Annotated in this window: 90 protein-coding genes, 2 tRNA genes, 1 pseudogene and 1 riboswitch (2 of these 94 running past the window's edge); of the genes and pseudogenes, 55 read left to right on the top strand and 38 right to left on the bottom strand. The window is 55.0% G+C overall.

Features of this window, described 5'->3' with window-relative positions:
- From bcsA to AC5S16_RS01800, 8 genes are all read left to right on the top strand, one after another.
- On the top strand, positions 1 to 854 hold the end of the coding sequence (gene bcsA / locus AC5S16_RS01835; RefSeq protein ID WP_493928296.1) for a UDP-forming cellulose synthase catalytic subunit. The gene continues 3580 nt to the left of window position 1, outside the view; the window shows 854 of its 4434 coding nt (coding positions 3581-4434); its start codon lies beyond the left edge, outside the window; the stop codon is at positions 852 to 854.
- Positions 851 to 1987: a cellulose synthase complex periplasmic endoglucanase BcsZ gene (gene bcsZ / locus AC5S16_RS01830; protein WP_493928295.1), complete on the top strand. Its 1137-nt coding sequence runs from the start codon at positions 851 to 853 to the stop codon at positions 1985 to 1987. The genes bcsA and bcsZ overlap by 4 nt, the downstream gene beginning before the upstream one ends.
- Positions 1975 to 6651 carry a cellulose synthase subunit BcsC-related outer membrane protein gene (locus AC5S16_RS01825; RefSeq protein WP_493928294.1) on the top strand — a complete coding sequence of 1559 codons (4677 nt, stop codon included), beginning with the start codon at positions 1975 to 1977 and terminating at the stop codon, positions 6649 to 6651. The genes bcsZ and AC5S16_RS01825 overlap by 13 nt, the downstream gene beginning before the upstream one ends.
- A gap of 613 nt (positions 6652 to 7264) precedes the next feature.
- On the top strand, positions 7265 to 7798 hold the full coding sequence (locus tag AC5S16_RS01820; protein WP_493928293.1) for a hypothetical protein: 534 nt from the start codon (positions 7265 to 7267) through the stop codon (positions 7796 to 7798).
- Positions 7722 to 8453, top strand: a complete 732-nt coding sequence (locus tag AC5S16_RS01815) for a lipo-invert putative C-terminal anchoring domain-containing protein (RefSeq protein ID WP_493928292.1) — start codon at positions 7722 to 7724, stop codon at positions 8451 to 8453. The genes AC5S16_RS01820 and AC5S16_RS01815 overlap by 77 nt, the downstream gene beginning before the upstream one ends.
- A 45-nt stretch (positions 8454 to 8498) precedes the next feature.
- Positions 8499 to 9455 carry a prenyltransferase/squalene oxidase repeat-containing protein gene (locus AC5S16_RS01810; protein WP_493928291.1) on the top strand — a complete coding sequence of 319 codons (957 nt, stop codon included), beginning with the start codon at positions 8499 to 8501 and terminating at the stop codon, positions 9453 to 9455.
- A gap of 70 nt (positions 9456 to 9525) precedes the next feature.
- Positions 9526 to 10593, top strand: coding sequence for an acyltransferase family protein (locus AC5S16_RS01805; RefSeq protein WP_493928290.1), 1068 nt, complete (start codon positions 9526 to 9528; stop codon positions 10591 to 10593).
- 453 nt (positions 10594 to 11046) lie between these two features.
- Positions 11047 to 11994 (top strand): methyltransferase, encoded by a 948-nt coding sequence (locus AC5S16_RS01800; RefSeq protein ID WP_493928289.1) that lies wholly within the window; start codon positions 11047 to 11049, stop codon positions 11992 to 11994.
- Positions 11995 to 11997: 3 nt separating this feature from the next.
- Here the strand turns inward: AC5S16_RS01800 and AC5S16_RS01795 are convergent, their stop codons facing one another.
- Positions 11998 to 14559: an ABC transporter permease gene (locus AC5S16_RS01795; RefSeq protein ID WP_493928288.1), complete on the bottom strand. Its 2562-nt coding sequence runs from the start codon at positions 14557 to 14559 to the stop codon at positions 11998 to 12000.
- A 320-nt stretch (positions 14560 to 14879) separates the two neighbouring features.
- On the opposite strand from AC5S16_RS01795, the gene AC5S16_RS01790 reads away from it, so the two are divergent.
- Complete coding sequence (locus AC5S16_RS01790) at positions 14880 to 15470, top strand: GNAT family N-acetyltransferase (RefSeq protein ID WP_493928287.1); 591 nt, start codon at positions 14880 to 14882, stop codon at positions 15468 to 15470.
- Here the strand turns inward: AC5S16_RS01790 and AC5S16_RS01785 are convergent.
- Both AC5S16_RS01785 and purQ read right to left on the bottom strand, forming a co-directional pair.
- Positions 15463 to 16257 carry a tyrosine-protein phosphatase gene (locus AC5S16_RS01785; protein ID WP_493928286.1) on the bottom strand — a complete coding sequence of 265 codons (795 nt, stop codon included), beginning with the start codon at positions 16255 to 16257 and terminating at the stop codon, positions 15463 to 15465. The genes AC5S16_RS01790 and AC5S16_RS01785 overlap by 8 nt on opposite strands.
- On the bottom strand, positions 16254 to 16976 hold the full coding sequence (purQ, locus tag AC5S16_RS01780) for a phosphoribosylformylglycinamidine synthase subunit PurQ (protein WP_493928285.1): 723 nt from the start codon (positions 16974 to 16976) through the stop codon (positions 16254 to 16256). Before purQ ends, AC5S16_RS01785 begins: the two co-directional genes overlap by 4 nt.
- A 179-nt stretch (positions 16977 to 17155) precedes the next feature.
- Here purQ and AC5S16_RS01775 point away from each other — a divergent pair, with 179 nt between their 5' ends.
- A complete protein-coding gene (locus tag AC5S16_RS01775) occupies positions 17156 to 17602 on the top strand; it encodes an AI-2E family transporter (RefSeq protein WP_493928284.1) in 447 nt (148 codons plus the stop codon).
- A 10-nt stretch (positions 17603 to 17612) separates the two neighbouring features.
- On the opposite strand, the gene AC5S16_RS01770 is transcribed toward AC5S16_RS01775, so the two are convergent.
- Positions 17613 to 18029: a four helix bundle protein gene (locus AC5S16_RS01770; protein WP_493928283.1), complete on the bottom strand. Its 417-nt coding sequence runs from the start codon at positions 18027 to 18029 to the stop codon at positions 17613 to 17615.
- 191 nt (positions 18030 to 18220) lie between these two features.
- Between AC5S16_RS01770 and AC5S16_RS01765 the strand changes: the two genes are divergently transcribed.
- From AC5S16_RS01765 to AC5S16_RS01755, 3 genes are all read left to right on the top strand, one after another.
- Positions 18221 to 18469 (top strand): hypothetical protein, encoded by a 249-nt coding sequence (locus AC5S16_RS01765; RefSeq protein WP_493928282.1) that lies wholly within the window; start codon positions 18221 to 18223, stop codon positions 18467 to 18469.
- Positions 18469 to 19092 (top strand): peptidoglycan recognition protein family protein, encoded by a 624-nt coding sequence (locus AC5S16_RS01760; protein WP_493928281.1) that lies wholly within the window; start codon positions 18469 to 18471, stop codon positions 19090 to 19092. The genes AC5S16_RS01765 and AC5S16_RS01760 overlap by 1 nt, the downstream gene beginning before the upstream one ends.
- Positions 19093 to 19483: 391 nt before the next feature.
- On the top strand, positions 19484 to 19888 hold the full coding sequence (locus tag AC5S16_RS01755) for a hypothetical protein (protein WP_493928280.1): 405 nt from the start codon (positions 19484 to 19486) through the stop codon (positions 19886 to 19888).
- A gap of 218 nt (positions 19889 to 20106) precedes the next feature.
- Here the strand turns inward: AC5S16_RS01755 and AC5S16_RS01750 are convergent, their stop codons facing one another.
- Complete coding sequence (locus AC5S16_RS01750) at positions 20107 to 20496, bottom strand: hypothetical protein (RefSeq protein ID WP_493928279.1); 390 nt, start codon at positions 20494 to 20496, stop codon at positions 20107 to 20109.
- A gap of 252 nt (positions 20497 to 20748) precedes the next feature.
- Between AC5S16_RS01750 and AC5S16_RS01745 the strand changes: the two genes are divergently transcribed.
- Both AC5S16_RS01745 and AC5S16_RS01740 read left to right on the top strand, forming a co-directional pair.
- Positions 20749 to 21786 carry an aldo/keto reductase gene (locus AC5S16_RS01745; protein ID WP_493928278.1) on the top strand — a complete coding sequence of 346 codons (1038 nt, stop codon included), beginning with the start codon at positions 20749 to 20751 and terminating at the stop codon, positions 21784 to 21786.
- 126 nt (positions 21787 to 21912) lie between these two features.
- On the top strand, positions 21913 to 22533 hold the full coding sequence (locus AC5S16_RS01740) for a thioredoxin family protein (protein ID WP_493928277.1): 621 nt from the start codon (positions 21913 to 21915) through the stop codon (positions 22531 to 22533).
- Positions 22534 to 22597: 64 nt separating this feature from the next.
- On the opposite strand, the gene AC5S16_RS01735 is transcribed toward AC5S16_RS01740, so the two are convergent.
- Both AC5S16_RS01735 and AC5S16_RS01730 read right to left on the bottom strand, forming a co-directional pair.
- Positions 22598 to 23926 carry a replication-associated recombination protein A gene (locus tag AC5S16_RS01735; RefSeq protein ID WP_493928276.1) on the bottom strand — a complete coding sequence of 443 codons (1329 nt, stop codon included), beginning with the start codon at positions 23924 to 23926 and terminating at the stop codon, positions 22598 to 22600.
- Between the two features lie 86 nt (positions 23927 to 24012).
- On the bottom strand, positions 24013 to 24822 hold the full coding sequence (locus AC5S16_RS01730) for a TrmH family RNA methyltransferase (RefSeq protein ID WP_493928275.1): 810 nt from the start codon (positions 24820 to 24822) through the stop codon (positions 24013 to 24015).
- A 57-nt stretch (positions 24823 to 24879) separates the two neighbouring features.
- Between AC5S16_RS01730 and AC5S16_RS01725 the strand changes: the two genes are divergently transcribed.
- Together AC5S16_RS01725 and AC5S16_RS01720 are read left to right on the top strand one after the other, a co-directional pair.
- Positions 24880 to 25524, top strand: coding sequence for an L-threonylcarbamoyladenylate synthase (locus tag AC5S16_RS01725; protein ID WP_493928274.1), 645 nt, complete (start codon positions 24880 to 24882; stop codon positions 25522 to 25524).
- 35 nt (positions 25525 to 25559) lie between these two features.
- Positions 25560 to 26156 carry a YdcF family protein gene (locus AC5S16_RS01720; RefSeq protein ID WP_493928273.1) on the top strand — a complete coding sequence of 199 codons (597 nt, stop codon included), beginning with the start codon at positions 25560 to 25562 and terminating at the stop codon, positions 26154 to 26156.
- A gap of 112 nt (positions 26157 to 26268) precedes the next feature.
- On the opposite strand, the gene AC5S16_RS01715 is transcribed toward AC5S16_RS01720, so the two are convergent.
- A complete protein-coding gene (locus AC5S16_RS01715) occupies positions 26269 to 27123 on the bottom strand; it encodes a DUF92 domain-containing protein (RefSeq protein ID WP_493928272.1) in 855 nt (284 codons plus the stop codon).
- Positions 27124 to 27236: 113 nt separating this feature from the next.
- Here AC5S16_RS01715 and AC5S16_RS01710 point away from each other — a divergent pair, with 113 nt between their 5' ends.
- From AC5S16_RS01710 to AC5S16_RS01690, 5 genes are all read left to right on the top strand, one after another.
- Positions 27237 to 28685: a YncE family protein gene (locus AC5S16_RS01710; RefSeq protein ID WP_493928271.1), complete on the top strand. Its 1449-nt coding sequence runs from the start codon at positions 27237 to 27239 to the stop codon at positions 28683 to 28685.
- Positions 28686 to 28881: 196 nt separating this feature from the next.
- Positions 28882 to 30138, top strand: a complete 1257-nt coding sequence (locus AC5S16_RS01705; RefSeq protein ID WP_493928270.1) for a glycosyltransferase family 4 protein — start codon at positions 28882 to 28884, stop codon at positions 30136 to 30138.
- A gap of 170 nt (positions 30139 to 30308) precedes the next feature.
- Entirely contained in the window at positions 30309 to 32390 is a 2082-nt protein-coding gene (locus AC5S16_RS01700) for a glycoside hydrolase family 20 zincin-like fold domain-containing protein (RefSeq protein ID WP_493928269.1), read from the top strand.
- Between the two features lie 6 nt (positions 32391 to 32396).
- Positions 32397 to 33866, top strand: coding sequence for a sodium:solute symporter (locus AC5S16_RS01695; RefSeq protein WP_493928268.1), 1470 nt, complete (start codon positions 32397 to 32399; stop codon positions 33864 to 33866).
- 2 nt (positions 33867 to 33868) lie between these two features.
- Entirely contained in the window at positions 33869 to 36244 is a 2376-nt protein-coding gene (locus AC5S16_RS01690; protein WP_493928267.1) for an exo-beta-N-acetylmuramidase NamZ domain-containing protein, read from the top strand.
- A 171-nt stretch (positions 36245 to 36415) separates the two neighbouring features.
- Here AC5S16_RS01690 and AC5S16_RS01685 read toward each other — a convergent pair whose 3' ends face one another.
- Together AC5S16_RS01685 and AC5S16_RS01680 are read right to left on the bottom strand one after the other, a co-directional pair.
- Positions 36416 to 37252, bottom strand: a complete 837-nt coding sequence (locus tag AC5S16_RS01685) for an SCO family protein (RefSeq protein WP_493928266.1) — start codon at positions 37250 to 37252, stop codon at positions 36416 to 36418.
- A 133-nt stretch (positions 37253 to 37385) separates the two neighbouring features.
- A complete protein-coding gene (locus AC5S16_RS01680) occupies positions 37386 to 38951 on the bottom strand; it encodes an NAD(P)/FAD-dependent oxidoreductase (RefSeq protein WP_493928265.1) in 1566 nt (521 codons plus the stop codon).
- Positions 38952 to 39173: 222 nt separating this feature from the next.
- Here AC5S16_RS01680 and AC5S16_RS01675 point away from each other — a divergent pair, with 222 nt between their 5' ends.
- Positions 39174 to 39449: a YtxH domain-containing protein gene (locus tag AC5S16_RS01675; RefSeq protein ID WP_493928264.1), complete on the top strand. Its 276-nt coding sequence runs from the start codon at positions 39174 to 39176 to the stop codon at positions 39447 to 39449.
- A 2-nt stretch (positions 39450 to 39451) separates the two neighbouring features.
- Here the strand turns inward: AC5S16_RS01675 and AC5S16_RS01670 are convergent, their stop codons facing one another.
- A complete protein-coding gene (locus tag AC5S16_RS01670) occupies positions 39452 to 40567 on the bottom strand; it encodes a Gfo/Idh/MocA family protein (RefSeq protein WP_493928263.1) in 1116 nt (371 codons plus the stop codon).
- A 143-nt stretch (positions 40568 to 40710) separates the two neighbouring features.
- Between AC5S16_RS01670 and AC5S16_RS01665 the strand changes: the two genes are divergently transcribed.
- The 3 genes from AC5S16_RS01665 (at position 40711) to AC5S16_RS01655 (ending at position 44255) form a co-directional block, all read left to right on the top strand.
- Positions 40711 to 42111 (top strand): NADP-dependent isocitrate dehydrogenase, encoded by a 1401-nt coding sequence (locus AC5S16_RS01665; RefSeq protein WP_493928262.1) that lies wholly within the window; start codon positions 40711 to 40713, stop codon positions 42109 to 42111.
- Positions 42112 to 42230: 119 nt separating this feature from the next.
- Entirely contained in the window at positions 42231 to 43157 is a 927-nt protein-coding gene (mdh, locus tag AC5S16_RS01660; RefSeq protein ID WP_493928261.1) for a malate dehydrogenase, read from the top strand.
- Positions 43158 to 43250: 93 nt separating this feature from the next.
- Complete coding sequence (locus tag AC5S16_RS01655; RefSeq protein WP_493928260.1) at positions 43251 to 44255, top strand: exostosin domain-containing protein; 1005 nt, start codon at positions 43251 to 43253, stop codon at positions 44253 to 44255.
- Between the two features lie 56 nt (positions 44256 to 44311).
- Here the strand turns inward: AC5S16_RS01655 and AC5S16_RS01650 are convergent, their stop codons facing one another.
- The gene (locus tag AC5S16_RS01650) at positions 44312 to 44521 is read right to left on the bottom strand and encodes a LuxR C-terminal-related transcriptional regulator (RefSeq protein WP_493928259.1); all 210 of its coding nucleotides are present in this window, start codon (positions 44519 to 44521) and stop codon (positions 44312 to 44314) included.
- A 120-nt stretch (positions 44522 to 44641) separates the two neighbouring features.
- Positions 44642 to 45250 (bottom strand): SH3 domain-containing protein, encoded by a 609-nt coding sequence (locus AC5S16_RS01645; protein ID WP_493928258.1) that lies wholly within the window; start codon positions 45248 to 45250, stop codon positions 44642 to 44644.
- Positions 45251 to 45576: 326 nt separating this feature from the next.
- Here AC5S16_RS01645 and AC5S16_RS01640 point away from each other — a divergent pair, with 326 nt between their 5' ends.
- Positions 45577 to 46812 carry a nucleoside permease gene (locus AC5S16_RS01640; protein WP_493928257.1) on the top strand — a complete coding sequence of 412 codons (1236 nt, stop codon included), beginning with the start codon at positions 45577 to 45579 and terminating at the stop codon, positions 46810 to 46812.
- Here AC5S16_RS01640 and AC5S16_RS01635 read toward each other — a convergent pair.
- Positions 46809 to 48170, bottom strand: coding sequence for an MATE family efflux transporter (locus tag AC5S16_RS01635; protein WP_493928256.1), 1362 nt, complete (start codon positions 48168 to 48170; stop codon positions 46809 to 46811). The genes AC5S16_RS01640 and AC5S16_RS01635 overlap by 4 nt on opposite strands.
- A 433-nt stretch (positions 48171 to 48603) precedes the next feature.
- Between AC5S16_RS01635 and AC5S16_RS01630 the strand changes: the two genes are divergently transcribed.
- From AC5S16_RS01630 to AC5S16_RS01620, 3 genes are all read left to right on the top strand, one after another.
- Positions 48604 to 48795, top strand: coding sequence for a hypothetical protein (locus tag AC5S16_RS01630; protein ID WP_493928255.1), 192 nt, complete (start codon positions 48604 to 48606; stop codon positions 48793 to 48795).
- A 391-nt stretch (positions 48796 to 49186) separates the two neighbouring features.
- Entirely contained in the window at positions 49187 to 51310 is a 2124-nt protein-coding gene (locus AC5S16_RS01625; RefSeq protein ID WP_493928254.1) for a S9 family peptidase, read from the top strand.
- Between the two features lie 293 nt (positions 51311 to 51603).
- A tRNA-Ser gene (locus tag AC5S16_RS01620) sits at positions 51604 to 51693 on the top strand.
- 108 nt (positions 51694 to 51801) lie between these two features.
- On the opposite strand, the gene AC5S16_RS01615 is transcribed toward AC5S16_RS01620, so the two are convergent.
- The 5 genes from AC5S16_RS01615 to mscL (AC5S16_RS01595) all read right to left on the bottom strand — a co-directional run bounded on the left by AC5S16_RS01615 (position 51802) and on the right by mscL (AC5S16_RS01595) (position 57243).
- Positions 51802 to 54270, bottom strand: coding sequence for a hypothetical protein (locus AC5S16_RS01615; RefSeq protein WP_493928253.1), 2469 nt, complete (start codon positions 54268 to 54270; stop codon positions 51802 to 51804).
- 498 nt (positions 54271 to 54768) lie between these two features.
- On the bottom strand, positions 54769 to 54996 hold the full coding sequence (locus AC5S16_RS01610) for a hypothetical protein (protein WP_493928252.1): 228 nt from the start codon (positions 54994 to 54996) through the stop codon (positions 54769 to 54771).
- A 23-nt stretch (positions 54997 to 55019) separates the two neighbouring features.
- Positions 55020 to 56183 carry a DUF481 domain-containing protein gene (locus AC5S16_RS01605; protein ID WP_493928251.1) on the bottom strand — a complete coding sequence of 388 codons (1164 nt, stop codon included), beginning with the start codon at positions 56181 to 56183 and terminating at the stop codon, positions 55020 to 55022.
- Positions 56184 to 56347: 164 nt separating this feature from the next.
- The gene (locus AC5S16_RS01600) at positions 56348 to 56776 is read right to left on the bottom strand and encodes a sunset domain-containing protein (protein ID WP_493928250.1); all 429 of its coding nucleotides are present in this window, start codon (positions 56774 to 56776) and stop codon (positions 56348 to 56350) included.
- Between the two features lie 62 nt (positions 56777 to 56838).
- The gene (gene mscL, locus AC5S16_RS01595; protein ID WP_493928249.1) at positions 56839 to 57243 is read right to left on the bottom strand and encodes a large conductance mechanosensitive channel protein MscL; all 405 of its coding nucleotides are present in this window, start codon (positions 57241 to 57243) and stop codon (positions 56839 to 56841) included.
- A gap of 164 nt (positions 57244 to 57407) precedes the next feature.
- Between mscL (AC5S16_RS01595) and AC5S16_RS01590 the strand changes: the two genes are divergently transcribed.
- The 4 genes from AC5S16_RS01590 (at position 57408) to metH (ending at position 63111) form a co-directional block, all read left to right on the top strand.
- Positions 57408 to 58031: an RNA polymerase sigma factor gene (locus AC5S16_RS01590; RefSeq protein ID WP_493928248.1), complete on the top strand. Its 624-nt coding sequence runs from the start codon at positions 57408 to 57410 to the stop codon at positions 58029 to 58031.
- A complete protein-coding gene (locus AC5S16_RS01585; RefSeq protein ID WP_493928247.1) occupies positions 58028 to 58252 on the top strand; it encodes a hypothetical protein in 225 nt (74 codons plus the stop codon). The genes AC5S16_RS01590 and AC5S16_RS01585 overlap by 4 nt, the downstream gene beginning before the upstream one ends.
- 19 nt (positions 58253 to 58271) lie before the next feature.
- The gene (locus AC5S16_RS01580) at positions 58272 to 59084 is read left to right on the top strand and encodes a mechanosensitive ion channel family protein (protein ID WP_493928246.1); all 813 of its coding nucleotides are present in this window, start codon (positions 58272 to 58274) and stop codon (positions 59082 to 59084) included.
- A gap of 166 nt (positions 59085 to 59250) precedes the next feature.
- Positions 59251 to 63111, top strand: coding sequence for a methionine synthase (gene metH, locus AC5S16_RS01575; RefSeq protein ID WP_493928245.1), 3861 nt, complete (start codon positions 59251 to 59253; stop codon positions 63109 to 63111).
- Positions 63112 to 63216: 105 nt separating this feature from the next.
- On the opposite strand, the gene AC5S16_RS01570 is transcribed toward metH, so the two are convergent.
- The 4 genes from AC5S16_RS01570 to AC5S16_RS01555 all read right to left on the bottom strand — a co-directional run bounded on the left by AC5S16_RS01570 (position 63217) and on the right by AC5S16_RS01555 (position 68693).
- Positions 63217 to 64296: a hypothetical protein gene (locus AC5S16_RS01570; protein WP_493928244.1), complete on the bottom strand. Its 1080-nt coding sequence runs from the start codon at positions 64294 to 64296 to the stop codon at positions 63217 to 63219.
- 6 nt (positions 64297 to 64302) lie between these two features.
- Positions 64303 to 64761, bottom strand: coding sequence for a hypothetical protein (locus AC5S16_RS01565; RefSeq protein ID WP_493928243.1), 459 nt, complete (start codon positions 64759 to 64761; stop codon positions 64303 to 64305).
- A gap of 521 nt (positions 64762 to 65282) precedes the next feature.
- Positions 65283 to 66305, bottom strand: coding sequence for a ribonucleotide-diphosphate reductase subunit beta (locus AC5S16_RS01560; protein WP_493928242.1), 1023 nt, complete (start codon positions 66303 to 66305; stop codon positions 65283 to 65285).
- 12 nt (positions 66306 to 66317) lie between these two features.
- Positions 66318 to 68693 carry a ribonucleoside-diphosphate reductase subunit alpha gene (locus AC5S16_RS01555; protein WP_493928241.1) on the bottom strand — a complete coding sequence of 792 codons (2376 nt, stop codon included), beginning with the start codon at positions 68691 to 68693 and terminating at the stop codon, positions 66318 to 66320.
- Between the two features lie 93 nt (positions 68694 to 68786).
- Positions 68787 to 68980: riboswitch (cobalamin riboswitch) on the bottom strand.
- Between the two features lie 420 nt (positions 68981 to 69400).
- Between AC5S16_RS01555 and AC5S16_RS01550 the strand changes: the two genes are divergently transcribed.
- Together AC5S16_RS01550 and AC5S16_RS01545 are read left to right on the top strand one after the other, a co-directional pair.
- Positions 69401 to 72886: a carboxypeptidase-like regulatory domain-containing protein gene (locus AC5S16_RS01550; protein WP_493928240.1), complete on the top strand. Its 3486-nt coding sequence runs from the start codon at positions 69401 to 69403 to the stop codon at positions 72884 to 72886.
- 188 nt (positions 72887 to 73074) lie between these two features.
- Positions 73075 to 74307 carry a tetratricopeptide repeat protein gene (locus AC5S16_RS01545; RefSeq protein ID WP_493928239.1) on the top strand — a complete coding sequence of 411 codons (1233 nt, stop codon included), beginning with the start codon at positions 73075 to 73077 and terminating at the stop codon, positions 74305 to 74307.
- 27 nt (positions 74308 to 74334) lie between these two features.
- Here AC5S16_RS01545 and AC5S16_RS01540 read toward each other — a convergent pair whose 3' ends face one another.
- A complete protein-coding gene (locus AC5S16_RS01540) occupies positions 74335 to 75216 on the bottom strand; it encodes a ThuA domain-containing protein (RefSeq protein WP_493928238.1) in 882 nt (293 codons plus the stop codon).
- A 90-nt stretch (positions 75217 to 75306) separates the two neighbouring features.
- Positions 75307 to 76593 (bottom strand): twin-arginine translocation signal domain-containing protein, encoded by a 1287-nt coding sequence (locus AC5S16_RS01535; protein WP_493928237.1) that lies wholly within the window; start codon positions 76591 to 76593, stop codon positions 75307 to 75309.
- 238 nt (positions 76594 to 76831) lie between these two features.
- Here AC5S16_RS01535 and AC5S16_RS01530 point away from each other — a divergent pair, with 238 nt between their 5' ends.
- Genes AC5S16_RS01530 through AC5S16_RS01490 form a run of 9 tightly spaced genes read left to right on the top strand, consistent with a single transcriptional unit; the run spans position 76832 to position 89041 of the window.
- Positions 76832 to 78340 carry a B12-binding domain-containing radical SAM protein gene (locus tag AC5S16_RS01530; RefSeq protein ID WP_493928236.1) on the top strand — a complete coding sequence of 503 codons (1509 nt, stop codon included), beginning with the start codon at positions 76832 to 76834 and terminating at the stop codon, positions 78338 to 78340.
- A gap of 43 nt (positions 78341 to 78383) precedes the next feature.
- Positions 78384 to 79883, top strand: coding sequence for a B12-binding domain-containing radical SAM protein (locus AC5S16_RS01525; RefSeq protein WP_493928235.1), 1500 nt, complete (start codon positions 78384 to 78386; stop codon positions 79881 to 79883).
- Positions 79884 to 81287 (top strand): B12-binding domain-containing radical SAM protein, encoded by a 1404-nt coding sequence (locus AC5S16_RS01520; protein ID WP_493928234.1) that lies wholly within the window; start codon positions 79884 to 79886, stop codon positions 81285 to 81287.
- Entirely contained in the window at positions 81287 to 82081 is a 795-nt protein-coding gene (locus AC5S16_RS01515) for a class I SAM-dependent methyltransferase (protein ID WP_493928233.1), read from the top strand. The genes AC5S16_RS01520 and AC5S16_RS01515 overlap by 1 nt, the downstream gene beginning before the upstream one ends.
- Before the next feature lie 2 nt (positions 82082 to 82083).
- The gene (locus tag AC5S16_RS01510) at positions 82084 to 83058 is read left to right on the top strand and encodes a methyltransferase domain-containing protein (protein WP_493928232.1); all 975 of its coding nucleotides are present in this window, start codon (positions 82084 to 82086) and stop codon (positions 83056 to 83058) included.
- Positions 83055 to 84518 (top strand): B12-binding domain-containing radical SAM protein, encoded by a 1464-nt coding sequence (locus AC5S16_RS01505; RefSeq protein WP_493928231.1) that lies wholly within the window; start codon positions 83055 to 83057, stop codon positions 84516 to 84518. The genes AC5S16_RS01510 and AC5S16_RS01505 overlap by 4 nt, the downstream gene beginning before the upstream one ends.
- 5 nt (positions 84519 to 84523) lie before the next feature.
- Positions 84524 to 86479, top strand: coding sequence for an amidohydrolase family protein (locus AC5S16_RS01500; RefSeq protein WP_493928230.1), 1956 nt, complete (start codon positions 84524 to 84526; stop codon positions 86477 to 86479).
- Between the two features lie 2 nt (positions 86480 to 86481).
- Positions 86482 to 87984 (top strand): B12-binding domain-containing radical SAM protein, encoded by a 1503-nt coding sequence (locus AC5S16_RS01495; protein ID WP_493928229.1) that lies wholly within the window; start codon positions 86482 to 86484, stop codon positions 87982 to 87984.
- The gene (locus tag AC5S16_RS01490) at positions 87974 to 89041 is read left to right on the top strand and encodes a radical SAM protein (RefSeq protein WP_493928228.1); all 1068 of its coding nucleotides are present in this window, start codon (positions 87974 to 87976) and stop codon (positions 89039 to 89041) included. The genes AC5S16_RS01495 and AC5S16_RS01490 overlap by 11 nt, the downstream gene beginning before the upstream one ends.
- Positions 89042 to 89057: 16 nt before the next feature.
- Here the strand turns inward: AC5S16_RS01490 and AC5S16_RS01485 are convergent, their stop codons facing one another.
- From AC5S16_RS01485 to AC5S16_RS01475, 3 genes are read right to left on the bottom strand one after another with little or no spacing between them, the layout of a single operon-like run.
- Positions 89058 to 90524, bottom strand: a complete 1467-nt coding sequence (locus AC5S16_RS01485; protein ID WP_493928227.1) for an efflux transporter outer membrane subunit — start codon at positions 90522 to 90524, stop codon at positions 89058 to 89060.
- Positions 90521 to 91753 carry an efflux RND transporter periplasmic adaptor subunit gene (locus tag AC5S16_RS01480; RefSeq protein WP_493928226.1) on the bottom strand — a complete coding sequence of 411 codons (1233 nt, stop codon included), beginning with the start codon at positions 91751 to 91753 and terminating at the stop codon, positions 90521 to 90523. The genes AC5S16_RS01485 and AC5S16_RS01480 overlap by 4 nt, the downstream gene beginning before the upstream one ends.
- A 19-nt stretch (positions 91754 to 91772) precedes the next feature.
- On the bottom strand, positions 91773 to 94949 hold the full coding sequence (locus AC5S16_RS01475) for an efflux RND transporter permease subunit (RefSeq protein ID WP_493928225.1): 3177 nt from the start codon (positions 94947 to 94949) through the stop codon (positions 91773 to 91775).
- 147 nt (positions 94950 to 95096) lie between these two features.
- Between AC5S16_RS01475 and AC5S16_RS01470 the strand changes: the two genes are divergently transcribed.
- The 6 genes from AC5S16_RS01470 (at position 95097) to AC5S16_RS01445 (ending at position 99621) form a co-directional block, all read left to right on the top strand.
- Entirely contained in the window at positions 95097 to 96029 is a 933-nt protein-coding gene (locus AC5S16_RS01470) for a LysR substrate-binding domain-containing protein (protein ID WP_493928224.1), read from the top strand.
- A 215-nt stretch (positions 96030 to 96244) separates the two neighbouring features.
- A tRNA-Gly gene (locus tag AC5S16_RS01465) sits at positions 96245 to 96319 on the top strand.
- A 227-nt stretch (positions 96320 to 96546) separates the two neighbouring features.
- On the top strand, positions 96547 to 97626 hold the full coding sequence (locus AC5S16_RS01460; RefSeq protein ID WP_493928223.1) for a hypothetical protein: 1080 nt from the start codon (positions 96547 to 96549) through the stop codon (positions 97624 to 97626).
- On the top strand, positions 97623 to 97904 hold the full coding sequence (locus tag AC5S16_RS01455; protein WP_493928222.1) for a hypothetical protein: 282 nt from the start codon (positions 97623 to 97625) through the stop codon (positions 97902 to 97904). The genes AC5S16_RS01460 and AC5S16_RS01455 overlap by 4 nt, the downstream gene beginning before the upstream one ends.
- A gap of 31 nt (positions 97905 to 97935) precedes the next feature.
- Positions 97936 to 98292: a cupredoxin domain-containing protein gene (locus tag AC5S16_RS01450; protein WP_493928221.1), complete on the top strand. Its 357-nt coding sequence runs from the start codon at positions 97936 to 97938 to the stop codon at positions 98290 to 98292.
- Positions 98293 to 98331: 39 nt separating this feature from the next.
- On the top strand, positions 98332 to 99621 hold the full coding sequence (locus AC5S16_RS01445; RefSeq protein WP_493928220.1) for a nucleotidyltransferase family protein: 1290 nt from the start codon (positions 98332 to 98334) through the stop codon (positions 99619 to 99621).
- Between the two features lie 23 nt (positions 99622 to 99644).
- Here the strand turns inward: AC5S16_RS01445 and AC5S16_RS01440 are convergent, their stop codons facing one another.
- The 7 genes from AC5S16_RS01440 to AC5S16_RS01410 all read right to left on the bottom strand — a co-directional run bounded on the left by AC5S16_RS01440 (position 99645) and on the right by AC5S16_RS01410 (position 109469).
- On the bottom strand, positions 99645 to 100316 hold the full coding sequence (locus AC5S16_RS01440) for a cupredoxin domain-containing protein (RefSeq protein WP_493928219.1): 672 nt from the start codon (positions 100314 to 100316) through the stop codon (positions 99645 to 99647).
- 66 nt (positions 100317 to 100382) lie between these two features.
- Entirely contained in the window at positions 100383 to 101837 is a 1455-nt protein-coding gene (locus AC5S16_RS01435) for a hypothetical protein (RefSeq protein ID WP_493928218.1), read from the bottom strand.
- Positions 101838 to 101916: 79 nt separating this feature from the next.
- Complete coding sequence (locus AC5S16_RS01430) at positions 101917 to 103689, bottom strand: sensor histidine kinase (protein WP_493928217.1); 1773 nt, start codon at positions 103687 to 103689, stop codon at positions 101917 to 101919.
- Between the two features lie 34 nt (positions 103690 to 103723).
- On the bottom strand, positions 103724 to 104413 hold the full coding sequence (locus tag AC5S16_RS01425) for a response regulator transcription factor (protein ID WP_493928216.1): 690 nt from the start codon (positions 104411 to 104413) through the stop codon (positions 103724 to 103726).
- Between the two features lie 164 nt (positions 104414 to 104577).
- The gene (locus AC5S16_RS01420; protein WP_493928215.1) at positions 104578 to 107262 is read right to left on the bottom strand and encodes a glycoside hydrolase family 3 protein; all 2685 of its coding nucleotides are present in this window, start codon (positions 107260 to 107262) and stop codon (positions 104578 to 104580) included.
- Positions 107263 to 107643: 381 nt separating this feature from the next.
- On the bottom strand, positions 107644 to 109158 hold the full coding sequence (locus tag AC5S16_RS01415; protein WP_493928214.1) for an MGH1-like glycoside hydrolase domain-containing protein: 1515 nt from the start codon (positions 109156 to 109158) through the stop codon (positions 107644 to 107646).
- 53 nt (positions 109159 to 109211) lie between these two features.
- The gene (locus AC5S16_RS01410) at positions 109212 to 109469 is read right to left on the bottom strand and encodes a permease (RefSeq protein ID WP_493928213.1); all 258 of its coding nucleotides are present in this window, start codon (positions 109467 to 109469) and stop codon (positions 109212 to 109214) included.
- A 55-nt stretch (positions 109470 to 109524) separates the two neighbouring features.
- Between AC5S16_RS01410 and AC5S16_RS01405 the strand changes: the two genes are divergently transcribed.
- Together AC5S16_RS01405 and AC5S16_RS01400 are read left to right on the top strand one after the other, a co-directional pair.
- A complete protein-coding gene (locus AC5S16_RS01405; RefSeq protein ID WP_493928212.1) occupies positions 109525 to 110214 on the top strand; it encodes a CoA transferase subunit B in 690 nt (229 codons plus the stop codon).
- Positions 110215 to 110341: 127 nt separating this feature from the next.
- Positions 110342 to 110662, top strand: a complete 321-nt coding sequence (locus tag AC5S16_RS01400; RefSeq protein ID WP_493928211.1) for a hypothetical protein — start codon at positions 110342 to 110344, stop codon at positions 110660 to 110662.
- Between the two features lie 4 nt (positions 110663 to 110666).
- Here the strand turns inward: AC5S16_RS01400 and AC5S16_RS01395 are convergent, their stop codons facing one another.
- Entirely contained in the window at positions 110667 to 111362 is a 696-nt protein-coding gene (locus AC5S16_RS01395; RefSeq protein ID WP_493928210.1) for a CoA transferase subunit A, read from the bottom strand.
- Positions 111363 to 111509: 147 nt separating this feature from the next.
- On the opposite strand from AC5S16_RS01395, the gene mscL (AC5S16_RS01390) reads away from it, so the two are divergent.
- Positions 111510 to 111911: a large conductance mechanosensitive channel protein MscL gene (gene mscL, locus AC5S16_RS01390; RefSeq protein ID WP_493928209.1), complete on the top strand. Its 402-nt coding sequence runs from the start codon at positions 111510 to 111512 to the stop codon at positions 111909 to 111911.
- 175 nt (positions 111912 to 112086) lie between these two features.
- On the opposite strand, the pseudogene AC5S16_RS01385 reads toward mscL (AC5S16_RS01390), so the two are convergent.
- Positions 112087 to 112224 (bottom strand): annotated as a pseudogene (locus AC5S16_RS01385) (DUF5615 family PIN-like protein); the annotation flags it as partial.
- Positions 112225 to 112413: 189 nt separating this feature from the next.
- Between AC5S16_RS01385 and AC5S16_RS01380 the strand changes: the two are divergent.
- Positions 112414 to 114558, top strand: coding sequence for a M28 family metallopeptidase (locus tag AC5S16_RS01380; protein WP_493928208.1), 2145 nt, complete (start codon positions 112414 to 112416; stop codon positions 114556 to 114558).
- A 122-nt stretch (positions 114559 to 114680) separates the two neighbouring features.
- Here AC5S16_RS01380 and AC5S16_RS01375 read toward each other — a convergent pair whose 3' ends face one another.
- Positions 114681 to 115343 carry the 3' portion of a lipid-binding SYLF domain-containing protein gene (locus AC5S16_RS01375; protein ID WP_493928207.1) on the bottom strand. 21 nt of this gene lie beyond the right edge of the window, so 663 of the gene's 684 nt are visible here — the last part of the coding sequence; its start codon lies beyond the right edge, outside the window — the gene reads right to left on this strand; the stop codon is at positions 114681 to 114683.

Below are 115343 nucleotides of genomic sequence, written 5' to 3'. Positions count from 1 at the left end.
CTATCCTTCGCAGTACCAATCTCGACATCCGCGGGCTGCATCACTGGGCGACGATGCCCAATCTTGAGCTATTTGCAAACGCTGGTTTCCCGTTTACCCGTTTTGCAGACTTCGCGCAGACAAAGGTCATTCTGCCGCCCACGCCAACTCCACAGGAGACCGCCCTTTATCTATCACTGATGGGGTACTTCGGCGAACAGACCGGGTATCCCGCTCTGAGGGTGGAGACCGGCGACTCGTCTTCTCTTGGCCAGGATGCAGACTATCTGATCATGGGGACACCCAGCGATCAGCCTGCTTTTGCCCGCCTGAAGGACGATCTCTTCGTGAACGTAAAGCAGGATAGTTTTTCAGTAGAGCGAACCAGCGGCTTCTTTGCTGCCGTAAGACATGCATGGTGGCAGATCGCTGTATTGCATCCCAAATGGTGGCAGAAGCTGGGCCAGCCGCAGGAAAGAGCTGGCCTGCTCGAAAGTCTGGGAGAAATTCCCGATGCTCTGATACAAAGCATCCAGTCGCCATGGAAATCCGCCCGATCCGTAGTAACTATCACCTACCGAAATGACGATGCCGCCACGCAATTCGTCCCCGTATTCTGGAAATCTTCCATGTCGGGTGACATCAGCCAGTCTGTAAGCGTTCTGCGCGGCACAACTTTCACCTCCTATCGTCTCGGAGATCTCTCCTATTATGTGGGCCATCTGCCCTGGTGGGCGCTGATCCGCTTCTGGATGCGTGAGTATCCCTGGCTCATCGTGGTCCTGCTCTTTGTGCTCGGCATCTTTATCATCCCCTGGATCAAGGCCCGCATTGATCGGCGCGCAAAAGAACGCGTGGAGGTGGCGAAGGTATGAGGGACGCTCTGGTGTTAGCGGTCGCAATGCCGTTACTCGCCAGTCTGGCATCGATCCCTGCCATGGCGAGTACCTGGCCCTTCTGGGATAGCTATGCGGCACGATTCATCAATTCACAAGGACGTGTCATCGACTCCGACCGCAACGACATGACAACCTCCGAAGGGCAGAGCTACGCTCTTTTTTTCGCCCTGGTGGCGAACGATCGCCCTGCATTTCAAAGAATTCTTTCCTGGACAGAAAATAATCTCGCCCAGGGCGATCTTTCGAAAAACCTTCCGGCCTGGAGTTGGGGGCATAAGGAAGGCGACTGGGGCATACTGGATGCGAATTCTGCTTCCGATTCAGATTTATGGATTGCCTACAGCCTGACCCAGGCTGGGAGTTTGTGGGGAAATCAGGATTACAGCAAAAAGGGCAGGGATTTGTTGGCGCGCATTTCTCAGGCGGAGACCCCTGCGGTTCCTCATTTTGGCCCCTTTCTGATTCCAGGCAGATTCGGCTTCAGTCACGGTCTCGGCGAATGGGTTATGAACCCTAGTTATCTCCCGCTGCCGCTGTTGTTTGCTGCAAGTCAGGCTCAGCCGGGAGGACCCTGGAAGCAGATGGCTTTGGCCTTGCCCGACTGGCTGGCCAAAGTCAGTCCTACCGGATTTGCGCTGGATTGGGTACAATGCGACATCGCAGGCTGCTCTCCCGCGGATGGACCGGGAAATTCTGGACCTCCCAAGGGAAGCTACGATGCAATCCGTGTCTATCTCTGGGCAGGGATGACGGCGAAGGGAACACCCGGAGCACAAAAGCTGCTTACCATCTTCGCGCCGATGCTGCGTTATGTGAAGGCGAACTCCACGCCACCTGAATCAGTTGATGCTGATGGGAAAATTTTGAGCGCCCAGGGCCCCGTAAGTTTTAAAGCTGCGCTCATTCCGTTTGTACAGAGTTCTGGCGAACCGTCTCTTGCAGCCAAACTGCAGAAGGACGTGATAGCAGGCATTTCAAGATCGACTGGCCTTCTCGGAAGTCCAGCCCGTTACTATGACCAGAACCTGGCGTTGTTCGCGCTCGGCTGGCAGGAACAACGCTTTCAGTTCGCTTCCGATGGAACGCTGAGGGTCCAATGGAAAAAGTAGGCTGCACTCATCGCTGCAAGATCTTGCTCGTGGCCGTCTGCGCTCTTCTGATGGCGTCGCCCACGGGCCTGTATGCACAATCCGCCGCCGAGAAGATGCTGCTGACCAAGGCGCAGTCGCTTGCTTCGAGCGGGCATCTCGAACAGGCTGTACAGACCTGGCAGCAGGTGCTGCTGGTCAACGCCAATAATCAGGAAGCACTGGCCGGCATCGCCCGGGCGGACATGCAACTCGGCAAGGCCGATGAAGCGAACAAGTATCTGGATCGCCTGAAAGCCGCTGGAGGCAATGCTGACCAGATCGCCAGGATTCAGGGAATGGGCGGCAGGGGATCGCGCTCGGACCAGCTGAAACAAGCCTCGCAACTGGCCCAGCAGGGCAGGTACTCCGATGCCATGAGCATCTATCGCAACCTCTTTGGCGACACTCCACCGGCAGGTGACACAGCCCTTGCTTACTACGATACCGAGGCTGCCATTCCGGCAGACCGTGCGCACGCGATTGCTGGACTGCGCAAGCTTGCGGCGCAGTTTCCTGCAGATTCCCGCTATTCCATCACGCTGGGCCGCGTGCTTACCTATGACGCGAAGACACGCGCTGAAGGCATGTCCATCCTGCGCCAGTATGGACAAGTTCCTTCGGCCCAGACAGCCTTGAAACAGGCCGAATCCTGGAATACCAAGCCTCCTGCAGGAGCCACGGAAACGGCACAGCAGCCTCAGGTCGCCGGTCCTCCAAAGGTCTACAATTCACCCGAATCCTCGGCCTACCGCGCTCTCAACAGCGGGCGTCTCGAAGAAGCAAAGCAGCAGTTCCAGAACATCCTCAACCGGCAACCCAATAATGCAGGCGCGCTCAGCGGCATGGGTTATGTCTACATGAAGCAGCAGAACTTCGCTTCCGCTGCAGACTATTTTGAGCGCGCCCGTTCTGCCGGCGCCAAAGGGGTCGATACCAACCTGACGACCGCCCGTTTCTGGCTGAAGATGGCCCAGGCCGGCGATGACCTGAAGGCCGGCAATTCCGATGCAGCGATCGAAGGCTATCGCGATGCCTTGAAATTGAAGTCCAACAGTCCTGAGGCCTTGGAAGGTCTGGGCGGCGCTCTGGCGCAGTCCGGAGACGACGCTGAAGCTGCCAACACATTCGAGCAGGTCGTCCGAGTAAACCCGCAGAGCACCAATGCATGGCGCGGACTTTTCCTGGCGCAGTCCAGCTCAGGCAATGCTCAGGCGGCATTGGACGTGAACGACCGCATGCCGAAAACCGTCCGCACGCAGCTTTCGACAGATCCCGATTACCTGCGGACTCTGGCCCAGGAGTATCTTGCAGCAGGCAGAAAGGCGGATGCTGACAAGGTAATTGCGCAGGCACTCGCTTTGCCGTTTCCGAATGAAGGCCGTGACCTTCCCGTGCAGAAGCAGTTGCAATATGCGGCTCTGCTCATGACGGCCAAAAAGTACGAGCCGGCTATCCGGCTCTACCGCCAGGTTGTGGCGCAGGATCCGGAGAATGGAGACGCATGGCGCGCCCTCATCGCTGCGCAGCACCAGATGAATGAGGATGACGAAGCTCTCGCTACCGTGGCCCGCATGCCGCAGGCAGTCTTCGACCAGCAACAGCACGACGCGTCTTTCCTCGTTCTGGTCGGATCGATTTATCAGACACGTCACGAATACGACCGCGCGCAAAAATACCTCGAACAGGCGCTCGCTCTGAAGCCGGTCAACCAGTCCGCCATCGCCCTGCAGCTTGCCGACATCTATACAGCGCAGGGAAATGGCCAGAAGGCCTACGCGATCTACCGCCCTGAACTGACCCAGAATCCTCAGAACCAGCAGGCCTGGCTGGGAACACTGAACGCGCTGCACCAGATGAATCGTGACCGCGAAGCGTTGCGTCAGATCGCTTCCATGCCGGAATCGGTGCGCATGCGTCTCGAACAGAACCCGTCCTATCTGCAGACGCTGGCAACCCTGCAGTCCTCGACCGGACAGACCGATGCTTCGCTCAAGACCTTTGCCCGGGTTCAGCGCCTCTACTCCGAACAGAATGAAGACATGCCCACCGATGTGCAGATCCAGTATGGATGGATTCTGCTTAAGGCAGGCGACGAGCAGAGGCTCTACGGCCTTGTTTCCAACCTGGCAGCTTCTCCCGACCTGACCGATGCACAGCAGGCCGACCTGAATGGGCTGTGGGCATCGTGGAGCGTCCAGCGGGCCAATGCCTCACTCAGAGCCGGTGACCAGCGCCGCGGCGTTGCCATCCTTGAAGCCGCTGCACAGGCTTTCCCCAAGAATCCTGATGTCTACAACGCGCTCGCTGCAGCCTATCTGAAGGCTGGACAGCCCAAACAGGCCGAAGCTCTTTATGCCGCACTCGACATGGATAAGGCCACGCTGCCGCAGTATCAGGGAGCTATCGGCGCAGCCATGGCGGCGCGCGATATGAAGCAGGCCGAAGTCTGGCTCCAGACGGCGCTCGACCGCTACAAGAATGATCCGGCCATCCTGAAAATGGCGGCCCAGTTCGAACAGGCCCGCGGCGATAACGAGCGCGCCGCAGCCTACTATCGCGCTGCTCTCGATGCCATGCCTCCCACGCCGTTTGGCGGCGGAGGCCCTGGCTCGCTTTCGCAGCCGGCAGGCGGAGCATCTCCCTACGGCGCATCGCCTACCCAGCAGCTCCTACAGCTGCTGGCTCCTGGCGGACGTACTGCACAGATGAGCGAACCTGCAGATTCCGAAGGCGGCCAGCGCCGGGTGGATGTCTCCTGGCAGGACGCTCCTCAAAACGATGTCCCGACACTCGGCGACTACGCGGGAGCATCATCGGACGACGAACTGCTTGCGCGCCGCGCTGCACAGAAGAGAACCGAAACTCTGGCCAATTATTCTCAGCCTGACCAACCCGCCAGGCCTGACCAGCAGGACACCGGCGATCTTCCCATGCCGGCTCCGGATACTCGCCGCGAGAGCCGTACTCGCCGGGCTACAGCCCGTATGAGCGAGCCGCCGCCCGCCGATCCCTTGCCTGATCCTCTACCTGCCCCTTCCGAACGTCGCAGCGGCGCCCAAACCAGTTCCCAGACCAGATCCTATCGTTCGCAGCCAGCCGATGTTCCCCTCGATCGTGATTCTGTTTCCTCTTCGGTCGACTATATGAGGCCGGCATCAGCGCGGGTTGTTCCGTCCGAGCCTCTGCCCCAGCCTCGGGCACAGGACCTGGGTTTCTATCACCCCAGCGGCTTTGTGAATAATGATCCCAATCCGGCAAGCAGGCTGCAGTTGGCCATACGTGAAATGAACGGCCAGCAGGAAATCAATCAGAACCTGCCGCAGGACAGAAACCTTCCGGAGCTGCCGCTGTCAGCGCCTCAGGGAGACAATCTACTGAACAATCCTCCAGCGAGGGCAAATACCGAATCTCCCGTCCTCCCGCCTCTCTCCGGACCGGCTCCGCACATCGTGCGGCAGAAGACCGAACGCGAACAGATCGAAGAGCAGCTGGCCGTTCTACAGGGCGCGGCAAGTCCCTGGATCGGCGGTGCTTCCATAGTCGATTACCGCAGCGGTCACCCGGGCTATGACCGTCTGGCCGCCTACTCCGCTCAAATTGAGGGATCGAATACGCTCAGCCCCAATATCCGCACTACCGTTATTGCGCAGCCTGTGCTGCTCGATACCGGCGAGCCCACCGCTACCGAGACCACATACCAGCAGGGAACACTGGAAGCCAATCAGACGCCCTATATACAATCGGCTGCCGGCATCGGCGGCGAGTTCCAGCTGCGCGCGCCGGCGTTTGCCGGACGTATCGGCTATACACCGCACGGCTTCCTGGTTGAGAACGTGACGGCTGGTCTCCTTATCCATCCTCCGTCATCGCATTTCACCCTCACCTTCGGGCGTGATCCCCTCACTGACACGCAGCTTTCCTATGCCGGATTGCGCGACCTCGGCAGCAAGAGCCCGACATATATCGGCAATGTATGGGGCGGCGTGGTCACCAATGCAGGCGAGCTGCAGCTTGCCTTCGGCGATGCCAAATCAGGCTGGTATATTCAGGGTGGCGGGCAATATATCACCGGACAGCATGTCCTCGACAACCGCCGCATTGACGGCGATGCCGGCGCCTACTGGGGTGTATGGCATCATCCCGAGTACGGCAACCTGACCGTGGGCATGAACTTCTTCGGCATGCACTACGACCACAATCTGCGCTACTTCACCTATGGGCAGGGAGGCTACTTCAGCCCCGCGTCGTATCTGCTGGCTGGAGTCCCGTTCACCTTTAACGGGCATCGCGGCCCAAAGTTCCACTATCGGCTGGTGGGAAGCCTGGGCGTGCAGGCTTTCGATGAGGATTCGACCCCCTACTATCCGCTGGATCCAGGCATTCAGGCCGCGAGAAACAATCCTTACTATCCGGAGATGACCAGCGTCGGCGGCAACTACAACCTCGACTTTGAAGGTGCATACGCGATCGCCGAACACTGGTACGTGGGTGGCTTCTTTAGCTTCAACAACTCCAGAGACTATGCCTCCGAGCGCGCCGGTTTCTACTTGCGCTATCTCTTCCGTCCGCAGCCAATGAGCGAAGAAGCCGGGCCAACAGGCCTCTTCCCGGTCCAGGGCTTCCGCCCGCTGCAGGTCCCATAGAGGTGGGCGAGGGCTTCAACTCCCCTGAGACAGTCCTGCGACGCCTCCCCCTCCCCGGGGGAGGCGTTAAGTCTTTGAAAACACATGGTTTCTATTTTCAAATGCGGCAAAGTATTGCAAACAAGCAGGTTCGATGTAAAGTCCTGATTTTTATCATCGGACATCGCTGGGATTGATTCTTTCCTTCGGCTTACCATTCCAACACCGAAACCACGTATGTTAGGGGCCCAGGATGGTCATCAGAATTACGGATCACCAACACGAAGATTGATCCAAGTAATAAAAACCGCCAGACAGGCGGGTTCTCAAGAAATTTTTCTCTTAATTTCAGGATAGCAATTTTGGAGGGGGTAATACGCCAGACTAGCGGAAGAAATATTTTGTGTGTTTTCTTGCATTTATCGTCATTTATTACTTTCGTGATCTCTTGACAGAATTTTGCTCTTTTACTGCAAAGGCCACTGAACAACTGTCCGCTCCGGTCGAAGGGCGGTGAAAAATATGTCCTGGTGTGTCCGCCGATCGGCAGATGCTTACGTTACGGTTTGGCAGACCGTCAAAAGGAAGCTGAAACCTATTCACTCACATAGTTTTGCTGCACTGGAAGCAGGTCATGTTTCTGTCTTGCAGTTTTCGCTGGCCGCTGGTTCTTGTTTCGCTTCTTTGTCTGGTGATGCTGTTTGTGGAGTCGTCATACGCCCAACGGACGATCAACGTTCCTGCGGATGCTCCATCCATTCAACAGGCGATCGATTCAGCATCGAATGGTGACACAGTGGTTGTTGCTCCTGGCACATATTTCGAAAACATCAATTTTCAGGGGAAGGCGATCAATGTCAAAGGTGCGTCTACAGCCGCGGAATCCATCATCGATGGGGCTGCAGATGGTCTTCCGGTCGTCCGGTTTGAGTCGGGTGAGACGCGGAATTCCATTCTTTCCAATGTCACGATTCAGAATGGTTCGCCGAGTCGGGTTCCAGATGCAGGCGGCATTTATATCAACGGTTCGTCGCCGACAATCCTAAACAATATCATCCAGAATAACTTTGACTGCGGCCTCGGCATCTTCAATGGAGCACACCGATACGAATGCGCAGTATCCTTACCAGCTTCAGCTACAGTCGCTTGCCGTGGACAGCGGCAATAACAACGCGTCCGATATACCAGCAGAAGACCTGATGGGAAGGCCGCGGATTCAGAATGCAAAAGGTCTTGCTACCGCCATCATCGACATGGGTGCCCATGAATATCCGGGAATGCCTGCGCCTCCGCCGCCTAAGGATTTTGCGCTCACTCTCAATCCATCCACGCTTCAGATAGTCATCGGGCAACAGGGCACGGTAACTGTCACACTGACACCGACCTCTACCTTCCAAGGCATCGTCACTTTAAGCTGTGGCGCACTGCCGGCAACCGTCTCCTGCACCTTCCAGCCACAACAAATACAGTTGGCCAATGGAGTTCCAGCAACTGCGCAGTTGCAGATTGGCACAAGCGCAACGGCGCAGGTCAACGCTGCCAATGGAACAAACGGTGAGCATCGCATACTTGTTGCGGCTGCAATGTTGCCGTTGCCTGGATGCATCGCAGGTATCCTGCTGCTCTTGCCTTCGCGCAAGCTGAATCGCCGCATGCGCAGCTTGCTAATGCTGGTGCTCATTGCTTATATGGTTGGGGGATTGTCGGCCTGCGGTGTAACCTTCAATGGCTTTCCTGGAAATTACACGATTACGGTTTACGGGACCGCCAACTCCGGCGGCCTGACGCATCAAGCAAATCTCGCTTTAACTGCTTTGCATTAGTCGCTTCCCAACCGCAGATGATCGAGAAAAGGTAATATAGGCGGCGTGAACGTTATCGATTGGTTGCTCGATTCAGACCCGGCGATAAGCTGGCAGACGATGCGCGATCTGACGGACGCCTCGCCGGAGGTCATTGCCGCGGAGCGCGCCCGCATCCCGCACGAAGGCATCGGCGCTGAAATCCTTGCCTGCCAAAATGCGGATGGCACGTGGCGCCGGGAAGGCGACCCCGCCTGGCTGACGACCCTCTTCACACTGCAGTTCCTGCGTGCGACCGGCGTTGACAGTGCCGACTCTGCTGTCGAATCGGCGATGGCGCGCCTCGAATCAGGCGTGCGGTGGAACGATCAGGGCGGCTGCTGGGAGCTGCGTCCGCCGGAAACCGGCGGGAATACCTTCTTTCAGGGCGAAGAGGAACCATGCATCAACGGAGGAGCGCTCGCGATTGGCGCATGCTTCGGACGTCCGACGGAGAGCCTCGCACGCCTTCTCCTGCGCGAACAACTCGAAGATGGCGGCTGGAATTGCGAAGCGCCGAAGAGCAGACGCTCGTCGTTCCACACCACGATCTGCGTGCTGGAGGGACTGCTCGAGTACGGACGCGCCGTTGGAACTGCGCCCCAAATCGCGTCTCAGATTGCGGCAGCTAGAAAGCGCGGCGAGGAGTACCTGCTCAAGCGCACTCTTTTCCGGCGGCTTTCGACCGGCGAGGTCGTGAATCCTGAGTTCCTGAAGTTCGCGTTCCCGCCCCGCTACTGTTATGACGTCCTGCGCGCTCTCGACTACTTCAGGTCCGCCGGTATCGCACCTGATACACGCATGAAGGATGCTGTGCGCATTGTCGAGAGCAGGCGGCAAGACAACGGCCGATGGCTTCTCGATGACACGCACCGCGAGGCGCTTGCCTTTCCATTGGACGAGTCGGTGGGTGATCCGAGTCGGTGGAACACGCTCCGTGCGCTGCGGGTACTTCGTTGGTATGAGGAGCCGAAGGCAGCATAGTAGACTGCGCCACTGTGACCTCTGCTGAATGCTCGAATCACACAAAGCCACTTGGATTAGGAGCTGTCTTATGCCGAAGATCCAGGCCTTGCAATCGCTTCGCGCGCTTGCGGCTCTCCTTGTCGTTTTCGATCACGCCACACTTGCCACCGCCGGGCACGGCTTATCTACTCATCTGCCTTTTCTCGGATTATTTCTCGGCGCGCAGGGCGTCGCCATCTTTTTCGTCATCAGCGGCTTCATCATCACCTATACAGCAGATGTCCCAGACGGTTCGAGATCCCGCGTCTCCCGTGCCGTCAGTTTCCTTAAACGCCGCATCGTTCGCGTAGTGCCGCTCTACTGGCTCTTGACTTCTATCGTTGCCCTCATTGTCTCTCTGGCCCATCCCAGCGGGCCAAGGGAGATCACTGCAAGTCATCTTCTAAAATCGTTGTTCTTCATCCCGTATGTGAGCGCCCATGGCAATATGCTCCCGATTCTTCTCATCGGCTGGACATTGAACTACGAGATGACCTTCTACATCATCTTTGCCGTGACCATGCTTCTGCCGCATCATCTTCGCATCCTCGCACTGATTACAATCCTGACCGCAATGGTCGTTACAGGTGCATTCTTCTATCCGATCTTCTCAGGCGTAGAGGCGCGCTCAGCGGGCGAGTTTCTCACCGGTCCGATCATCCTGCTCTTCGGCCTGGGCGCAGGCCTTGGCTGGATCCGGCTCAAGCGTCCCAACCTCACCTTCACAGTGCCGGGACTCCTGCTGGTCGCGCCATTGCTGGTCATCAATTGTGTTTTCGCCTTCGTCGCACATGAGAACCCGCTCCGGCTGCACTGGAACGAATTCTTCTGGCTCGTCGATTTTGTTATCGTGGCGCTCTGTATCTTCGGCCGTACGGTCCGTCTGCCTCGCCTGGAAACTCTGGGCGACGCTTCATACAGCCTTTATCTCATTCACTTGCTGCCGGGCATAGTTTGTTATCTCCTGTGGCAGCAGTTGCATTTTGCAGCGCCTGTAATCTTCATTCTCATAGCGCTCGCGACGTCAGCAGTTACAGGGCTTGCATGCTATCGTTGGCTGGAGCGTCCACTTACCCGCTTCTTTTCGCGGCATACGGAACGCTCGGCGACTTCTTGATGACGCGCCGACGGGGCGCTCATCTTTTCGTTGGGCGAATCTGCAGGTCAACCGAATCGACGGAATACGCCTAAGGCACTGCGGATGCTTCGTTTAGTATGAATCGTTGGCCGTCGCATAGCAGGCCGACTACCCGTCACATAGCTTCGCTAAAGTGGATACTGCGAAAAGAAGACTTCTCTTTCAAACTAGCAACGGTATTCCAGCACGAACGATAACTCTTCTGAATGCCTTAATTCCACCCGGCAAAGAGATATCCTGACCGTGCCAGAAGATGATTCCTTAATTTTTGCGGCTGATGAAATATTTCAGAGCGTCCGTCAATCGTTCACGGCACTCGGATATAACGAAGGCAATCTTCGCAGTCAATATGTATTCGATGGATTTCCGACCGACGCCTTCATATGGCCCAAATTCTCTGAGAGAAAAACAGCGAGCGCATCCGGTTTGGATATGCTTGTATATCTTTTCATGGGACAGGAGTCCATTCCCGTAGATGAGGCTATTCGCTCGCTGGGCTCACGATTCTTTTCAGAAATGCGGGAACTCAATCTGCTTCAAGTGGAAGAAAACGGCAGTACATGCCTGGCGACTGTGCGCATCGAGCCGGTCCAGAACCTTCTTATCTGTTCTGATTGCATACCGGATAGATTTCCCGTGCGAGCAGACCTCGTTTTGCGCTCGTGGGACCTAAACGCGCAGGCCTATACGCGGATCATTCCTGAAACAAAGTGCAAAGACCTTCTGGAAATGTGTTGCGGCGCTGCGCATATATGCCTAGCGGCAGCTGGAAATTATGCGCAATCCGTGTGCGGAGTCGATATCAGCCTCCGCGCCGTCCGGTTTGCTGAATTCAACAAAAGACTCAATGCGGTTGAGAACGTTCGCGTATATTGCGGCAATTTGTTCAAGCCGGTTGAATCCAGCACCTTCGACCGGATCGTCGCGCATCCGCCGTATATACCCGCGCTGAAAGATGTAATGATTTTCAAGGATGCAGGAATAGACGGCGAACGCGTATCAACAGATTTAATTCGCGGCATCCCTGCCCATCTTACAGATGGCGGAGAGTTCTACAGCTATCTCACATTTTCTGACCGCATCGATGCTCCCGCAGAACTGCGCGTGCGGGAGCTTCTTGGCGCGGACGAGCGGGAGTTTGATGTGGCTCTTCTTATAGCGGAGGAAAAAACTCCTGATTCGTTTTTGTTGCGGCGGGCTGGATCCGATCCATTCTCAGAAGAAAACCAGCAGATGAGAGATGCTTGTAAGAAGCTCGGAATTACCAGGTTTCTATCGACAGTTCTCATCATACGGAGCCGAAGAGGAGCGTTTCCATTGACATCCCGCCATCGAGCTGTGAGCTGGCAAACGGCGGCTGCCATGGCTGATGTCTCCTGAAACCTACTCTGTTCGCAGTGCCTTTACTGGATCGATCGATGCTGCACGCTGTGCCGGAATGATGCTCGCAATCAGGGCACAGAAGGCCAGCGCTATCACTGAGCCTGACAGAACGAATGGGTCCCAGCTCTTTACCTGGTAGAGCTGCGAAGTAATGAGCCGTCCGCAACCGATGGCGATGGGAATGCCGATAGCAAGGCCAAGAAGAATCTGCAGGAAGGCGCCGCGCAACACCAGCCTGATGATGTTCAGCTTGTCAGCGCCGAGGGCCATGCGCACGCCGATCTCGCTCGTACGCCGCTCGACCGTGTATGCCGTCACGCCGTAGAGTCCGATCGCTGCAAGAATCAGCGCAAGGATGCCGAAGAGCCCGGTCATCTGTGCCACCACGCGCTGCTGGTCGAAGGTTCCATCCACCTGCTCCTGCATCGACCGGATATTCAGCAGTGTGAGGTTCGGGTCGGTCTCGCTCAAGACACGGCGAATTTGCGATTCAAGACCCTCCATACCGCCATGAACTTTGAGCACTGCGCCTTCGATGAAGTGCGTACTGTCATCGAGGGATTGCATCAAGTCGTTGTCATATTTCACGCGCTGCGCCAGCGGCACAAAAAAGATCGGACGAGGACTTTCATGCCCCAGCGGGTCCCACGAGAGATATTTCGCATGGTTCACGATGCCCACAATCTGATAGGTCGCGTTGTATCGCGGCAGATCGAGGCCAAAGTAAGAACCCAGCGGTTCCTCGCCAGGTTTGAAGAACCTGTGGACAAAGGCCTCGTCCACAATGGCGACGTTCTGCGAAGAAGCATTGTCTGCTTCAGTAAAACTGCGTCCGCGCAGAATGTGCTGGCCGAGCGCCTCAAAATAATCCGGAGTGACGTGGTCCCACGATGAGCCGGACGGATCATTGATGTTCGGCATGCCGTGTCCCTGGCGGATGACGATCTCGCCCCAGTTGTCCTGCAGCGGAGCATAGGTTGCCAGCGTCGCGCGTTCGACTCCGGGTATATGGGCCAGCCGCTCCTGTAGCTCGCGATACATCGCGTCCAGCTTGGGTTGCGGATAAGAAGAGAACGGCGCCGTCAGGCTGATGACGACCCGGTGGTCGGTCTCGTATCCGAAATCCTGGTGCTGCATCTTGACCAGGCTGCGTGTCAGCAGTCCTGCCCCGGCGAGCAATACAACGGACAGCGTAGCCTGCACCACAACGAGAACTTTTTGCGAGATGGAGGCATGGTCGCGCGTGCTCCGGTTTGCTCCGCGCAACGCATCGGCCGGATCAGCATGAGTAGCCAGCCATGCAGGCGCCGTTCCGAAGAGTGCCCCGGTAAAGAGCGACAGCAGGAAGGCGAATCCCAGCACGGTAAGAGAAGGAGATGCGTCGATGGGAATGAACTTAGCATCGTGGAAGGCGAGCGCCACAACCAGCTTCACACCCAGATAAGCGACTGCAATGCCCACGAGTCCGCCAAAGAGCGAGAGGACGAGGCTTTCGGTGAGCGACTGCCGGATGAGCCTCCGCCGAGATGCTCCCAGAGCCAGCCGGACCGAGGTCTGCGCGCGACGTGCGGCTCCGCGGGCCAGCAGCAGGTTGGCAATGTTGGCGCAGGCAATCAGCAGCACCAGCGAACAGACCACCATCAGAATACGGAGGTTGGCCGCATATTCTTCTTTCATCGCGCCTACGCCAATGCCTCCAGGAATCACGCGAACCTGTTGTTTGGACAGCGTCTTCTTGATCTCAGGAATCCATTCCGACGGAATACCGCTGTCATGGATGAGCCAGTTTTGCAGCAGATTCGTCATTCGCGCCGGCACGGCATTGGGAGTCACTCCGGGCTTTACCCGCCCGATGACGCGCAGCCATGCCGAGAACTTATTCAGAAGGGAATTCGAACCGCGGAAGAGCGGTTCCTGGTTGATCGGCACCCATATCTCCGGCGGATTGGGGCGCAGTGTTTCTCCAAAGAAGCCGGGCGGTGCAACGCCGACAATCGTAAAGGGATGGCCGTCAAGAATAAAAACAGAGCCCACAATCTTTGGATCAGAACCATATTCCTGCTGCCACGCGCGGAAGCTGAGCATGGCAACCGGAGCAGAAGAGGGCAGGTCATCTACAGGCTGAATGGTCCGTCCTGCGAATGGTCCTACTCCAAACGTGGAGAAATAATTGCCGCTGACATATTCTCCGCGCAGAGGCTTGGCCGCACGGTCGGTTTCGCCGCGGCGCACGCTGATCTGCGATCCTCCCGCCTGAAATGCAGCCAGCTGCTCGAATTCGGGAGTGTTCTTCTGCATGAGCTGATAGAAGCGGTAGGAGAACATCCCCCAATTGTCCTGCGGTCCGCCTTCTACGCAGCAGTCATTGCCCTCGCCGATGCGGTAAAGCCGCGAAGGATCGACTACAGGCAGCGACTTGAGCATGACGGAATGAATCAGCGAGAAGATGGCTGTCGTCGCGCCAATGCCGAGCGCCAGAGTGAGCATGGCTGTCAGTGTGAAGACAGGAGAGAGCCGCATCTGGCGCAGCGCGTAAGAAATGTCCTGGCGTAAAGTCTGCATGGAGGCCTCTTTGCGCTACATACGAGCACGAAGAGGGCCATGTTCCGGAAAAGTTAAATGACTGATACGAAATGATTCGTAGATTGAGGGCAGAGCAGGGAGCGTTCACTTCCGGACAGAGATGTTCGGTTTTGGACAGAAAATTACGGAGATCCTCTGTGGGGTCACAGTAACAAACGTCAAAAATCGTGCTAATGGTTTCCAACACTTTCAATTGGAATTTTCGTATGCACGACTCATAGTTTCATAGTGTGCGCTGCAAGGTAAGGCCTTATATCGTGTGGGGAATGATAGTCCAACTCGAAACGAAGCGCCTTTTTTTGCGCCCACTCCAGCTTGCTGATGCGGAGGACACGGAACAGCTCTTTCCGCAGTGGGAAATTGTTAAGTTTCTTAATGTCGAGGTTCCGTGGCCATGGCCCAAAGGTCTGGTTCTTCCGCGGTATCGTGATGTCGTCCTGCCGGCGATCGAGCATGGTGAAGAGTGGCATTGGAGTCTGCGCTTGAAGGAATCGCCTGAGCACCTCATTGGAAAGATCAGCCTTCATCAAAACGAGTGGGACAACCGTGGTTACTGGTTGGGGCTGCCTTGGCAGAGGCTGGGACTCATGACGGAGGCCGTTGCAGCCGTCAATGACTATTGGTTCGATGTTCTTGGTTTCAAAGTCTTGCGAGCTCCCAAGGCCGTCGCCAACATCGCTTCCAGGCGAATCTCAGAGAAGACAGGCATGCATGTCATTGCGACTCTCGAGCGTGACTACGTATGCGGTCGGCTTCCGGCAGAGGTATGGGAGATCACCGCCGAAGAATGCGCAATTGGAAAAAGCAGATGGCCCTTCCTTGTGCATCAGCCGAAATGTCCAACGCTCCGCATTAATGAATGCAATACTTTATATTTATGTTTTATTTAGCTGCGAATAAACGACTAAAAATGCCTTTCTTTTGTCGGGAAGCGATGACTTCTCCGATCGGCAAAGGCTCCGGTTGTGCAGGAAGCTCCGTCCCCTGGAACGCCGCACCCGGGGTCGTGATGCAGAGGCGTTCAGCCGTCTCTTTTCCGTAGTTTTCTTCGACAAGCTTGTAGGCCTCGCTCATGATGGGCAGGCGCGAGGTCATATTGTGCGCGTCGGTGGCGATAATGTTCACCCAGTTCCGGTCAAGGAAAGCAAACGCCATGGATTGCGCAGTGCGTCCGAAGCGACCGGTGAGCGATGACGCTGTGACCTGCACCAGGCAGCCTTCGTTGAGCCAGGGAACCATCCTGTCGGGATGGCGCTGGATGGTCAGATTGCGCTCCGGATGCGTGATGATGGGCCGCATCCCGGCGACCATCATTTCGTAAAAAGTCTCGGTGATGGTCTGCGGAATCATCAGGTCGGCAAATTCGACCAGCAGATAGTTCTTCTGGTTGATGGTGTATTTCGTCGGGTTCTTGAGCGCGTCTTCAATGTTGTCGTAGGAGAGATGAAAGTCGCAGCCCAGGCCGAGCGTGATCTTTCCATTCAGACGTTCGCGCAGAGCAGCAACGCGCTCGCTGTTGACATCAGAGTCGAAGTGCCACCGGTCGTTGGCGTGCGGAGTGCAGACGATATGCGTGATGCCGTCATTGGCCGCGGCCTCGGCCATGGCAACAGAAGTATCTATATCAGGTGAGCCGTCATCGAGTCCGAATAACAGGTGGTGGTGGATATCAATCATCTGCTTGTTGCCAGTTCAGCGTCTTCTTTCCCCGCCAGCGAGCTTACCAGCGATGCAAAAATCTTGTACCCGTCAGCAGAGCCGAGCAGCCCTTCAGAAGAGCGGTCCGGGTGCGGCATCATTCCCAGTACATTGCGCCCTTCGTTTAGGATGCCGGCAATATTCCCAAGCGAACCATTTGGGTTTGCTTCGCGGGCGATCTCGCCCTGCGGCATCGAATAACGGAACGCGACCCTGTCTTCGCCTTCAAGCTTCGCCAGCGTCTCTGCGTCGCAGAAGTAGTTGCCTTCCATATGCCCGATGGGAATCTTCAAGACCTCGTGCAGTTCCAGCTTGCAGGTAAAAGGCGAATTCGTCGTCTCCGTGCGCACATGAACCTGCTTGCAGATGTACTTGAGTCCGGCATTGCGCATCAGCGCGCCGGGAAGCAGTCCGGCTTCACAAAGAATTTGAAATCCGTTGCAGATACCGAGCACCAGGCCGCCGTCAGCAGCAAACTTTTTGACCGACTGCATCACCGGCGAAAACCGGGCAATCGCGCCGGTGCGAAGGTAATCGCCGTAGGCAAAGCCGCCGGGAACAAGGATGGCGTCGCAGTTCTCAAGGCTCGGCGAATCATGCCAAAGAAAGGTCACCGGCTCATGCGCGATGTCAGAGATGACGTGATACGTATCTTGATCGCAATTGGAACCGGGAAAGACGAGAACGCCGAATTTCATATCTATAGGCTAGCAGTTTCACGGCCACAGTGCGGCGAAATTCCCCTTTTGAAATCTCTTCACGGACCATCTTAGCTACGGTGAAACTTTTATTCTGGCCAAACGCTCTAATTTCCCAATAGGCTTTCGCTATGGGTGGCTTCGACTTCAAAACAACGAGCCGTACAGCAGGCAGTGCCTTGCTGAACTGGTGGCGCGCCGTTTCGATCGAGGCTCTGTGTGTGGCCGTAATGTGGCTGATCGGCCTCTGGCTGCTGCATGTGCCGCTCTTTCCCATGTGGGCGCTGATCGGCGGCCTGATGACCTTCATCCCCAACTTTGGCGGAGTCATCGCGCTCATCGGCCCGGTCTTCAGCATTCTGGTCAGCGGTAAGGACATCGAGCGCCTCGGCTTCGTGCTTGGACTCTATGCTGTCATCGTGGTCGTCGACCAGGTTCTGCTGCAGCCGGCATTGATGAAGCGCACAGCCCGCGTGCCTATCTGGGCATCGATCCTCGCCCCGATTGTGCTCGGCATCATCATTCCATTCTGGGGAGTGCTGCTGGCCCCGCCGCTGCTGGCGATTATCTATGCCTTTAGACGTCCGAAGGCAGATTTCAGGTCACAGGTCACAGGGCTCAGGTAGGTCACAGGGCTCAGAGCTTCTTAGAAATTGCCCACAACATTTTTCCAACCTCGGTTGAGAGGTTCTTGCAGTTTTCTATTTCTTGGATTTTTCCGAAGCCGAGCTTTTCTGCAATGACAAGCTGAGTCTGAACTTCGAGAACTGAGCCACGCGCTATGCTCAGGAAGTTTCTGTACTCCTTTGCCGAGAACCGGCCATACCCTTCTGCAATATTGCTGGCCGTAGAAACTCCTGCACGACGCAACTGGCTCGTAAGGCCAAATACTTCTTCTCGCGGAAAGTTGGTCGTTAATCCATAAATTGCAACGCTCAACTCGACGGCACGCTGCCAAACAACCTCTGGGACAAGGTTCCACATGGCACCATCAGTATAGGCGAAGACAAGGCGAAAGTCATCCTGAAAACTTGCATGGCTCCAGCGGCTCATAGTTAAATCGGGTCGGAGGATGCTCCATGGCTCAGCCTTCCAACGCCACGATCTCGATCGACGGCAACAAGTTCAACGCAATGTCAGCTCACGTCGGCGTCGATACCGATCATGACCAGACCGGGATGCCCAGATGGGGACCTTAAAGTGTTCCATCAACTGCACCGTGGACCATTCATGATACGGAGAACATGCCCTTTGCCACGCTGCAGAACCTGTTCAACCTGGCGAATATCGCTACCCGGGACAAGATCAAACCCATCAAGGTCGAGTTCTGGCAGGACGAGAACCAGCAGGACGCAATCTGCACGTACACCTTTCAGGGTTGGATCAGCGGGTTCCATACTTCGGGTGGTGGCGGGGCCAATCACGTTCTCCATATCAAGCTGCAGCCGGCGCTCGACAAGCAGAACTTCGTCGATGTGAAGATAGGGAACTGATGCTTCTGACAATCGACCAGGACGGAGTCATCCGGGATTCCAAAGTCAAAGTGGAACTGATCCCGCAGATCGCGCATGGGCCACTGGCGCATATCAATGCCATCGTGGTGCATCAAACCGATTCGTCTACTGCCAAAGGCACACTTTCCGGTTATCGGACAAGCGAGAAGCACACAGGAGCTCATTTCCTGATCGATAAAGACGGGACGGTCTACCAAGTAGTACCCCTCAAGCAGAAGTGCTGGCACGTCGGCCCGATACTCTCAAGGTGTTATCAGAAACATTCCTGTGTCCCGCAGGAAGAGGAATACTACCGTTCTCTGACCAAGATCACAGGTGGGGTTAATGGTCAGTATGCGAGGGCTATGGATCATCGGGAGGAGCCCAAGAAATACCCTGATCGTTATCCCAGCAACAGCGACGCGATCGGCATCGAGATGGTAGGCAAAAGCCTGGATAAGTGGGGGAATGTCTACGAAACCCCAACACCCCAGCAGCAACAGTCTCTGCACTGGCTCATCCAGGATCTGCTCGATACGTTGCACTTGACGCGCACGGATATTTATCGTCATCCACAAGTTTCCCGGAAGGGAGCAGGGGAGGCCGCCGGTGCTACGTGGTAGTTGGTTACTTCTTGGGTTGTTCTTGTTCGGCGCCGGCCAAAGACAAACACATTTTCCTCTTCCCGGAACCGCCGCAATCACGATTGGACAGGTGGAATGGAAGCCGGGAGATGCAGACGCAGATGATCTCTGCAAATCCTACCGACTAACGGAGCCACAGCTTCGGAGGCAGTTCCGCACGTACCACCTTTTGCAGCCTGGAGATGTTCATGACCAATACAGCGTATTTCAATGCTGGATTAAGGGCACAATCAAACTAAACGGCAAGACGTATACGTGGGAAAGCCGCCCAGGAAATCTACTTGAGACTAACTGGCCTGATGGAGTGGACAAGATGCTTGGTGGTAAACCTTCTGGAGAGTTGAAAGATTAGTTGAAATCCCGGGGGCAAATGTTTTCTGGTAAATTCCTCGTGCTCCTAGCCATCTTCGCGCCGGACGCTGCGCGTCACTACCCACTGCCTAAGTCGGCTGTCATCACCATAGGAAAGCCTTATATCGACGCACACACTGATGAGTCAGACGTTGACTTTTGCCGTAACTATCATCTGACCAAGGCCCAGGTAAGAGCACAGTTCCAGACCTACCGGGAACTCAAGGACGACGAGATGCACGACTTTTATCTCTTCGTTCCTTGCGGGATCGAAGGTACGGTGAAGGTCAACGGCAAGACCTATACCTGGCGCACGCAGCTGGGCGGAACTATGGAGACGGATTATCCAGACGGCGTGCGAAAGAACCTGGGCGGAAAGCCGACCGATGATCTCAGTGAAGGTGAGAGTTCTTCCAGAGAGTGATGTAGCACTTCCACCGACTGTGGTTGACACTCTGCAAGGAACGAAAGCCCCGGTGATGAGCCGGGGCTTTGGTGTCTTTGGGGAGGGGAGCAAGTCGTTTGCTTGATGACTATTCCAGCTGGCGAACTCTGGAGCGATGCCCAAACGCAAGGTAGGGCATCATCAGTGTTTCGAGCTGTCCAATTGACGCCATGATCCACTGCATATTTGATTCCTTTTCAGTGTGGGCGGCTATCGTCTCGTGGGGCATGATGGCCGAGTATTTGCTCAATTCCTCTACGTATCCGGTAACCTGGAACGAACGTTTGTAGAACTTCTTCTAGCAGACGGAAGATGCGTGGGTCGTCTGCAAATAGGAATTGTGACTCACGAAAGGCCTGGATAAAGGCGATTTTCTTCGACAGCTGCTCTTTCTCCGGAACGGAACACCAACCCATCAGTGCATCCATGAAAGCCCATGCTCTCAAGTACACATCGAAACGTCGGTTATACAGGTCCAAACGCAACTTGTCTCGTGCTGTGAACCATTGAAACGTCCCAATCGAAGCAACATAAATCGCGATGACAATCGTTGCGATGCCCTCTGCCGCTTTCAGTGCATGAGCCATGGTCAGCCCAGTTTAGCAACGCTTTAAGCAAGCGTTGAGCCGAATTGCGGTTCGGCTGCATCTCTTTGAAAGAACATTCCCATAATGAGACGAACATCCCTCGTTTACAGTGATAGGCATGGAGACAGAAAGAGAGAGCAGACATGCTTTCTGTCATGTACACGGTACGTACACAAATACTGCAAATCTGACACATTCAGCTCATCTGGACTGATGTGTTTTCAATAATTCAATGATTCCATTAGGGGTTTTATGATTTACAGACAGCTAGGTTATTCGGGACTGAAGGTCTCCGCGCTCAGTTTCGGTGCGGGCACTTTTGGCGGCGGCAATGAGTTTTTTAAAGCCTGGGGGGAGACAGGAGTGGAAGAGGCTAAACACCTCGTTGGTCTCTGCCTTGATGCGGGCGTAAACCTCTTCGACGTAGCGAACGTCTATTCAACCGGTCTTGCCGAGGAAATCCTGGGCAAAGCCGTCGCGGGCAAGCGCGACAAGCTGCTCATCTCTACCAAAGCGACATTTGCTATGGGCGACGGCCCTAACGATGTGGGATCGTCGCGCTACCACCTGATCCAGCAGTGCGACGCGAGCCTCAAGCGCCTGGGCACGGATTACATCGACATCTACCACATGCATGGCTTCGACGCGATTACGCCGGTCGAGGAAGTCATCGACACTCTGAATACGCTGGTCCACCAGGGCAAAGTCCGCTACATCGCCTGCTCGAATTTCTCCGGCTGGCACCTGATGAAGTCCCTCGCTGTCTCCGAACGCTATGGATGGTCACGCTACGTGGCGCACCAGGTTTACTATTCGCTGGTCGGGCGCGATTACGAGTGGGAGCTGATGCCGCTTGGTCTCGACCAGAAAGTGGGCGCCCTGGTCTGGAGCCCGCTGGGATGGGGACGCCTTACGGGCAAAATTCGCCGCGGCCATCCGCTGCCGGAAACCAGCCGCCTGCACCAGACTTCCGAACAGGGCCCTCCGGTTCCCGATGAATACCTCTACAACGTAGTCGATGCGCTGGATGCTGTAGCCAAGGAAACCGGCAAGACGATCCCGCAGGTTGCGCTGAACTGGCTGTTGCAGCGGCCCACGGTGACCAGCGTCATTGTCGGCGCGCGCAACGAAGAGCAGCTGAAGCAGAACCTCGATTCCGCTGGCTGGAACCTGACCCCCGAACAGGTGGTCAAACTGGATGCCGCGAGCGACGTCACTTCGATCTATCCCTACTGGCACCAGACCCAGTTCAAGAGCAGGAATCCTCTGGCTGTTCCACGCAAGAGGTAAACTTCCTTCCCCCTTAGCTCCCACGTCATAATTTTGAGGCGTGGGGGCTGGCCCCTCGACGAATTCCACAAATCAGCGTCAAAATAGATAGCACCACAATCCGGGCCACCTTAGCGAGGTGTTCTTATGGTTCGCAGACCCTTCCTGTCCTCATGCATGATGGTTGCGGCCCTCGCCGCAACTGTGGCAGCTTACGCGGTCCGCGTAGGCGAAGCAGCTCCAGACTTCACCGGCACTGATTCCAACGGAAAGACCCACAAACTCTCCGAATACCACGGCAAGTATGTCGTCCTCGAATGGACGAACAACGGCTGCCCCTTTACCCAGAAGCATTATGAGAGCGGCAATATGCAGTCGCTTCAGAAAGAGTGGACGGCGAAGGGCGTAGTGTGGCTCACGGTGCTTTCCTCCGCGCCCGGCGCGCAGGGATATATGACGGCCGCTGAGGAAAACGCCTACATGACGAAGGAGAAGGCCGTGCCTACCGCAGCGCTGCTCGACCCGACCGGAGTGATCGGCCACAAATATAAGGCCAGAACAACGCCGCACATGTTTGTGATTGATCCGTCGGGGAAGTTGATCTATGCGGGTGCGATCGATGACCACCCGACGACCGATCCAAGCGACATCAAGTCGTCAAAGAACTATGTCTCCGATGCACTGACCGAAGCCATGGCCGGCAAGCAGGTGGCTGTGTCCTTCTCGCGGCCTTATGGATGTTCGGTGAAATACGCGGGCGGGGAGTAAAACAAGAACCAGGGTGGCCCCATTCTTTTGTGCTCATGACGAAAGAATGGGGCCACGGTCATCGTCATGATTTCTTCGCATCTCTGATCCGGCGAATTTCTTCCATCCGCTGCGCCAGCAGTTTCTCGCGCCCTTCATTCGTGGGATGGTAATATGTGCGCCCGCGCAGGCTTTCCGGAAGGCACTCCATATCAGCAACACGGTCCGCCTCATCATGCGCGTATTTGTAACCCTTGCTGTAACCCATTGCCTTCATCAGTCCCGTAGGAGCATTGCGCAGGTGCAGGGGGACGGGCTCGGCGCGGGTGCTCTCAATATCGGAAAGAACCTCGCCATACGCCGTATAAAGCGCATTCGACTTTGGCGCCAGCGCAAGATAAGCCACCGCCTGGGCCAGCGCCAGCTCGCCCTCCGGAGAGCCGAGAAAATCCATCGCATCGCGCGCCGACAGGCAGAGGTTCAGCGCCTCCGGAGCAGCGAGGCCAATGTCTTCGACCGCCATGCGGACGACGCGCCGCGCCACGTACATTGGGTCTTCGCCTGACTGAAGCATCCGTCCCAGCCAGTAAAGCGCGGCATCGGCGTCGCTATTGCGCACCGACTTGTGCAGCGCGGAGATAAGGTTGTAATGCTCCTCGCCCTGCTTGTCGTAAAGCAACACGCGCTGCTGAATCGCTTCCGTCGCTATCTCTGTGGTGATGCGATGATCGGAAGCTGTAGCGAGTTCCGCAGCCACTTCAAGCCCGTTGAGAGCGCGTCGCGCATCGCCGTTGGCGTAGTTGGCGAGAAGCTCGAGAGCTTCGTGATCAGCAGTAACGCCGAGGTTCCCGAGACCGCGCTCCTTGTTGGAGAGCGCCCGTTCAATGAGCGCAAGAATCTGCTCGTCAGCAAGAGCGCGCAGCGTATAGACGCGGCAGCGCGAGAGCAGCGCCGAGATAATCTCAAAAGACGGATTCTCCGTCGTCGCGCCTATGAGACGAATGGAACCGCGCTCCACGTAGGGAAGAAAAGCATCCTGCTGCGCCTTGTTGAAGCGGTGAATTTCATCGACAAAGAGAATGGTGCGCGTGCCATAGGTCGCGGCCTTCTCGGCATCTGCCATCACCTGCTTGATTTCCTTGATGCCCGAGAGCACCGCAGAATACTCAATGAAGGTGGCGCGCGTGGTCTCGGCAATGATCTTGGCCAGTGTCGTCTTGCCTACTCCGGGAGGCCCCCAGAAGATCATTGACGAAGCATCATCACGCTCAATCTGCACGCGCAGTGGCTTGCCCGGCCCGAGCAGATGCTCCTGCCCGACGTATTCATCCAGCGTGCGCGGACGCATCCGCTCCGCCAGCGGCGCAGTCGCAGGCGTTGTGCGCAGATCAGGCGTGCTGCCAAAAAGGCTCATGTTGCTTCTATTTCAATGATGACAGATTAGACTGGCCCCCTCCGACTTCGCTCAGGGCAGGCTAGGCCTACGCGCTTCGCGCCATTCTATTTGTCTCTTTGGCGCGCTGTCTCATACAGCAGAATACTCCCTGCAATCGCGGCATTCAGCGACTCCACCGGCCCAGGATAGGGAATCGTCACGCGATCATCGCACTGACGAACGATCTCCTCAGGCAGGCCGCTGCCCTCATTCCCGATAAAAAGAGCAACAGGCCGCGTCAGATCGAGCTTCCGCGCTGGCGTGCCGCCCTCGACCGTAGTAGCGACCGTGCGGATTCCGCGAGCGCGCAGCGAAGCAAACAGCGTTGCAGTATCTGCTGTCACCACCGGCAGGCGAAAGGCCGATCCAGCCGACGCGCGCAACGCTTTCGAGTTCCAGAGGCTCACCGTTCCCGGAAGAGCAATGACGCCGGCAACTCCAAAAGCTTCAGCCGAGCGAACGATCGTTCCCAGATTGCCTGGATCCTGCAGCCCTGCGGAAACCAGAAGCAGGGGATTCGATGCTGCAAGAACATTTTCGAAAGTAAACGAAGGAGCTTCAGCCAGAGCAGCCACCGGTTGCGGCGACTCCGTGCTTACCGCGCTCACAAAAATATCAGCAGGCAACTCAAGAATTTCTGTCTCCGAACCAACTACGATACCGTCGAGAAGATTCAGGCTGCCGCTGCGAATAAAGACCGTCGGAACGCACAGGCCGCTGCGCAGGGCTTCTTCAACAAGGTGCAGGCCTTCGATAGCAATCAGGCCCGACGCGGTCTTTTCGCCTTTTCGGAGCGCGGCGCGTAATTCTTTTACGCGGGCATTCTGCCGGCTTTGTACAATGCGAACATGCGCGTGATTCAGGGCCCTCTGCATGGGTGCGATTCTATCCTGTCCGCGCCTGCGTTTTGAGTTCTTCAGATTGGAGTCGCCTTGTCCGCGGAAATTTTGCGTATCCATCCGGACGAACCGGAAGCGGAGCGCGTTGAGTACGTCGTTTCTTGTTTGAAAAGCGGCAAAGTTGTCGGGCTCCCCACCGACACGTTTTACGGCCTTGCGGTCGACCCCGTGAACCTGCGCGCGGTCGAGCGCATTTACGAGATCAAAAAGCGTCTGAAACACAAGCCGCTCTCGCTGCTCATCTGCAGCCTCCAGCAGGCATATGAACTCGTGCGTGATGCGGACGCAAACTTCGACCGTCTCGCCGAACGCTTCTGGCCCGGCCCGCTGACGCTGATCGTCAAGGCGAGCTCACGGCTGCCCCTGCGCGTTACCGCCAACACCGGCAACGTGGCCCTGCGCATCCCCGATGCAACCATCCCGCGCGCCATTGCTGAAAAATTTGGGCTGCCCATCACGGCTACGTCTGCGAATCTGCAGGGCGCACCTGAGTGCACCTACGCCGCCTGCGTACGCGACCAGATCGGTGACCGCATTCCGCTGATCGTTGACGGCGGCCCCACCGGGCGCAGCCTTCCAACGACGATTGTCGACCTCTCCGGAGGCAAAGGACGTTGGCAGATTCTGCGTGAAGGCGCGATCCCCACCCACGAAGTCGCCCTCGCCTTGCATCGATAGCCGCCATGATCGTTCCGGATACAAATCTGAGGCGCATGGGCGCTGGCCGGCGGCTGGCGATCAACACCATTGTGTTTCTGGTGGCCGCCGCCATTGCCTGGACGGGCTGGGTCTACGGCCAGATTCGCTATTACGCCGAACGCGATGAGGCGCAGAAGTCCGACGCGATCGCGGTCTTCGGCGCAGCCGAGTACGACGGCAGGCCGTCGCCCGTGCTTCGCGCGCGTCTTGACCATGCGCTCGATCTCTACCAGAAGGGAATTGCGCCTCTCGTCATCACTCTCGGCGGAGCCGATGAGGGTGACCGACTCTCCGAAGGTGCCGTCGGCCACGACTATCTCCTCGCCCACGGCGTTCCGGAAACAGCGATCATTGCCGAGACGCTGAGCGATAACACGACCGAATCCGCCGCGCGCCTGGCAGGCATCGCGCGCACGAATCATCTGAACCGGGTCACAGTCGTCAGCGATGGAACGCATCTGTTCCGCATCCACGCCATCTGCGAAAAGAACGGGCTGACTGTCTACACTTCGCCCCGGCCGGCGGGCAAACCCATCAGCGGCGAAGAGACCTTCTCGCGTATCGTCCACGAAATTCTCAGCTACACAGCCTGGAAGTTGCGGCTGCATTAGAGCCAGAGAAGTAGGAAATAGAGATTAGGGAAATAGGTAGGTGTGGTCTTTAGCCCTCGAAAATAAATTCGGAGAAGAACCGGGCTTCAGTCCCGAGGTCAAACGCCGAAAACTACCGTCCCGCAATCCACTCCGCGCAAATTGCTGCCAGGACCGTCGAAAGAAAATTCACCGCATCGTTATTCAGCACGCCGCGCCGCTCAAAGACCGCTCCCAGCACGCTGTCTGCAAAGAATCCCAGAACACCGCTGACAAAGATCACCGCCGCTGGCCGCCAGCCGAGAGCAAACGTGCCTGCAGCCACAGCGCTAATCGCCGCCGCACCCAGGCAGCCCGCAGCCGTGCCGGTGAAGGTAATCCCTCCGTCCGTCCCCGGAGGAACAGGCTTGAAGTTCGTCAGCAGAAGTGGCTGTCCTCCAAAGGCCTGCCCCAGTTCTGACGACAGAGTGTCGGCCGTAGCCTCGGCTAACGCCGCCGAGACGCCGGCCAGCATCACCTCCGAACCATGCGCCGTAGGGGTAAAGATTTGTGCTGCCGACAATGGCAGGCTGGCCAGCGCGGCCATTCCGAGGTTCGCGGCCACCTGTGAGGCTCGCCGCCCGCTGCGTTTTTCGGCTACTCCGAGCGCTTCTTTGCGCCTGCGTCCGACGCGCGTCGCGCCCAGCGTGAGAATCAACATGGTTACCAGTGACCACAGGGCGGTCCGCCATCCGGGAGTGCGCAGATACAAACACGCTGTCACCACAGTCCCGGTAAGCACGGCAGGAATGGTTCCCGCCCTGGCCATCCACACAATAAAGGCAAATACGGCGCAGATCAGACCTGTCTGCAGAAGAACCGGATCACGACGTTCCCAGGCGTCAACCGTCTGAAAGAATATCCAGATGCACGAAACGGGCAATACAATCAGGAGCAGCAGCTGCGATTGCCAGTACAGCGGTGGACGGCGTGGGGTTTCATGGTTCATCGGATTCCTGATAGCCTGACAAGTTGAAGTGCTTGAGTGAATTACAATCTAATTCTTAGCAGGATTTGTAGTTTTTCTTAAGCAGGATTTGTTGCTGAGTGAGGTATCAACGAGTGCGAAGTGTATGGTTTGCCGCCGGAGCTGTGGTGGCTATGGCGGCTGCGGCTGGTTGCGGTAACCAGTATCGTCCAGTCGTAACCCCGGTTACCCCCTCAGGCCCCGCGCCGGAGCCTGGTGGTTATGTAGTCGCGTTTTCCCAGCCGAATTTTCAGGCGTATACCCTGAACTCAACCTCTCCCTGCCCGGGTCCGAATTCGTATCAAAATCCGGGAGTGGTGACCCTGATCGACTTTTCCGGCGACAGCGTCATGGCCCAGGCCACTGTCGGCACAGGGCCGCTGACCTTTGCCCTCGATCCTTCGGGCTCGACTGCCTACAGCGTCAACTTGAACCTGGGTAGCAACGGTAACTGCACCAGCACGCTGAGCACTGTGCCTTTGAGCAATACCCTCCAGTCCAATAAAGTGCAGAACACGACGTTGCCTGCAAGCAGCGGCGTCTCCACGCAGCCTTCAAACATTCTCGTGGCCAGTGCGGGCGAATATGTGGTCGAGCCGTTTACCGCGGACCTGAACGGCCAACCAGCCATCGGCGTGCTGACCGGCAGCCCGCCGTCGCTGAAGCTCGAGGTTCCGGTAGCGACCGGCCTGGTGAACGCTGTCGGTGTTGGCTCAACAGCCGCACAGCGCCTCTACGCTATCAGCCAGGGAGTGCAGTGGGGAAATTGCGACAACACCTCGTCTGTGAGCACGAATGGTGAAGCGGACGGCATCGATTACGCCACCAACACCGTGACCAGCCAGCTTGCTCTCGGCCATTGCCCTGTATACGGGCTCATGACCCCTGATGGACGACGTGCTTTTGTCATGAATCGTGGCAGCGGTACCGTCACCGTCATTGACAGCGCAAAAAATCTGCTGGATACGACCGCGACAAACTACAAGACCAATGAGACGATCACTGTAGGCGCAGGCCCGGTCCATGCTGACCTTTACGCTGCTGGCGCGCTGTTGGTGACGGCAAACTATGATGACGATTCCGTCAGCATCATCGACGTAAGCATCAACGGAGCGGTGCAGGGCTTTACCGATACGGCGAACTTTGGCCACGTGCTCGCAACCGTGAAGCTGCCTGCCGGAAGCCATCCCGCTGCGGTCTCTGTTCTGCAGGATGGCAGCAGGATCTACACCGCAAACGAAGGAACAGGCACGGTCAGCGTCATCAATCTTTCGAGCTTCACCGTTGAAAAGACCATCCCGGTGCAAGGTCACCCGCGCTCGATCGTCTCGACCTTCAACTATCCCAACGGCAAGGTCTACACCATTTCGCAGGATAGCCCGTACCTCACAGTCATCCGCACCGACACTGACATTGTCTCGTCGTCGATCCTGCTGCAGGGCAACGGCGTGGACGTGCATACGACCGTGCAATACGCCGGCACCTCCGGCACAGGGGCAAACAGCGTCACACAAAGCCGCTCTGTCGGTTCAGGCGCTCCGTAATTGCAGAACCTGCATCTCTGCCCCGAAGGCGCTCCCATCCTGGAGCGCCTTTGCTTTGGATGAAACGAATGCAGAGACCTGCTAAAAAGGGTAGAAGCACCAGATGGTAAGCGAGGGCTTCAGCCCTCGCGATGTGAACAGTGAAATCAGAGGGGGCTTCAGCGCCTGAGGTACTCTGTGGCATCGAGGAAAATACTTGACACTGCAAGGTGAAACGACCGTGGATAAAGCTGACGTGCCGGCAGACCTGCAGCCGGTGCGCAAAACAAAGCTCGCCTTCTTCGTCAGCCACCCCATCCAATATCAGGCGCCACTTTTGCGCCGCCTGCAGCAGGAGAGCAATCTCGACTTAGCCGTTTTTTTCTTCAGCGACCGTTCTGTGCGCGGCTACTGGGACCAAGGCTTCAACAAGATGGTCGAGTGGGACGTGCCGCTGCTGGATGGCTACAGATATGAATTTCTTCCTCAGCTGCTGAAGGAACGCGCGACTACAGGAAAATTCTTCCATCCTCTGAATCAAGGAATCATTCAGGCATTAAGAAAGAACCGGTTTGATATTGTCTGGACGCACGGCTATTTCACATTAAATTCCTTGATCGTGATGGCTGCAGCAAAGGCTTTCGGCTCCAAGGTCGCGCTTACTTCTGATTCAAGCTCGCTGGTGAACACTAATAGCTTCCTGAAGGAAGCGGTGAAACGGACCTACATGAGCATTGTGCACGCCCTCGTGGACTGCACGCTCGTTGTGGGGAAGACAAACCACGCGTATTGGCGCCGCTATTTCGGCGACCGGATGGCCTACTATTCCTTCCCCTACAGCGTTGACAACCAGTATTTCCGTCAGCGCGTCCAGGGAGCGGATGTTCCTGAAATCAGAAAGAAACTGGGCCTTGAAAGTGGACGGCCCGTCATTTTGTATGCGTCAAAGTTACAGAAACGCAAACGCTGCACCGATCTCATTCTCGCTTATCAGCAGGTAATCAAGAAGACAGAGAGCACCAATGCACCGTATCTGTTAATCGCCGGCGACGGAGAAGAGCGTCAGGCACTCGAACAGGCCGTAGCCGCAGCAAATCTGACACAAGTCCGCTTTCTTGGCTTCCAGAACCAGAGCGAACTGCCCGCCCTGTTTGCTCTCTGCGATGTCTTCGTGCTGCCCAGTGCCAACGAGCCATGGGGGCTCATCGTCAACGAAGTGATGAACGCCGGCCGCCCTGTAGTCGTCACCGACCAGGTAGGGTGCCAGCAGGATCTTGTCGAAAACGGCGTCAACGGATATGTCTATTCCGTCGGCGATGTGCCCGCACTCAGCGGCATTCTCGAAAAACTCATCGCCGACCCCGAACTACGCAAACGCATGGGCGAGGAGAGCCTGCGCATCATCGACAATCACAGCTATGAGCAGTGCGTTGAAGGGCTGCAGGCATTCATCAAAACGATGCATCCCGCATAAAGCATCTTTATCGGTGGCATATCCTCATTGACTTCGCCTGCCTCGCAAAGTATAGTCATCTATCCAAGCAGACAAGCCGATAAAATCAACCTTGGTAATAATGTTTACCTTCTAGCTCAATCCATAGCCAGCAGGGCCTCTTATCCGGAAGAGAGTCCAGAGGAATTCGTGTGAGAAGACAAACCGCTGCTCTTGTTGTGATTTGTTTTGCCCAGTGCCTTTCCAGCCTCGCTCAATCCAGCCGCCCTCATCTCATTCCTCAGCCGCGCGAATTCCAGAGCAGGGAAGACATTCCCCTCGCGCATGGCGTGGTGGTCTCTGCCCCCGGCGGCGATAAAGATGATGTCTTTGCCGCACGCGATCTCACCGACACCTTGAAAGAGCGCGGCATCACGCGCACGACTGCTGCTTCCGCCGCGCACATCTATCTCGTCCGCGATACTTCCGCAGCAGGCAAACGAGCCCTCCTGCAGGCAAAGCTTTCTCTGGATACGCCCACTCTCGACGAAGGCTATGCGCTCTTTACTGAAAAAAACAGCGTCTATGTCGTCGGCCACACAGCAACCGGAGTTTTCTACGGAGCGCAAACAGCAAAGCAGCTTGTCTCCGGCTCCGGCGCAGACGCGGTCTTCCATGGATGCACGATCCGGGACTGGCCGGCAATGAAATACCGTGGCGTGCATGACGACCTTTCGCGCGGACCAGTGCCGACACTCGAATTCCAGAAGAAGCAGATTCGCACCTTCGCCGCCTACAAGATGAACGTGTACTCGCCCTACTTCGAGAACACGATTCAATACGCATCGAATCCGTTGCCCGGGCTACCCGGCGGCTCCATGTCGCAAGCTGATGCGAAAGCGCTCGTCGAGTACGCAAAGCCGTATCACGTCACCATCGTTCCTGAGCAGGAAGCCTTTGGACACCTGCATCACGTCCTCACCTGGCAGCAATATTCGCAGCTGGCTGAGGTGCCGAATGGTTCCGTGCTCGCACCAGGAGAGCCTGGCTCACTGCAGATCATCAAGCAGTGGTTCACCGAGCTTGCCGCAATCTTCCCCGGCCCCTTCCTGCATATCGGCGCCGACGAGACCTTCGAGCTGGGACAAGGTAAGACTTCGAGCGAAGTCAAGCAGCGCGGCCTCGGAGCAGTTTACGTCGACTTTCTCAAGCAGATTCACACTGAGCTCTCGCCGCTCAACAAGAGACTTCTGTTCTGGGGCGATGTAGCGATGAACGATCCCGCGCGTGCCGCCGAACTGCCGAAGGACATGATCGCCGTCGCCTGGCACTATCAGCCGGAACCAAACGGCTTCAGCAAATGGCTCGATCCCTATACAAAGGCCGGAATGGAGACCTGGGTCGCACCCGGAGTCAATAACTGGAGCCGCGTCTATCCCAACAATGAAACAGCCCTCGGCAACATTCAGGGCTTCGTAGCCGACGGCCAGAAAGCCGGCAGCACCGGCGTGCTGAACACCATCTGGAACGACGACGGCGAAGGACTGTTTGCGGAAGACTGGTACGGAATCCTCTTCGGCGCAGCAGCTTCATGGCAGCAGGGCACGAGCGATATCGCGCAATTTCAGAAGGACTACGCCGCAGTCTTTCACAACGATACAACCGGCGCGCTCGACCAGGCGCAGATCGCGCTCATCGCTGCGCACAAGGCGATCGAGCAAACCGGCGTCGGCGATCTGAAAGACCAGTTCTTCTGGCTTGACCCATGGACCGTCGAAGGGCAGGAAACGATGAAGAAGATCCAGCCGGCACTCATCGAAATCCGCACCGAGGCCGAGCGTGCGCTTACATTGATTGCGCAGGCGCGCCGCGAAGGCAATCTGCGCGAGCCCGAAGCTATCGACGCTATAGAACTCGGCGCGCGCCGTATTGATTTCATCGCCTTCAAGTTCCAGACCGCGAGCGACATTGCCGAAGGCTACCGCCGCATCTACGAAAGCCAGAATGACCCCGAAGCCCGCAAGCACGTCAATCGCGACCTGCTGAGCTTCTCAAGCGCCAACGGACGCTGCCAAGACCTCCGCGACGGCTACGGCTACATCCGCGATCTGTTCCGTGACGTGTGGCTCAAGGAAAACCGTTCCTACTGGCTCAACAACGTGACCGCCGAATACGACATCGCGCAGCAGTTGTGGATCACGCGCGCAGAAAAACTTCGCGCGGCTCGCGCGCAGTGGACTGCAACCCATACCTTGCCATCGCCGGAATCGATCGGGATTGCGAAAGTAAACTGAGGACTGATGCACATACCTCTGCGTACCGTCGATCTCATCATTGTTGTTCTTTACCTCATCGGAATCACATGGTTCGGCCTGCGCTTCCGCAAGAGCGGCGAACGCTCCATCAAGACTTACTTCCTCGCTGACCGCAACATTCCCTGGTGGGCCATCGCGCTCTCCATTGTTGCCGCAGAGACAAGCACACTCACTATCATCAGCGTGCCCGGCATCGCGTTCACCGGCGACTTCGGCTTCCTTCAACTGGTGATAGGCTACCTGCTTGGGCGCATTGTGATCTGCATTCTCTTTTTGCCGCGCTACTTTCGCGGAGAGCTGCTCACTGCCTATCAGGTCATCGGCGAACGCTTCGGCCGCAAGTTACACCAGCTCACAGCAGCACTCTTTCTCGTGATGCGCGCTGCCGCTGAAGGCGTGCGCGTCTTCGCGGTGGCGATCGTCGTCGGTGTCGCACTAGGCACAGGCGACATCGCATCGATCGTGATCCTGTCGCTGCTCACGTTGCTCTATACCTTTGAAGGCGGCATGAAGGCCGTCATCTGGACGGACGTCCTGCAGATGTTCCTCTATGTGATCGGCACGCTCGCTAGTCTCTGGACCATCTGCGGCCACATCCCCGGAGGAGCGCACGTGCTTTTTTCCGTCGCCTCCGCTGCGAATAAGCTGACCGTCTTCCACTTCGCGCTCAACGTTTCGCAGACCTACACCTTCTGGGCCGGCGTCATCGGCGGCTGTTTCCTCACGATGGCAAGCCACGGCACCGATCAATTAATGGTGCAGCGCCTGCTCGCGGCGAAAAATCTGCGCGAATCGCGTATGGCTCTCCTCGGAAGCGGCGTGGTCATCTTCATTCAATTCACTTTGTTTCTTCTAATCGGCGCGGGATTGTTCGTGTATTACAAACTCTCCGGGCAGACTCCGCAGGCTTCAGGCGCCGACCGCATCTTCCCATTGTTCATCGTTCACCAGATGCCCGCAGGCATTTCTGGTCTGATGATCGCGGCGATTCTCGCCGCCGCCATGTCGAACTTGAGCGCCGCGCTCAATTCACTCGCATCCACTTCGATGGTCGATTTCTATATGCCGAGGTGTCCGGACTTAAGTGAAGCGCAGAAGACGAAGCTTTCGCGATGGATGACACTTGGTTGGGCCGCAGTCCTGCTTGTGCTCGCCATCCTCTCGCGCAGCGGAGGACACGTGCTCGAGATCGGCCTCTCCATCGCGTCAGTGCTCTATGGCGGAATGCTCGGCGTCTTCCTGCTGGGAACACTGACCAAGCGCGCCACAGAAAGCGGCGCTATGGCGGGGCTCATCGCCGGATGCGTGCTCAATGTTCTTCTGTGGCAGCAGGCGCACTGGCTACCGAAGATCGCATGGACCTGGTACGTCTTCGTCGGCTCCACCGTGACTTTCGCCGTCGGATACATCCTGAGTCTTCCCGCAAAGAACAATCGTCTGAGAGATCAATCCTAAAGATGAGCGTTATAACCAAATATCTGTCTCTGCTTCTTGTCCTCGCTCCTCTTGCTGCCTCAGCCCAGCAGGCGAAATTCTCCGCGATCGATCATCTCGTTGCTGACAATATAGCTGAGCATCGCACACCCGGAGCCGTCGTCCTTATCGGGCATAACGGACGTGTGGTCTTCCGCAAGGCCTACGGCGAGCGCTCGCTTGAGCCGACGCACGAGCCCATGACCGCGGACACGATCTTCGACATGGCCTCGCTCACTAAGTCGCTGATGACGGCCACATCGATCATGCAGCTGGCAGAGCAGGGCAAACTCAGCTTCAACGATCCGGTCTCGAAGTATCTGCCCGAGTTTGCCGCCAATGGCAAAGAAGGCATCACCATCCGCCAGCTGCTGACGCACTATTCCGGACTGCCTCCTGACCTGACACTAATCGAGCCATGGGAAGGGAAGGCCGAAGCATTCAAACGCGCCTTTGCCTCCAGGCCCGAACTGCCGCCGGGCGTGCGCTTCGTCTACAGCGACATCAACTTCATCGTGCTAGGCGCGCTAATCGAAAAACTCTCCGGCATGTCCGAGGACGAGTACACCCTCAAGAACGTCATCCAGCCGCTGGGCCTTAAGCACACACGTTACCTGCCTCCGATCGAGTGGCGCGCGCGTATCGCACCCACACAGTACGAATACGGCGTCATGCTGCGCGGCGTCGTGCATGATCCCACCGCACGGCGCATGGGCGGTGTCGCCGGCCACGCCGGCCTCTTCAGCTGCGCGGATGACGTTGCTGTCTTCGCACAGAATCTTCTCAACCGCCTTGCAGGTAAACCGAGCCGTTTTCCGCTCTCGCGCGCAATGGCGCTTAAGATGATTTCACCCGAACAGCCAGCGACCGCAACAGCTCTGCGCAGCTTTGGGTGGGACGTCGAATCGCCCTACTCGAGCAATCGCGGCAGCATCTTTCCCGTCGGCTCGTTTGGACACACAGGATTCACCGGCACATCACTCTGGATTGATCCCGTCTCGAACAGTTATGTCGTCGTGCTAGCCAACGCCGTGCATCCCAACGGCCCCAAGGGCATTACCGCCATGCGTGGCAAGATTGCGGATGCCGCCGCCGCGGGCCTAAACATCGTTCCCGACAACGGAAACCTTTCCTCGAAGCTGACTGGCTATAACGAATCCATCAGCGGCCTGCGCCGCTGGATCGCCCGCAACGGCGACGTCAAGACCGGCATCGATGTGCTTGAAGCTGACAACTTCGCCGATCTGCATGCCCTGGCAGAAAAACACGGAGGCCATCTGCGCATCGGACTGCTCACCAACCAGACCGGCCTCGATGCTTCAGGCCATCGCACCATCGATGTGCTGGCGCACGCGCCGGACATCGAGCTCAAGACACTCTTCAGTCCCGAGCACGGAATCCAGGGCGCGCAGGACACGACCAATATCAGCAACGCGACCGATTCCGCGACTGGCCTTCCCGTCGTCAGCCTCTACGGCGCAACCGATGCGCAACGCCGACCATCTCCCGATACACTGCGCTCGCTCGATGCGGTTGTGATCGACCTGCAGGACGCGGGCGTCCGCTACTACACCTACGAAACCGTGATGGCATACTTCATCGAAGCCGCCGCTCAGACCGGAACCGATATCGTTGTCCTCGACCGCCCCAATCCCATCAACGGCTCCTTCGTGCAGGGACCAATGTCGGACGAAGCCCTGAAGAGCTACGTCCATTACATGCCGTTGCCCGTGCGCCATGGAATGACCATGGGAGAGCTCGCACAATACTTCAACATATTTCGCCAGCTGCACGCCCCCTTGACAGTTATAAAAATGCAGGGATGGCAGCGCGGTGACTGGTACGATTCCACGGGATTAACGTGGGTCAATCCATCCCCCAATCTGCGCGACGTAGAGGAAGCAGCGCTCTATCCCGCGCTCGGCCTGATTGAGTCCACAAATATCTCGGTTGGCCGGGGAACGGACACGCCTTTTGAGATCCTCGGCGCTCCCTGGATCGACGCGCGCGCCTTCGCGCATGCCATGAACGCGCGTTTTCTCCCCGGCGTGCGTTTCGTCCCTGTCGATTTCACGCCGCAGAAGCCTTACCCATACGGAGGCGAGCTCTGCCACGGAGTGCGCGTGCTCCTGATCGATCGCAACGTGCTCGATTCGCCCGAACTCGGAATCGAGATCGCCGCAGCACTGCACAGGTTGTATTCGCAGCAGTACAAGCTCGACCGCATTCAGTTGCTGCTGGCGAATCAGCACACGCTCGAACTGTTGGAGAGTGGCGCCGACGCACAGCACATCGCGGAGGAATGGCTGGAGCCGCTCGCGCAGTTCGAAGTAAAGCGAAAACAGGCTCTACTTTATTAGAGGTCAGGGCTACTCTTTTGTTTGTCATCCTGAGCGGAGTGCGAAGCACGTAGTCGAAGGACCTGCTTTTTGCTTCGGTAGCCGCAACAGGATGGCCCCAATCGAGATAAAAGCAGGTCCTTCGCTTCGCTCAGGATGACAAGAATTGCGATGAGGCAATGGGAAGGACCATTACGAAGCAGTCTTCGGCTTTTTCCCCAGCAAATAGATCACAACCGCAAGCATAAAGACAGAGCCCATCGCGGCCAGTCCCAGCACGCGCAGAATAGCGACCGTATATCGCCCCTGGCTGGGCGAGTAGTTACAGCAGTAAATCAGCACAAGGTCGGTAAAGGAACCGATTTTGCGGTCGCTGGCTTCAACCAGCGCCAGACGAACGTCGCGCGGCTGATATTCCACTCCGGAGAGGTACTTCGACATGCGCCCATCGGGCGTCGCGATCATGATGACGCTCGAGTGTGCGAACTGGTCCATCTTGCCGTCTGGGCCTGGAACGCGAACATAGTGGAATCCGGTTGCCTGTGAGAGATCAGCGATCGAAGCCTCAGGGCCGGTAAGAAAGTGCACGCTGTTCGCAGCGGAGGCATCGCCGAGCATCATGAGAAAATGCTGCTTCGCCTCGACGCTGTCAGCCGGAGTATCTGACGGATCAAAGCTCGCAACCACCACATCGTAGTCATGTCCCGGATGAAGGCCGGTCTGCTTCAGCGCTGTCCCCATTCCATGCAGCACCTGCGGGCACAGCATGCCGCACTTGAAATAAACCAGCGCCATCACCACGGGACGATGGCCGAAGTAGCTGCCGAGCACCACGTCATTGCCATTCTCATCGCGGAAATGATCATTCAGTGGAAGTGGGTGATTGAGGTTCTGGTCGATGCCCGCGTTTTTGAGGTAAGAAGGCGCATTCTGCGAGGATGTTCCAAGCGGCTTGTCAGCGGAGTACTGCTGCGCGCTCGCACTCAGCACGAGGAAGGGAAGGACGAGAAGAATCCGCAGCAGCTTCACACTATAGAATACGCCAGCTATAGCAAAACCAGAGTTGATGTATCCCGAAGCTACTGCTCTCAAGTTGACGCGACCAGCAGGGAGCGGCGGCCTTGCACTCTCCCCAACAAGGCACTGTAACTCTGGTTTTGCTCTAGCTCTTCTCCTCGTGATATTCCTGCTCGGTATTGATCTGCCACAGCCCGCTCTTGTCCATGTTGCCGGCGAGAATGTTGTCGACCGCGGTCATCGCCGTAAGCATGGAGTGGTCCTGGTTGTTGTATTTGTGCATGCCGTTGCGGCCTACGAGGAAGAGGTTCTCGTAGCGCTCCATGTAACGAACGATCTCGTCGAAGCGGTCATAGGTCCCGAAGTATGCGGGATAGGTCTTAGGCACGCGCACGACATGAGCATCGAGCACATCGGACGATTTCAGAATGCCGATCTTTTCAATTTCCGCAATGGCAAATTTCTTGATCTCATCGTCCGGCATGCGCCACAGTTGGTCCGTGTCGTAGCAGAAGTATTCAAGTCCGATCCAGACTTTATCGGGATCGGCGACGAGATACGGGCTCCAGTTGTTGAAGATCTGCAGCCGCCCCACAAGCACATCCGGCTCCTGAATATAGATCCATGTATCCTTGAGCGGGCCGCCGTCCGACTCTGTCACTGCCAGTTTGTTCACGAGCAGTCCAACGGTGATGAAGTCGCGGTAGATAAGGCCATCGCTGATCGCGCGAATCTCGTCCGGAACCGGAGCATCGAGGCTACGAATCAGCTCTCGCACCGGCATGGTGGAGAAGACGTAGTCAGCGTCAATAGTGCGCCGCTCACCAGAGTCGCTGACTGCTTCAACAGCGGTAATGCGGTCGCCGGAAACATGCAGCTTATCCACGCGCCAGCCAAGCTGCACGCATCCGCCCTTTTCTGTAACTAACTCGGCTACATATTCCCAGAGCTGTCCCGGGCCATATTTGGGATAAAGAAATTTCTCGATTAGCGAAGTCTCGGTCGCCTTCTGGGCAATGTCCAATGCCTGCTTGCGGCTGAAAGTCTTCTTCAAAAAATGTGCAACGGCGGAGCGCAGCGAGAGCCCCTTGATGCGCTGGGCTCCCCATGCAGCACTGATCTGGTCGCAGGGAACTCCCCAGACCTTTTCCGTGTACGACTGGAAGAACGTGCGATAAAGCTCGGTGCCGAAGCGGTTGATAAGGAAGTCTTCGAGTGTCTGTTCGTTCTTGCGCGGAAAGAGGTGTGCCTCAAGATAGCCAAACCCGATCTTGAAGACGCGCCATGCTCCAAGCTGCCGCAGCGTCTGCGGGCTCAGGCTGAGCGGATAGTCAAAGAAACTGCGCAGGAAATAAATCCTGCTTTTGCGCTGACGCACCAGCATCACCCGGTCCGGGTCAGATGCTTTGTTTGACGCAGTGATAGTGCGCTCCTTGTTCTGATATCGAACTGAATATTCGCCGTTTTCTTCCGCATTGATCGGGAGCAGTTCGGTCCACCAGTTCATCACGCGGTCCGACTTCGAGAAGAAGCGGTGACCGCCGATGTCCATGCGGTTGCCCTTGTAGCGGATCGTGCGCGAGATGCCGCCGATCTCATGGCCGGCTTCAAGCACAATGGGGCGAATGCCGGAGCGGCGGACGAATTCAAGCGCTGCCGTGAGCCCGGCAGGCCCGGCGCCGATGATGACTGCGGTCGGCTGGCGGCTCATGCGCGCGCTCCGTGGAGATCAGAAAGCTGCCGAAAGGGGAAGAAACAATCCAGGACCCGCAAAACGCGGAGAAAAAGATGAAAATTTACCATTCAAACTCTAATCTGTATGTCTCAGTTATTTTATAAGACGCAGAATATGCCATAAGGGCTTGCCAGCAACCCGCAGATGAAGATTGCGTATCTCAGTTGGGGTGAAGGTCTTTTGAAAGGAGTCAAAACAATGGATGGATGGAAATTCTGGGCAGCATTTGCCATTGGTGTAACAGCGGGCGCAACTGTCGCGCTGCTCTATGCTCCGCAGTCGGGAGAAAGAACGCGCAGACAGGTGCGCCGCAAACTGGAAGACGCAGCCGATTATGTACGCGACACAGCAGACACGCTCGGCGAGCAGGCCGGCTCCGCGTATCGCGCAGGCAGGGAAGCGGTAGGTGATGCGATCGATTCTGCCGGCAATGTTTACAACGTCGCCACGAAGCGCGTGCAGGAAATCATCTAAATCTACTGCGGCGGCAGCGGCTTCAGCTTGACTGTGCGTCCCGTGTGTACCGACTCGCGGGCAGCGTCAAGAATCTGCATCACGACCATGTTCGTGTCGAGCGATGTGAGGTCTCCCTTGGGCTGGAGCTCGCCGCGCAGCACAGCGGCCAGATAGTGCAGGGAAGTATCCTGCGGCGGCGCAAGTGGTGTAGCAGAAATCTGGCTCTCCTGCTTTTCTCCGGTATAGCGCAAGCGCAGCTTATCCAGTCCGACAGTGATGGCATAGCCTTTTGTGCCGTAGACTTCGGAATCTTTCCGCGAAAATGTCCAGTTCCATGAGGGCATCAGAACTGCCTGGGCATCTTTGTAAGAGAGGATGATCGTCGCGTCATCATCCACACGCTGATACGTGTCCGGCTTGTCCGTCTGCGCAACGGCTGTGACGCTGATGGGCGCCTGTCCGTGCATCCACCACGTCATCAGGTCGGCTCCGTAGCAGCCGAAATCATAGAGCGAGCCAGCGCCGTTCAGCGCGGGATCGGTGAGCCACTTCAGAAACTCAGGCTGTACACCGATCTCCTTCGGTCCTTCGTGTCCGTCATGCACAACAACCTTGCGCACGTCGCCAAGCTTGCCTTGCTGAATCTGTTCGTACACGGCACGATTGCTCGCATACCACGTAGTCTCATAGTTCACCAGCACCTGAATGTGGTGCTGATTGGCAAGCCGCCGGATGGCAAGCGCATCATCGAGCGACAGCGTCAACGGTTTTTCGACCATCACGCTCAGGTTATGCTGCGCAGCCTGCTCAATCACGCGGCGGTGTTCGCCGACCGCTGTATAAACCAGCAATGCCTGCGGATGCTGCGCGGCCACGGCCTGGTCAAGCGTGTCATAGAAAAGCTTTGGATCGAGATGAAACTGCTGCTGGTAGCGGCTGGTGAGAGCCTTGTCCGCGTCCACAATAGCGACAAGTTCTACCTCATGTTGAAGAGGGAACTGATGGAGAAATCCGGCGACGTGACCATGCTCAAGCCCGACAATGGCCACACGCAAAGGGGTTGACGACTGTGCAAAGCTGGCAGCAGAGAACACAGCAAAGGCTAGGAGGGCGAAAATGCGAGTGAATATAGGCATGGTAACGTTTCCGTGAAAATTGTACTCGAAACTGTCTGCGCGTACAGCGGTACGCTCCATTGCCACTCGTATTCAGCGGGTGATAGCCTCAAAGGGAATCATTGCAGCCTCATTACTAATCTTGTCCGGAGCTATCCAGGAACATGCAGACGACGTATAACGGGAAGTCCCTGCCCAAAGACGGCGAACCGATTCAGTATGCAAACGGAAAGTACGAAGTTCCAGATCATCCCATTATTCCTTTTATTGAAGGTGACGGCACGGGGCGCGATATCTGGCGCGCATCGCAGCGGGTTTTTGACGCAGCAGTAGAAAAGGCTTACGGCGGCAAGCGCTCGGTGAAGTGGTTTGAAATTTACGCGGGCGAAAAAGCCTTCCGCGAATTCAACACCTGGCTTCCCGACGATTCAGTGAATGCGGCGCGCGACCTGCGCGTTTCGATCAAAGGCCCACTGACCACACCTGTCGGCGGCGGCATCCGCTCATTGAACGTCGCGCTGCGGCAGATTCTTGATCTCTATTCCTGCGTGCGTCCGGTGAAGTACTACCAGGGCGTACCCAGCCCGGTGAAACATCCGGAGAAGCTCAATGTAGTGATCTTCCGCGAGAACACCGAAGACGTCTACGCGGGAATCGAATTCAAAGAGGGAACTGACGACGCGAAAAAACTGATCGACTTCCTCAACAACGACCTACTGAAGAACGGCAAGAAGAAGGTTCGTGAAGATTCAGGCGTAGGTATCAAGCCCATCTCCATTACCGGAACCAAGCGCCTCGTGCGCTATGCCATCAAGTACGCGATTGGGAACCAGCGCAAGTCGGTCACGTTGGTTCACAAGGGCAATATTCAGAAGTTCACTGAAGGCGCTTTCCGTGAGTGGGGCTATGAAGTAGCGGTGAGCGAATTCCGCGACGCAGTGGTGACCGAGCGCGAGAGCTGGATTCTCGGCAATGCCGAAGCGAACCCCGGCCTGACCGTCGAGCAGAATGCCGCGCTCATCGAGCCGGGCCTGGAATTTGGGTCGGAAGAATTTCGCAAGGAGCTCTATGCGGAAGTGAAGGGCGTCCTTGATTCAATCGGCAAATCGCACGGCAACGGCCAGTGGAAGAAGAAAATCCTGATCAATGACCGTATCGCCGATTCGATCTTCCAGCAGGTGATCATCCGCCCGGACGAATACAGCATCCTCGCCTGCCCGAATCTGAACGGTGACTACATCTCGGATGCGTGCGCCGCGCAGGTCGGCGGCCTGGGCATCGCTCCGGGCGCAAACATCGGCGACGGATATGCCGTGTTTGAAGCCACACACGGAACAGCTCCGAAGTATGCCGACAAGGACGTAATCAACCCGGGATCGGTCATGCTTTCAGGTGTGATGCTCTTTGAATTTATCGGATGGCCTGAGGCCGCTAGGCTGATTGAATCGTCCATGGAAAAGACGATTCAACAGAAGCATGTGACTTACGACTTTGAGCGCCAGATGCAGGGTGCCACCAAGGTCAAGACCAGTGAGTTTGCGACACGAATGATCGAGAATATGTAAGAGCACGTTGGTGTGCTTCATCAGTCCTGATTTGAAAGGGAACGGCTTCAGCCGTGCCATAAAGACGGAAGAACAAAACAGGGGCTTTAGCCCCTGAGGTTTTCACCATAGGAGAAGTAATGCGTAAGAAGGTAACGATTGTAGGCGCCGGAAATGTAGGCGCGACGGCGGCACACTGGATCGCCTCCAAGGAGCTGGCCGATGTTGTTCTGATTGACGTCGTGGAAGGCGTGCCCCAGGGCAAGGGCCTTGATCTGCTCGAAGCCATGCCGATTGAGAAGCGCGACTGCCACATCATCGGCACCAATGACTATGCCGACACGGCAAACTCCGACATCGTCGTCATCACTGCAGGCATTCCGCGCAAGCCGGGCATGAGCCGCGATGACCTTCTGCAGACCAACTACAAGATCATGTCAGACGTAGTCAGCAAGGTCACTGCCGTCTCGCCAAACTCGATCCTGATTATCGTTTCGAATCCGCTGGACGCGATGGCGCAGGCCGCATTCAAACAGGCAAAATTCAACCGCGAGCGCGTCATCGGTATGGCCGGCGTACTTGATTCAGCCCGCTTCCGCACCTTCATCGCCGAGGAGCTGAAGGTCTCGGTCGAAAACGTGACTGCATTCGTGCTTGGCGGTCATGGCGATACCATGGTTCCGCTGCCAAGATATTCAACCGTTGCTGGAATTCCTATTACTGAATTGATTGAAAAAACAAAACTTGAAGCAATCGTCCAGCGTACCCGAGACGGCGGCGCCGAGATTGTCAAACATCTCAAGACGGGGAGCGCCTACTACGCGCCTTCGGCTGCGACAGTCGAGATGGTCGAAGCCATTCTCAAGGACAAGAAGAAGATTCTGCCTTGCGCCGCCTACCTCCAGGGCGAGTATGGCATCGATGGCCTTTACGTCGGCGTGCCGTGCAAGCTCGGAGCACGAGGCCTCGAGCAGATCATCGAGATCAAGCTGACCAGCGACGAAGCGGCAGCGCTCCAAAAGAGTGCAGATGCGGTGAAAGAGCTCTGTGCAGTGATTGGCGTGTAGAAAAAAGTAGAAATGCAGGCAGGGAATTCCCAACTGAGTTCACTGCCTGCGCATCACATTCCTGAACTGCCGCCCGAAAGTGATCACAAGCAGATGGCAAAAGTGCATTTGGCCTCCATCTATGAAGGCCAGGAATATGACGCGAACGTTCATTATGCGCTGGAGGCACTGAAAAAGAGCGCGGCTTTAGATAAGTATCACGTCCATACGCTTGCCCATGATCCGGCAGAAGCGGACATCATTCTTTTTGTGGAGATGTCGACCTGCGGCAGCTTCGGCGAGCCCATACGCGCGCACCGGTTGTATCGCCGTTATCCTGAGAAGTGCTTCCTGTTCGATTGGGCCGACAATATGTGGCCGGTCGTGCCCGGAATTTATGCGTCGCTCAGAAAGCAGCACTATTCGCCCGGGCACGCACGTACGGGATTTTATCTCCTGTCTGAGAATCCATACCTTCAGCCGAGGCCCGTCATCGGAAACGAAAAGTATCTCGCTTCGTTTGTCGGGTCGTTGAATACGCATCCGCTGCGCGAAGAATTCCTTAAGTACGGGCGCGACGATATCTACCTGCTGGACACTTCAAAGGAAAGCTACCGTATCCGCTATCACGGAACGCCGGAAGAAAAAGATGCGTTCTGGAGACGCTATGCCGACTCGATGGGGGATGCGCTCTTCAGTCTCTGTCCTCGCGGAAGAGGCCCCGGCAGCATCCGTCTGTTCGAAGCGATGAAGATGGGCCGGGCCTGCATCATCCTTTCTGACGAATGGGTGCCTAACGACAGGGTCAACTGGGAATCCTTTTCCGTACGGCTGCCGGAAGCCGAAGTCAGCAGAATTCCAGAATTTCTCGAGAGCATCCGGGACCGGGCCATGGAGATGGGCACACGCGCCCGCGAAGAATGGGAAAAATGGTTTTCCGAGTCAGCCCGCTTCCACTATCTCGCTGACCTGTGTGCAGAGATGATGCAGATGCGCAAACCACGCGGTCCGCTGCACCGGATCAGCCACTACGGCCACATCGCAAATCCAGGGAACTGGCGTTCCTATTTGCGGAGCAAGGCTATTTTGTACAGAAGAAACCGGAAGATCTACTGGTAGGCGAAAATCACCGCAATTGGCCAGGGGCCGGAAGGTTACTCCGCACAATCACCCTGTTAATGTGGCAGGGTCGTCAGACTGCGGATCAATTCACCATCATTGTCGACATGCAGTTTCTGCATAGCGACGTTCTTTTGCGCAGCGATCGTCTGCCTGTTAAGGTGCAATTGCGCTGCGATATCGTCGACAGAACTGCCTGCTACAAACATATGAACGACTTCCGCTTCATCTTTTGTCAAAAGTTTGTAAGCCTCGTCAGGCGTCATCGCGCTATCCCCTCGATAGATTGTACGGACGCAAGTAAGTATATATAACTGCCTGGAACATTGTGAACATTACAAAAGAAACGGGAACAGGGAATTCGATTGAGTCTCTTGCCTGGAAATCTATGGTGCGCCAACAGATAAGAGACTGGATGCCTGTACCCAGCCTGTTGTCTTAGCGCCTTCTTTCTGTATGTTCACGTATTCCACATGTAGCCATGTGCCACGATCCTCGATCACAAATACCACATCGCCCTGCACAACGTATGCGTGTGCGTTATCGGTTTCGTCTGGCTTTTTGTGCAGTATGACTTTTTCAGCCTTCACCATTCGAATTCCGCGCCAATCAGGATGTTCGACAGATAGGCTGAACCCCACCTTTTGGCCGTCGTTCAACTCTACATTGACGTTCCAGCAACCGCCATGCGCGTTCTTCGGCAACTGCAGGTAGGCAGTTCCTCCTGCAAAGCTAAGAGTCCCCCAGGCGATGTCGTCGTCAAGCTGATTGATACCCAGCTCACGGAAAGGCCACCAGGTCTTCACTTTGTAGTTACCTTGCGCATCCGGCTTACCATTGCTGTAAAGCAAAAAACCGCAGCTGAATTGTCCCCGGCCCGTTTCATCGTAGAACGAGCCGACAATGCTTCCAGCAGGCTGAACCACGAGACTCAAAGTGTAGTCGTATTGCCCAGACCTGGGTTTGGAAAGCTGGGTCTGCGCAATCGCGCTCATTGTCGCCGTGAGAAAGAGTAGACCGACAAGCAGTGAAGTGACTCTATTCTTTTGTCCGCGCATAACCTTTCGCCAGATAAAGTGTACTCGGAAGTTCAAAAACCTAATTGGCTGGATGCTATCGCGGAATGAGATCCTGTATCAGCTATCAGTGCAAGAGACCCCGCCGTTTCTATACTTAACAGAATATCCGTTATCGGACGTATTTAATATATGCCTTGGATCGTGTATATAAGGCATTTAATTGATTTTTCAGCACATAATGAGTCAGATGGTAATGTTTCAATGTAGAAAGCTTACAGCGTTCTGAAGGGTGAATTGCGTAGATGAAGGCCAGACTCGCGCTGATGATGTTCCTGGAGTATTTCATTTGGGGAGCCTGGTACGTCACGCTGGGCACCTGGCTGGGCGAGTCGCTGCGCTTTTCCGGCGCTCAGATCGGGCTGGTGGCCGGGACAACGGCTGTAGGCGCTATTGTGTCGCCCTTTCTGGTGGGCATCATTGCCGATCGCTTGTTCGCCACCCAGAAGGTGCTGGCAGCGCTCCATTTCCTGGGAGCTTTGCTTCTGGTGGCAGCTTCCCTGCGGACTTCCTTCCTGCCGGTCTATATTCTGGTTTTACTTTACGCACTTTGTTATATGCCGACGATGGCGCTGACGAATTCGCTGGCGTTCCGGCAGATGAAAGATCCAAAGACGGAGTTCGGGCCGATTCGTGTGCTTGGGACGGGTGGATGGATTGTTGCCGGGCTGCTGATCGGCACACTGCGGCTTGAAGCTACTGCTGTGCCGATGCGGGTTGCAGCAACGGCTTCATTTCTGATGGCCCTGTACTCGCTTACGCTTCCGCACACTCCACCGCTGATGCGGGCAGTTGAGTTTCGCCTGGGAGACATCTTTCCAGTGGAGGTGCGGCGGCTCTACCGCGAGCGCAGTTTTACCATCTTTGCGCTGGCGTCGTTTCTCATTTGTGTGCCACTGCAGTTCTACTATGCATTTACGAATCTGTATTTGAATGAGGCTGGCGTCAAAAATGCTGCTGGGAAAATGACGGGCGGGCAGATGTCGGAATTGTTCTGCATGCTGCTGATCCCGTGGTTTTTCCGCAGGCTGGGCGTGAAGTACATGCTGATTGCTGGCATGTCGGCGTGGGTCTTGCGCTATGCGCTGTTCGCTTACGGCAACGCCGGCAGCGCAATGTGGATGTTGTGGCTGGGCATTGTGCTGCATGGAATTTGTTATGACTTCTTCTTTGTGACCGGACAGATTTACGTGGACCGTAAGGCTCCTGTCGCACTGCGTGCTGCCGCCCAGGGGATGATTACACTGATCACGTATGGCGCGGGCATGCTCGTGGGATCATGGCTTTCCGGATACGTCGTCGACCTCTACACCCAGACAGGAGCGGGCGGATTAATCACACATACATGGCGGTCAATCTGGCTGGTATCAGCAGCCTGTTCGGTGCTGGTCCTGGTGCTGTTCTTCTTTACATTTAAGGAGAGTGAACCAATGACTGCAACCGCGCCGGAGGCTGAGGCAGAGCCAGTCGGCACGATCTAGGAACCTTGAAGAGCTACTCGCGTTGAATCACGCCACCACCGGAAGAGCAGCACAAGAGCGATGAAAACAAGGGCCAGCGTCAGCCCTGTCCAGAGGCCCAGCACCCCGCGGTTCCGGACGAAGCAAAGAAAGTATCCGAGCGGCAAACCGAAGATCCAATAACCAAAAAAGTTGGCCAGCATGGGAATGCGCGTCTCTCCCAGGCCGCGGAGCGCGCCGGTTCCGATGGTCTGGATGCCGTCGAAGACCTGAAACGCTGCGGCAAGCGCCAGCAGCGGAACACCCATATCCACCACCTTCGTCTGGTTTGTATAGATAACCAGGATCGCACGCGGCGCAGCCAGAAAAAGCAGTGCCGCGCAGGCCATGAAACTCACTCCGATGGCCAGTGCGAGCCAGCCAGCACGGCGGGCTCGCGGCCCGTCGCCTGCGCCGATGGCATGACCGACCGAGACAGCAGCCGCAGCCGATGTCCCCAGCGGAACCATATAGGAGAAGGCCGCGCAGTTCAGCGCGATCTGGTGGGCAGCGAGAGCAACCGGAGTCAGACGGGCGGCCATGACCGTCGCAGCGCCAAAGGCTCCGACCTCCATCACAATCTGGCTGGCCGCAGGCACGCCAAGCTTGAGCAGGCCGCGGATACGGCTTAATGCCACTCCGGGCCAATGTGCAAAGAGCGGATGCCCACGCCCAGCCTCATTCTTCCAGGCTGCAAAGATCAGCACCGCAGCCATATAAACCCGTGCCAGGCAGGTCGAAAGCGCCGAGCCGCGCACGCCCATGGCAGGGAATCCAAGATGGCCGTAAATCAGGGCCCAGTTCCCTGCCCAGTTGATAAGGTTCGCCGAGATTAGCGCAAAGGTCACCGGAGCGACACGCTTCACGCCCTGCAGATAGCGCCGGAAGGCCGCATACAACAGCAGCGGCAGAGTGCCCCAGTTGAGCATGCGAAGGTACTCCGCTGTCTGCCGGCCGACAACCTCATTGGTTCCCAGATATGGAAACGCCAGCGGAGCCGCCCACAGCAGCGCCATCAGCAGCGGCGTAAACCCAATGGCAACATAAACGCCCTGCGAGAGCCAGCGGTGGCACTCGTCGAAATCGCCGCGACCGTACGCCTGCGAGACCAGCGTGTCGAGTCCCAGCAGAATGCCAATCCCGAAGAGCGCCGGCGCATAATAAATAGCATTGCCCATGCCGACGGCGCCAATCGCCTCAGCACTAAGGCGGCCCACCATAATGGTGTCGACAATGGACATGGACATCCAGCCAAGCTCTGACAGGATGACTGGAATAGCGAGCTTCAGCAGGGAGCGCAGTTCCCTCTTTAGGTGGCTCTCCACAGATTGGACTTGCATGCTGCGACCCTAATGTAATGCTTTTCTATTGAATTTATAAGTTTCTGATTATGAATTACTTCATCAACCAAAGTCCTTCCTCTGGCAGGAAAGATCTGTGACCGGTCCATTCTCTCATGCTGATATAAGAATGGTCTGTTTTTGCTGCTCGTCCTGATTTCCCCACACCCGGAAATTGCATCTCTAATAACTAGCTTCTTTGAAGAAGCTGAGAGAAGAACGCCGCAAGCTTCTCACATAAAAACTGGCTACAGGTAAAGCACACATACCTTCTTGAGGAGCCGGGGAAATTCCGCGCGTCACAAGAAACGATCTGGTGTTGAACCTGAATAAAGGATGAGGACATGTTGGAAATTGTTATCGCTCCCATAGATCCGCCGTTGAACCACGTGACCGCCCGCGCTTTCCCTTCTGCCTCTTTCGGAGGCGCGGCATGAAGGCTTTTACAGCCGAAGAAATAGAGAGCATAAAGAACTTCACAATTGCCTTCCTGCGGAGAGACATGGAGCTTCAGGACCGCAGACCTTCGAATCGAAGGCTGTATCGGAAAAAGCTGGTTGGAGCCTGGTACATGCTCCTCGCCGCAACCTTCATGGCGGCGGCCTGGTACTCACGGGGAGATTGATTGCATTGAAGTAATAAGCCTGCTGGCTTTTCCTCACCTGTACAAGTAAAAGCTGTGGTCCATCACCAGGGCTTTTGCCTTATCGTCAGGCGGGGGAAGTGGAACTGTGTCCAGCCAACTTTTACCACGCAGCATCGCCAAAGATGAAAATTGCCTGTACTCGCCTAGCCGGATGTTGAGAAGCTGATACGGTTCTGTGCGAAGTATCAGATCGATGTTCTTGGACCGGTTGCCGGACTGACCGGAACCGCAGGAGCACAAAGCAAAAAAGCCCCGGCTCATCGCCGGGGCTCGTGTTTTTTGGAACTGGATTCGCCTTGCATGGTACAACTTCTAACAACCACTGCAGTCCTGAATATCCACCATGCGAGAGAGTTCCGCCATGAGAACGATGATGCGAACTGTGCTGCTGTTTTTTCTCACTGCCTGCTGCCTGACCACCCTTGAGGCCCAGACCAAACGAAATATCACCGCAACCGATCTCTACCAGTTCCGCTGGATCGGCGACACGCAGATCGCTCCCGATGGCTCGCGCGTTGTTTTTGTACGCGTCGAGGTCGCAGCCAATCACAAAGGCTACGAAACCTCTCTCTGGATGCTTGACCTGAATGGGCCGGGCGAAGCCCCGCGCAAGCTCACCGCCGGCCCGCATGACAGCCAGCCGCGCTGGTCACCGGACAGCAGGACCGTCGCCTTCGTGCGTACAGCTGAAAAAGACGGCAAGACCGGCAAGCCGCAGATCTACCTGCTGAGTCTGGCCGGTGGCGAAGCGCAAAGCATTACTGACATGCCCGAAGGCGCAGGAAATCCTCTTTGGTCACCCGATGGAAGGCACCTGCTCATCGCCAGCGGTACTCGGCCCGATGAGTGGAAGAAGCACGAATCGAAATCAGATAAGAAAAAAGATGAACCGGAAGAGAGCGACGTCCGCGTCATCACCCGCGCCATCTATCGCATGAACGGCGAAGGCTATCTCGAATTCGATCACCCTGACCATTTCTGGATTATGGACATCGCCGCCGACGGCCATGCCACCAGGCCAAAGCAGATCACCAGCGGTCGCCTTGACGATTCCGACCCCGTCTGGTCTACGGACTCAAGCCGCATCTACTATCTCCATGAGACATCCGACGAGCCCTACTACGACCTGCCCAGGAGCGTCATTGATTCGGTCGCCGCAGCTGGCGGGCAGGTGACAACGGTAGCCACAATTCCCTTCTCCGCGCATGAACTCTCCCTCAGCCCCGATGGCTCTCAGTTTGCCTTTCGCGGGGAAAGCAATCAACCTATTCGCTCTTATGCCGAGCCGCATCTCTGGACACTCGCGCTCAAGCCCGGTTCCGAGCCAAAGAACATCACCCGTGATTACGATTACGACATCGGCGACTCCATCGGCGGCGACAATCGCGCGCCCCGCGCTGCGGGAAACACGCATCCAGTCTGGCTCGATGACCACACGCTGCTCGACGTGGCTACGAATCGAGGCCGCGCCAACCTGGTGAAGATCGACGCCGCCACCGGCAAAGTCACCGAATTCACCCAGGGTGACCAGACCATCCAGCTATTCGCTCCATCTGCCGACCACGCAAAAATGGTCGTGCTAGTCTCCACACCGCTGATGATCGGTGACCTCTTTTCCGTTGCCGCCGACGGCAAAGAAATGCAGCTCACGCACATCAATGACGAGCTCTTCTCGCAGCTCAATCTCTCCCGGCCCGAAGAGCTCACTTACAAGAGCTTCGACGGGCGCACCATTCAGGCCTGGGTGCAGAAGCCCTACAACTTCGATCCGCACAGGAAGTATCCGCTCATCCTTAATATTCACGGCGGCCCGCATAGCGCCTATGGCTATGTCTTCGATCACGAGTTCCTCTTCATGGCGGCCAAGGGATACATCGTGCTCTATCCCAACCCGCGCGGCAGCACCTCCTATGGACAGGAATTCGGCAACATCATCCAGTACCACTATCCCGGCGACGACTACAAAGACCTCATGGCTGGCGTCGATGAGCTGGTGCGTAGCGGATATATCGACGAGAAGAAGCTCGGCGTCACTGGCGGCAGCGGTGGGGGTCTGCTCACCGACTGGACCGTGACGCAGACCACCCGCTTTGCTGCAGCCGTGTCGCAGCGCGATATCTCCGACTGGACATCGTGGTGGTATACCGCCGACTTCACTCTCTTTCAGCCCACATGGTTCAAAGGTTCTCCTTTCGACGAGCCGGAGGACTTCCGCTCGCGTTCGCCCATCACCTACTTCAAGAACATCAAGACGCCGATGATGTTCATCCTTGGCGAAGCCGACTACCGCACTCCGCCCACCAGCGGCGGCGAGCAGCTCTTCCGCGCGCTCAAATACCGCCACATCGATACGGTGATGGTGCGCTTCCCTGGCGAGTCGCACATGAGCTCTCGCGCTCCGGAGTGCCCGCACACCGCATCGAGCGCCTCGATCACATCACCGGATGGTTCGACAAGTATTTACTGGGCGAAAACAAGCCGGAATACGACATAGTGACGCCGAAGCAACACGAACTGGACAAGCCCGTGGAATAGATGGAATAGCTCAGGCTTTCTCGCAGGTGTGATCCGTCACGCGGAAGATTGTAGGAAGCACTAGTAGGTCGTCATTCTGAGTGAAGCGAAGAATCCATGCGATACTTCCGTGCCGAATAGCCGGACGCTTTCTCACAGCATTTGGAGCGTTGCAGGTCTTTATTGGAACACCGGAAAGCTACAGACACGAGGCGGATGGGAGCGGGTTTTTATCAGCTCAAATGTGTTAACTTTAAGAAAGACCTCCCCTCCGGAGAGATGGCCGAGTGGCTGAAGGCGCACGCTTGGAAAGCGTGTATGCTCGAAAGGGCATCCAGGGTTCGAATCCCTGTCTCTCCGCCAGCATAATCCGATAAACACCAATAGGTTCAATCAGATTGCATTAGCTGGAAACAAACTCTTAAATTGCTCACCGCAATCCATAAACCGCCTGTCAAAAGGGCAGTCCACTTACCGGCGCCTCGACATATCAGCTCCCATCCGCTTGCCCACTTCTTTTTCCAGATTTTCGTCGCCCGCACCTGAAAGCAGTGCAGTCGCCTCATCCCCGGACTGCTTTTTCCTGATGGCAAGTTCCATCGTATTCCGTATGATCTGCAGAGATTCTTTTTTACCGCCGCCCATGTCCCGAACAAGCCGGTATGCCGTTTTCAGGCCTGGGTCACTGTTGATCGCAGCTTCCATCACTGCATCCTGCTTACTTCCTTTTGCAGCATTGAAATCTTTGATGGTCTGTCTGAAGCGGGGAAGGTTCTCCTCTTTATCCACGCCTACATTTTCAAGGATGACCCTTGTTGCGTGCTCACCGACAAAATCGCGCCGGTCTTTCTTGGCGGAATATTGCTTCTTCTCGTTAACCCACTTAGCCGGTATAAAACCGAGGAACGCGTTGTTCTTGTTGACTTCCCGCGTCGCCTGGTCACGAAATGCTCCGTGCACCCCTTTAATCGCCTCTTGCGGCATCTCATCGACAGGCATGGGCGTGAATGCGGGGCCTATCTCCCCAGGTTTCCTGGCAGCCTTAAACCCATCCTTATTTTCTTCGGCAAAGTCATCTCTCTTCTGTGTTTCACGAGTCCGAATCAGCGATGCTTTGTCCATGCGCATCTGCTGTTTAGCGAAACGAATATCTCTGGCTGGGTTAATCGCGCCGGTAGCGGCAAAAGCGTAGCCTGACGTTTTTGCTATCGCAAAATGCGCGGCTGCCGCGCCGCCCGCCGCAGCGCCATGCGTTCCAACAATCGCGGCAATTCCACCCGCTGTGCCAAGTGAATTGCGGACAAATTCGTAAACAGCCCGGTTCTTATTTTTCCTGGAGACATCATTCGCAATATGATCCATGAGCAGAATATTTTTGGCATGCATCGATGCCTCGGCCAGTTCCGGTTGATCGGATTCAGCCAGCTTAGCTACCTTGTCCATGTCATATTGGTATTTCCCGTCTTTGCTCCTGCTTAGGATGATTGTGTCCGGAAGGCGATTCTGCATGAGATTCTTGAAATCGTCTCCCTTCATTCCATCGAGCTTCTTCTGCTGACTGTCGGAGAACAAAATATCCCTGGCATGCCCCGCTTCCTCTAACTGTTCCGGGTCGTCGGATTCAGCCAGCTTAGCTACCTTGTCCATGTCATATTGATAATTTCCATCTTTATCCTTCTTGAACATCAGATCTTCCAGTTCGGGCTCTTGCTTCAGCCTCTTGATGTCATCCTGCAGCATAAGCTTGCCCCTGTTAGCATCATCGTTCAGGTGCAGGATTTCCTTGGCGCGCCCTGCCTCGGCATGCAAATACGGCTTATTGGATCCTGCCAGCTTTGCTACTTTGCTCATGTCATATTCATAGGATTTCCCGTCTTTGGCCTTGGTGAGGGTCACAGTCTCTCGAGTAATGTCATTCGGCTCAGACCATTTGAACTTCCTGACATCGTCCTGCAACATAAGATTGAGCTGGTCCGTATAGCGTGTCTGTTTGGAATTAGCCGTTACAAAATTGAACGCGGCATACAGTGCAGCTCCAGCCCTCTGCGCGGTTAACGCCGAAAAGCCGCCCTCCTGAAGACCGACGTCAGCAGGCGTGGCATCAGTACCGCCTGTTAGCAGAGCGCCATCGGCGACCTTTTCTGTTTGACGAAACGGCCCTCGGAATAATTCGTTATTCATGGGCTGCGCTCTGTGCGCGTTTGTTCCCCTGGGCTGCGACCAGCGATCCGGCGCATTCTTGGATGGAACCGTGAATCCGGTTTTTCCATCTTTTAGCGTAGCTTCATAGTGTTCTCTCTTCGCCGCTTGCTCGTCCGGCCTGTGCTCGATACCTGTTCTCCTGGTTCCTTCGGCCTCAACCTGTGGGCGATTTTTCTTCCTCAAAACTGCCGGAGGTCTGAACGGTTGATAGTTTACTGGGCCCGGTGGCTGTGTCCCTGGCCCGGCGATTCCAGTGCGATTGTCTGGAGTGGCAACCGGTCCCTGCGGATGATCTTGTCCCCCGCCGACTGGTGCAGGCAATGTGGAGTTAGGGTCTTCAGAAAGCGCCTGGTGAAGTGCAATCGCATACCGTTGATTCTGAAAAGGATCAGGAGCGCTGGCAGAATGACGCTCTGGAACTTCGCCAAATTGATCTAAAAGCGAATCCAGGCTTGGAGCTTCAGACAATAAGGAACCGTCGTCATCTGCCTGACTTTCTTCATGATCCTCCGAAAGATGACGCCCTGGGGGATCTAAAAGAGACTCCGGACCTGATTCAGACACATCATCACCAGGTGCAACCGCTGCCCCATCTATCTGAAACCGGACGTTTTTCTTCGCCCCAGCATCACGCTGAGGAACTGTGGCTGGCCTTTGCTGACGCGCTCCTTGGCTTGAGGATTCAGGAGCATCGTATGCTGGTGTAAGCGGTCTGTGTATACCAAAATTACTTGACATAGAGCCGTCATTACCCTCCCAGGAGCTTGAGATATGCACAGAATTGGGTGTCTCAAAGCAATAACACGGAATCTCTTCAAACGTTTGCACTAATGAGGAGTTATGTAACGCGTTTACCCTCCGATAAACGGAGGCCGCATTCATTCTCTGTTGAGTTGTCGGAAATAAGGTGAGAGGTGTTGTGCTGGCTTGTTACACCACGATGAATGTCGGGTTAAATCTTTTCCGGGCACCGGGAAGGATTTGTTTGCTAATCGCGCAGGAGTTCGAACGAACTCCTGCGCGATTAGCACTATGGTTCACGCTTCAAATTGACTGAAAACCGCACACAACGAGGCCAGCAGGTTCTTGAGCCGGAGCGGGTCGTCCGGATCTGGACCCGCCTCCCGGCCAGTACGCTTGTACTCGATAAGCTGCATCCAAAGCAGGGATGTAATGGATAAGGCAGCGTCTGCCCACTCCGAATCGCTTGATGCTCTTTGCCACATAGATATCTTTCTAGTTTTGATTGTTGTTTCCATCTTTATTGCCATCGTCTTCCTGCCGTGATGATGCTGTCTTTCTAAAGACGGCCTGTCTTGCCGCATTCAATCGGTTGCATTCCCGGCAGCGCTGGCTGGTGCCGAAATAGTATCCATGAACAAGAAGGTCATGCCCTTTGGGGCAATGCGTACGAGGTCTTGTGATGGTTGGTTTCATCGTCTCATCCGGTTCGCAAAGATTCATAAGTACGTTCCGTTTCCCTTTTCCTATCTCAGCGTGTAAGTGATGCCGGCGCTGAACTGGAAGGAGTTCTTCTTACTGCCATAGGCAGGGTCATTCAGGAAGGCGTCGAGAGCTGAAAGGTTGAAGCCAAGCCGCTTGTAGACCGGGAAGGTCAGGCCTGCGTTGGCCAGCGCTGACCACGCGCTCGGCGTGTTGAATGCTGGGGTGACTACCAAGCCCTGGTTGAAGACAATGCCGTGCACCAGCTTCGCCATGTAGGTGTCGCCGATATTGGCTCCAATCAGATCCTGATCGGGTGTCTTGACTGGTGGCTCAACCCCAGGGGTGAATCCAAAGTGCTGCCGCTCGTAGTGAATATCACCCTTGAGGTCGAGCTCCTGCCGAGGCGTCTTAAAGGCGACAAAGCCGAGGCCGCCGCCGTAAATCTGCTGCAGACTCAAGCCCTGGGAGTAGTTGTGATCCCAGGAAGCATCCACAAGCGCGTAGAGCCTGGGTGACAGAAACCAATCCTGCTCCACATCGCCATGAATGATGTTGGTCTTTGTAGTCGGAGTGCCGGGCTGCGTAAGCGATCCATAGGCGGCGGCAAAATTGGCTGTCGTCCGATAGCGCGGATCGAGCCAGTTGACCGTCGGAATCGTCCGGATGAAGTTTGCGGCGCCAGTAAAGGTGCGGCTGTTCTGTGTTGCTTCCACGTCAGCAACGCCTGCGCTTAAGGACCCATTCCAGCCATGCGCCCAACCGGGATGGCTGTGAATTTCTTTGGTGTAAGTGTCTTCATCGACCAGGTACTGCGCGTTTGCTTGCGGAACTTCCTTTGCTTCTACCTGGACCTTGCCATCCTGTATCGACACAGCGCCCTTGGGCACTTCGGAGTCCGGAGTCTTTCGCGAGATATGCTGCCCCTGCTGAATAACAGCAAAGCGCTGCGATGTCTGGATGGACTTGATCTTGTCCCACGTCAGAGTCAGATCGCCTGCGCCGTCGCTGTGGAAAGTTACCGTTCCATTGGCCTCGCTGAGAAGCTTGCCTCTGAGCTGGTCGCCATTGGAGAGGGTAAGAATGTCAGGGCTGGAAGCGTTCTGTGCATGGGCTTTCTCGACAAGCCCTCCGGGCAGAAAACCAGCCACCAGGACAGCTGCGGCGGGTATCGTTTTCAGGAATCGGTAAAAAGACTGGTTCAGCATGAATCAGAAACCTCTCTTCATCGTGTGTTTTCTGTTAAGCATGGTTCGGACGCAAGCGGTCTCCCTGCACCCTTGCGGGCCGAAGTTCAGACATGGCGAATGTGCGAGTTGTGGCAGGCGGCCTTGGCTGTAAGCCGCCTACCCCGAATAAGCAATCGGAAGAGCTATTGTTTTGCTTCGCTCTTCGCGACGTGATAGCCGGCCTTCTCGGCGTCAGCCTCGGACATGTATTTGCCCTGTTTGGTTTTTCCGTAGTACCTGCTGCCCTCGCGGTGATAAACACCTGAGCTCGTGTTCACCCAGACCATGCCCTTCTGTGGTGGCGCGGACGTCGCAGCCTGCGGCTTGTCAGCCGGAGTGGAGTTGATGGTTTTCACGTCTGCCAGCGTGTTTCCGTTAGCGGATGCAGAGGCGGACGTGGCGGAGGGGTCGGTCTTCTTTTTTTTGGCCTTCTTTACCGTTGTGGATGTGGTTGCATCAGGGGTTGCGTTCGTGGGAGTTGACTGCGTGGTCTGCGCGATAAGAGGTGCCACGCCGAGGATGAGAGCTAGAGCCGCGGATAAAAGTGAACTTCCTTTTGTCTTTGGTGACATCTGTCGTTCTCCTTGAAGATTCATTCGCTGCATAAGGGGCTTGCGGTAGTAGCAACAATCACTCAGGAAACAGGTGAGGTGCAGAACGCACAGCGTCGCGCATCGATCGCGATATCGCTTTTGCATTCAGGGCATTTTTTCTTGTCGGGGGCTGCTGGGGCCGGCTCCTTTTTTAGCCGGTTCATCAGGCTGTTGACCGGCAGAACGACAAAGAAATAGATCGATGCTGCGATCAAGAGAAACGAGATGATGGCGTTGGCGAAGTCGCCGTAGAGAAACTTTGACCCGTTGACTTCGAAGAAGAAGCCGGAAAAATCAGGCTTCTGGACGAGCGCTGCAATGATGGGGGTGATCAGGTCCTTGACGAGGGCAGTGACCACTGTGCCGAACGCTGCGCCCATAACCACGCCTACTGCCAGGTCAACAACGTTGCCCCGCAAAATAAAATCACGGAATCCTTTGAACATGGAAGTCTTTCTCCTGAATTCTGTCCTTCACTTGGTCAAGACAACGGGTTGTTCAGGAAAGTCACATTGGTCTGATAATCGGGCAAATTTTCAGAAAGGTCCGGGCAGCGCCTCGAACGCAACATGTGGGACTACGGCGGAAGGTATGAGATGCTTAGGACTGTATGAACAGTACCTCGGCTGGGTGGGCCAGCCCTGCTCCTGATCCAGATGAAGACCTTCTAGTTCAGGCGTTGCATGCGCCTGAAGGCGACCTCCGCGCTTTTGAAAAGCTGGTGCTGCGCTACCAGAAACGTGTCGTCGCCAACTGCCGCGGCATTACGCGGGATTCCAACAATGCTGAAGACCTGGCCCAGGAGGTACTCGTAAAAGTTTTCTTCGGGCTTCGGGGATTTGAAAGAAAGTCTTCCTTCCGGCACTGGCTGCAGCGGATCAAAATCAACCATTGCCTAAACTATCTCAAGAAGCAGAGCGGCCGCTCGTTTGTCGACATTGGAGATCCCGACGTCGACGAGTTTGACGAACTCAAGGTAAAGGTAACGGCAGAGCAGCTTGCCGGAACGATCGGCGATCGCCAGATCATCAGCGCTGTTCTGGATTCAATGCCCAGCACACTCAGGGTGCCGCTGGTTCTCTGCGATATGGATGAGTTGTCATATGAGGAAGTAGCGCAGTCTTTGGGGATTGGTCTCTCCGCGACAAAGATGCGGATCAAGCGCGCGCGCGAAGAATTCAAAGCTCGATACGAGAAGGCGCGATCGGCTGAAGCAGTAGCGGGTGGGAGATGAGCAATGGAGAAAAACCCGAGGGAGAAGTAGATCCGGGCGAACGCATCACAGCGTTAGCCGGATTTGAGCATGACGTTTCCACCGGGCTCCTGGCGCGGATTCGGCGCGCAATCGGACGCCGCACTACAGCGGCCCAGGTAACTTCTTTCGCTTTCGATATGCCTATAGTTGTGCTAAAGGAATTCTGGATGATGTTGGTGGAGCACCTCAATCTGAAGTAGACAGGAAAGGATGCCGGGCGTGGAGGAAAAACTTCTTGATTCGTTTCGAAACCTTGGGGCCTCTGTTGTTGCTGCGCTGCCGAAGGTAGCTGTAGGAATTGTTCTGATCGTCCTCGGCCTTGTGGTCGCCAAAGTTGTCGAGATCGTGCTGCGCACCATGCTGGTGCGCCTGCGCTTTGACAGCCTGATGGAAAGGGCCGGCATTGACAAAGCGCTGCAAAGGATCGGCCTGCGTCAGCAGTTGAATATTTTTCTTCCCAAGCTCATCTATTTCCTGATTATTTTTCTGCTCGCCAAGACGGCCAGCGACGCGCTCGGCCTGTCTGCCATTTCGAATGCAATCGGAGCTTTCTTCGATTACTTGCCGAACATCATCGCCGCTCTTCTGCTTCTGATTCTTGGGACTACGCTCGGACAATTCGCAGGACAGATGGTGACACAGGCCGCGGAAAGCGCCGGGATCGACTCAGCTTCCACGCTGGGCAGACTGGTTTCGGCATTGATCGTCTTCATCGTTGCCATGATGGCGATTGGCCAGCTGAAGATCGATACCGAGATGATCCGGATCGTGACCAGCTTCCTCCTCGGGGCCGGAGCTCTTGCCTTCGGGCTCGCATTCGGGCTGGGCACACGCGACATCGTACGGAACATCGTGACCGGATTCTATGCCCGCAAGGTCCTGGCCATCGGCAAGCCACTTGAGGTCGCCGGGCAGAGCGGCACATTGACAGCCATCACCGCGACCCATGCGGTCATCGAAAGCGACGGCCGGGACATCATGATCGCAAATTCGAACTTCCTGGAACAGACCAGCAAGCAGACGACTGACTGATAGCTGCCGCCTGAGCACCGCTCAGTGCAGGTTTCTCGCTCCTCCATGGCGAATCCTTTCGCCCGTGTATCTCCTCTATATACAAATACAGGTGCAGGGTGGAATCCCTGCACCTGCGTGACGCCAAGGCACAGCCTGCGCGAAGTTCCTGAATACGAATGAGATAATGGAAGTAGACCAGGGCCACAGGAGGGACATGAAGACAGCCGGCCAACATCCTCTTCAGAAGATTCTGCAAAGCCGCATTGCCATCATCGATGGAGCGATGGGCACGACCATCCGCACCTATGGCATGAAGGAAGCAGATATCCGCGGAGAGCGGTTCAAGAATTCTAAAAAGGACCTGCTGAACAACGGCGACATCTTCTCCCTGACGCAGCCGGCAATGATCTGCGACATCCACCGGCGCTTCCTCGAAGCCGGGGCCGACATCATCGAGACGAACACTTTTGGAGCGACCAGTATCGCGCAAAGCGAGTTCTTCGTAGATGATCCGCGCGAACACGGCGGGCGCAAGGACCCCGAGTTCTATCAGAAGATCATCGACGACACGTTCCTTGCGAATCTTGCCTGGGAGATCAACGAGCAGTCCGCACGGCAGTGCCGCGAATGGGCCGATCGCGTCGCAAACGAAACCTCGCGCCAGCGCTTCGTCGCAGGAGCCATCGGTCCTCTCACCGTCTCACTCTCGAATTCGCCCGATGCCGATGATCCGGGCTTCCGCGTCGTCACCTTCGATCAGGTAAAGACTGCCTACATACAGCAGGTGCGTGCTCTCATTGCTGGAGGCTCTGACCTGCTTCTGGTCGAGACCATCTTCGACTCGCTGAATGCCAAAGCAGCTCTGGTTGCTATTCGCGAGGTCTTCGATCAGGATGGCAAAGAGCTTCCGGTGATGATCTCGGCAGCGGTAGGCCGCGGCGGAGAGACGATGATCTCCGCGCAAACCGTCGAAGCCTTCTGGAACGCAGTCGAGCACATCCATCCTTTATCGGTCGGCCTCAACTGCTCCATCGGCCCAGACCTGATGTATCCGTTCCTCGAGGAACTCTCCGGAAAATCGACGGTCGCCGTCTCCGCGTATCCGAATGCCGGACTGCCCAATCCCCTTTCGCCAACAGGATTCGATCTGGGGCCCGCGGACATGGCGCGCTACCTGGGCGAGTTTGCCAAAGGCGGTTTGATCAATATTGCCGGTGGATGCTGCGGCAATACGCCTGAGCACATCGCCGCCATCGCCAAAGCGCTTGAAGGCCAGCCTTCGCGCGAGTTGCGATCAACCTCTATCAGTACATCGCATGAAACGGTAGCTGAAGCAGCGATAGAAAAACCGCGCCCGCTGCGCCTCTCCGGATCGCAGCCTTTCACGCAACAGCCGGGCGTCTACATCATGATCGGCGAGCGCACCAACGTTGCCGGATCGCCGAAGTTCGCGAAGCTCGTCAAGGAAGGCAAGTACGAGGAAGCCGTCAGCATTGCCCGCCAGCAGGTCGAGAACGGAGCCAACGTCCTCGATATCTGCATGGATGAAGGCATGATCGACGGCGTCGCCGCCATGTCGCGCTTCCTGCAATTGCTGGCAAGTGAGCCTGAAGTCGCCAAGGTGCCTTTCATGGTTGACTCCTCAAAGTGGGAGGTGATTGAGGCCGGATTGAAGTGCCTGCAGGGCAAAGGCATCGTGAACTCGATTTCGCTCAAGGAAGGCGAGGCGAAGTTCCGCCAGCATGCCGCGACGATCCTCAAATACGGTGCTGCAGCAGTGGTGATGGCCTTCGACGAACAGGGCCAGGCCGCAACTTACGAAGACAAGGTTCGCATCTGCGAGCGCGCCTACAGAATTCTTGTCGACGACATCGGCTTCCCTCCCGAGGACATCATCTTCGACCCGAACATCCTCACCGTGGCCACCGGCATGGAGGAGCACAATAACTATGCCGTTGACTTCATCAACGCCACGCGCTGGATCAAGGCCAACCTGCCGCATGCGAAAGTAAGCGGCGGCGTCTCGAATATCTCCTTCAGTTTCCGCGGCAATAATAAAGTCCGCGAGGCCATGCACTCCGCGTTTCTCTATCACGCCATCGCGGCAGGCATGGATATGGGCATCGTGAATGCCGGCATGCTCGAGGTCTACGAAGAGATTGAGCCGGAGCTGAAAACGCTCGTCGAAGATGTACTGCTCAATCGGCGTCCTGATGCCACCGAGCGGCTGGTGGAGTTCGGCGAAAAGCTGAAGGCCGAAGGCGGCACGACCACAACAAGCGAGAAGAAAACCGAAGAGTGGCGCCACGGAACAGTTGAAGAACGCCTCTCTCACGCGCTGGTCAAAGGTATCGACACTTACATCGATACGGACACGGAAGAAGCACGCGCCAAACTGGGCCGCCCTCTGGCAGTGATCGAAGGCCCGCTGATGGATGGCATGGGCGTAGTAGGCGATCTCTTCGGAGCGGGAAAGATGTTCCTGCCGCAGGTCGTGAAGTCCGCCCGCGTGATGAAAAAGGCCGTCGCCTATCTGACTCCGTTCATGGAAGAAGAAAAGGCCGCAATGGCTGCTGCCGGCCAGGAAGTGCGGACACAGGGAAAGATCGTGCTTGCCACGGTCAAGGGCGACGTTCACGACATCGGCAAGAACATCGTCGGCGTCGTGCTCGCTTGCAATAACTATGAAGTGATCGACATGGGCGTCATGGTCCCCGCCGAAAAAATCCTCGAGCGGGCCAAAACAGAAAACGCCGACATCATCGGCCTCAGCGGCCTCATCACGCCTTCTCTCGATGAGATGGTGCACGTGGCCCGCGAAATGGAGCGCCTCGAATTCAAAGTACCTCTGCTGATCGGCGGAGCAACCACCAGCCGTGCGCACACAGCCATCAAGATCGCGCCGCATTACAGCGAGCCGGTCGTCCACGTGGTCGACGCCAGCCGCGCCGTGCCTGTCACCACCAGCCTTCTGAGCGAGGAGGGCAAGCCGGAGTTCGTGGCGCAGCATCGCGCGGAGTACGAAGCAGTGCGCAAGGCATACGCTTCGCCGCGCCAGCCGACAGTTTCGATTCAGGTCGCCCGCGAGCGGCGCACTCCAATCGAGTGGCGCGCAGAGGAAATTCCCGCTCCTTCATTTACCGGCGTGCGCGTGCTCGATAACTTCCCGCTCGCCACGCTGCGCGAATTCATTGACTGGTCGCCCTTCTTCCATACCTGGGAGCTGAAAGGCATTTACCCGCGCATCTTTGACGACGAAAAACAGGGAGCCCAGGCGCGCCAGCTCTTCACAGAGGCCAATGTCCTGCTCGATTGCATCATCGAGAGAAACCTTCTCACGGCGCGCGCCGTCTACGGCCTCTTCCCTGCCAACGCCGTTGGCGACGATGTGGAACTTTATACAGACAGCACGCGCAAAAAGGTGCTGGAGCGCTTCCACTTCCTGCGTCAGCAGGCAAACCGCGAGGGCAATGAAGCCTGCCGCGCGCTCAGCGATTTCATCGCGTCGAAGGAAACAGCGCTGCCGGACCACATCGGCGCATTCGCCGTCACCAGCGGCATCGGCCTGAAAGAGTTGGTCGATCGATTCAAGGCTGAGCACGACGACTACAACGCGATCATGGCCGAAGCCCTCGCCGACCGCCTGGCCGAGGCATTTGCCGAATACCTGCACAAGCAGGTCCGCAAGGAGTGGGGCTATGGCTGCTGCGAGCGCTTGAGCAGCGAGGAGCTCATCCAGGAAAAATATCGCGGCATCCGCCCGGCCCCCGGCTACCCGGCCTCGCCCGATCACACGGAGAAAGGCACAATCTGGCGCCTGCTCGATGTGGAGGCAAGCACCGGCATGAAGCTCACCGAGTCCTACGCCATGTGGCCTGGTTCGAGCGTAAGCGGCCTCTATTTCTCTCACCCTGAATCGCGTTACTTCAGCGTCGGCAAAATCGATCGCGACCAGGTTGCCGATTACCACGAACGCAAGGGTCTAAGCATCGCTGAGGTCGAACGCTGGCTCAGGCCAAACCTGAACTACGACCCCGCTGACTAGTTGTCAAGCCCTCGAATCATCTATAGCGCTGAAAAGCAGTGTGTACGTTTTCTGAGGTCTCCCCTTATGAGCTTTGTGCAGAACCATCTTGATCGTGGATGATGATCATCTTGGAACATGGCCTCTCAGTAGCTCCAACCGACCCATGTCTCGGTCGGTGGTCAAGGCTGTATATTCTCCGTCATGCTCACAGGCAAGATTAACCCAAGTGCCCTGAGGCAAGTCAATTCTGCGGATCACACTTCCATCTGAAGGATTGAACTCAAATACAGGTCCTTCATGCAGAATCCCATTCTCATCAGTTTTTGCAAAGGATTTGATTTTCCAGGAGCTATCACTGATGGAAAGAAAGGAATTCAAGGTCTGCCCTGGTGGGAGTTGCAATTGAACAGAACGCACTACAGCAGCCTCATTTACTTCAATGACTGCTTGGGAAGTCGTACGTGGAATTAACAGAAGGTTCTCCCCATCTGACACAATCTGCAGGAAAGCGAGGGCACCGCCAGGAATCAGCTTAGCTAATGGCTGCCTGTCCTTGGCTTCTTTGCTAGAGTTATAGTCATTGTCAAACAGAAAAAACTCAGTTTTTATGTTCGCTCTTGTATCCATAACGACGAGCCGTGCGGCCTTGGTTGATTTGTTTATGGCAGCTATGAGCAAATCGCCTGAGCCATACAGCCCGATAGCTTTTGCGTCTAACTCAGAAGGGATAGGAACAACATGCTGAAGGGCACCCTTACGATCGTAAATCAGGACTAAATGTGCAGTATCACCCTCCGACTTGTTCTTTTCTAAGGGGTTTTTCTCATACTCCGCTTCTACTAATGTCGCTACATATTTATCGTTTTCAAAAAAGTTCAGTGGAAAAGAGATAGTCCCGTATCCTCGTATATGTCCCGGAGAATATCGGATATCTTCTGACGCGTTTTTTAGGGAGTGCAACTCCAGCATCAGATTGCTCGGCGAGTCCGCAATCTGAAGAAAAACTGAACCATCGCTGGCACAACCGTAGTTTGCGGCCACCACGGTTCCTTGTTTCCCTAAAGGTGTCGGCTCAGGCTTCCCGAATTCAAGCACAACGGACGAGACTTCCGCCGTAGGTGTTTCTTTTATGTCTTGATTTGGTTGCGCAGCAAGACACTTTACCGCCGAAATAATCGCCAGCGCAGCTACGAAATAACGCATGTCCGTTCACTCTTTAGTGGACTTCTTGTCGAGCAGCGATGAGTCTAGTCTATCCAGCCCTTTCTCTGGGTTGAAATTGGCAGCATGAATCTCTTTCCTGAATGGCACAAGACCGCCATCACAAGATGCAACTAAAATACCTGTTCTAGCAGACAGCTTGTCCAATTTATCCATTACGTCCGGACCATTTAAACCTATTCCAACACAAGTACCCCCTGCAGCAACATAGGTGATGTAACACGGACCATCTTCGCCATAACCGCAGTAAGCGGTTTTTCCAACTTCAGCGAATTTGTGACCTGTTCCATATGCCGCGTCTGGGGTCGGGTAGAAAACGCGACTACATGATCCAACTGAGCCGCACGGCATTAGTACAGCAGCTTTGCCACTAGCACATTGGGCACTGCTTAGCATCTCAAGTAGCAGAAAGGCCGACACTGCTGCGAGCGTTTTTGCACAGGACATAATTCACCTACTTTCGCCGCGAATTATGTACAATGCCAAGTGAATTATCGCCATTTACGGCATTTATAATCCAATGCGAGGCAAGGAGGAGACCAATGTTCATCTATCGCATTGCGTACGCCACCGTCCTTCTGTCCGTTGGCCTTGAGATAGCTAACGCCCAATCATCCCCTGCAACAATACCGCCAGCGGCTGATACACGCGCTATTGCGGAATTCAGTTCCCTTTCAACCTGAGTTGAACAAACCGCACGCTCCCTTATCCACACGTTTTGATTCACTTAAGTCTTCCTGCTTTGCTCTCAGGGTCTATCAGGTTGCTCCCAGCAGTCCATTGAGCGACTCCATACCGATTCTGAAGACTGAAACAACTTGCCAATCTGTGGCATCGCTTCAGTGGAAAGATATTTTGGAGCCTACGATATCCCCTCAACCAGTTGAGAAGCGGTGAGTATCCTAGTTAAACGTCCAACGATGCGTCAATTTGCCAATGCGGGCTGGAAGAAGCTTGAGAGGGAGAAGTCAGAAATCTTCATGAAAAGCCACCTCCCCGGCGACCGCCGTCTGGTAAGCAGAGACGCGCCGCTCAAAGAAGTTCGTCAGTTCCTGAACATCCTGCAGATCCATGAACGAAAAAGGGTTTTTCGTATGGAAGGCAGGAGCAATGCCCAGCCGCTGGAGCCGCGCATCGGCGACGTAGCCCAGATACTGCCGCATATCGCGCACCGATAACCCAGCCACCCCGCCGCTCAGCAGGTCCTCGGCAAACTGAGTCTCCGCATCCACCGCCTCGTGCAGCATCTGGACAATGTCGCGCTCCAGCTGCTCGTCCCACAAATCCGGCTCCTGGCCACGGACCACATTCACAACCTCAAAGGCAAACTCAAGGTGGCAGCTCTCATCGCGAAAGACCCAGTTCGTCCCGGCAGCCAGCCCATGCAGGAGCCCCTTGGAGCGTAGGAAGTACACATAAGCAAACGCAGCAAAGAAGAAGAGCCCTTCAATGCAGGCAGCAAAGCAGATGAGGTTCAGCAGAAACTGCTTGCGATGCTCGCGTGTCTTAAGCTGATCGAGCTCCTGGATCGAATCCATCCACTTCATGCAGAAATCGGCTTTCTTGGAGATGGAGGGGATGTTTTCAACCGCTGCAAACGCAGCAGCACGCTCGTCGGGATCAGGCACATAGTTGTCGAGCAAAGTGAGGTAGAACTGCACATGCACCGCTTCCTCAAAAAGCTGCCGGGAAAGATACAGCCGCGCTTCCGGTGAGTTGATGTGCTTATAGAGATTGAGGACCAGGTTGTTCGAGACAATCGAATCGCCGGTCGCAAAGAATGCCACCAGCCGCTGGATGAGATGAACCTCAGCAGGGCTGAGCCTCTGCTTCAGATCGACCAGATCAGTCTGGAAGTCTACTTCTTCGACCGTCCACGTGTTCTTGATACCGTCGCGGAACATATCGAAGAAGACCGGATAACGCATCGGCCGCAGCGTAAGGCAGAGGCCCGGATCGAGAATGGCTTCAGGAGCCTGGACAGATGACATGGAAATCTCCTTTTACTGGCATGCTTCGCACGAGCCTGGGTTCTCAAGAGGGCAGGCCACGGCGGATGATGGGTTAGCGTTAGCAACAGTCGTCTTGGCAATGCGCGTTGCTGGCCGCGAGCGCAGATAGTAAGTGGTCTTCAAACCACTTTTCCATGCATACATATACATGGAGCTGAGCTTGCCGATGTTCGGCGACTCGGAGAACAGATTGAGCGACTGGCTCTGATCGATATAGGCATTGCGGTCGCGCGCCATATCGATCAGCCCGCGCATGGGGATCTCCCATACCGTGCGGTAAATCTGCTTCAGATCGTCAGGAAGCTCTTCCATCAACTGTACAGAGCCTTCAGCCAATTTCAGGCGGATGCGAAATTCTTCATTCCAGAAATCGCGCTCCTTGAGTTCCGCAACCAGATACCGATTGACCTGAAGGAACTCGCCGGAGAGCGTCTCGCGCTTGAAGAGATTGGATATCTGCGGCTCAATGCATTCGTAGCAGCCAACGATGGATGCAATCGTGGCTGTCGGAGCGATGGCGATCAGCAGCGAGTTGCGCACACCATGCTTCTGAATCCGTTCGCGCAATTCATTCCAGCGCGCTTCGTCAGCGGGCTTTACGCCCCAGAGATCAAACTGCAGTTTGCCCTGAGCAAGCCGCGTCTCTGCAAATGATGGATGCGCTCCATGCTGCTCTGCCAGTTCGCAGGAGGCTGCGAGCGCGTGATAATAGATTTCCTCCTGAAGGCGGGCTGACAAATACTGCGCCTCAGGTGAATCAAAGGGCAGCCGCAGTTGAAAGAAAACATCCTGAAGGCCCATGATACCAAGGCCAACAGGACGCCAACGCGCATTCCCATTTGCTGCCTGAGAGATTGGGTAATAGTTGATGTCGATGACGCGGTCAAGCATGGGAACAGCAATCTTCACCGTCTGCGCCAGCTTGTCGAAATCGAAGGCGCCATCGGTGACGTGGCGTGCAAGGTTGATGGAGCCGAGATTGCATACCGCCGTCTCATCGCGGGATGTCACCTCTGTAATTTCCGTGCAGAGGTTCGAGAGATGGACGACATTTCCCTGCCTGCCCGTCTGGTTGCACTTCAGGTTGCAGGCATCCTTGAAAGTCATCCAGCCATTGCCAGTCTCAGCCAGGCAGCGCATCATGCGCGCATAGAGATCACGCGCCTTCATCTGTCGGGTGAAAAGCTTTTCTTCTTCTGCCCTCTCATATGCTGAGGCAAATTCGACTCCATAAAGATCGGGCAGGTGAGGAACGACCTTCGGATCGAAGAGCGACCACATGCCATCCTCTTCCACGCGCCGCATAAAGAGGTCCGAAACCCAGTTAGCAAGATTCAGATTGTAAGTGCGTCGGGAAAGATCGCCGGTGTTCTCGCGCAGCTCGAGAAATTGCTCGATGTCCGCATGCCAAGGCTCGAGATAGACGCAGCAGGCTCCCTTGCGCTTGCCGCCCTGGTTGACTGCTGCCACAGAGCTATCCAATGTTCGCAGCCAGGGAACGATGCCATTCGAGAGTCCGTTGGTCGCGCGGATGAGCGAGCCTTCCGAGCGCACGCGGTGAAAGGCCAGTCCGATACCACCGGAAAATTTCGAGAGCAGAGCAACATCCTTATAAGCGTCGTAGATGGATTCGAGTGAGTCCACCGGTGAATCGTGCAAGTAGCAGGAGGACATCTGCGCATGCTTGGTGCCTGAATTAAATAGCGTAGGAGAACTCGGCATGTAGTCATGCGAAGCAATCAGCTTGTAGAACTCTATGGCTTCGTTGGGTGTGCCTGCCAACCCGCATGCCACGCGAAGAAAGAAATACTGAGGCGTTTCGATGACCTTGCGAGAGAGCGGATCGCGCAGCAGGTAGCGGTCATACACCGTGCGCAGGCCGAAATATTCGAAGCGGTCGGAAAGCTGCTCATCGATGGCGTGGTTGAGCTTGCGCGCATGCGTGCTCACAAACTCCGCGGTTGCCGTATTCACTACGCCTTCCCGGCAGCCGTATTCCATCGACTGCGAAAATGAGTGCAGGTTCTGGCCTGCGACTTCCTTAAGGATCGTTCCCAGCAGCAGCCGCGCAGCCAGCTTTGAGTATTGCGGCTCTTCTGCAATCAGCGATGCCGCCGTATCGATGGACATGGCGTCCAGTTCGCGCGTGGTTGCGCCATCGTAGAGGCCGCCGATAGTTTTACTGGCAACGCGAATCGCGTCCACATGCGACAGCCCATAGGAGCATCGCTGCACGGCGCGGACAATCTTATTGACATCGACACGCTCCAGCGCGCCATTGCGCTTGCGAACGTGCATCGTTGGTGTTTCCTCGGGAATCGGAAAACCAGGAAGAATATCGGAAAGACTTGATTGAACGGTAGCCATCGGCTGCTCTCCTGGCCTCGGAGGAAAGAGAAGAAAGCAGCGCTCCAAAGACGGAGCAGGAAGCCACTGCCACTTCACCTCCCCGCGGAGGCGTAAGCGAATGTCTTCGTGGCAGGTCTTCGGACTTGCAGGCTGCCTACTTGCTCCAGCTTCCCGGTTCGTGGATGAACCAGTGCTTTTGTCGGAGCGTTCGTTCCTGCTTACCGCTGCGGGGCAGTTCCGGCTTTTCACCGGATTCCCTTTTCAGCCTGATCTTCCAATCAGGCACCGCGAAGTGAAACCTACTTTATCAAGAGTATACCTTGGAGTCAAACACTATATGTTGGGGTGGCTGTGCAAATCGTTCGGCTGGACCGGCAATGCCGAAGTTACCACCAGTTTCTATTTCATCGGCGGCTGGAGGCCGATTTTCGGGAAATTAAACAAGCAGATAAATCGCCTTGACAAGGTTATTTGGAGAGAGCTATTGTTTCGCGCTGGTAAACATTTACTTAACTTGCAAAGCATCTGGAAAAGTAAAATTCCAGCTTATTTATGTCACTGATAGAAAGCCGTCAGCTTACTGTGCTTGCAATTTCGTAAACGTTTCCAATTAATTTCACGCCTTTACTTCACATTCAATCAGCCCCACACCACCGCATTCATTTTCAGACGGCGAAGGGGCAGATAGGCGTTACTGTAACGATTTACTTTGTCAGGAGGTTCTGATGCGTCGTTCCCGATTCATCGCGGCGGGTATCGTTTTTCTTGTGCTCTTACCTGCATTTCATACCTGGGCTCAAGAGAATGCAACAATCACAGGAAACGTCCTTGATCCGAGCGGAGCGGCAATTCCGAATGCCGCCATCAGTCTCACAAACCCGGCCACCGGCCAGGTAAGACAAACTGTATCCAATAGCTCCGGAATATATCTCTTCGCAAATGTCGGAGTCGGCAATTTTACGCTGAGCGCCTCGGCGACGGGCTTCCAGAATTACACCCGGACAGGCATTGTCGTGAACACAGGCCAGACACTGAAAGAAGATGTAAACCTCACGATTGGTGCCTCAGGCCAAACGGTCACCGTTCAGGCCGATGCCCTGCAGGTACAGACCGAAACGAACGAGCTCAGCAACCTGATCAGCGGCGCACAGGTCACGCAGCTGGCAACCAACGGGCGCAATGTGACAGCGCTGGCCGCGCTGGGAATGGGCAAGTCCAACACCCTGCCTTCCTTCAGCGGCGTGAATGCGCTCACATCCGCGAATGGCATCAGCTTCAATGGCACACGCTCAACCCACAACATCTATCTGCTGGACGGAGGAGAGCTGAATGACCGCGGTTGCGGCGGATGCTTCAGCTCCCTGCCTTCAATCGATGCACTCGCCCAATTCCAGACGCTGGACAGCAATTACGGACCGGACTACGGCATTGGCTCTGGCGGGACGATCCTCATGGTCCTTAAATCCGGCACGCATGACTTCCACGGAAGCGTTTGGTACTTCAACCGGAATGAGGATTATGACGCAAACAACTACTTCATTAACTTTGCCGGCAAGCCGCGGCCTGAGTTTCGCCTGAATGAACCAGGTTTCAACATCGGCGGCCCCGTGTGGATTCCTCACATCTATAATGACGCGCGCAATAAGACATTCTTCTTTGTGAATGAAGAATGGCGCAGGCTGATTCAAGGAAGCACTCCCTCGATAGCAAATACAATCGCCGCAAGCAATTTCCCTGTGGCCGGGCAGCCTTTGACGTATACGGTCCCGCCCAAGGGAAATGTCCCGATCGTGCCTGTCACGAGCGATCCGGCCAAGTTGGCCTTATACGCACAGGATGGACTGACTCCAGGACAGGCGTTTAAAGATGCATCAGGAGCGCCTTGTACTACACAATGCGTAATTCCTGCCAACCTGATCGACCCGAACGCGGTGCTGGAGCTGAATGCCGGGACCTTCCCCAAACCAAACCTGGGAACGAGCCAATACATCTCTTCAATCCCGCAGCCCACCAATGTACGAGAAGATGTGGTTCGCATTGACCACACCTTCAACCAGAAATTTCAATTCAGCGGTCATTATCTTCACGATGCAGTCAGCCAGACATACTATCCGCCGTTGTGGGGCGACAGCACCTACCCGACGGTAGGCACTGCCATGCTGAACCCATCGTGGTCGTCAAGCCTGAAGCTGACGCAGACATACACGCCTTCCCTGCTGAACGAAACAGCATTTCTCTTCAGCGGCAACACCATCAATCTTGATCCCGTAGGCATTTCGCAGCAGCCAGACGGCTGGTCGGCTACAACGTTCTTTCCGCTGGCCAACAACTTAGGAACCCGCATGCCGGAGATCCAGCTGGGCGCGCCGTACAACACTACCTGGAGCTCGAGCTATTTTCCGTGGAAGAACTCCTTTTTTGGCTATGAGCCTAGAGACGATGTCTCGTGGACGCATGGCAAGCATCAATTCAAATTCGGCTTCAGCTGGCTCCACGCGGTGAAAAACCAGCAATTGCAGGCCAACACGCAGGGCACTGCCGTTTTCAATAACAGCACCTTTGCTCAGGACTCATACATCAACTTCCTGCTGGGTGATACTTTCAGCTTTACGCAGCTGCAGTTTCTCGCCGGCAAGCACTGGGTGAACAACAACTATGGCTTTTACTTCAATGACAACTGGCACGTCATTCCGCGGCTGACCCTCAACCTCGGGTTACGTTTTGACGGGCTGCCTCATGCCTACGAACGATTCAATCAGTTTGCGAATTTCGTTCCCGCCGACTACCAGACATCACAGGGTTATCCGCTCAATGCGGACGGCACTCTGAACCCGGCTTCGCTTACCAATTTCGGAGGGCAGGCGTTCTACCTCAATGGCATGCAGGAGGCGGGCGTGAACGGCTTCCCCCGCGGAAACGTTCAGAACAAATACACCACCTGGCAGCCCAGAGTCGGCTTTGCTTACGATGCTACTGGAGATGGAAAGACGGTGGTCAGAGGTGGCTTTGGCATGTTCTTCGAACGCGTCCAGGGCAACGATGTGTATAACGCGGCATTGAATCCGCCCTTTGCATATCAGCCTTCCGCGAACAACGTTTACTTCTCCAATCCGAATACCAGCGCCCTTACCGGAGCGACAACGTCGCAGACGTTTCCTTCCACGCTCACCAATCTGAAGTATGCGTACAATCCACCAGGCACGGCAATGTTCAGCCTGGGAGTACAGCGGCAGGTTGCGCCATCGATTGTGGTGCAAATTCAGTATGTTGGCTCGCTCGGCTGGAGCCAGAACAACGACCGGAACATCAATACACTCCCATTAACTCATAATGATCCGGCCGCTCCAGGTAATCCCTATTACGACAGGCAGGGCGTTGCTGGAGCTTTAAAAGATAGTCAGGGAAATTCTTTGCCATCCCTAACTGCAAATCTGTATCGAATCTATCCGGGCTACAGCACAATTACGCAGGAAGAGAACGAAACCAATTTCAACTATCACGCTCTCCAGGCAGGTCTGCGCATGGAGAACCGTCACGGAGTAACGCTGCAGCTGGCTTATACCTTTTCGCATGAGCTGGACGACGTAAGCAACGATCTCAACAATCTCACGAATCCTTTTAACGCGGCTTATGATTATGGGGCGGGCGCCTTCGACCGTCGCCACATCTTTAATGCGAGCTATATTTACAACCTTCCCTTCTTCCTGCACAGCTCAAATGCATTGGAGCGCACAGTCCTGGGAGGATGGGTATTCTCCGGAATTACGGTAGCTCAATCCGGAGTGCCACAAGCCATCAATTACACCGGCCCGGACGTGCTTGGACTGGGAGGCAACGGCGCTACGAATCGCGAAAGTCAGGTGGCAAAGGTCTCGTATCCTAAGAAACAGACCGCATGGTTCAGCACCAGTTCCTTCGCCGATCCAATAGCCCCGTGGAATGGTGGTACGAATCAAGGGTTTGGTACGGCTAAAAAAGATGCAGTAGTCCTGCCCGGGCTCTTTAACTTCAACATGTCCCTCTTCAAGGACATTCCACTCACGTCAAGCGAAAACGGACCGAAGTTCGAACTGCGTTTCGAGTCCTTCAATACCTTCAACCATACTCAGTTCAACGCTATCGACTTCAGTTCGGCGGACTCGAACTTCGGGCAGGTGACCCAGTCCTACGATGCCCGGCGCCTGCAGCTTGGAGCGAAGTTCAGTTTCTGAGTGCTTCAATGAGGGCGCCGCTGTCTACGAGGCGGCGCCCTCTTCCCTTTCCTCCAATACGCTCCCATCAGCTGCGCCATAATAAAAGCAAACGCACAGAAGATCGCAAAAATATATCTATGTATCTTCGAGCGTTCAGAAATTTTTTGATGAGTGTCCCCACAAATATTATCGGCTCCCGAATAGTCATGGCTTTATGGCTTGTTCTCCTCTTTCTTTGTATTTGCCTGTCCGTGCCTGCACAGACTCCGACAGCTGATGTGGGACTGCAGCACCTCATCGATGCGCTGCAGGTGGCAAAGAATTCCGGGGATCTCACCCAGATCGCAGATACTTCCGAGAAGCTGACCGGTGCCGCTGCTCAGCACGTAACAGCTGTTACCTCGCAGCTCAATCAGCCACACCTCACGGCGACAAGAAAACAACAGCTCAAGAAAGAAGAACAGCAGCTTCACCAGATTCTGGGCAACGGATTCAATGACTGGGGAACAGCCGAGGCGCGCCAGCAGCAGTATCCGCAGGCGCTTGTACATTTCCAGCAGGCCGAGAAATGGGACCCGGGCGCGCCAAATCTCATGCGCAATCTAGGCACCGCCGCCTTTCTGTTGCAGGACTATGCTGAAAGCGTTCGCGCTCTTACTTCTGTCGTTGCACAGGACCCAGGCGACCAGCGCTCGCGTTTGATGCTGGCCATGTCGCTTTTTCCAATCGAGAAATTTGCAGATGCCGCCAGGAATTTCGCGCAGATCAGCGACCTGGCCATGCAGGACACGCGCTCGGCGTATGCCTGGGCCTTCTCCCTCGCGCGCACGAACCAGCAGCAAAAAGCCAATCAGATTGTCGATGTTCTTGCCGCCCGCGATCTCGCTCCTGACGTGCGTATGCTTGTATGCCAGCTCTACAACACAACTGAGAACTATGAGCATGCAGTTCCCTGCTTCCGTAAGCTGACGTCGGAAAATCCCTCCATGCCTGGTGCACACTTCCAGACAGGAGCCACGCTCGTCCACCTCGGCCATCCCAGTGACGCTATACCGGAACTGCGCGCCGAGCTCAAGCTCAACCCACAGGACGTGGAGACGCAATATTACCTGGCTTTTGCCCTGCTCGAAACCGCGCAGAAGGATGAAGCCATGTTACTGCTCCAAACTGTGATAACCGAAAAGCCCGACCACTCTCAAGCCCAATATCAGATCGGAAAAACACTACTCGAAGATGGCAAAACCGGCGAGGCCATCCCTTATCTCGAAACAGCAGCAAAACTCGATGGATCTTCTGACTACATCCATTACCAGCTGCAAATTGCTTATCGCAAGGCTGGCCGCACAGAGGACGCCAACCGCGAGCTGGAAATCTACAAGCAGATCAAAGCCAGCCATCGCAACACGGGGCCATCCCATGAAAGCAATGGCCCGGGATAAACCGGGCCCGATTCATACTGACCGGTTTCAGTGAGCCGCTACGCGAGGATGCGAAGCAGTGCTTCCCTCCGTCATGCCAAGCGCCCATTTGACTGCTTCAAAGTACATTTTGCGAATGTCCGGATCATTCCACGCCTCTTCGGTATGCCCGAGCGTGGAATAAAAGACGTGTCCTTTGCCGTACATCTTGCTCCACGCCACGGCAAAGTCATGGTCCTGGCGATGGATGCGCGGATTGTTGTCGTAATCGAGCTTCGATTCGTCAAGACGAAGAAGCACGTTCACCTTGTCGCGCGACCAGCTCTTCGGCTGATAGATCTCGTCATATTTAACGAATGCCTTGGGGAAATGCCGCACAGCAGGAAAATCAGGATCCTCATTGATAATCGGAGCGTTGAAGGTCATCCAGGGATGCTGATCGAACCATCCGCCGATCATCTCGCCGTACTCGGGCCAGGTATAGTTTGTATCCAGCGCTGCATGGATTCCTACAAAACCCTTTCCATCGTCGTGAATGAAGGCCATCATGTCACGCTTTTGATCGGCATCCATGTCGAGTTCGCCTGTTGTGCTGGTAAAGACCAGGACGTCGAAGTAATTCAGGTTCTTTGCATTGCGCCCCAGGTCTTTCTTGGTAAGGAGTTCTGTATCGGTGCGCATTTCCGTATCCCACAGACCGCTCTCTTTACCCATGTCGTAAATGGCATTCATCGCAGCGGAAACTGAATCATGCTCAAAGCCTTTCGTCTGGCCGATGACCAGAACATGCTTCAGATGAGTCGGCTTGGCGTGCGGTGGAGGAGGCACGCCCAAATCTTTTCCGGATGGTTGTTGCGTGTTGCCTGTCTGACTGAATATTGCAAGGACGAAAGCGATGAGAGTGCAGAAACGTTTCCCAGGAATACGCAAGAATTCTCCTTCGATAGCTTCAATGGATTTCTGGTACTGAAGAATATCTCTTTCGTTGTACTTCTGTGAAGGGCATGTGCACCTTTGCTTCTATGCATGACTCTTCATCAGCGTCGCTCTCAGGCTGTGGCCGACTATCTCTGCTTCTCCCGGTTGCAGCATCCACGTAGAGAGCACAATCGTATTCTCATCAGATGGAATGCCGATTCTTGAGCTCGTGCCTGTAGCCGGGTTCAATTCGATTGAAGGAGTCTGCGCGCGAAGTTTCTCCTGCACCTGCCGCGGAGTCATGCCCACAACGGAAGGATCATAGGAAAGCAACAAATGCGGAACGTGGTTTGCTATAGATGGCATAAAGACACGCGTCTTCATGGTCGGCACATCTTTCACAGCATTTGAAATGATGTCAGCCAATCGCATGTACTCGGCCTGGTTGGCTTCGTCTGACTGCTCGAGCAGCCAATCGACGGCTGCAACCATGCCGACAATCTGTTCTTTTGCAACCTTCATCCCTCGCCCGACAGCATCGGAGTTGGGATTGTTGTTAGCTGCGGCAAGGTCAATCAAGTGCTTCTTGCCAAGAAGCAGTCCGGCATTTTGTGGGCCACGGATTCCCTTGCCTCCGGAAAAGCAGACCAGATCGAAGCCCATACCGGTGTACTTCCACAGATTTTCAATCGGCGGCATGTCGGCAGCAGCATCGTTGTGACAGGGCACGCCGTGCTCATGAGCAACCTTCAGCCATGTCTCACGGTCAATCTGTGCTCCATTCGGTCCAGGCTCGGCCGAATTAAAGAAGTTGGTCATGACCGTGTTCGGACCAAGCGCCCGCTTGTAATCCTCCAGCGTGACCACTTCCTTGATGCGCGCACCGCACAAAAGCATAGCGTGGTCATATTCGTAGCGGTGGGCTTTCTGCACCACCACCTCGTTCTTCATCTTGTCCACGTTTTCCGGAATCTCCTGCGGACTCACTCCATTGGCCGAGGCAATGCATGCAGCCGTTGCCAGGGTGAGCGCCGCCGATGCCCCGCACGAGACCAGCGCGGCCTCACAGCGCAGTTTCTTCGCCAGGTATTCACCTGCCGCAATCTGCAGATCTTTCAACCGGACGGGGTGCAAAGCTGCCTGTGCCACAGCGCGCTGCACCTGGGAAGGCATGCATGCAGCCGTCAGATAGGTATAGGTTCCGGCCGCATTGATAATCTTCGCCACGCCGAGCTTTGCATAGTAGTCGTCAGATGAAACACCGTCCTCAGCAACAGATTCCCTAGTGTTGCCAGCCAGAGGCGCAATACCTAACGTTGCAGCAGTGGCTGAAGACAGGCTCAGGAACCGGCGTCGTGAAAGCTGATTTTCAGTACCCCGTTCGGGCATTACACGCTCTCCGATTGAAAGCAATATTGGAAACAGTAAACTTCGTCTCGATGATAATAAGTGATCATACATGTCGTCTGGTAATGACATCACCACCTGCTTCATTTGCCCTCTCCCAAACCAGGCAAACATTCCCTTATCCAGCCCATGACTATCGAATGACGTTTTCGTGACAAGCCGGTGACAAGCGTAAGTACCCCCGTCGCTATCATCCATGAAGCAAGGGTGGAGTCACAGCGTGCGGGCATCCAAAAAAATAGTATTTTTCTTTCCGTCCTTTGCCAGTTCCGAGGCAACAGCGCCACTCGGCATTCTCGCCGTAGCAACACCTCTGATCCGGGCCGGCTATGAAATTGTTCTGATTGATTCCACCATCACTCCCAACTTCAAGGAGCGCGTGCTCCTCGAGGTCAAAGACGCCCTCTGCCTCGGCATATCGCTCGTCACTGGACCCATGATCCGGGAAACGGTGGAGATTGCTAAAGCTATCAAGAAATGGGATCCGGAGTTTCCGGTTGTTCTTGGTGGATGGCATCCTTCCCTGTTGCCGAAGCAGACGCTCGAAGCACCTTATATTGACTACATCGTCCGGGGACAAGGCGAGGACTCTTTCCTGGAACTGGTCCACCACCTGCGCGCGGGTTCCGCACCGGACTTCGTCGCTGGCATTGGCTTCAAGCGCGACGGGAAACTGATCATGACACCGGAACGTCCGCTCCGTCCTTTGGTCGAGATGCCGCCGAAGGCCTACCATATCGCCGACTTCGATGCTTATGAGCGCAAGTGTGGCCGGCGCTGGGCGATGTACACGTCGAGCCTGGCATGCCCTTTCAACTGCGCCTACTGCACGAACTCCGGCGTCTACGGCCGCAAGTGGAATGCCTTGCCGCCGGAACAATTTGTCGAAGAGACCGTCGATCTGAGCCGCAGATATGCGCTTGAAATGATCTGGGTCGTCGACGACAACTTCCTTGTCGATATGGATCGCGCACGCGGCATCGCCGAAGGGCTGGTGCGTGAAAACTCCCACTTTAAATGGAGCATCCAGGCCACGAGCAATGTGGTTGCCCGCCTGACTCCTGAGGATCTGCGCATGCTGTATCGTGCGGGCCTGCACCAGATCTGCCAGGGAGTCGACTCCGGATCGCCGGCCATTCTCAAAGCAATGAACAAAGACTGGCAGGATTTCGAATCCATTTATGAAAGCGCGGCCCGCTGTCTCGAAGCTGGCATTCGACCGTCCTTTAACATCATCTTCGCCTTCCCTGGTGAAGGCAGGAAAGAGCGGCGCGAAACCATCGACTTCATGATGAGCGTGTGCCGCAGATTTCCTGGCGCCGAATTCTGGACCAATATTTTCACGCCTTATCCCGGGTCACCTATCTTTTCAAAGGCCACAGAGCTCGGCATTGAATTGCCTGAGTCGCTGGAAGCATGGGCGGATTACTTCCCGCGCTATACAAGGCTTCCGTGGCTCGACGGCAAGGAGCACAACCGGCTTCAGGTGACGCGCGATTATCTGCGCATGGCATTCGACCGCATCCCCATCGGCGCAGACCGGCGCGGCAAAATTACCCGGCTCGTACAAAAGGGCATCTCGCTGCCTGCCCGCTGGCGGCTGGATCACGACGTGTACAGCATGCCGGTAGAGCTTTGGCTGAATAACAAGCTAAAGCAGCACACTGCGATGAAACCCGCCGTCGATGCAAAGCGGTTGGCGAATACTCCCGCCGAGGCAGCGTGTTAGGCAAGAGCGAACTGTCAACAGAACGAACAGTCAGAGGTGATTTTTGGTAGACGTTCTTCTCACACATTCGTACCACCTGCCCTATGACCAGAAGCAACTGCGCAAGATGCAGCCTTACCGGCCACTGGGCACGTTGTATGCGGCTGCTGCCCTGCGCGCAGCCGGATTTTCTGTTGCAGTCTTCGACACTATGCTTTCGAATCCCGAAGAAGGATTTGCCGCGTCGTTAACGGAACATTCTCCGCGTATCGTAGTGATCTACGAAGATGACTTCAACTTTCTTACCAAGATGTGCCTGACCCGCATGCGGGACGTCGCGTGGCACATTACCGGACTTGCGAAACAGAAGAACATTCCTGTGATCGCCCATGGTTCGGATGCTACTGACCATCCGGAACTGTTTCTCAGCCACGGCATCGATTATGTCTTATGTGGCGAGTCTGAACAAACGCTGGTCAAACTCTGCTCCACGCTTCTCGCAAAGGAGCCCATTAGGAATATTGATGGTCTCGTCTATAGAGCGAACAATGGGAAATTCGCATATAGCGCACAAAGACTCTCAAAAAATCCAGGTTGGAGCGATTTACCTCAGCCATCGAAAGACCTCACCAGCTTTGGCTCCTATAAAGAGGCCTGGAAAAAGGCCCACGGATATTTCTCGGTAAATATGGTGGCAAGCCGCGGATGCCCATACCAATGCAATTGGTGCGCCAAGCCAATTTCAGGCAACAAATTTCATTTACGCCCTGCGGACGCTGTAGCGGAAGAAATGAGACAGCTCAAGTTTGAGGCCGGAGCTGAGCATATATGGTTCGGCGACGACGTGTTTGCGCTCAACCATCATTGGGTTCAGGATTTTGCCGCTGAAGTTAAGGCAAGAAATGCTCAGCTTCCATTCAAGATTCAATCTCGCGCTGATCTGATGACCGAATCAAATGTAGCTGCGCTGAAATCAGCTGGCTGTACCGAAGTGTGGATGGGAGTAGAGTCCGGATCACAGAGAGTTCTGGATGCCATGAATAAAGGACTGCGGCTCTCTGCAGTGCGCAAGGCGCGTGAGCGGCTGCAGCAGTCAGGAATTCGCGCATGCTACTTCCTGCAGTTTGGCTATCCCGGAGAAAAATGGGAAGACCTGCAAAAGACCATTGCACTTGTCCGCCATACGCGACCCGAGGATATTGGAATTTCATTCTCTTATCCGCTTCCTGGAACAGCCTTTTATGAACAGGTAAAGACTCAGCTCGGACAAAAACGCAATTGGACTGATAGTGACGACCTCTGCATTATGTTTCATGCTGAGTACACCAGTGACTTCTATCGGACTGTACGGAACGCCCTCCACGCAGAAGTTACAACATGGTCCCATCCTATCGATCACTCTTGGGGGCAGAATGCCAGCGTGAGTCAGATGTGGAATGAGGTCTATGCTCTGGAACGTGTGAGCAGAAATCCAAACGCTATCGACCTGCTGCAGAAGGCCGATAGCTCGGCCATTTCTGGTTTTGTTCCTATCGAGCGGTTGACGGCAACTTCGGGGGTGTAGATGCGAGACTTGCTTCTCACACACGGTTACTTCCTCTTGGAAGACCCCAAAGAACGGCAGATCATGAAGCCCTACGCGCCGCTGGGCTTGCTCTACCTCTGTTCGCATCTGCGCAGTAAAGGGTTCGATGTTGATGTATTCGACACCACATTCTCCAGCCGTCAGGAACTCTTTCACTTTCTGCAGACAGAGAAACCATCTGTGCTTGGTATTTATGCAAACCTGATGACGCGCGGCAATGTCATTGAGATTCTCACAGTCGCACGAAATGCCGGCTGGACAGCAGTCGTGGGAGGCCCTGAGCCTGGCGCGTATTCACTCGAATATCTGCAGGCCGGCGCACATTTTGTCGTCTCCGGAGAAGGAGAAATCACTACGGAAGAACTGTTGCTGGCATTGCGCAACGGAGAGCATGATTTTTCAAAGATCGCGGGCCTTTCCTTCCTTGATAAAGATGGGAACCTTTGCCAGAACGTGCCTCGAGGTCAAATTCAAAACCTTGATCTGCAACCGTGGCCAGCTCGCGACGCTATCGACATCCATCGTTATGTCAACACGTGGAGAACCCATCACGGCCAGGGCTCGGTAAACTTCATCACTGCTCGCGGATGCCCTTTCCGCTGCAACTGGTGCAGTCATCAGGTCTTTGGACAATCGCATCGCAGGCGCGATCCTGTGAAAGTTGTTGATGAAGTGGAATGGCTGCTTGATGAATACCGGCCTGACATGATCTGGATTTCGGATGACGTCTTCACCATTAACCATGCGTGGTTGAGAAACTACGCAGCAGAAATGCGGAAGCGCAAAATCCGGGTTCCATTCGAGTGCATTTCACGCGCAGACAGATTAAGCCCCGAGATGATGGATGTACTTGCAGAGCTCGGTTGCTTCCGCATGTGGATCGGATCAGAGAGTGGCTCGCAGCGCATTCTGGATGCAATGGACCGTGGCGTCAAAATTGAGCAGGTCCACAAGGCGGTCGAAATGTGCCGGGAACGCGGCATTCAGAGCGGAATGTTCCTGATGTGGGGCTACGAAGGCGAAGACCTGGAAGATATTGAAGCGACCATTAAACACGTCAGCATGTCGCAGCCCGATATTTTCCTTACAACCGTCTCCTACCCGATCAAGGGCACGCCTTACTATAACCGGATCGCGCAGAAACTTGTTCAAATCGCCCCGTGGGACCAGACCTCTGATCGCGAGCTAAAGATCAGCGGACGTCATTCTCGCCTCTTCTACTCGCACGCAGATAAACTTCTGCGCGATGAAGTAGCACTTTCTCGGATTCAGACTCTCTCCGGCGTTTCAAAACTTGGCACGGCTGAAATAACCGTTCTACAGCAGAACATTGCAAGCTCGAGGGCAGCCCTATTGGCGACATATCACGAGGTGGAACAGTGATGACGGCTGTAGCAGGGCTGGTTTTCGATCATATCGCTGCGAGTTACGATTCGATCTTCACATTTACCTCTGTCGGAAGGTCGCAACGCAACGCAGTCTGGGAGCAGGTTCTGGCTACATTCAAGCCAGGCAGCCATGTTCTGGAGTTGAACTGCGGAACCGGAATAGATGCGCTCTTTCTTGCTAGAGCCGGAATACGAGTCACTGCCTGCGATGCCTCCACAAGCATGATCGTGCAGGCGCGCCATAGGATGGCCATGGAAATGCCGGATGCTTCTGTTGAGTTCATAGAATTGGCCACAGAAGACCTGTATAGGTTGCCGCAGCATGAGAGGTTTCAAGGCGTCTTCTCAAACTTCTCGGGACTCAACTGCGTGCAGGATTTGAGGACTGTTGCACAGCAGCTTGCACAGAGACTGGAGCCAGGCATGCCTCTCCTTCTTTGCCTCTCAACCCGCTACTGCGCCTGGGAGATTATCTACTATCTGCTGCGAGCGAACTGGCGCAAGGCATTGCGCCGTTGCAGCGGATCAACACGTGCACGTGTTAACGGTCTGGAATTCACAGTCTACTACCCCACACTCACGGAATTGCGCAGAGCGTTCGCTCCAGATTTCCGCTTGCTTTCCGTCGCGGGTGTTGGCATTGCCGTTCCTCCTTCTTACCTCGAATTCTGGATAAGCTCGCATCCTCGCCTGCTGGCCACGATGGAACACATTGACGCGGCGGTGCGTACGTGGCCCGGAGTGCGCGTCTTAGGCGATCACATGCTGTTGCATATGGAGAGAGTGTAGAGATGCCAGGCATTGCACGAAGCATAGACAGGACGCCCGCCTACGATATTGAAGGCCTTGAGTTGCAGTGCCCGCACTGTAGTGGCAGTCTGCGCGATTCGGCGCAGGAGTCAACGCTGGTTTGTCAGGAATGCCATTTTCGCCTGACGCAAAAAGACGGAGTCTGGCAAGCTCTTCCCGCGAAACGTGCTGCTCGCTTCGCACAATTCATGGCCGATTATCAGATGATCCGTGCCGCTGAGGGCCGCGGCAGTAAATCCGCCGACTACTACCTTGGTCTTCCTTATAAAGATTTATCGGGCAACAACAGAGCCCAATGGAAGATTCGCGCCCGCACCTTTACTTATATGAGCCGCCGCATTCTGCCGCGATTGAAGAATCGTGGAGCCAGGATTCTTGATCTGGGAGCAGGCAATGGATGGATGAGTTACCGCCTCACCCAGATGGGTTTCCTGGCAGTTGCCGTGGATCTATTGGTAAACGATCAGGATGGCCTCGGTGCTGCTAAGCACTATCAGAGTCATATCCCGGACTTATTCCCCCGTTTTCAGGCCGAGAGCAATAAGCTGCCCTTTGCTTCGCGACAGTTCGACGCAGTTATCTTCAATGCTTCCTTTCACTATGCGGAAGACTATACGACTGCGGCGAGTGAGGCGATGCGCTGCTTAAAACATGGCGGCATGATTGTCATCGCAGATACGCCGTGGTACTCAAGTCAGGCCAATGGCGAGCGCATGCTTGCTGAGCGCCGGATGGCGTTTCTCCATCGCTTCGGTACTGCTTCTGACTCCATAAGAAGCCTGGAATATCTGACCGATGTGCGGCTCAACGAATTAGAAGAGATCTTCGGCATTCGCTGGGAACGGCATACACCATTCTATGGCCTTCGCTGGATGTTGCGGCCACACTTAGCCCGTCTTCATGGACGGCGGGAACCGGCGCGGTTCCGCATCTACTGCGCCTGGAAGGTGGCATGATCCTTCTGTTTCATCCACGCGCAACAAAACCTCGCAACTGCCGCCTGCCGCTCGCAGTGCTTGCGCTCGCTGCTGTGCTTGAAGGTCGCGAAGAGTACGAGATCGTTGACGGCAATCTTGAAGATCACCCAGTTGAGGCGCTGCTTAAACTAATCGATGCTCACCCGGTTGAGCTTATCGGTGTCTCAACCATGCCCGGCCCGCAGATGGTTGCCGCTATGGAAGCTTCACGTGAGATACGGAAGCTGCATCCACACGTGAAGATCGTTTGGGGCGGATACTTCCCTTCTATCTATCCCGATACTGCGCTGAATGCAAAGTATGTCGACTTCGTAGTACGCGGACAGGGCGAAGACACGCTGCTCGAACTGATCGATGCAATACGGGGCAATCGCAATTTTGAATCTATCCGCGGCTTGTCTTACAAAGATGCATTCGGGCTGCACCGCAACAATCCCGAACGCCCAATGAAGGGACCGGATAGCTTTCCGTGGTCACCATTCCATCGCCTTCCAGTAGAGAAGTATCTGCGGCCATCCTTCTTCGGAAAACGCACAGCAGTACATCATGCCAGCATCGGCTGTCCCTTCAATTGCAGTTTCTGCGGTGTGCATGCCGCCTATGGACGCGAAGAACGCATGGAGTCACCTGAGCGAACCGTCGCCATCCTCGAGCATCTTGTCACGCACTATGGCGCGGATTCCGTGCAATTCTACGATATGAATTTTTTTCTCCGCGAAGATCACACACTCAGACTCTGCGAACTGATGGAGCCTTTGAAACTGCACTGGTGGTGCGAAGGGCGCGTCGATATCATGTCGCGCTACTCAGATGAAACGATGCAGGCGATAGCACGTGCGGGCTGCTCGATGATTTTCTTCGGCGCGGAGTCCGGCTCAGACTGGGCGCTTAAGGATATGCAAAAGGGCATCACTACCGAGCAGACCCTTACGATGGCGAAGCGTACGCGCGAAGTCGACATCATTCCTGAATTTTCCTTCGTGGTAGGCAACCCTAAGGATCCGGAACGCGACACACGCGAGACGCTGCGCTTCATTCGCAAAATCAAGCGGATCAATCCGGATTCAGAAATCATCGTCCAACACTACACTCCTACTCCGCAGAGAGGCTCGATGTACGGCGATGTGGATGGCAAAATCTCTTTTCCTGATACACCAGCTGAATGGGCCACAAAGCAATGGATGGATTTCACATTGCGCATCGATACCAGCGCGCCGTGGCTGAAACGCAAAACCAAGAAATTGATTGATGACTTTGAGTTGGTCGTAGCATCGCGCTGGCCTACGGTACAGGATATCCGTGCTCCGCGATGGAGTCGGGTTCTATTGAAATCACTGAGTGCGTGGCGGTATGCACTGCGTTTCTACAGCTATCCGCTGGAGCTTGAGTGGGCGCACAGCTTCATTAACTTGCGCAAGCCGAAACGGGAGAGCCTGTGAACACCATGGTTGAATCCGAAATCGCAAGCAGCAATGCCGGGCTGTTTGCATCATGGGCCAAGATCTACGACGAGCAGCCGAACCCTCTGCTCATTCTGGAGGAACGCTATCTCACTCGTCTTCTCCCATGCATTCAAGATAAAGATGTGCTCGATGCAGGATGCGGCACTGGCCGATGGTTGGAACGGCTTGCCGCCGGCAAACCATCGTCTCTCCATGGAGCAGATGGCTCTTCGGAGATGCTGCACATAGCGGCCGGCAAGCAACTGCCAGGCACAAAGCTGACGCAGGCGACACTCTCTGCGCTGCCCGTTGCAACCAGCAGCATAGATTTGACGCTCGCCTCATTTGTATTGAGTTACGTGGAAGATCTTGCGCGATGCGCCGCCGAGCTGGCACGTGTTGCACGTCATGGGTGCGACCTCATGGTTTCGGATATGCATCCGGACACCGCGTCTACGCTTGGCTGGAAACGAAGCTTTGGCTCAGCGGGGTCGACCCATACTCTGCAGGCGCAGCAATGGTCTATCGAAGAAGTAAAGAATACCTTCGCAGCAAATGGTTTTGAACTTGTCGCCTGCGTAGAGCCATCGTTTGGCGAAGTTGAGCATGAATTATTCAGGATGCGCTCAAAGCATGCCGATTGGGAGCGATCAGCTGAAATGCCGGCTATCTATCTGCTCCAACTTCGTCGGTTGCGGAATCGTCCGACTCATACCACCAGCAAAGCAGCACATACTCAACTCCGGATGCATGGCGCTCACTGCGCTCTGGGTCCAAACGAGCTTACAGCGGCCTCGGTCTCTATCGAAGAAGGCGTGATTTCCTCATTAGTAAGCACTGACAAATTGTCACGCCAGTATAGAGTTTCAAATAAGAAGTCGATAGATTTAAACGGATATCTTCTTTTTCCCGGACTGATCAACGCTCATGACCACCTCGAATTTTCTCTATTCCCCCGGCTAGGTTACCCGCCGTATCGAAATGCCACACATTGGGCAACGGACATCCATGAAACTCAGGCTGCGACGATTGCTCTGTATAAACAGGTACCTAAAGACGTGCGGCTCTGGTGGGGAGGCATTCGCAATCTGCTCTGCGGAGCAACAACGGTCTGCCATCACAACCCGCTTGATCCGCTACTTCAAGCCGAAGACTTTCCCATTCGTGTTGTAACCCGCTACAGTTGGGAACACTCTCTTGACTTTGCCAGGGATATCGCTGGCACATTAGAAGCTGCTGGTACAGACGAACCGTTTCTCATCCACGCCTGCGAAGGCATTGATCACGAGGCAAGCGAGGAGTTTCACGAACTCTACGCTCTGCATGCCATTGAGCCACGCACCATACTGGTTCATGGCCTGGCATTGGACGAGGCAAGCATAACGTTACTCAATCAGCGTGGCTCATCTCTGATTATCTGCCCTTCATCCAACAGTTTTCTCTTTGAAGCAACGCATACGCACGAGAACCTTCTTTCTATCGAGCGCCTTGCGCTTGGAAGCGATTCTCCTCTCACGGCAGCAGGAGACCTTCTCGATGAATTGCGCTTTGCGAAATCAGCCTGCAGTCTGCATGCAGAAGAGCTCTATCCCATGGTCACCGACAAGGCAGCAAATATCCTGCGACTACAGCAAGGAGAAGGCTCGTCGCGACCCGGCTCAGTGGCCGATCTGGTTGCAGTGCGCCATAGAGCAGGAACGCCAGCCGGGATCCTCGCAGAGCTGAGTTGGCGTGATGTTGAGCTTGTAATTGTTGGTGGACGAGTGCATTTAGCCTCGACCTCGATGCTTGGCCGCCTTCCTGAAGATGTAGTGCACGATCTCACTCCCTTGATGATGGAAGGCGAACTGCGCTGGTTTCGCGGACCGGTAAGCACCATGCTGCAGGCCGCGGAATATGTCCTCGGAAAGGGCAATGTTCATTTAGGCCAGCTACGGATTTCTGCGGTGGAGGTATAATAATGTCCCGCAAAGTAGTGCTCTTCTATCCTCCCTATGAGGGAGAGCCTCTGGGTGCGCCATTATGTCTGCTCGCGCTTGCAGCCAAGCTGCGTGAAAAACACTTCGAGCCCATCATCATCGACGCTGCAATCGAGCCAGCTTATAAAAAGGCCGTCTGTGATGCATTGGAAGGTGCTCTCTGTCTCGGCATTTCTGTGTTGACTGGACCAATGATCCGCGGCGCCATCGAGGTAGCGAAAACGGCAAAAGAGCTGTTCCCCAAACTTCCAGTAGTCTTTGGCGGCTGGCATCCAACTCTCTTGCCAGATGAAACACTCGCCGCGCCCTATGTCGATGTTGTCGTCCGGGGCCAAGGCGAAATTACCCTCTGCGAACTTGCTGAAGCATTCACAGCTAAAACATCTCTGAGAGAAATTGCCGGCGTTTCATGGAAAACAGGTGCGATGCGGACACACAATCCTGATCGCAAGGTAGAACCGCTCGATAATCTGCCTCTGGCTGCATTTGACATGGTTGATTTCGATGCATACGAACGAGTGGGCGGCACTCGGAAGCTTGCCTATGCAACCAGCATCGGGTGTCCCTACGCATGCAACTACTGTACAGACATGGTTTTCTACAAAAGGCGCTTCAATGCCCTTTCCGCCGAGCGAGTAGTACAGGAACTCACGGATCTGGTCACACGGTATCGCATTGAAGAAGTGGCCCTGCTTGATTCGAATTTTCCTGTAGACCTGAAACGCGCCATCGCAATTGCCAAAGGCATCTACGATTCGGGCGTAAAGTTTCGCTGGACCTTTCAAGCCTCAACGGACTTTATCTGCCGCATGAATGAGGACGATATTCGGCTTCTCGGAGCAAGTGGCGTTTCCTACATGGGTTTTGGAACGGAATCCACCTCTGACACGGTGCTGAAGCTGATGAACAAACGGCACCAGCGCGTGGATGAGATGTACGAAACAGCACGGCGCGCAGCCATCGGAGGTATTCGCGTCACCTTTAATCTTATTTTTGGATATCCTGGAGAAACAGAAGCAGATCGTCAGATCACATTCAGAACGATGAGCGACATTGTAAGAAAATATTCGAATGTCCGCTTCTCCCCTAATATCTTCACACCTTATCCAGGCATTCCTATCTGGCCGCAGCTTCGCGAACTTGGCGTAGACGAGCCAAAATCGCTGCAGGCTTGGGGTGATCTGGCTCTTGGGGTCAACATGCTCCCCTGGTTGCAGGATACAAATCTCGATCGATTCAATCGGATGCTGGAATATTTTCTGCTGAACGGGCAACTCTCCCGCAAACAATCTTCCAGACAAGCGTCTTCTGTCGGAAGACTGATACAGCAACTCATCGATAAGCCAGTGCAATGGCGCATTCGCAAAAATCAGTATTCATTTCCATGGGAGATATGGCTGTCGAAACACTTCGACCGAATTGTGAAACGCCGTTCACTGATTACCGGTAAAGAGCTGCCGACAGAGGCTGTCAATGTCTGCTGATCTCATGCCGGCGCCGGTCTCAACGGCTACAGATTCAGGCAGACTGGATTCACTGCCAATCCTTATATTGAACGTACATGAGAACTGCAACTGCCGGTGCCTCATGTGCGACATCTGGAAGAAGCCTGCGGGATCAGAACTCAGCCTCGATCTCCTTGCCCGCCTTCAGGATTCGTTGCGCGCTCTCGGTGTACGCCATGTTGTACTGACTGGCGGCGAGCCCCTGCTGCACACACGGTTTGAAGATCTGTGCTCATTTTTGAAAAAACAAGGCCTTCGCATCACGCTGCTGACAACAGGACTGCTGCTGCAGAAGCGCGCCGAAAGCATTGCCGCCTGGGTCGACGATGTGATTGCCTCACTCGATGGGCCTGAGGCTGTACACGACAGCATTCGCCGTGTAAAACGAGGCTTCGAGCTTATCGGCGCAGGTATTCTCGCCATCCGGAAGTATCGGTCTGCGCTACCTATACTCGCACGCAGTACTGTACAGCGGAGTAATTTTCAGTTCTTGCGGCAGACGGTGGAAGCGGCGAAGCAACTGCAGTTTGATTCCATTTCTTTCCTGGCGACGGACATTACATCACATGCTTTCAACCGCGAACTTATCTGGCCGGGTGATCGCCAGGCTGAAGTCGCGCTCTCACCTGCCGAGGTCACCGTTTTGGAATATGAGATCGAGTTGTTGATTGACCAATATCGCCACGAGATCGCAAACCATTATATTGTCGAGTCTCCGCAGAAATTGCGGAACATTGCGCACCGCTTTCGCGAGCACCTGGGAGAGATGCCTCCTAAAGCTCCAATCTGTAATGCGCCATGGGTCTCAGCAGTCCTGGAAATCGATGGATCAGTCCGTCCTTGCTTCTTTCACAGGACAGTTGGAAGTGTGCAGGGAGCAACCCTAAAAGACGCGATTAATTCGCCAGACGCGCAGCATTTTCGACGGACTTTGGATATAGCTCAGAACCCGATATGCCAAAGATGCGTCTGCTCCCTCAACTACCAATCGACAGGAGCTATAACCAACCCGTCTGAATTACCGAATCATCTATGACACAACTACTCTGACATTACGTCTTAGGTAGCTTGGTGATATCCCAGTCTCCACCGGTTGCCTTAATCAGCAGAACGCTCGCATCTAATTGTCTGCGTCGAATGTCAATGTCATTGCGCTCATTATTCAGCGCAGTCGTTTGCGCTGTTACTACTTGAAGATAAGTGTCGACTCCGCCTTCATACCTATTCTGGAAGAGACGGAGGGTTTCTTCTGCTGCAGTTGTTGCATTATGCTGCTGCTGCGACTCCGTAGTAAGAATACGCAACATCGCCAGGTTGTCTTCCACTTCCTGAAATGCGGTGAGCGTAGTCTGCCGGTAATTTGCAACTGTCGCGTCATATCCTGCAACCGCGGTTTCCTTAGTTGCACGACGCCGTCCTGCATCAAAGAGCGTTTCCGACAGGCCGGGACCGACAGCCCAGAAGCGGCTGGGCCAGTTCAACCAGTTCGTTGCCGATGTGCCTTGAAATCCTGCCAGAGCGCTTAGACTTAATGTTGGATAATAGGCAGCCTGGGCAATTCCAATCTGCTCATTTGCGGAAGCCATGCGCCGTTCTGCCGCGGCAATATCAGGACGGCGTTCCAGCAACTCCGAAGGCATGCCAACCGGAGTCGACGGCAGCACTGGTCCTTTCCCATCGAGCGGAAGTGGCTGCAGCGTAAACAATGCCGGCGGCTTGCCGATCAGGATAGCGATGGCGTGTTCATATTGTGCGCGTTGCGCCGAGACGTCCGAATCCAGCACCTGCGTCTGTTCCAGCTGCGTGCGTGCCTGCTCTACATCCGATTTCGGAGCAGCGCCGCCGTCGAAACGATTCTGCGTCAACTCGAGAGCTTGGCTGTATGCCTTCACTGTATCGTCGAGCAGCTTCTTCTGCGCATCTGCGGCGCGAAGTTCGAAGTAGTCAATGGCCAGCTCCGAATGCAGGCTTAACTGCACTGAAGCCAGATCGGCAGCACTGGCCTGCGCCTGTTCTCGCGCTGCGGTTACGCTGCGCCGGATGCGCCCCCAAAGATCAATCTCCCAGGAAAGGTCGACAGGCAGCGTGAAATTGCCTTCACCATTGTTAGCCAATGATGCTGGGAAATAGGGCTGGTGGGCCGAATCGCGGATTGCTGAAATGCTCGGCGAGGCGCCGATAGTTGGCGCTTCTGCTGCGCGGTTAAACCGAATCGCAGCGCGCGCCTGGCGAAAGTTGGCTTCAGCGATCTTCAGAGTCTGATTCGATGGGTCCACCTGATCTTCAAGCGCGTTGAGCTGAGGATCTCCGAAAGCCTCCCACCAGTTGCCGCGTGATCCCTGATCGCCAGGCTGGGCAATCTTCCAGCCATCGGTCTGTTGTGACGACGTGGTCGTAGCGGAGGCCTCTTTGAAGGAAGGCGCCATGGGCACGGAGGGCTTCACGTATTTCGGCCCAACCATGCAGCCGGAGAGCAATACCAGGAAAAAGCCTGCAGAGACTGGCAACAACCGCTTCATTGCGCAGTTCCTTTCGCTGCGGCAATCTGCACGGAGGCCCCATCTTCGAGCGAGTCGGATGGATCAACTACGATGGCATCTTTTGTAGACAGGCCAGCAAGCACTTCGACACTGTCGCCATAATCATGGCCAACAGTAATGGGCATCAGTTGCGCTTTGCCATCCCGCACAACAGCAACGCGGAGTCCCTCTTTGCGAAAGAGCAGCGCGTTGGCAGGAACTGTTACCGCACCTGCAGTGGGTGGCATCTTGAGATGAACGAAGGCATAGGCTCCAGGTAAGAGCTGGCCTTTCGGATTATCTACATCCACTTCCACATTCAATGTTCGTGATGCAGGATCAATAGCGTCGGAGTTGCGCACCAGCGTTCCGGTGAAAGTCTCTCCGGGAAATTCATCCAGCGTGAGAATGACCTTCTCTCCCGTTTTTACGGATGCCGCATAGACTTCTGGAACAGGAATATAGACGCGCAGCTTGTTGATCGCGGCTAGATGGAACAGTTCTTTCGGAGTAGTGTTTTCTCCGGCCTGGATCAGCGCGCCAATATCCGTGTTGCGCGCCGTGATGACTCCATCGAATGGAGCATAGATATGCTCGAAGGATTGAAGCTGCTCAAGACGGCGAACATTGGCTTCGTTCGAGGCAACGAGGGCCTGCTTGGAACTCAGGTCGCTGATGGCCTGGTCAGTCTCCTGTTTTGAGACAGAGTTGGTTTCCAGCAGATGCTTCCAGCGCGCAGCGGTAATCTGCGCAAGCTGCAGATTTGCCTGGGCGTTTTTCAACTCGGCCTGGGCCTGCTCCAGTTGCTGGTCGAGCTCCGGTGTTTCGATTTCAGCAAGCAGTTGTCCCTTATGTACACGGCTGCCGATATCGACGTGCCACTGTTTCAGGTAGCCACTGGTGCGCGCATAGACGGGCGTATCAATAAAGGCCTGCGTGTTGCCCGGCAGTGCAATCTCGGCAGCCACAGAGCCGGGCTTGGGGTAAACAACAGCAACTGTTGCAGCAGCGGATTGCTGCGTCGAGTGGGTCAGTACTGCCTCAGCTTCTACGCGCGAATGAATTCCAGAGCGGATCGCAATGCCGATGGCGAGGCACACCAAAACCACCACAACCCATACGATGATGCGCGGCTTTCCTCCTTGTGGCTGCAATGCGGATGCAGACTGCGCTTGAATGCCTTCGGGCTGCTGCTCTACTGTCGCATTGCCTGGATCATCGATCGTCATATGTGTTTCTCCGTCGTTCTCATGCATATTTCGTGTGCCCTTCTTCTTCCATGGAGTCCACCTGCTTTGGCGGCCGGCTTCCATGCAGGAGGCCGAATACTGAAGGCACAAAGATCAGCGTGGCTAGGGTCGCGCACAGCAGTCCGCCAATTACAGCGCGGCCAAGCGGAGCATTCTGCTCGCCTCCATCGCCCAGGCCAAGCGCCATCGGGATCATGCCGATAATCATGGCCAGGGCCGTCATCAGAACAGGGCGGAAGCGTGTTGCGCCCGCTTCAATGGCGGCGCGTACGGCATCACCATGGAACTGCAATCTTTCCTTTGCAAACGAGACGACAAGAATACTGTTTGCAGTGGCCACTCCCATGCACATAATCGCTCCCATCAGGGCAGGGACGCTGAGCGTAGTATGCGTGAAGAACAACATGAGCACGATTCCGGCTAAAGCAGCAGGCAGCGCCGTAATGATAACGAATGGATCAAGCCACGACTGGAAGTTCACGACGATCAGCATGTAGACCAGCACAATGGCGAAGAGAAGGCCAGTAAGTAGTCCGGTGTAAGAAGTGCGCATGGTTTGCACCTGTCCGCGAACAGAAATGAAGGTGCCACGCGGCAGATTTTTCTTATTGGCGTCGACAATGCGCTCTACCTGGCGACTTACTGCTCCCAGGTCGCGGTCCTGCACTGAGCCATAAATGTCGACGACGCGGCGGATGTTGTAGTGCGAAACAACAGCCATCTCCCGTGATCTTCCGATGGAAGCCACATCGCCCAGAATCTCCGGCTGCTGCTTGCTGGCCGCGGTGATGGGAATATTCTGCAAATCCTGCAAGGACTGTACATGGTACTGCGGCGTTTGCGCGACCAGGTTATAGTTCACCCCATTTTTCCAGTTGAGGAAGAACATGGGCGTGATCTGGAAGCTGCCGCTCAACGTGTTCAGCACGCTCGATGCAACATCGCGCTCGGTATATCCACCCTGCTGCGCCTTGGTGCGGTCGACGTCGACATTGAGCGTCGGATAATCAAACGGCTGCTGGATGCGAAGGTCAGTAAGGCCCGGAACCTGGTGTAACTGTGTCAGCAGCTTATCCGCAATGTCATGACTCGCTTCTACGTTGTTACCCTCGATCTGAACGTCAATCGGCGCAGGCAGGCCGAAATTCAGAATCTGCGTAACGATGTCCGCCGGAAGAAAGTAGAACGTAGTCCCCGGGAACGCGCCTGGCAATTGCTGCCGCAGCTTGCGAATGTAGTCCGCCGTGGGGTGATGGTCTTCTTTCAGAGCGACCATGACATCGGCGTCGCTCGCGCCAATCACGCCCGAAGTCGAGTGCATGGTATTCATCGGACTGTAAGGCAGGCCAATATTATCGAGTACACTGTCCAGCTCATTTGCCGGAATCACCTTACGGATGTTGTCTTCCACCAGGTCGCAGAGACGTGCTGTCTCCTCGATGCGCAGCCCGGTTTTGCCGCGTACGTGGAGAATGAACTCTCCGCTGTCAGTGTTGGGGAAGAAGTCCTGTCCCAGCCATGGCAGCAGAAGAAAGGCACACAAGCATATTCCAAAAAATGAAGGAACAAAGAGCTTGCGACTCAGCACCAGCCGTGTGAGCAGCGCACGATAGCTGGCGCGCAGCTTCTCGAACCCCTGCTCAAATCCACGCTGGAAACGCGCAAAGATGTTGCGCGACGCATGGCCTTCTTCGTCATGTTCTTTAAGAAGATACATCGCCAGCGTCGGCACCAGCGTTCTTGAAAGAACATAGGATGCAAGCATGGCAAAGACCACGGCTTCAGCCAGAGGTACAAAGAGATACCGCGCCACGCCGCCCAGCAGAAACATCGGCAGGAAAACGATGCAGATGCACAGCGTGGAGACCAGCGCCGGAACTGCGATCTGCGCAGCGCCATCCAGAATCGATTGCTCGAGAGGAAGTCCTTGCTCAAGGTAGCGCTCGATGTTTTCGATGGTCACAGTCGCGTCGTCCACCAGAATGCCTACAGCGAGCGCAAGACCGCCGAGCGTCATGATATTGATGGTCTGCCCCAGAAAACTAAGGACGATGATCGACGTAAGAATCGACAGCGGAATCGAGACAGCGATGATCAGCGTACTGCGCCAGCTGCCCAGAAACAGCAGGATCATTAATCCAGTCAGCGCAGCCGCAATCACCGCCTCGCGGATCACGCCGCTGACCGCGCTGCGAACAAAGATCGATTGGTCGGCAAGCGGCGTCATGTGCAGCTCAGGCGGCACAATCGTCGCAATGCGCGGCAGCATGGCGCGGATGCCTTTCACAACGTCGAGCGTCGAAGCATTTCCCGCCTTGAGCACACTGATAAGCACGCCGCGCCGTCCATCCTGACGGACAACGTTGGTCTGCACCGCAAATCCATCGCTCACCGTGGAAATATCCCGCAGATAGATGATTGTGTTCCCCACTTGCTTGATCGGAACATTGTTCAGTTCAGGGACGGTGTGCGGGGCCGTATTGAGGCGCACATCGTATTCGTTTTCTCCAATCTTCGCTGTTCCAGAAGGTAACGTCAGATTCTGCGCGCTTACTGCATTCAGCACGTCAATCGGCGAAACACCTCTCGCCTGCATCAGGCCCTGATCCATATTGATCATTACCTGGCGCTGCTTGCCGCCATATGGAAGCGGCACCACTGCGCCCGGAACCGTCACCATCTGCGTGCGGACGAAGTTCAGTCCAAGATCGTTGAGCTGCTGCTCGGAAAGGTTTTGTCCGGAAAGGCCAATCTGAAGAATCGGAACGCTCGATGCACTGAAGTTGATGATCTCGGGAGGCAGCGTGCCCGGCGGAAGCTGACGAAGCAGATATTGCGATGCTGCCGTGACCTGCGCATTAGCCGTATCGAGGCTGGCATTGGGTTGAAGAAAAACCTTTACGACGACTGTGCCGTTATATGTTGTGGATTCGATGTGCTCGATATTATCCACGAGCGTGGTGAGCGCTTTTTCATATGGCGACGTAAGCCGGCCTTCCAGTTCCTCCGGATTCAACCCGGTATAGGTCCACGCAACCGAGACCACCGGAATATCGATATTAGGAAAGATGTCTGTAGGAGTGCGGAGAATGATCACCGGGCTCAGAATGAGAATGAGCAGCGCGAGAATAATAAATGTATAAGGCCGCGTCAGCGCCACCCTGACAATCCACATGTGGTTGTTTGTCTCCGTGAGGGGAAATTACTGGTTTGTGCATGCGTTAAACACGCAGCAACATACATATATATTGAGCGGCTCGGAATCAATAGGTCGCACAGTTTGTTCCGAATGGGATGATCGGAAATAGCGATAATATAAATTATGGAACTGCGTCACCTTCGCTACTTTTGTGCCGTGGCCGATTGGCATGGCTTCAATCGCGCAGCTCGTGCTCTGCACGTCTCACAATCAGCTATCAGCGAACAGGTCCTAGATCTCGAACACGAAATCGGCGTGTCTCTACTCAATCGCATGCAGCGACAGATAAGCCTCACTCCAGCCGGGGAAATCTTTCTCGCGGAAGCGCGTAAAGTGCTCGCTGCTGCCGATCGGGCGGTAGATCTCGCCCAACAGTCTGCCCGGGGAGAAGCGGGTACACTCACCGTTGGTTTTCTTGTATGGGCTGCGGGAAAATTTTTCCCGCCTATCATTCGCGACTTTCGCCGCCTTTATCCCGGCGCACGTCTCTCGCTCATGGAAATGTCTCCGATACAACAGTCTGAAGCACTACTGAATGGTTCCCTTGACGTTGGCTTTACCCGCCCTCTGCAGTCGCCTTATGACCGCATGTTGCGCTCGGAAACTCTCTATTTCGATCCGCTCATTGCGGTGCTTGCGGTAGATCATCCGCTGGCCAACCGTCCGCTGCGCCTGCAGGCCTTGGCTGACGAGCCGTTTATCATGTGCGATCGCAGCCTTTCCTCCACGCTCTTCGATAAGATCACTGCGCTATGTGCGCAGGCAGGTTTCTCTCCCAGGATTATCCAGACGTCCAACGTCCTCTCCAGTGTGCTCACACTGGTACAGGCAGGCGAGGGCGTCACTCTCATTCCGGCGAGCCTGCAGCATTACCGGTTCAATGATCTTTCCTATTGCCCGCTGATCGAACCCACAGGATCAGTTGAGTTGGTCATGGCCTGGTCTCCGGAACGAGAAGGCGGCATCCAGAAAGCGTTCCTGGATTTCATGCGCGCAAAGAAAGAACTGATTCAGAGTTCGGTCAGGATCGATAAAATAGCGGAGATTCAGACCTGACAAGCTCGCGCCGACTTCAGTATTGCGTTCACTCTGAGCCCCTGGCACGGATTGCCAACGGCTGTCGATCTTGAGATACTTTTTGAAGTTGATCTTGATCGCCATGCTTGCTATCCAACAGTGGTTTTCCAACAGTGTGAAGGTCGGCAAGCCGTAGTATGTCTAACAACATTTGGATAATAAGGCGGATATCAACGTAAGCTATTCGTATAGAAGCGGGAGTAGTTCAGTGGTAGAACGTCAGCTTCCCAAGCTGAATGTCGCCGGTTCGATCCCGGTCTCCCGCTCCAATCAAGTCAAAGCTTGCAACTGAATCTATGCTTCATGCATGGATAGCTGCACAAAAAGCACAGCTTGCTTTCGCAACTCCTGCGCGCCTTGCGCAAATCTCTGGAAGACGCATCCGCTGACCTTCTCTTTCATCACCAGAAGAGTGACGAAGCGATGACACCGCCGTGACAATCGCGTCCCATGCCTGTTCCTATACTCGCCTCATTGAGACCGGAAACAGAAAAGCATGACACCTTTGAACATTGTCGCAGGACGCAGACACAGTAAATGCAAATTCATCTCGCTGGTCATGGTTGTGAGTCTGTGTCTCTGGGCACATGCTCAAACAACAGAAGATGAGAATCATGCGGGCCACGTTCCTATCATTTCCGGTGGGATGGGTTATATCCACAACGTGAACGGAGGCATCCCCACACTCGAACCCCAAATCAATCCTGTTCTTCTCGTACCTTTCGGCTCGCACTTTCTTCTCGAGTCCCGCACAGATTTCACAGGATTCTTTCAAAGGCAGAACCAGACCAGCGGGCCATTTACCGGCAAAGTTTTCAAGACTGTCGAATTCGCACAGGTCGATTGGCTGGCCGACTCTCACCTGGTAGTTACGGCCGGAAGGTATCTGTTACCCTTCGGGCTGTATAACGAACGTCTGGAGCCTATCTGGATCCGAAACCTCCAGGACTCACCCATCAATGCAACTATCGGTACACGCACAACCGGATCCGGCAATGGAGTAATGTTCCGGGGAGTTGCCGTACAGCAACCGGAATATACGCTGCAGTACACGGCATACGTTTCCACTCGCAGCAGCATTAATGAATTAGGCTCTGCGCGCGTTGCTGGCGGTGATGTAAGTGTCTTTCTGACACAGCCGCATCTTGAGATCGGCACATCGTATCAGCGCTTTCTGCAGCAGCGTGAGATCAATAGCATTGCCGCCTATGTTTCCTGGCAGCCTCCACAAACTTCACTCGATTTAAAAGCTGAATATGACTACAGCCACAATGGCAATGGATATTGGATTGAGTCAGCTTACCTTCTACAGCAACTTCCTATCCCCTCCGTACTCAAGCGAATTCAGCTGGTAGGCCGTATGCAACAGTTCTTTCCTTTGAATGGTGGAGGTAATTCGTTGCCCCAGATAAATACCCAGCGGTTTGACTTCGGATTGAACTATCAACTGCGCGACGATCTACGTTTCATATCGAGCTACGGAAGAACCTTCAGCTCGCAGACAGATGCAAATGTCTGGAATGCAGGATTCACTTATCGTTTTGCGCTGCCGCTCTGGCCGGGAAAAAGCAGATGAAACCTCTACTTACATCTATTGTTCTGGCAGCAGTTCTACTGTGCGGAGGAATTGTCGCAGCTGGCCTTGATCAGCAGCAGCCGCCCGCGAAGAACGCCCGTGCCAGCCACTCGCCTGAAACAGGAGAACAGGTCTTTCAGCGGAACTGCGGTCGTTGCCACACGCCGCCTATGACAATCTCACAACGAAGCACGGGAACAGTCATCATGCACATGCGCGTCCGTGCGAGGCTGTCCAGCCATGATGAGCAGCTCTTGCTTAAGTACATGGCGCCTTAATTTACTAATTACATAACAGGGAGAATTCTTAATGAAGAAGATAGTCGCTATATCTGCGTTTTTCGTCGCTCTGGCGGCTCCTCTGACCGCTTCATATGCACATGGAGAGGACCGTACAATCGAAATTCATGCGCGTCGTTATTCATTCGAGCCGGCTGAGATTTCGGTAACAAACGGAGAAACCGTAAAGCTGAAGCTTATTTCCGATGATGTTCCACACAGCCTGCTGATCAAAGACCTGGGCATCGACCAACTGGCATCGAAAAATCATCCGGCAGAATTCTCATTCACTCCCAGCCATGCGGGCGATTTTAAGGGGCAGTGTGGGCGCTTTTGCGGAATTGGTCACGGCTCAATGCACTTTGTTGTTCACGTGAAAGAGCACTAAGCAAAAACTGTACCCCCAGTCTCTGGAGAGCCGCTTTTCATGCGCCCTTACCCCATTGGAAACGGGACACTTGCTCCTCGCATTCCACGCGAAGTTGCGGCGCTCATGGTTGCTCTCCAGCTCAAGGGTAGAAGTACCGATGCACTAGATGATCTGACCGATCGTGAATGGCAGTCCCTGTTACAGTTTTGCGAACCAGCGCAGCTGACTCTGCAACTGGCACAGATAAACAATCGTGCTTTTCCTTCTCTGGTAACAGCCCGGCTTGCGAAAAATGTTGCTGATAACTTCTCCAGGTTTGAACACGTAAAGACAACGTATCGTGAAGTCGCGAATACTTTAAAAATTGCAGGTGTGGAACACCTTGTTCTCAAAGGTTTCACCCAGTCGCCACATTATGTTGCGAATCCCCGATTTCGTGCACAGGGTGACATCGATTTATATTGCCCACCTAAAATGCTGGAACATGCCCAGCAAGCGCTCCAGTCAATCGGATATCAACCAGAGCTTGTCACGGACTACAGCCGGGCAGATCACGTTCCGACCCTGATGCGTCAAGGTAACTGGAAATGGAGAGGGAATGTATTCGATCCCGATATGCCGCTCTCCATCGAACTCCACTACTGCCTGTGGAATGACCGTACCTCTCATATTTCGGTGAAGGGACTTGACTCCTTCTGGCAGCGACGTATTACCAGGACAATCGAAGATCTTACCTTCCCCGATCTTGATTCTGTAGATCATCTTGGATATTTCACGCTCCACATCTTGCGCAATCTTCTCCAGGGCGATTGGGTCGTTAATCACGTGTATGAACTGGCCGTGTTTCTTCACAATCATGCCACTGACCATAAGTTCTGGAATCTCTGGCGGCAAAACCACAGCAGCACTCTTCGCGCCTTGGAAGCCATCGTGTTCGCTCATGCGCGCGCATGGTTCAGTTGCGATCTTTACGAGGACCTAGACGCTGAGATCACGCGGCTATCTCCCGCAGTACGACAATGGCTCCATCTTTTTATTGGTGCATCGCTTGAAGGAATGTTTCGGCAAAACAAGGACTGGATATGGCTGCACGCGGCGCTGCTCCATTCTCATCAGGATAAGCGCCGGCTTGTATGGCACGTACTGGTACCGAAAAAAATCGTCGGCATGAATCACAATGCAACCATGTACCGCAACAAAAAGCCCGCAAGGATTTCCGGCCTGCATCCTCTGCCGCGTTATGTGTTCTATCTTTTTTCGCGTTTGTCTGCGCAGGCACGTATCATTCCCGAAACTATCCTTCATGGCTTTCGGTGGTGGGTATCGCAACGCGAACTTGGTTCGTAGTTATAAGATTCATATTCGTTTGCCTACGGCATGCTGGGACCATATACAGGGGACGCCTCCGGCTTGTAGTCCTCGCCAAATTTGTTCTTGTGCGGCGCAATCGTATCTGCCTTTGTAAGTGCAAAAACTCCTAGACTGCTTTCAGATGAATCGATCTGCACGTTATGGCTAAGGCGGTCCAGCTGCTGTGTATCCACCCCTTCTCCCCAGATGTGCACTCTATATGTCCCGGCAGGAATGTTATGCAGCATAATGCTGCCATTATCGGAAGAAACACCCACGTAAGGAGTGGTGAGAGCAATCACAACTGCGCTCATTTCGGGATGAATGTTACAGAAGATGTAAGATATGCCTTCCCTGTTAAAATGTACGGTCCTGGTGCTCCCTGCCTCGTACAAACCTAGATCAAAGCGCTTTCCATTAAATTGCGAAAACACGTTATGGAAAAAAGTATCCATATTAGGAAAATCTACTGCGCTGCCTACCGGCACAATCAGAAGATGAGGATTGAATTTCTTGTCCTTCTGCACCAGGCGAAAGTGCCCAGGCGTGATCTTTGCTGGTGTATCGGCAATCGGGTCCAGCCAGAGCACCACACCTGACGATTGGCTCTGCGCCGCAGCATGCTGTTTTCCAGGATGCTTCAGTTCTATTTGAGCAGTCACATCCACAGACTGAGCTCGGATTTGTCCCACCAGAAGCAATACAGCTGATACGAAGACCAGCAGGAATAGTCGAAATTGAGATAAGGAACGCATCATCTAGAAGAGATACCCCGCGGCAAGACCCAGGCTGTGGTTTGTATTGACTTGTCCAGCGATCGGCCAGCTGTAAATATTTCGGTATTCACCAGAGAGAAGCAGATAAGTCTTGGGGTGGAAAATGATATTTCCGAAGAACGTGCGATTTCTAGTTAACGAAGCATAATCCGTCTCTCCTGGAGTAAGGGAGGAATAATGCAGGTCACCAGCAAATGCATTATCCTCCCCGATAGCAAAATTCGACTCGATTGAATGCGAGAATCTGATCTTGAGTTGTCCCCAGCCGCCTTCTGCATTCACACCACGCAGCTGATTGTTTTCCGAATCGATGATGTAGTCCTTGAATGCGCCACCGCCAAGCCCGCCAATACCGCGCCCACGGTAGAACTCGCCCGATAACTCAAGAAAATGTGTAAAAGGAATTCGCCAGTCAACTGTTCCTGTCCAGGCATCAAGATGGCGGCCATAGTCATAAGATTGTCGGCTGTAATGCCCGCCTGCGCCTATTTCAATAACATGATCTCCAAGCGGGAGTGAGTATCCCAGTCTTGCTTCATAACCAGGCTGGCGGCTTCGTTCGGATGGGCTTGCCAGACGCAGGCCGTTATTTTGAGGCGGGCCCGGCGCTGGAACATCCATCAATCCCAGTTCCAGGCTTAATTTTTTATTAGGGATCAGCTCACTATCTTTAAATTGAAGCTGCGGTGCCCATGTCCACAAATTGCCCGACCACGCAAGGGCAGGCTCTCCTATAGAAACAAATGAGGTTGGTTGCAGCGGCGAGATCAGCGGCCTGTCAAATGCAGCTGTTAGCGACCTGTGCGACCAATTGAGATTTGCATGCGCGGTGCGGAGGCGCACTGTTCCCGCACTCGTGGTGTAATCCGCGTAAGGGATTCCCCCAAAGAAATCGACGTTGATATCAGCTGAAGTTCGGGCTCCCCAAAGAGAGGGCCCGGATGCTTCGAGCCCCAAGATTGTCTGACGTGCGGTCGCTCCGAGACTTCCCTGCCCTGTGCCGCCGGTAGCTGTGATGGGCAAATCAATGCTATCGACACCGCCGCTGTTCATAAATGATGTAAACAGGAGCATGCCGGAGAGACGAACAGGATACTTTGACAGACTCTCAATCTTTGTCTGATCGTGCTGCTTCACTTCCGCCTGCAATACTTCGCTTTGTTCCTGAAGCTGCTGCACGCTGGCTTGCAGATCAGAGGCAGCTTGTGTGGCATCGGCGCCGCCATTCTTTTGTGCCAGCTGCTCTTTCAGGCCTCGAATCTCGCCCCTCAACTCTTCCATCTCATGTTGAGACTCATCCAGCTGCTGTCGCATGCCGTCAAGTGCAGACATGAGACGGTTCACTCGCGCTTCAAGCTGCTGCGGTTCGCTCAGAGCAGCGCTGTTTTGCTGCGCTCCGGCAATACCGGCAGAGAGAAAAGCTGCAAGTATCGGCATAGCAGTTAAGATCTTTCCGCATCGTGCTCGTTTCATGGGGGTATCCTTAAATGGACACGCCGGGTGGAGCTATCTTTTCTTATTCGTGCGCAACAAATGTTCCGGCGTTCTCCTCATATTCTGCCCGTTCTTTTAAAGCCGTCTTCGCCAGGCTCAATGAAAAAACAGTTTTTCCAGGTCTTGATTCTTCGAGTGCAACACTGCCACCGTGTTCACTTGCGATCTTGCTTGCAAGAGTCAGACCCAGGCCAACACCGCTCATTTTTCCTTCGCTTACAAAAGGCTGGAATAGCGTGACCCGAATGGAATCAGGCACTCCAGGACCATTGTCTGTAATAGAGATCTTTATTTTTTCTGCTGTTTCAGCAAGAGAGATATGGACTTTCGCCGGTCCGATACCGGACTTTGCCGCCTGGCTTCCGTTAAGCAGCAGATTGTAGATTGCGCGCTCAATCTTCAGCGTGTCTACCCAGGCTTCGATCTGAAGCATCGGATCAAGAGAGAAGGTTACATTCGCAGCATCGGGATGTGTCCGCACCAGTGCAAGGGCGTGTTCCACAATATAAGGAATAGATTCATAAGTGGGCCGGAGGGACTGGCCGGTCTGGCTGAAGAGAAGCAACGAATCAAGCAGCTCCGTCATGCCCTGCACTCCAAGCCGGACTTCTGCCAATAATCCGGAGCGCTCCTCCGGGCGAGTTGAATCATATCCAAGGAATTCGGCATTCGCGTACACGGCTGAGAGATAGTGCCGCAAATCATGTGAGATGGAGCTGGCCATTCTTCCGATCGTCGCCAGCCGCTCTGCAGCAAGCAATTCCTGCTGCGTCGCTTTCAGACGCTTGCTCATACGCTCAAATGCAGCTCCGAGTTCCTGGATTTCTTTCGCGCCGGCAATTTGAAAATGGTAATCGAAGTTGCCCGCGCCGAGAGCGCGCGCTCCCGCTACCAGAGCCTCCAATGGGCGAGTGATGGTTGCTGATATGTAGACCGCCAGAGCCCCACTGACTGCCAGAATAAGAACACCGAGAGCGAGCATCAGATGATTCAGATGAGTCAGATAGCGGCTGGCCTGGTCATACGATTTGAGAACAACAAGATGAACTGGCAGGTCGCCATGCGATGAAAGGTTTATGCCTGCATACACATAGTGCTCATGACCTAACCAGATATCATTTCCATTGCCGGAGTTATGCAGCAATGCATCCTTGAGATTGATATTCTTTCCCAGGCTATTGAGATTCTGCGTAGCAGCCACGATTTCGCTATCGCTGGAAAAAATGACTTCGGCCGCCGCCGTCTGGCCTACTTCCTGAGCCATCAGGCTGTTAATTTCGTATCCGGTAGCGACATAACCTAGCAGAGAGCCGCTCTGCGACGAACCAAAATACAGAGGCTGAGATGCGATTTCATAGAGCCGTCCTCTAACCCTGACATAATGCGGGCTTGGCGAAACGAAAGCGGCTCCAGTTGGAATCAGCGCATCAGGGACACCATTCCACGACGAACCATTCTCAAAGAGCGCGGTCAGGTTTCCATTGCCATCGACTATCGCAAAAAGATCATTGCCGCTCAGGTGATAAAACTCAGCAGATGCATCACGTATCGTGCGGCCATCATTTGATGTCATCAGCGATTTGAGTGGAGGCAGGTCAGCAAGCAGAGCTACTTCGCGGGAAAGCATCTGCCGCCGTTGCTCCTGGATATTCTGGAAGGTCAGGATAGAACGCTGTAAATCCGATGCAATCTCGCTGTGAATCTGCTTGGCCAGAATGCTATGTACCACCAGGAGGCTCAGTGCTGCTACCCCGAAGGAAACGGACATCAGGCAAAGAAGCAGTGTCGTTCGCATGCGCATTGCCACTAGCCCTTCACCCCATTTCCTCTTATGTTTGCGGAGACTGCACAAACTTGTAACCCACCCCATGTACCGTGCAGAAATGTACCGGGTTTGTGGGATCGGCCTCTAGTTTTTGCCTGAGCTTCAACATCTGGTTATCCACTGTCCTGGTTGAAGGATAAAAATTATAGCCCCACACCTCGTTGAGAAGCTCTTCGCGACTCAGCACCCGTTCCGGATTATCTAAAAAGAACCGGAGAAGCTTGAACTCGTGCGCAGTCAAAATAACGCGCTTGCCCTGTTTCGTGATCTGCATGCGGAGGAAATCAACCTGCACGTCACCAAAAGACAGCGATGGATTCGGCTGTGTACGCTTTGAGCGCCGCATTGCAGCTTGTACGCGCGCTAACAATTCCCTTGGGCTGAAGGGTTTGGTCACATAATCGTCCGCTCCCAACTCTAGCAGCAACACCTTATCTGCAACCTCTGAAATGGCGCTGAGGACCACAACCGGGATATCTGGCGAAGTCTGCTTCATCGCCCTGCATACCTCGCGGCCAGACATGTTGGGCAGAATCAGATCCAGAACCACTGCATCAGGGGAGGCCGTGCGAAAGATGTCTAACCCCTGGCGGCCATCAGTGGAAGTCTTGATTTCGTAACCTTCGGCGGTAAACAAATGCTGCAAAGCCTTTTGTATACGAGCATCATCTTCAATAATCAGAATCGTACTCATTCTTGGCAAACCATTCGTTCGAAACTTCCCTTTAATTTTCCACCAATCCGTGACATAAAGAGAGGGATTGCAGGAGAAATGACAGAGCGGTGACAAAAACGTGACAGAATTTACATTGTTTAGTCTGATGGAACTATCAAGCTTTATCGAACCGCTTCACAAAGTCACTTAGGCAGCGTCACAGTGCCCGAGACGGTAAACTTACCTGTTTCAACAGCCGCATCATTGCCTGGCTGTGAACCTCCAACTGAAACAGAATAGTCCCCGGGAAGAATGACGCGGCTTCCATTCGCATCCACCTGGCCAAGCGAGCGAGGATCCAACTTGAACGTCACTTCAGTGGATTGTCCGGCATTGAGGTGCACGCGGTTGAAACCCGCCAGGATATGGACTGTAGTCTCATACGACTTCGGCTGAGTGAGATATAGTTCGGCCACCTCATCTCCAGGTACAGAACTTGTATTTTTTACTGTGGCCTCGATTGTTACCGGGGCACCGGCCTTAACATTCCCTGATGGCATCTTGAGATTGCTGTAGGCAAAAGTCGAATAACTGAGCCCAAACCCAAAACCATAAAGTGGTTTGCCGGTAAAGTACCGGTACGTGCGCTCTTTCATCGAATAATCCTGAAATGGCGGCAACTGGCTGAGCGAGGAATAGAAGGTGAGCGGCAGCCGCCCGGCAGGATTATTGTCTCCGGCAAGTGTCTCAGCAATTGCAGTTCCGCCTTCTTCTCCTGGATACCATGCCTCAAGAATGGCGTTGGCATGCTGCTGCGCCCAGTTCACCGCCAGCGCACTCCCGTTCTGAAGAACAACAATCAGAGGCTTCCCCGTATCGGCAAGCGCCTTCAGCAATTCTTCCTGCACCGCCGGCAGGTCGATGGCCGTGCGGTCGCCTCCGCTGAAGCCCGGCAGCTTGACAGGCATCTCTTCTCCTTCGAGTGAAGGCGAAAGGCCGGCAAAGACAATGACCACATCAGAATTCTTCGCCGCCGCAATGGCCTCCTCGCGAAGAGCAGTTGCAGGAGCCTGCCACGTCAGGTCAATGCCGGCGCTGCCGGTGCCGTGCAGATACTCCAGGCGAATCGGATGCGGCTTAGTATCGCTGAAATGAACAGCAGTATCGATAACAGCTCCACGTTCTCCCGTTCCCCTTTCGTTGCCGATAACCAGCTTGTCGTCGAGATAGAGCCTGAAGCCCTCAAAATTCTCACACGCATAGCAATAGTTCACTCGTGCCCCAAGCTTGTAATCGCCCGGAGCCGGCGGCGTGAAAGTACCTGTCCAGCGCACGGAGTAGTTGTCGCGCTTAAGACCTTCAACCGGCACAACCTTGTCCCAGTTGAAGTTGATGCTGCGGTCAACGCGCGTCAGCACAGGCTGGCCGCTCAGATCTTTCGAGTCAAAATACTCGCCGGTGAGCCCATTGCCCGAGCCGCTCGCCGGATGAAGCGCCGTATGCTCAATCGGCATATCCATGCCTTCCACCAGGCTCGATCCCTGCGCGTAGAGCACCTTCGCGGAGGAGAACTGTTTCTCAATTCCGTTGAGAGGATACACAGGCGACGGCGGCGGCCCGTTGTAATTGCCCTGCAACGATTGCACCAGTTCCGCTGTAGGACCGATGACCGCAATCTGGCGCAGGCTGCCGGCCTTCAACGGAAGCGTATGGTTTTCATTTTTCAAAAGCACCATCGCCTCGCGCGCAGCTTTCAGTGAAAGCTGACGGTGCTCAGCCGAGTTGTTCTCGGTCATTGAAATGCGACCGTAAACATAGCTCGAAGGCGGATCAAACATGCCGAGGCGAAATCGCGCGTTAAAGAGCCGGTGCAGTGCCGTATCAAGCTCTGCCTCCGTAATCAGGTTCTGGTGCACCGCATCCACCAGCGCCGGATACGCCTGCCCTTTGCCGAATCCACATTCAATGTCCGTTCCGGTTTTAACGGCAATTGCGGCAGCATGTGCCATATCCGGAGCAAAGTGGTGTCCGGTATTCACATCAGCGACTGCGGCGCAATCGCTCACCACGTAGCCATCAAAATGCCACGCATCTCGCAAATGCTCACGCAGAAGCATCGCGTTCGCGCATGCCGGAGCGCCATCAATCGCGTTATACGCACACATCACCGATTGAGCATGTGCTTCCGTTACAGTTGCACGGAAAGCTGGCAGATACGTGTCCTCAAGGTCATGTGGCGATACATCAACATTGAATTGATGTCTGATAGGCTCAGGGCCACTGTGCACAGCGTAATGCTTTGGCGTGGAGATCACCCTGAAATACTTCGGATCATCTCCCTGCATGCCGCTGACAAAGGCAACACCCATCCGGCTCGTAAGAAAAGGATCTTCACCGTAAGTTTCCTGCCCGCGCCCCCAGCGTGGGTCGCGAAAGATGTTGATGTTCGGCGCCCAGAACGTGAGACCGAAAAACATCTCATGGTGATCCTGGCGCATGGCCTCGTTATACTTCGCGCGCGCTTCAGTGGAGATGGTCTGCCCCATGCGATGCACCAGGCCCGTATCCCAGGTCGCCGCCATGCCGATCACCTGCGGAAAGTTCGTCGCATAGCCGGCAAAAGCCACACCATGTAGTCCTTCGTTCCACCAGTCGTATTTTGGAACACCCAGCCTCGGAATAGCCGGAGCATGATCGCGCATTTGCGAAACCTTTTCCTCTAGCGTCATCCGGCCGATGAGATCATTCACGCGCTGGTCGATGGGAATCGATGGGTTCATAAAAGGAAGGCTCTTGGGATCAGGTTGCTGCTGCGCATGCCCGCACGGCGAAAGCAGCGTGAGTACAGCGAAGAAACCTGGGAAGATGCGCGCGCGGAAGTTCGGCATGCGAAGGTCGTCTCCTGTAAATGAGTTGGTAAACATCCTGTTTTTGAGCGAGGCCATTATAGGAGCAGGATCACATTCCTGACAGCAGCAATTGATTGGTAATATTTTCAAATGAGTAAACATTTACATAATTTGAAAGAGAAGAAAATCCCGGACTCCAGAGAAAGATTGCTTTTAAAGAAAATGCTTTTACCATTTCAGTCAATCAATTTATTCAAATCGATGCATCTAAACACCAATTTCTGGATCCGGCCCCTGTTGGGGATAAAGTCATTCATTAAATTAGAAAACGTTATCTTATCGAGTAATACCACTCGGAACGGTTGACAATTCTTGTACGTGACCACTAGCATAGCTTCTGATTTCAACAGTTCTGATCTGTCAAAGGGCTACGCGTTTGTTCGCCTGCAATAGTAACGAACGCGTATGTCCTCCGCTTCGCAACGTAACGTGCTGTGCCGCTTCACTGATGCCAACCAGCCGGAGAGCCTTCCCGCTCTTGTCTGTAACCAGGCGAGCCGCTCCGCCCTCAATGCGCGCTAAAGAAACTCCACGGAAGCGCAGCTCTGCTCCGCGTGAATCGTAGCGTATCTCCACATCTGCTCCTGCATCCGTACGCACACGGAAACTTGCATTCTGGCTTACAGTGTGGCCGGGACGCACATTCCAGTGCAACTCATCCCGCTCTTCCCTCACACCGGCAAGCCGCCAGGTAAAGTCCATCATCACCAGAGCCGCAGGAGAGTAATTCGGCAAATCACCTTCCGTAAAGATGCCGCTTACAGGGTCGATCTGCTGCCGGAAACTCATATCGCGCAGAATCGCTGTGCACCATCGATCCATCAGCGTGCTGAACTCAGCAGAACGCCCATAATGATCGAACCAGCGCCCTGCCCGCAGCGCTGTCAATGCCTGCGAAGCCCCTCCCCACGAATTGCGCGGAATGGGCCGGACAAAAGAAGGGTCATCCAGCGCGATGGAAGGCAGAGGAAACGGCGCCCAGAATACCTTCGGATTGTGAATCTGCCGTACCCACACATCATCAAACAGTTTCTGGTCGAGCACATGCTCCCCGCACATGCGCGCAATGACACACGAGCGAACCTTCACGAACTGATTCTTCGCATCGAGATCATAAAACGCAGCATCCTCCGGCACATAAAGCTTTTCAAGAATCAGCTTGCGAAGATGCTCCGCGCTTTCCACCCAACGCGCAGCGTCCGATGTTTTGCCAAGAGCCTTAGTCATCTCAGCCAAAGCAACCCGCGCGCCATAAACAGTGGCTGAAAGATCAGGACTGAGCCGGGGAAGCGTCGCAATAGCCGCATGGTTCTTCGCATCCTTGCCCGGACACTGCGGAGGAATGCCCTCCCACCGCGGACTGTTGTCCATGCCCGTGTCATAAGTACAGAAGCCCTCGATCAGCCCTGTTCCTCGCGTATTGCGATAGCGCATCAACCAAGCATCCCAGCGCGAGCAGGCTGCATAAGCTGTCTCCAGCAGTTCCTGATCGCCTGTCGCATGAGCCAGCTCCCACGCCGTCGCCGCAATCGGCACAACCATCTGAATCTGCCCGAAGCCAGCCTCAGTGCGCTTGTTGTTTGCCGGAAGCTGTCCGTCAGGCCGCTGGAGAGCGAAGAAGACCATGTGGCTGTTCCGCGCCACATCAGCACGAAACTTTCTGTAGACCAGCGCCTCCAGCGGCCCGCATTCCTGCCAGATGCCCGCGTATTCCGATCCCTCAATCAGCACAGGCTTATCGAAGCGCGGCAGCACCTGCACATTGTTTCCCAGTATCTCAAGCGCCTTGTCATAAGCTGCCTGCCACTGCGCATTCTGCGTTGAAAAAACGGGAGCAGAAAACGTCTCTGAAATGGCATCTGCTTTGTCCACCATAGCCACCAAAGCCGAAGCCAGACTCCGTCCTAGAAAAGTTCGCCTGTTCATGTCTATTGAAGCCAGCCTTCATATGGATAAAGCAAAAGGAAGAAGATCATCGCGAGCGCCATCACATCCATATACAGCAGCAGCAGCACGCCTCCGTGATAAAAGCTCCATCGCAGGCGAAGACATCGCGATGTGTCGTATGTTCCATAGAGCGCGAGCACTGCAGGAAGAATCATCTTGAGCGAAGGGCGTGGATTGGGAAAGCCCGACAGCAGAAACGACAGAAGCAGGCTGCCGAGGACTAGAATGGTTCCGCGCAATAAGGACCGTGCTCGAAGATTGAAGACCGCCGGAGGCATCCAGGAAACAACCGTTATGACTACTGTATCGAATTCAGGAAAACAGCAGGATATCGAAAAACGCGAACGCATCGTCAAACGCGTGGCGCGTGAGCTGCGCGATGGCTTCTACGTAAACCTCGGCATCGGCATGCCGACGTTGGTCGCGAACCACGTTCCTCCCGGCATCGAAGTCGTTCTGCAATCGGAAAACGGAATGCTCGGCGTTGGCCCCTACCCGCTCGAAAACGAAGTCGATCCCGATCTCATCAACGCCGGCAAGGAGACTGTCTCCGAGCTCCCCGGCACATCCTATTTCTCAAGCGCCGACTCCTTCGCCATGATCCGCGGAGGCCACATCGATCTCAGCATCCTCGGCGCCATGGAGGTCGACGAACAAGGCAACCTCGCCAACTGGATGATCCCCGGAAAGATGGTAAAAGGCATGGGCGGCGCTATGGACCTAGTTGCCAGCGCGCGTCGCGTCATCGTTGCCATGGAGCACACCACAAAAGACGGCCGCCCGAAGATCCTCAAGCGCTGCACGCTCCCCATTACAGGATTGAAAGTAGTCCATACCATCGCCACAGAAATGGCCTGGATCAGCGTGACTCCAGAGGGTTTGGTGCTCGAAGAAGTCGCGCCAGGACTAAGCGCAGGCGACGTGCAGAATGCCACAGAAGCAAATTTAATCGTCAGCCCGACGCTGAAAGAGATGGCTTGTTAGCACGAAATTGTCATTCTGAGCGGCGTCTTCGCGTAGCGAAGACGCCGTCGAAGAACCTGCAGTTTTTGCAGGATGATGCAAGGAAGCGCGCGCGCGCGCAAACCATCAACTTGTTACCCTGTTCTTCATGCCTCGACTGAAATCCGGAAGCCTCGGAGCGCTGGTCATCGCGCTCCTCACCGCTGCAGCATCATTCTGGCTGATACAGGGTTCTGAAGAAATCTACTGCGACCGTTTGCCTTCCATAGCTATCCTGGCCATGCTATCGGCGTTCGCCATTGCATTATGCTTCCGCCTGGTAGGGCGCGCTGTTACAGGCATACAGAAATGGCAGATCATCGCCGCGCTTGTAATCGCAGCAGGAACACTCTTCGCTGATGCGCGCTTCGTCATCAAATACCGCGGAATCTGCAGCCAGTTGCAGCAGCATATTCAGCAGATGAAGTGATCGACTAGGTCTTGCGCACCGTCCGGCGCTCAATGCGCTTCTCGCACTTCTCACAACTCAGAATGCGCTTCACATAAATCCCCGGAGTGACAATATGATCCGGATCAAGCTCGCCCGGCTCAACTAGCTCCTCAACTTCGGCAATCGTGACCCTCGCAGCCGCAGCCATCATGGGATTGAAGTTCCTCGCCGTCTTGCGGTAAATAAGATTCCCGGCGGTATCGCCCTTCCAGGCATGAATCAATGCAAAATCCGCGCGCAGCCAGCGCTCTAGCAGGTAATGCCGGCCATCGAACTCACGCGTCTCCTTCCCTTCTCCAACCAGGGTTCCCACGCCGGCCGGCGTATAAAATGCCGGAATCCCCGCGCCGCCCGCGCGGATTCTCTCCGCCAGCGTCCCCTGCGGAATGAGCCTCAGATCCAGTTTGCCTTTAATGACCTTTTCCTCGAGCAGCTTGTTCTCGCCCACATAGCTGCCGGTATGCGACGCAATCATGCCCGCCTCAAGCATCAGCCCCATGCCGAATCCATCGATGCCCATGTTGTTGCTGATGGTATGCAGGCCCTTTACGCCGCGCCGCACAAGCGCTGTAATCAGGTTCTCAGGAATCCCGCACAACCCAAACCCTCCGAGCATCACCGTCGCGCCTTCGGGAATGTCCTTTACCGCCTCATCTGCGCTGGCAACTACCTTCTTCAATGGGTCTCCTCACTTAAAAGCACTGAGCAGAATACGCGAGCCGCGCCTCTCCTGCATAACGGCGGCCCGATGGATAAACATAGCCATTCCTGCAAACAGGGCTTCTGCGATAGCATGACAACGAGTTGGCGAATTCAGGAGGATTCCATGTTAAAAGGTTTCCGGGATTTTATTCTTCGCGGTAATGTAGTTGACCTGGCTGTAGCGGTGGTAGTCGGCGCGGCATTCACAGCAATTGTGAACTCGCTGGTAAAGAACCTTATCAACCCGCTGATTGCGGCACTGGTAAAGAAACCGGATTTCTCTTACCTGGTGCTCGATATCAACGGAGGAAAGATTCAGTACGGAACGTTCCTGAATGACATCATCTCATTCATACTGATCTCAGCTTCGGTTTATTTCTTCTTTGTCCTGCCCATCAACAAGCTGATGGCCCGCTTTTTCCCGGCCAAAGCCGAACCCCCGGCAACAAGGCCCTGCCCGGAATGCCTTAGCGATATTCCACTCTCAGCAAAGCGCTGCGCACACTGCGCACAACCTGTTGCGTAGGAAACTAAGTTCTATCTAGACGTTTTTCTTGGAAGTGGCAGCGATCGCAACCGGGTGCGTTGCATATCAACTGTGATCAACGCACCTGTCTCCAATTCCGATTGCATTTGCCGCAAGGCGAGGATGACACGCTCTCCAATCTCACTCGGGCGAAGATCACTTGCCTGTATCTGAATCACGCTTGGTTGTTGCCATGCGTCGCCGCAAGAATTGCGCTGAAATCCAGATCATGAGTAGGAACTAGAAAATCATTCGCCGCAGCGTATGACATGATCTCTGAATCTTTTGCAGTAACAGGACCAGTTACCGACCAGTGAACAGCTTCAACCCGGCATCAACGAGCATCGGGGTGCTGAGTAATGCGTTCGAATCCTTCCATGACTTGAGCTCCCGTTCACAACATTTTAGGTTAAGAGAGTGAACCAGCCTCTTCCCCGCATAGTGTAAGCTTTCTATTCATATCCGCATTTTCCAGAACCTTTCCAATCCAAGGAGCACCCTTTTGACGCATCGCGCCCTTGTCAGTTGCCTTTTCTTCTCCGCATTTGCCGCTTCTCTTCCTGCACAAACCACAAGCACTCCACAGGCGCTGTTTGGTTATCGCAACTTCTCTGCGCAGGCAAAGATCGACCAAAAATTCCTTGCCATACCCGACGCCAAACTCGCCGGAGAAGAGTTGAAAGCCCTCACCGCTGCGCCGCACATTGCCGGCTCAAAAGAAGACCACGACACCGCCGTCTATGTTGCCGAAGAATTCAAGGCCGCCGGGCTTGATACAGCCATCGTGCCCTACAAGGTCTGGCTCAACATGCCTAAAGAAATCAGCATCACCGCTACCACCTCAGGCGGAAAAGTGTTGATGACCGGTCCCACACCGGAGCATGTCGTGAACGGCGACCCTTTTCAGGATGATCCCCGCGTCACCCCCGCATTCAATGGCTCATCCCCCTCAGGAGACGTGACCGCTGAGGTCGTTTACGCCAACTACGGCCGCCCTGAAGACTTCAAGAAGCTCGACGACCTCGGTATCAGCGTCAAAGGCAAAATCGTCCTTGTCCGCTACGGGCAGAACTTCCGCGGCGTGAAAGTCTACATCGCGCAGCAGCGCGGAGCAGCAGGTGTCCTCATCTACTCCGACCCGGCCGACGACGGCTACTACCACGGCGACATGTATCCTAAAGGCCCATATCGCCCGGAAACCGCAGTGCAGCGCGGCGCCGTGCAATATCTCTTCAAGTATCCCGGTGACGCCAGCACGCCCGGCATCGCCGCCATGCCTGATTTGCCTGATGCAAAACGGTTGAATCCTGAGACCGCAGCCAGCATGCCGCAGATTCCCTCGAACCCGCTCTCCTATCACGACGCGGCTCCGATCCTCGAAGCACTTTCTGGCCCTAACGTACCTCGCGATTGGCAAGGAGCTCTGCCCTTCGCCTACCACATCGGTCCTGGCGGCGTGAAAGTGCACATGGTCCTTAAGCAGGATTACGCCTACCGCACCATCTGGGACGTCATCGGAAAGATAAAAGGAACCGAATGGCCTGATGAATGGGTTGTCGCCGGAAACCATCGCGATGCCTGGGTCTATGGCGCCGTCGATCCCAATAGTGGAACCGCGGCCATGCTTGAAACCGTCCATGGTATCGGCGCACTCCTCAAATCTGGATGGAAACCGAAGCGCACCATCGTCTTCGGCAGCTGGGATGCGGAGGAAGAAGGCCTGATCGGCTCAACTGAATGGGCAGAGGACAACGCTGCAGCCCTCAGCCATGCCGTTGCCTACTTCAATACAGATGTAGGTGTCTCCGGTCCCAACTTCGATGCCTCCGCTGTTCCCTCACTCAAGCAGTTCATCCGCGAAGTCACGAAAGAAGTCCAAAGTCCGAGAGGCGGAACCGTCTACGAGCAGTGGAAGAGAAGCGTGGAAGAAGAATCGCGCAGACATTCAGCCAATGAACATTCTCCGCACGGCACAGCTGCCCAGAGCGATGTAGAAATCGGCGACCTCGGCAGCGGTTCTGACTACACGCCGTTCATTCAGCATCTCGGAGTGCCCTCGACCGACGTCGGTTCCGCCGGTCCTTATGGCGTCTACCATTCTGTTTTCGACAACTACAACTGGTTCATTAAAAATGCCGATCCTGATTTTGTCTTTGAACAGCAGCAGGCACGTGTCTTTGGCCTCGAAGCTCTGCACATGGCCGACACAGACATTCTGCCCTACGACTACGTAACCTACGGCAAAGAGATCACCGATTATCTGAACACGGCAAAGAAAAAAGCCGGTGAAGCCAGGATTTCGGGATTGGACTTCGCGCCAGCTCTCGCAGCTGCGCAGCGATTCACCACCGCTGCAGAATCTGTCCACCGAAAGCAGGAAAATCTGCGGTCGAATCTCACACAATTCAACGCGCAGCTGCGCAAAGTGGAAAGTGATCTGCTCTCATCTGATGGCCTGCCGAATCGCCCTTGGTTCAAACACACGGTCTATGCGCCCGGTGAATATACGGGCTATGCCGCCGTCGTCATCCCCGGGGTAAACGAGGCCATCGATGCAAAGGACAGCAGCCGCGGAGCAGCGCAGCTCACCGTCCTGACCGAGGCCATTAACCGCGCCACAACAACATTGGAAACAGCCGCAAAATAACCAGCGGTGCACGCCGATTAAAAATGTAGCGATGATCGTGACTCAGGCAGGTCAGAAAGAAAGGAGCGGGAGTAGCCTCCCGCTTCTTTTGATTGGGGTTCATTTGGTGAAGCTGCCGAAGGCTATTCCTGCGTTGAATGGAAGTACTTCACAACCGTGCGCAGGAAGGGCTTCGAATCCTCAGGAGGCAGCACATTGCCCTTGAGAATTTCCTCAAAGGTATGCGGCGCTCCGTAGAAGGTCGTCGTGTCCTCGGTGTTCTGGCTCACGCTCGTTCCATCAAGATCGATGCCTGCAAACAATCCCTTGCTGCGCGAATACGTCAGCAGCTCCGCGCCCATCTTCCAGTCCGTAGAAGCCTGAGCATTGCGGCCGACCGGACCGGCAGACGCAGCAGCATCGCCACCGATCTTGAATTTATTCTTCAGAAGATCCTGCATACCCTTCTGGTTCACAGCTACGAGTATCAGGTCTGTTCCCTGTCCGCCAATCTGAAAGCCGAATGATCCACCGGCCATCCGAATAAACACCGGACCGCTCCATCCGCGTCCCGTACGGCACGTCACTACACCCTGTCCATACTGCCCGCCCACAATGAATGCGCCCTTCTTCAGGCTGGGCACAACTGCAATACAAGTGGCCTGCTTCACAATGCCGTCCGGAATGCTTTTATCCGGCGTCTGCATAACTTGGTCGATGATGGTTCTTGAATTCTCCAGCCGTTCATCGAGTGTCGCCTTATCACTCGCGGCAAGAGCGGGGATGGAAACGCCTGCAAGACATAG

This window comes from Acidobacterium sp. FHG110202_01 (assembly GCF_059115305.1).
Note: the sequence above shows the minus strand (reverse complement) of the source record. Positions and strands in the feature narration are given on the sequence as shown.

Bases quoted from the DNA above. Each gene is read 5' to 3' on its own strand.
- AC5S16_RS01650 (WP_493928259.1), bottom strand. From the start codon at position 44,521: ATGACGCCTGACGAGGCTTACAAACTTTTGACAAAAGATGAAGCGGAA.
- AC5S16_RS01665 (WP_493928262.1), top strand. From the start codon at position 40,711: ATGCAGACGACGTATAACGGGAAGTCCCTGCCCAAAGACGGCGAACCG.
- AC5S16_RS01550 (WP_493928240.1), top strand. From the start codon at position 69,401: ATGCGTCGTTCCCGATTCATCGCGGCGGGTATCGTTTTTCTTGTGCTC.
- AC5S16_RS01740 (WP_493928277.1), top strand. From the start codon at position 21,913: ATGGTTCGCAGACCCTTCCTGTCCTCATGCATGATGGTTGCGGCCCTC.
- AC5S16_RS01455 (WP_493928222.1), top strand. From the start codon at position 97,623: ATGAAACCTCTACTTACATCTATTGTTCTGGCAGCAGTTCTACTGTGC.
- AC5S16_RS01645 (WP_493928258.1), bottom strand. From the start codon at position 45,250: ATGAGCGCGATTGCGCAGACCCAGCTTTCCAAACCCAGGTCTGGGCAA.
- AC5S16_RS01675 (WP_493928264.1), top strand. From the start codon at position 39,174: ATGGATGGATGGAAATTCTGGGCAGCATTTGCCATTGGTGTAACAGCG.
- AC5S16_RS01515 (WP_493928233.1), top strand. From the start codon at position 81,287: ATGACGGCTGTAGCAGGGCTGGTTTTCGATCATATCGCTGCGAGTTAC.
- AC5S16_RS01450 (WP_493928221.1), top strand. From the start codon at position 97,936: ATGAAGAAGATAGTCGCTATATCTGCGTTTTTCGTCGCTCTGGCGGCT.
- mdh (WP_493928261.1), top strand. From the start codon at position 42,231: ATGCGTAAGAAGGTAACGATTGTAGGCGCCGGAAATGTAGGCGCGACG.
- AC5S16_RS01690 (WP_493928267.1), top strand. From the start codon at position 33,869: ATGAGCGTTATAACCAAATATCTGTCTCTGCTTCTTGTCCTCGCTCCT.
- AC5S16_RS01605 (WP_493928251.1), bottom strand. From the start codon at position 56,183: ATGCTGAACCAGTCTTTTTACCGATTCCTGAAAACGATACCCGCCGCA.
- AC5S16_RS01770 (WP_493928283.1), bottom strand. From the start codon at position 18,029: ATGAGCCGCTGGAGCCATGCAAGTTTTCAGGATGACTTTCGCCTTGTC.
- AC5S16_RS01820 (WP_493928293.1), top strand. From the start codon at position 7,265: ATGTTTCTGTCTTGCAGTTTTCGCTGGCCGCTGGTTCTTGTTTCGCTT.
- AC5S16_RS01785 (WP_493928286.1), bottom strand. From the start codon at position 16,257: ATGATTGATATCCACCACCACCTGTTATTCGGACTCGATGACGGCTCA.
- AC5S16_RS01680 (WP_493928265.1), bottom strand. From the start codon at position 38,951: ATGAGCCGCCAGCCGACCGCAGTCATCATCGGCGCCGGGCCTGCCGGG.
- AC5S16_RS01800 (WP_493928289.1), top strand. From the start codon at position 11,047: ATGCTTGTATATCTTTTCATGGGACAGGAGTCCATTCCCGTAGATGAG.
- AC5S16_RS01560 (WP_493928242.1), bottom strand. From the start codon at position 66,305: ATGTCATCTGTCCAGGCTCCTGAAGCCATTCTCGATCCGGGCCTCTGC.
- AC5S16_RS01590 (WP_493928248.1), top strand. From the start codon at position 57,408: ATGAACAGTACCTCGGCTGGGTGGGCCAGCCCTGCTCCTGATCCAGAT.
- AC5S16_RS01745 (WP_493928278.1), top strand. From the start codon at position 20,749: ATGATTTACAGACAGCTAGGTTATTCGGGACTGAAGGTCTCCGCGCTC.
- AC5S16_RS01600 (WP_493928250.1), bottom strand. From the start codon at position 56,776: ATGTCACCAAAGACAAAAGGAAGTTCACTTTTATCCGCGGCTCTAGCT.
- AC5S16_RS01765 (WP_493928282.1), top strand. From the start codon at position 18,221: ATGCCCTTTGCCACGCTGCAGAACCTGTTCAACCTGGCGAATATCGCT.
- AC5S16_RS01585 (WP_493928247.1), top strand. From the start codon at position 58,028: ATGAGCAATGGAGAAAAACCCGAGGGAGAAGTAGATCCGGGCGAACGC.
- AC5S16_RS01760 (WP_493928281.1), top strand. From the start codon at position 18,469: ATGCTTCTGACAATCGACCAGGACGGAGTCATCCGGGATTCCAAAGTC.
- AC5S16_RS01610 (WP_493928252.1), bottom strand. From the start codon at position 54,996: ATGAATCTTTGCGAACCGGATGAGACGATGAAACCAACCATCACAAGA.
- AC5S16_RS01630 (WP_493928255.1), top strand. From the start codon at position 48,604: ATGAAGGCTTTTACAGCCGAAGAAATAGAGAGCATAAAGAACTTCACA.
- AC5S16_RS01505 (WP_493928231.1), top strand. From the start codon at position 83,055: ATGATCCTTCTGTTTCATCCACGCGCAACAAAACCTCGCAACTGCCGC.
- AC5S16_RS01490 (WP_493928228.1), top strand. From the start codon at position 87,974: ATGTCTGCTGATCTCATGCCGGCGCCGGTCTCAACGGCTACAGATTCA.
- AC5S16_RS01460 (WP_493928223.1), top strand. From the start codon at position 96,547: ATGACACCTTTGAACATTGTCGCAGGACGCAGACACAGTAAATGCAAA.
- AC5S16_RS01445 (WP_493928220.1), top strand. From the start codon at position 98,332: ATGCGCCCTTACCCCATTGGAAACGGGACACTTGCTCCTCGCATTCCA.
- AC5S16_RS01565 (WP_493928243.1), bottom strand. From the start codon at position 64,761: ATGTCCTGTGCAAAAACGCTCGCAGCAGTGTCGGCCTTTCTGCTACTT.
- AC5S16_RS01485 (WP_493928227.1), bottom strand. From the start codon at position 90,524: ATGAAGCGGTTGTTGCCAGTCTCTGCAGGCTTTTTCCTGGTATTGCTC.
- purQ (WP_493928285.1), bottom strand. From the start codon at position 16,976: ATGAAATTCGGCGTTCTCGTCTTTCCCGGTTCCAATTGCGATCAAGAT.
- AC5S16_RS01425 (WP_493928216.1), bottom strand. From the start codon at position 104,413: ATGAGTACGATTCTGATTATTGAAGATGATGCTCGTATACAAAAGGCT.
- AC5S16_RS01415 (WP_493928214.1), bottom strand. From the start codon at position 109,158: ATGGTGGACAAAGCAGATGCCATTTCAGAGACGTTTTCTGCTCCCGTT.
- bcsZ (WP_493928295.1), top strand. From the start codon at position 851: ATGAGGGACGCTCTGGTGTTAGCGGTCGCAATGCCGTTACTCGCCAGT.
- AC5S16_RS01405 (WP_493928212.1), top strand. From the start codon at position 109,525: ATGACTACTGTATCGAATTCAGGAAAACAGCAGGATATCGAAAAACGC.
- mscL (WP_493928249.1), bottom strand. From the start codon at position 57,243: ATGTTCAAAGGATTCCGTGATTTTATTTTGCGGGGCAACGTTGTTGAC.
- AC5S16_RS01470 (WP_493928224.1), top strand. From the start codon at position 95,097: ATGGAACTGCGTCACCTTCGCTACTTTTGTGCCGTGGCCGATTGGCAT.
- AC5S16_RS01735 (WP_493928276.1), bottom strand. From the start codon at position 23,926: ATGAGCCTTTTTGGCAGCACGCCTGATCTGCGCACAACGCCTGCGACT.
- AC5S16_RS01420 (WP_493928215.1), bottom strand. From the start codon at position 107,262: ATGCCGAACTTCCGCGCGCGCATCTTCCCAGGTTTCTTCGCTGTACTC.
- AC5S16_RS01625 (WP_493928254.1), top strand. From the start codon at position 49,187: ATGATGCGAACTGTGCTGCTGTTTTTTCTCACTGCCTGCTGCCTGACC.
- AC5S16_RS01400 (WP_493928211.1), top strand. From the start codon at position 110,342: ATGCCTCGACTGAAATCCGGAAGCCTCGGAGCGCTGGTCATCGCGCTC.
- AC5S16_RS01615 (WP_493928253.1), bottom strand. From the start codon at position 54,270: ATGTCAAGTAATTTTGGTATACACAGACCGCTTACACCAGCATACGAT.
- AC5S16_RS01535 (WP_493928237.1), bottom strand. From the start codon at position 76,593: ATGCCCGAACGGGGTACTGAAAATCAGCTTTCACGACGCCGGTTCCTG.
- AC5S16_RS01720 (WP_493928273.1), top strand. From the start codon at position 25,560: ATGGGCGCTGGCCGGCGGCTGGCGATCAACACCATTGTGTTTCTGGTG.
- AC5S16_RS01825 (WP_493928294.1), top strand. From the start codon at position 1,975: ATGGAAAAAGTAGGCTGCACTCATCGCTGCAAGATCTTGCTCGTGGCC.
- AC5S16_RS01430 (WP_493928217.1), bottom strand. From the start codon at position 103,689: ATGCGAACGACACTGCTTCTTTGCCTGATGTCCGTTTCCTTCGGGGTA.
- AC5S16_RS01495 (WP_493928229.1), top strand. From the start codon at position 86,482: ATGTCCCGCAAAGTAGTGCTCTTCTATCCTCCCTATGAGGGAGAGCCT.
- AC5S16_RS01510 (WP_493928232.1), top strand. From the start codon at position 82,084: ATGCCAGGCATTGCACGAAGCATAGACAGGACGCCCGCCTACGATATT.
- AC5S16_RS01545 (WP_493928239.1), top strand. From the start codon at position 73,075: ATGGCTTTATGGCTTGTTCTCCTCTTTCTTTGTATTTGCCTGTCCGTG.
- AC5S16_RS01715 (WP_493928272.1), bottom strand. From the start codon at position 27,123: ATGAACCATGAAACCCCACGCCGTCCACCGCTGTACTGGCAATCGCAG.
- AC5S16_RS01570 (WP_493928244.1), bottom strand. From the start codon at position 64,296: ATGCGTTATTTCGTAGCTGCGCTGGCGATTATTTCGGCGGTAAAGTGT.
- AC5S16_RS01555 (WP_493928241.1), bottom strand. From the start codon at position 68,693: ATGGCTACCGTTCAATCAAGTCTTTCCGATATTCTTCCTGGTTTTCCG.
- AC5S16_RS01795 (WP_493928288.1), bottom strand. From the start codon at position 14,559: ATGCAGACTTTACGCCAGGACATTTCTTACGCGCTGCGCCAGATGCGG.
- AC5S16_RS01520 (WP_493928234.1), top strand. From the start codon at position 79,884: ATGCGAGACTTGCTTCTCACACACGGTTACTTCCTCTTGGAAGACCCC.
- AC5S16_RS01695 (WP_493928268.1), top strand. From the start codon at position 32,397: ATGCACATACCTCTGCGTACCGTCGATCTCATCATTGTTGTTCTTTAC.
- AC5S16_RS01805 (WP_493928290.1), top strand. From the start codon at position 9,526: ATGCCGAAGATCCAGGCCTTGCAATCGCTTCGCGCGCTTGCGGCTCTC.
- AC5S16_RS01435 (WP_493928218.1), bottom strand. From the start codon at position 101,837: ATGCCGATACTTGCAGCTTTTCTCTCTGCCGGTATTGCCGGAGCGCAG.
- AC5S16_RS01750 (WP_493928279.1), bottom strand. From the start codon at position 20,496: ATGGCTCATGCACTGAAAGCGGCAGAGGGCATCGCAACGATTGTCATC.
- AC5S16_RS01815 (WP_493928292.1), top strand. From the start codon at position 7,722: ATGGAGCACACCGATACGAATGCGCAGTATCCTTACCAGCTTCAGCTA.
- AC5S16_RS01500 (WP_493928230.1), top strand. From the start codon at position 84,524: ATGGTTGAATCCGAAATCGCAAGCAGCAATGCCGGGCTGTTTGCATCA.
- AC5S16_RS01755 (WP_493928280.1), top strand. From the start codon at position 19,484: ATGTTTTCTGGTAAATTCCTCGTGCTCCTAGCCATCTTCGCGCCGGAC.
- AC5S16_RS01655 (WP_493928260.1), top strand. From the start codon at position 43,251: ATGGCAAAAGTGCATTTGGCCTCCATCTATGAAGGCCAGGAATATGAC.
- AC5S16_RS01475 (WP_493928225.1), bottom strand. From the start codon at position 94,949: ATGTGGATTGTCAGGGTGGCGCTGACGCGGCCTTATACATTTATTATT.
- AC5S16_RS01670 (WP_493928263.1), bottom strand. From the start codon at position 40,567: ATGCCTATATTCACTCGCATTTTCGCCCTCCTAGCCTTTGCTGTGTTC.
- AC5S16_RS01730 (WP_493928275.1), bottom strand. From the start codon at position 24,822: ATGCAGAGGGCCCTGAATCACGCGCATGTTCGCATTGTACAAAGCCGG.
- mscL (WP_493928209.1), top strand. From the start codon at position 111,510: ATGTTAAAAGGTTTCCGGGATTTTATTCTTCGCGGTAATGTAGTTGAC.
- AC5S16_RS01635 (WP_493928256.1), bottom strand. From the start codon at position 48,170: ATGCAAGTCCAATCTGTGGAGAGCCACCTAAAGAGGGAACTGCGCTCC.
- metH (WP_493928245.1), top strand. From the start codon at position 59,251: ATGGAAGTAGACCAGGGCCACAGGAGGGACATGAAGACAGCCGGCCAA.
- AC5S16_RS01480 (WP_493928226.1), bottom strand. From the start codon at position 91,753: ATGACGATCGATGATCCAGGCAATGCGACAGTAGAGCAGCAGCCCGAA.
- AC5S16_RS01640 (WP_493928257.1), top strand. From the start codon at position 45,577: ATGAAGGCCAGACTCGCGCTGATGATGTTCCTGGAGTATTTCATTTGG.